This is a genomic window from Bacillus sp. 03113 (assembly GCF_006546985.1).
GTDB lineage: Bacteria > Bacillota > Bacilli > Bacillales > Cytobacillaceae > VATK01.
This window is the reverse complement of record NZ_VATK01000005.1, coordinates 1-115,343: the sequence shown is the minus strand read 5'-3', so window position 1 is coordinate 115,343 and position 115,343 is coordinate 1. Positions and strand designations below refer to the sequence as shown.

The window sequence follows — 115,343 nt, the reverse complement described above, 5'->3', positions numbered from 1 at the left end:
GATTTTTTGTCTAAATTATGACAAAATATGTGAACAATTTCTAAACTTAGCATATCAACAGTGTTTACCTTACGCATCTATATTATAATGTAATAAAATTACAAGGCATGAGGTGAGTTTAGATGGAACAAACTTTAAAAGTAACCAGTGTTTTATCTGATCCAACGCGCTATTATATTTATCAGTATATTACAAATCGCCATCAAGATGTAACCGTTCAAGAAATAGCTGATCAATTTGAAATCCATCCTAACGTAGCAAGACTTCATTTAACGAAGCTTGAAGATGTGAATATGCTAATATCGGAAACGAAAAAAACTGGAAAAGGCGGTCGTCCAAGCAGATTGTATCGTTTATCTGACGATGTGATCCAACTCAATTTTCCTTACCGTGATTATGAGCTTCTTTCAAAAATTACTTTCAGCACTTTAACGCAGCTTGGTGAACCAGGCAAAAAAGCATTAAATGAAGTGGGCAGACAGTTTGGAAAGGAAATGATTGAGAAGGAAAAAGTACGATATGCTCAAACTCTTGAAGAGCTTCCTTTTTATCATAGACTCAGTATTTTTAAAGCTGCAGCAACTTCTGGAGGTCTCCATCCTGAGATAGAGGTAGATGAAAATCAATCAAAAATCTTCATAGAATTTTTCAATTGCCCATTTAAAGAGGTGGCAATAAACCACAAAGATGATGCGTGCAATATGCACTTTGAATATTTAAAAGGAATGATTGATTCATTGTTTGATGGTGTAGAATTAATCGAAAAGGATAATATGCTTAATGGCTGCCATTCTTGTACGTATCAAGCACTTGTCGCAAAATAACAAAAATTATTGAACATAAAAACAACCAATTGTGCAGTTTCCTATGTATATAAGCACATCTACATCCAATTCCCTTAATAATTTACTTTTCTTTTGCATATCCTTTATAATGGAAATAATGAGTTTGTAAGAATGGTCCCCTTCGGAAAATTTCTGATTATTCAAACCATTCATCCTTTAGCATAACAAAGCTTGAAGTCTTACAGTCCGTTATTCCAGAATAAAGGAGGAGTTTAATTGGATCGAATGTACAGAGTTTTAGGATTCTGGACAGCCATTTTCGCAGTCATGTTCTTTGTTGGTGACATGTACACTGCTTCTTTAATCTTCTTAGGACAAACAGGCTTTTTCTTCTTTTTAGGCTATTTAAAGCTAACAGAACGTATGTATATGTATATTTTCGGTGCCTATTTGACCGTTTCTTTCATCGGATTTACTTACTATACAACCTTCCTGATGACTTCGGGAGTTGGTCATTAAGGATTATCAGCAAAGCAAATCGCTTTGCTGATTTTTTCTGTCTTAAAACCCGTTAAGGAAAGGGTTTGTATCCATTTCATCACCGATCGTAGTGGCGGGGCCATGCCCTGGCAAAACCAATGTTTCTTCTGGCAGTGTAAGGAGTTTATCATGGATACTCTTTAGAAGTTGTTTATGATTTCCCCCCCTTAGGTCGGTTCTTCCAATGCTTCCTTTAAAGAGCGCGTCACCTACAAATGCAGCCTTTTCTTCTTTAAAATAAAAGGTGACACTACCAGGGGAATGGCCTGGTGTTTCAAAAATTTCGAATGAAAAATCACCAATCTTCATAACTTGTTCACCACCTAATGTATAGTCTGCTGGCTTAATGGAAACGGTACTATTAAAATATTTTGATCCGTTTAATGACGGCTCCTTAAGCCAATCCTCTTCGAGTTGATGAACAAATACTGCAATTTGAAATTCATTTCTTAACACATCTACAGCACCAATATGATCAAAATGAGCATGAGTTAGAATAATAGCCACAGGCTTTAGTTCATGCTTATAAATATATTTCTTGAGTCTTTCTCCTTCCTCACCTGGATCAATAATCAAACAGCTTTTTTGCTCATTTTTCAAAATATAACAATTCGTTTGTAAGGGTCCTAAAGGAATTTGACTCCATTTCATGTTGATTTTACACCCCTTGATTCATATTTAACCTTAATTCATTTTTCAGCTAAACTTTCACGTACAGTGTTGATACAAATAAGTTCATTTTAACAGCATCGATAAGTCGACAAATTGAAAAAAAATCGTTAAAATGTAATGGAACTGAATAATCTCTATATAAAGAATATTTTTTTGAAAGCGTTATCTCTAAACCAACCTCAGTGAACGTTTATGAACTGGAATAAATCGACTGAAGGAGGCATATGTAAAATATGGGTACCGTGATCATTTTTGCTTTTGTGACTATACTTGCAGCATTTGCCACGATTCGTGCATTAAAAGATAGAAACATTCTTGGAATCATTTTTGGTTTTGGAGCTTTTGTTGTCTTTGGTTTTTTTTCCGTGATGACGCTCATTGCTCAAGGCTACCCAGCATCCCTTTAGAATTACATGAAGTGCCATGCACTTTTCATCCAAACAGTGTATGGCACCTTCTCTTTATAACTGACTTTTTACGCTTTCTACTTTATCTTCCATTTTCCTGGTAATATCACGTCGATCATCGATGCGGATATTCGTGCATACCCGTACTAATCCTTTTTCAAATGGTACTTCATGCATAGCTTGAATGACTTCAAATAACAGTGAAAGCTCCCCTTCAATAATCGTATTCATCGGTGTTAATTGAAAGCGAATTTTCCCTTCTTCCTCGTACTTCATTAAGACCTTATGAATATCTGCTACATAAGAGCTAACACTTGGAGTTCCAGTTCCAACTGGAATAACTGTTACGTCTACAATTGCCATCATTTTTCACCTCATCATTAATCATGGCATATTTAACCGCTTTTCTCAACTAAATGCTTATGAATACTCCTTGAGAAAGGGTGCTCCTATGAACTGGAATGATAATGGCAAAATGCCGCGTCTTTATTTACTTTTATCGATATTTCTCTACATCTTAGCAGATGGCTTACTGTCCGATATTCCAGGATATAGGTGAATTACATCTTTTGTCATAATGTTTATCAGCTTTTCAAAATAAAAGCCATATAAACACCATTTTCCATTCGGAGAACAGCTTATTGGTTCATTCTCTAGCCCACTTATAACAGTTGAAGATCTATTGTTGTTTAAATCATATGATATAAGCTCAAAGCTATTATGATAGGAATCTGTTTCTGCACTGTAGAAAGGTTTAAACGTATACAATTTTTTCTGATCTTGAACATAGCTATAAAAAGGAATTAGTACATTAGAAAAATTCGTCAGATAAGGAATCGAAAAAGATCCGATCGGCTTTAATGTATTCGAATAAAAAGAATATTGAGTTTCTTCTTTTTTGGTCTCATTGAACGAGATTGTCAATAAAGTATCTCGAAATGTATCAACCTGATATATATTTGACATAATTTCTTTCCCGAGACTATCTTCAATTATTCTTTTTTCAAGTGGAGCTGTCGGATTCAGGTGCTCTTGATCCCATTGTAAATACACAACCTCTTTGTTATTGATCCAAAAAGAAAAAGGGTTTGGCAAATGAATTTGTTCAGAGGATGCTAAATTCAGATTTATCTTATATTGTTGATCATTCCAATCTTCGGTAAAGGTTGACATTAGAATGATATTTTCATCGTATGGATTCCAAGAATATGAGATATCAAACGCATCCACTTTTTGATTAAATAGCGTTTTACCTTTTTGATTAATGATCGTTATTTCTTCTTTATTGGCTGCGATAGTGGATTGAATTAACAGCTTGTCCTTAGATGGACTAATAAAAATGGACGTAATCGGTACTGCGCTTGTATATAGTAAATCGCTCTTATTTGAAAATAAATCATACATGTAAACATTCGATCCCGTTCCAATATTTGTAACATATATTAATTTATTATTGTTTATCCAACCCGCTATCATGGAAAATTCACCTTTTTCCACATGTAACGGAGTAATGGTTTTATTAGATTTAATCGTTTCAGATTTTTTCTCTTTCACTAGGGTATCGTCTTTACTAAAATGCGGCTGCATCTCAACTGATTTTGAACAACCTGAAAGTAAAAACATAAACAAACCAAGAAAAAGGGGAAAAAAGTAATAGCACTGTCTCATTTGAAACTGTGTCATTTTCTACCACCTTTGTTTATATATAGATATTTTACTGTTATTTTCCCAAATAAAAAGCCGAATAGTTCGGCTTTTGTATAAAAATGAGGAAAGTTTATATGGATGAATCTAGATCATGTATTTTAACTTATTATTTTACAAGTCTAGAATAATCCTTTTTATGTGTAAGCAGTCGTTTCAGTATTTTCGGACAAAGATACCACTGCTTCAGCTCTTAACATTTTTTGTTAATGTTATACCCTATTGTAATTACTTGAGGTGAGAATGACAAGGGGAAATTGGATCATACATACAAGGAAGCTAAAAATATTCCAAGCGTCTCTTCATAAATGTTATTAAATTGAGACAATGGCAACGGATTTTTCCCTTTCCCCAGCTCAATCGTAAATCCTGGTTTATGAAATTCTTGAATAAACCAATCCTTATAGCCTGCAAAGCTATCAATATACTGGACAGACTTATATCCGCTCATTCGTTCAAACTCTATACTCATGTTTTTAGACTCATCAGGCTCAAGGCCTTCATAGCCCCAATAGAACTCTTCCCCTTGTGTATGAAAGGCTAGGAGACGATTAAATAATCGATTCTTTGCTAAATCAACCATTGCAATTGCTTCTGGTTCACTTAGAGGTGTAACACCTGGGTAATCTCTTGGTGCTGGTGCCTTCGAGCTAAGTCTTCCTTTTTCAAGCTCCCACTTTGCTGGGAACTGTTTATTTAAGTCAACCCCTCTTATATTTGCTTTCCAGTTTGAAAAATCCGTACTTCCACCATTTAGTTGAACTACTTCATTTTTTAGAGAGACTGGTGGACCTGTTACGACTAAATCTACACCATCTGGATTCACCATTGGAACAATCGATAAATCCACCTCGTTATATAAAGGAAGTGTAGCAAGCCCTCTCAAAATACCGGAGTTCGTTAAAGACAATAAAAAGGTTTCAACCAAGCACATCAACACAGCTGATGTAATCCATTCATTAGCATGAAAAGAAGCGTTAAAATGAACCTTCTTGCTTCCATTTCCAAACCTTATTTCATATATCGGCTTCCCAAGCACGCTCTCGCCAATGGTTTCAACCTTAATAAATGGATACATTTCCTTAAGCTTATGAATATCTCTCACTAAAGTTTGAAAATGATAATTTGATTTTTCATCAACCACCCGATCTATCACTCTAACTGGAAGTTGAAGTGATTGACCAACCTGTAACTGATTTGGATGAATATGTTGATTTAACAGAAGCAAGGCATCTATGGATAGATTTCTTTTTGCTGCGATCTTCCAAAGAATATCCTCCTCCTGTAGCGTGTATGGTTGAATAAAAAATCCTGGAATATTAATTTCCTGACCAGTTTGTAAGTTTGATACGTTAATATTTGGATTCGAATCTAGAATGAGATTTAAAGGAATCAAAAAAAGCCGACTATAATATGAAAGAGAATCCCCTTTTCGAAAATGCACTTTCATTCTTTCGCCCCCTTTGCATCAAAACATACATATGATCATTGCAGCATGAAAATACCTAAAAAAGAAGCATCCATTGAGGATGCTTACTAATAAATTAAAGCTAAAGCTATTGTAAAGGTTCCGTTACACCTGTGTTTCTACGCCCTTCTGAAAATTGATAAAATCTTAGTAAATCTCCATTTATGGTTTGGTCTGAAAATTCAAGTTCATTTTTTGCTTTTTCTTTAAAAGGGTCACATTTTATTTCATCCGTTGGTTCACCTGTTCCCTTATCATAACAAATATCTCGAGTGAAGACATGGTCCTTTGTGATAAAGCTTCCATCTCTTAACACGGTAAATTCCAATCGATCCTTAGCAAATAAATCCGACCCAAATTCGAGATAGTCCTTCGTATCAAAGCCTAATAAATGCAATAGCGTAGGCTTTACATCTATTTGACCTGAAACGGTTGAAATCGTTTTACCCGTTTGACCAGGAATATGAATGACGAAAGGTACACGCTGTAACTGTGTACTTTCAAAAGGAGTTACTTCTTTTCCTAAAAATTCTCCCATTGCTTTGTTATGATTTTCCGAAATTCCATAATGATCACCGTAAAGAACAATGATTGAATTCTCATATAGGCCTTCCTCTTTTAACCTTTGAATAAAATTCTTTAATGCTTCATCCTGATATCGAACCGTTGGAAAATAATTATTTAAAGTTTTACTGCCAGAAGTATAGGGTTCAATATAACGATCCTCTTCATCTAACTCAAAAGGAAAATGATTTGTTAAGGTGATGAATTTTGCGTAAAAAGGCTTTCGCATCCCTTTTAAATGCTCGATCGATTGTTCAAAGAAAGGCATATCCTTTAATCCCCAGCCAACCGTGTTTTCCTCGTTCACTTGATAATCAGGCAAGGAATAGAAACGATCATATCCTAAGCTTCTATACATGATATCTCGATTCCAGAAGCTTTTATTGTTAGCATGCAAGGAGGCTGTATAATAACCGTTTTCACTTAAAAATTTTGGTGTTGCTAAATACTGGTTTCCAGAATGGGTAAAAAAGACGGCCCCTCGATTCAGTGGGTATAATGAATTTTCAACGATAAATTCAGAGTCTGATGTTTTTCCTTGCCCAGTTTGATGATAAAACTGATCAAAATAATAGCTTTCTTTAATAAATTGATTTAAAAAAGGAGTAATTTCCTGACCGTTTACCGTTTGATTAATCACGAAATTTTGCGTTGATTCTAATGAAATGAGAATCACGTTTTTCCCCTTTGCGATTCCGAACATGTCTTCACTTGGCTTTTTATAATTCGCTTGATGATAATTGACAATTTTAGATAGTTCACTGCCATCTGCCAATGCTCTCTGGGCAGAGGATTTTGATTGTAAAAATGCATCGTAAATATGATATTGATACGTACCAATATTTTTCACAAGCATTTCTCTATCAAACGTCCGTGTTAAGAGCTGTGGTCGTTCTGTTTCTGCTAAACCAAGATTTAAGAAGCCAATGGCAATTGTAAACAGAAAATAAGCTCTTCTTTCAATTTTCGAATAAGCTTTAAAATGTGCAAATTTCAATTTCCATTTCATCATACTTACGAGAATAATAAAATCGATAAAATACAATAGATCAGATATCTGTAATAACTCATGGACACTGCTTCCTAAATCACTCATATTACTAGTTTGCATAAGCACAGGAATCGTGAGGAAATCATTAAAAAATCGATAGAAAACCACATTCGCAAATAAGATTGCAGAAATGATAAAGCTCGTTATCATTAAATATCTTTTTTGATTTTTTTCTTTCATAAACATGCCAAGTCCAAAAACAAACATGAGAAAGCACAGCGGATTGATCAATAAAATAAACTCTTGTTTCCAACTTTCAATTTTAATATCAAAACTGGTTTTATAAACAATATACGTCTTTAGCCAAAGCAAGATGGTGGCAATTGCTGTGTATGAAATTTTTTTCGTTACTTCTTTAGCCATATATTTTTCTTTTCCTCCTATCCCTAAATGACTACGGAATATATAGGTTACTTTCCATTCTTCAATAATAAGCGACTTATATCTTAATATTTTTTTTACAATAAATCAAACTGAACAAAACAATAAACTATTAGAATATTATGATGTAGTTTAGGCATACATTATAGACGTTCAAAAAAAATAAAAGTTTCATTTTCTTACACGATAAGTATGAAATAGAACTATTTACATATATTCTCTAGCAGTCTATGACAATGGAAACATCCTTTTTATCCATATTATGGTTGTATTAAGTATTATTTGTACAAAAAAATCCTTAGAAAGATCAACTTTCTAAGGATTTTAAGCAATATCCATTATTTATTCTTCGCAAGCCAAGCTGCACCAATGACGCCAGCATCATTTCCTAATGTAGCAATCGAAATTTGAGTAGATTCTGCTACACTTTTAAAAGAGTATTTATGGAAGTTTTCTTTAACTAATGAAAGTAAAATATCCCCAGCCTTCGATACTCCCCCGCCAATGACAATCTTGTCGGGATTTAATGTATTGGCAATATGACTTAGGGCTAGACCAAGATAAAATCCTACCTTTTGAACGACAATATTTGCATCGATATCACCGCGTCTAGCAGCATCGAAAACCATTTTTGCCGTAATGACTCCATCCGCTTGATAGGCTTCTTCTGCTAATGTTCCATTTTGAACAGTTGATTTTCCAAGTTGCTCTAATGCAAGACGGACAATCCCAGTTGCAGAAGCAACGGTTTCAAGACATCCCGTCTTCCCACAATTACATTGAGCTCCACCTTCTGTCACCGCAGTCATGTGGCCAATTTCTCCTGCCGCTCCTCGTACTCCTCCAACTATATCTCCATTTGCTATGACTCCTCCACCGACTCCCGTACCGAGTGTCACACAAACGATATTTTTAGAGCCTGTCCCAGCACCTTTCCACATTTCACCAAGTGCAGCACAGTTCGCATCATTTTCAACGACAACAGAAAATCCAGTTGCTTCTTGAAGCTTTTCCTTAAGCGGGTAATGATCTTTCCAACCTAGATTAACTGTATTGAATATAATTCCAGTTTCTAAATCAACTGGGCCCGGAGCACCCATACCAAGTCCAATGACGTCATCCTTGGATATTTTTAACTCAAGCAGCTTATCATTAATTGCTTTTGCAACATCTAACGTAATATTAACACCCTCGAAGGAATTATCTGTAGGTATTTCCCACTTTGTAAGGATATCCCCATCTTCATTTAAAAAAGCTAACTTGATGGTTGTACCACCTAAATCTACACCAATAATGTATTTTTCAGCCAACTGACACACTCCCTCTTCCAATACCATTACAATTCTTTATTTCTAATTTTATTCATTTCTTGCTTGAGGATTAACATAGCTATCTGATATTCCTTTTCTTCCATTAATTGAGCTTGGTAAAGTTCATGTAATTCAGTACCCATTAAATCGAGATCTGCTTCCCGATCTCCAATATAAATAATCGTACCGAATTGTTTTAAATATTGCTGAATATCAAAAATTGTTTTCATCGTTTCCCTCATATTTTTTACATGTTTAGTTAATCGCTTACATAAAAAGTATAATCGATTTTTTTTTCTACTACAAGAAGTTAAATTCAATAAAAATAATCATGTGAACAAAAGACAAACATATATTATTTAAAAGGACAAACATAAAGCAAAATCGATTTATGACTTAAAGTGAGGCTCAAATCATGAAAAAAAAGCTCATTATCTTTCTCATTGCTTTAGGAATTATGAGCACAGTTATGTTTATGTTTCAAAAAAACGATCAGGTAGAGGAAAGCATTATTTTTTTCCCAATTGATTCATCGATTTCATTTAAACTGACAAAAACAGATCTTTCTTTGCCTGAACGAACAAATACTAATGACTATTCATTTCTTTGGAAGGTTACATCCATTTTAGAACAAAAAGCGTATTTAAGACAGGATATTAGCCTATTATATAAAAATGGACGTTTAATAAGCAAGATGGGAAAATGGGAACAAAATACCGACACCATCGTTCAAGATAAAAGTGTTCAAAGCCAAGAAAGTGGTCAATACATGGCCATTTCTTTTCATCATGCTGAGCTGCATCCTGAAAACGAACAGATTTTTAGTGCTCAGCAAATATCTGAAGATCTGTTATATGTGATAGACTCTTCCTTTAGTCCTTTTTCCGCTTTTCACCAACCAAAGAAAAAGGAAGAAAAAGAATGGAAGCACATACTTGATCAAATTACTAATCAGGACTTGGCTTATAGTTGGCAAAAAGGAATAGAAACTTATCATATCAATAAAGAAAATTACTTTTTTATCCCACTATCGAAGCTCATAAACTATCAAAATTTCCCTCTTCCATCTTTTTCAAAAGAAAAAACAGATCAAATCATCGGTCAATTATGGGAAGGCTTATACAAAAATTATTTTCTTGGCATTCAAAAAAAGAATGGTTCCTTTATTGACCCAGTTGGAAGTAAAATGCCCCTAATCCTATTGTCAAAGGATCGAACTCACCTCCTTGTCCTATTTGAAGCAAGCGATGGTGAAATGATCCTCCTGCGCCAACATATAACAAGCCCGTAAGCATTTCCTAAAAATACATTTAAAAAAGAAAGGCTGTAGTAAACAGACCTTTCTTCATTTGTTGGGGCTATCACGTTAGTCAGCTTCTGAAATTACTGTATCCATCATTTTATTACGTACACCAGGAATGCTAAATATAGCACTAACAAATCCACGCCTTATTAGATTATTGCTTAAAATAATATTCATAATGCTAAAACGTTTTTTATACACATAATAACCTGCTATACCAATTAACAAAAAAGAAATAATTCGACCCATCATAAATCCCTCCTATTTCTAGTGTGAAATAAAAGGTGCAATATTATGCGAGTTGAATCCATACAATAAGAAATCCTATAGCAAAGAGAGACTGCCATGGGCAGTCTCACATATTATTTACTTTACTTGGAAATCTAAAACAGGAGCCATTGTTTTTTTCAATACTTCAACAGAATGATTGAATTTTTGTTGTTCTTCTGCACTTAAATCCAGCTCAACAACTTCACGAAGTCCACTGCGATTTACAACTGCTGGAACTCCAACATAAACATCACTTTGTCCATATTGGCCGTCAAGGTATGCAGATACAGTTAAGACTGCATTTTCATTTTGCAGAATGGCTTTTGTAATTCTTACAAGTCCCATCGCAATACCATAATAGGTAGCGCCTTTTCGTTCAATGATATGATAAGCAGCATCCCTAACATTTACAAACAACTCATCTAAATCTTCTTGAGTTGTATTGTTCTTTTTCATCCATTCGCCAATTGGGCTACATGCAATATCAGAGCAGCTCCATACAGGTAATTCAGTATCACCATGTTCACCGATAATGTATGCGTGCACGTTACGTGTATCAACATCGAATTTCTCACCTAATAAGAAACGGAAACGAGCAGTATCAAGTATAGTTCCAGATCCAATTACACGTTCTTTAGGAAGACCAGAGAATTTCCAAACAGCGTAAGTTAAAATATCAACTGGGTTTGTTGCAACTAAAAAGATTCCGTTGAAGCCAGTTGCCATGATTTGATCAACAATAGATTTGAAAATTTTTGTATTTTTTTCAACAAGATCTAAACGAGTTTCGCCTGGTTTTTGAGCTAAACCTGCAGTTAATACAACTAAATCAGCAGTAGCACAGTCAGAATAGTCACCGTACCAAATTTTTGTTGGAGATGGAGCGAATGCCATACCATGGTTTAAATCCATTGCATCTCCTTCAGATTTCTCTTTATTTATATCAATTAAAACTAGTTCTTCTGTTACTCCTTGATTAAGTAAAGCAAAGGCATAACTTGATCCTACGAACCCTGTTCCAACTAACGCTACACGATTTACATGATCTTTCATGATAACTTCCTCCTAATTATTAATCCAAATTTTATTATTGGTTGATATTAAGTGATTAATTCGGAAGATACTATTAATAACTTATTAATGTCTCTTCCTTTAACTAAATTGTACACTATTTCACAAGGGAATTTCATCATATGAAAACGTTATCTTTGTAGCAATATTGTGACAGATTTCACAGAATATCAAAATCATATTAAATAACTTAATTCTTCAAATATACATGGCGATCCGTTATGATTTTGTCCACAGGAAGGTCATAGGGACCGATTGGAAGATCATTCACAATTTGTACAGAAAAAGCGAGTGATATGGTTGGTCCATCATATTGTGTCAAGTATCGATCAAAATAACCTCCTCCAAATCCGAGACGATTGCCTATTTTTGTATAGGCTAGACCTGGAACGATTAATAAATCGATTTCTTCAGGCATAACCTCCTTAGTGATCTTCTCGATCGGTTCGGATAGTCCAAAATAAACAGACTCAAGCTGATCAAAGCTTGTGATAGACCTAAATATCATTTTTCTTTCCTTTGGTAAACACTTTGGGACGACGACACGTTTTTCTAATTCCCACAATGTTCTAATAATTTGCAGAGTGTCTACCTCTGGAGATTTCGAAACCGTAATACCTACTGTTTTTGCCTTCTTCCAGATGGGATCTTCATATAATTTTTGCAAAATCCAATTCGAATCATCTTCAATTTTTTGCTGTGTCATTTCTGCTAATTGCGTTTTCATCCATTTTCTTAATGCTTGTTTTTGATCCATCTGAAAGCCTCCAAATATTTCACTCTAATTTCAATATTAAAATAAAAGATCTAAAAATACAAAAAAACAGCGGGAGGATTCCCACTGTTTATTTTGTTTCACGATGTGCAGTTACACGTTTTTCTCTTGAACAATATTTTTTAAGTTCAAGACGATCTGGATTATTTCGTTTATTTTTTTTAGAAATATAGTTACGATCTCCACATTCTGTGCAAGCTAACGTAATATTTACACGCATGTAATTTCCCTCCAAACTAAATAATAGCTAGTTCGTTCATACGACTTTTCTATAATATCATTTTTCATTTGGAAATGCTAGTGTGTTTTTCAAAAGTACATGATTTAATCCCATTACTTCCAATTTACTTCTGCTAGAAATAACCCATGAGCTGCATTCACACGTTTCCTTGCTGTCTATATTCATATTTAACGTAAATATACTAGCTGTCGCCCCTTTTCCCATCGGCTGATATTTTAGCACACCTTTTTCAGAGTTATTCCATAAACGATCAGAATAGAGATTCCATAATGGCTGAATTGTTCTCTGCTCCATTCCATCACCTCTACAATGCCCATTTACTAAATGGACGATGTCATCTGCTAAATGAAAAATCACATTATCCGTCGGGGATACAAAGGCTAAATGATCTAATCCTGTAACATCATAGTGATGCATCATAATCAGCTTTACATTTCTGGGTGTGGCTAGATGGTTTCTAACAAAGATTTCAAAGTAGATGATTTTGGAATGCTTATGCTCCTGTCTTATTTGAATGGAAATCGCTTCATTCGGGATCAGTTTCTCGGAGGCATCCCATAGCCAATATGTTTTTCCTTCAATCCAAATACCTGGTGTCGCCTTTATTCGTCCTTTACTTTTATTTTTTTCGTCCAAATACATCTGGTTATTTGAATGAAAATAAGCTTCTGGTTTCATCAGCATTACACCTTTTTTTATTATTTGTTTTGAAAGTTTATAAAAGCTGTTCAAAAAGCACTGGAAAAATAGCTGTCGAAACTCTATATCTGCTTGCTTCTCGGCTTTTAACCCTCTTTTTTTGAACACGATCCTATATTTTATAGTTAGTCCTCGCCTCTTCAAATACTCTTTTTGTTTCCTCAGCTATGCTACTCCAATTAAAAAGCTTTTCTACCGCTTCTTTCCCTTTTCGTCCTATTTGAATTGCATCTTCATTATTTTCCAATAGCCATATTACTTGTTCGATCAAGCTATCGGAGCTTCCCGGTACCATATATAGACCTGATTTTGCATTCTCAACAATCCCTTTTAATCCTCCGGTGCTTGATACAATGGTCGGTTTAGCAAAAATCATTGACTCTAGCGCGGTAATCCCAAATGGCTCATAAAGACTCGGAACTATAGCCATGTCACAAATGGAATAAAGAGCATTTCTTTGTTCATCACTAATGTATCCAATGAAATATACACAATCTTCAAGATGAAGCTCTACAACCTTTTGCCTGTAATCATTTAGCATTGGTCCAGTCCCAGCAATAATGAAATAAACATCAGGGCGAATAGCCTTTATTTTACTTGCAGCTTCAATCAACGTATCAAAGCCTTTCTCCTTCACCATTCTACCAACGCAAAAAACAAGCTTATTCTCTTGATTGACAGGTATGTTACTTAAAGATACCTCACTTGTTGGCCAAATTTCTTGCTCGCTGACTCCATTTGGAATCATAAAAAGTTTACTCTCATTGATATGAAAAACTTGTATAAGCTCCTCTTTCATAAATTCGCTGCATACGATAATAAAATTAGAACCATTAATTAACAGTTTTTCCTTTTCATGAATAAATCGCTGCATTTCATTATGAATGCCATTGTTTCTACCATATTCAGTGGCATGAATTGTTGTAATTAAAGGAATATTTAATTGTTCCTGTAACGATAAAGCAGCTGCACCTACTAACCATTCATGCGCATGAATAAGCTCAAAGGAATTAGTTTTTGCGAGTTCAATTCCTTTTTCTAATATGGCTAAATTCAATCCGCCAATCCACTTTAGGAAATCCTGATCCAATTCATTTAATGGATGAACACGATGAATATAAATAGAATCTTTTATTTCCTCAAGTTCTGAGTCGTTCCTACGTGCTGTCACAATATGAATATCATAGCCTAAGCCTGCTAAGCTGTTCGAAAGACCATGGACATGTTTTCCAAGCCCCCCAACAATATGTGGTGGATATTCCCATGAAAGCAACAGAATTTTTTTCTTATTATTGCTTTTGACTGCCTTTTTTGTTGAGTCTAGTAAATAAGTTGAAGTTAGTACTGGAAATTTATTTTCTCTTGTAACGAGCCATTCTTGAACCAATGGTTTAGAAAAGAAAGTAGACAAGGTCTTGTATGCATCAATATACTCTTTCGCTGCTTTTGTAGGAAAAAAGTGACGATTACTTATTAAACCACTTAACAGCATCCATTCCTTTTGCATTTGTTTGTATAGTCTTTTTTCATTAGAAGATAAAGTATAATAATCATATTTTTCCAAATCCATTTCCAAGAAATAGCTTTCAATAAAAAGCTGTGACTTTTCATCATCAGAAAAAGAATGCTCATCATCAAATCCTTCCATAAAAGATGAGCTTAGATGAACCATTTCCATCTGATTATTCATGGTGTTTAAATATTGCTGTGGATTCATAGGGGTAATAAAGTTCTCATCCATTAAAGAAGAAATACTTGCCAATATGTCTTCAATGTTTTCTATTACTTGCTCAAAATTAAATGCAACACTTAAGACAGATTGTTCTTGAATGGTTGGAACCTCTTCTATCAAGAAATGAAATCGTTTTTTCCAGTTTTCATTCTCCTCTACTATATAATCAAGCAGAGGGAAAAATACTAAGCCATGAGGGGATTCAACTGGAAATTGTGCAGATTTAGGTGTAGGATCTGCATTAATAATGGTCGATTGATCTATATAGCTATATTGGATCCCTGTAGAAGCCAGATTAAGATCAAGCCCTGATGCATAAGCTCCTCTAGGGAACCAAAACCCCTTCGGACGAACCTCAAAATAATCCTCAAGTATGGACAGTCCTGTTTTTACTTGTAAATCTATGCCTGTACTTGTGGCTAAATAAGGAAGAGTAGAAAAAGTTGCTGGAGAAGCAAGCAATTCTATTTTATTTTCATTTATCAGCTTCCGAATAATACTGTTAATTCGGTATTCCGCTTGTTTCCATACCTGATAGATTTTAGATTGCTCCATTTTTTTTTGAACAAAGTGTTCAGATACTTGCTGTTGAAACTCTGGTTGATCTAATATTTCGTAAAAAATAGGTGCAAAGGCTAGTTGAATAGTGTATGAGGTAGGTTTTTGATCGATCAAATGCAGCAGTCGCAAAAACTGTATGGTAAAAGAAATAAGTGTTTGTTTCCCATCTTTTCCTTTTTGAAAAGCATATTCATATGGAGTATCAGAATAGATTATTAACTGAAAATATGGATATGTCATCCTTCGATCCCCCTAATTTTCTTTATTATAATAGCTATAAGTGCTTACATGTTCAATCCAATTAGGTGCCATTTCTTTATGTTGTAAGAATCGGTCAATCTCTTTTTTAAGCTCACCCGCTTGACTAGGATTCGTACGCGGTATTTGAATGGCATTTGAACGCATTAGAGGGAGAAATTGATCTTCATTACATTTTACTCCCCATTCAATGCAATAGCTGCGATTTGGTTTCATACCTGCAAATGTCCAGCTGTTCTTGTTTTCAGGTAATGAAATCTCACGATAATCATTCGCATTACTCCCATTAAAAATTAAGCTCGTTACATCATAAATTCTCAATACCTTTGCTAATGCTTCAAATGGCTTCTGGAAATAAAGGGATACTAACTTTTCTTTTTGTGAAGAGATTTTCCAAAAAACAAATAGTTTATTTTTTGATATGAGCCATGTGGTGACACAGTCTTCATAAGAAATAGGTATTTGCTCAGGAAGTTTTTCAAGATTCATAGGTACTAAATCTATAGGTTTCTTAATACTAGATTGTGGAGATTGTTTACTCTTCGTTTCGGTCTTTATTGGAATATCATTATTTTTTTTGTTACTTTTCACATATTTTGTCCATTGATATTGGACTTTCCCTACTGTAGAATCGAGTTCCTCTGCTATTTTTCTAAATGATAGCCCTTTCTTTCTCAAATTAATAATATCTTCTATCATAGCGCACCTCTTTTTATAAAATAATAAAATGATAATGATAGCACTGAATGATTCTATTATTTAATGTTAGCACTGATACGTAATTGTCACAATGAATGGATTTTGTCGGATTATGTGCAGGTGTTGAGCAGTATAAACTGAGGAGGAAAAATATTTTTAAAATACAGATAAAAAAGAATGTTGTCCTTTTTTTCGACACCGTTTTTTTGAGATTTGAAGTAGAATGCCGACATATTCCGTGCGTATTCGTCCCCTTCGAAAATGGGAATCGAATTTTGTCTATTATAATGATAAAATATTTTTAGCTAGTTTTTCAACACAATGAGGTGAATTTATTGGAGTTTGTCATCATTTCTTTACTTGGTTTTTCTATTATCATACTTATTCTTTCATTTTTTTTAAAAGATCCACATAAACAACTGCAAGAAGAACTGGATCAAATGTCTCTACAACATTTACAGGAGTTATCTCAGATTAAAAAAAGGCTGCGTCTCTTAGAAGAAGAAATACTAATGAGTGTCGATCATTTTCAGCTGCCTAGTCTTGATGGCTTGGAAAAAAAAGAAGTTAATAGCATTATTCAGAGCCAAGTAATTTCTCTTGCTCGACAAGGTATACCTATTGATATGATCGCAAAGCAGTCATCTTTATCATTGAAGGATGTTCAGTCCATTCTTCAAGCTAATAAAGGAGAATTAGATGAATAAGAATTCCGTTAGATCATTTGCATATGGTGTATTATTTACAGTTGCTGTAATCGTTATTACCTATTATTTCTTAAGGTAGAAACAATGATTTTTATTTAAATAAAGGCTGTTTTTGTATTGATTGTTGCTTTTAAACGCGCAGCCTGCATACACTTCGCTTTCCGTGGGCGAGCGTCAAGCCTCCTCGTCGCATACGCTCCTGCGGGGTCTCGCCTTTCTCGCATTCCCACAGGAGTCTACGTGTATGCAGGCTGCTCCGAAACGTTTCTCGCAATGTTTTTTTATGTCAAAAGCAACAAACTTTGAGAAAACAGCCTAAATAAAAAAGGGTGTCCAATCAATGATCTGCATTCCGAAGATAGATTGTATTTATAGATATTGCTATCAATAGATACGGAATATCATCTTCGGAGTGCCTGTTCCATCGATTAAGTCACCCTTAATGGTTGTTAAATTATTTATTTAAATCATAATGTCTACCTTTAACTAAATAGTAAACATTTTCAGCAATATTTGTTATATGGTCTGCTGCTCTTTCTAAAAATCGGCAAATAAAAGTAAAATGAGTAATTTGCTGTACGTAATCTGGATTTTTTTGATTTTCCTCTAATAGCTGCTTCATTGTCAAATCGTAAATATCATCTACTTCATTGTCCATTCCTGCTACTTTTTTAGCTAACAATATATCTTCCTCTGTATATGCCTTTAAAGATAGCTGCAGCATTTCAGTCGTTAATGTGTGCATTTTTTTTATTTGAAAAATGGGATGTGTGTAGGATTTATTGCCAATTCTAATTGTTGCCTTTGCAATATTAACAGCAAAATCGGCGATTCTTTCGATCTCTGTGGCAATTTTAATGCCAACAATGATTCTCCGTAAATCAATGGCAACTGGCTGCTGCTTGGCAATAAGCAAAATAGCAAAATCGTTTATTTCTTCATACATTAAGTTGATTTTTGAATCTTCTTCCATAATTTGCAGAGCTAGCTCTACATTTTTTGTTTCAAGTGCCCCTAACGCTTTTGTTAATGCTTCCTCAGCGGAGCGACCAATTTCGAGCAATTTATTTTGCAATTCTTTTAAATCATAATCGAATTTTTCTCTAACTGCCATTATGCCGTGCACCCCTTTGTCCGTATATCGTTTCTTTAGATGCCTTTTTTGTTCTTACCCAAATCGACCAGTTATATAATCTTCTGTACGTTTATCAGAAGGATTGGAAAATAATTTATTAGTTTGATCATATTCAATCACTTCTCCATTTAAGAAGAACGCTGTTTTATCGGAAATACGAGCAGCCTGCTGCATATTGTGAGTAACAATAATAATACTAAAGTTTTGCTTAAGCTCTTGAACAAGCTCCTCTACTTTAAGCGTAGAAATCGGATCCAGCGCAGATGTTGGTTCGTCCATTAGGATAACATCAGGCTCAATCGCTAAGCAACGTGCGATACATAATCTTTGCTGCTGTCCTCCTGAAAGTCCATATGCATTTTGATGTAAGCGATCCTTTACTTCCTCCCAAATGGCTGCACCCTTTAAGCTTTGCTCAACTATTTGGTCTAAAACCTTTTTATCACGAATTCCATGTATTTTTGGTCCATAGGCAACATTATCATAAATCGACTTTGGAAATGGATTTGGTTTTTGGAAAACCATACCCACTTTTGTTCTTAATTCTTCAACTCCATATGACTTATCAAATATATTTCTTCCGCGATAAGCAATTTCACCAGACGTTTTAACAGCTGGAATTAACTCAATCATCCTATTTAATGTCTTAATATACGTAGATTTCCCACAACCAGAAGGTCCGATAATGGCTGTTACTTCATTCTCAATTATATCTAAATTGATATTTTTTAGAGCATGATTTTCTCCGTACCATAAATTTAATTCTTTCGTTCGATATACCACTTCTTTTTTTTCTTTACTTTGCTGAGATCCTTGCATATTACCTTTTTGTACAGTGAATATTTTTTTTTCAGTCATTGCCGTCATTGTAAAAAGCCCCCTTCATCCTTTAAGAGATAGATTTAATATCTCTTTTGAAATTTATTACGAATAAAAACTGCAATCGAGTTCATTACTATTAATAAAATTAGCAAGACAATAATTCCTGCCGCAGCCAAATCTTGAAATTCAGCCTGCGGTCGACCAGTCCAGTTATATATTTGCATTGGCAACACTGTAAACATATCAAACACGGATCGAGGTAAAAATGCAAGAAAAAGCGGTAATCCTAAAACAACAAGAGGAGCCGTTTCTCCAATTGCACGAGATAAAGCTAGAATACCTCCAGTTAATATTCCAGGCAGAGCAGCAGGCAAAACAACATTGAATATTGTTTGCCACTTTGTCGCTCCCATTCCTAATGAAGCTTCTGTTAGTTGCTTCGGAACAGAACGAATCGCTTCTTGTGATGCCACAATTATAATTGGAAGAACGAGTAAGCTCATTGTAAGACCAGCAGCTAATACACTTGTTCCTAAAGAAAGCGCACGTACAAAAACAGTTAATCCTAATAAACCAAATACAATAGACGGTACGCCTGCTAGATTCGAAATATTAATTTGAATAAATCGAGTGAAGCGATTCTTTTTAGCATATTCTTCTAAGTAAATGGCTGTTCCAACCCCTAAAATTAGAGATACAGGTGCTACTACTGCCATTAACCAAACCGTACCAATAAGGGCAGTGTATACACCAGCTTGTTCTGCTTTTCGTGAAGGCAAGCTTTGTAAAAATTGCAAATCTAAATAGCCAATTCCTTGAGTCAATATCCGATAAAGTAAGATTCCTAACATGAGTAATCCAAACATTGTAGCTATAAAAAACAAGCTTTTGAAAATAATATTCCTAACAAGCCTTGGTTTCATATGTTCTATCACTTTAGATTCATCGATTAATTTCATTAGTATTCCTCCCTAAAACGACGAGAAACGAATTGAGCAAGCAAGTTCATAAACAAAGTAAAGACAAATAGAGTAAATCCAACAGCATATATACTATAATAGATTGTTGTACCGTAGCCTGCATCTCCTTGGCTGACCTGTACAATGTAGGCTGTCATTGTTTGGATTGAGCTCATAAAATCCCAATTCAAATTAGGTGTAGAACCTCCTGCAACAGCTACAATCATTGTTTCACCGATTGCACGTGAAACTGCAAGAACAATGGAAGAAGCAATCCCAGATATAGCCGCTGGAAGTACAACCTTTAACGATACTTCAAACTTTGTTGAACCTAATGCAAGCGCTCCTTCTCTCATTGAATTTGGGACTGAAGACATAGCATCTTCAGATAGAGATGCTATCATAGGTGTGATCATTATACCTATAACAATCCCAGGACTTAGCGCGTTAAAAATTTCAAGGGAAGGAATTAATTTTTGTAAAATAGGTGTTACAAATGTTAAAGCGAAGAAACCATACACAATGGTCGGAATACCTGCCAATATTTCTAATATTGGCTTAATTACTCTTCTCGTTTTATCAGTAGCATACTCACTCAAATAAATGGCAGAAGCTAATCCAATAGGAATGGCAACAATCGCAGCAATGATTGTTACTTTTAATGTTCCTGCTATCAAAGGTAAAATACCAAAAGACCCCGGCTTTGAAAATGGATACCATGTTTGCGAGGTTAAAAACTCAACAATGGATACATGTTCAAAAAATGTAAATGTTTCAAATATAAGTGTTAAAACAATCCCTAATGTTGTTAAAACAGAAACGATGGCAGTTAGCAAAAGAATAAATGGCATTGCTTTTCCAATCCATTGGCCAATACTTCCCTTTTTTTTCTTTTCTATAATCATCTGTTGTACAGATAAGCTAGTTGCCTTATTTTGCAATGTGAAAACCCCTTTCATCCACATGACAAGATGAGAAGCTCTATTTCACGCTTCCCATCTCGTAATAATTACTTAAGTGCGTCTAAAGCATCTAAATCTTTTTTATACTCATCTTCTGGTAGCTTAACATACCCTACATCTTCTGAAAGCTCAGCAGCATTTTCAATTGTAAATTTAACAAAATCATAAACTTCTTCTTTTTTCACAGATTCATTTTTTACATAAGTAAACAATGGACGAGATAATGGAGCATATTCACCACTTTCAACCGTTTTGTTTGTAGGCTCAACAGGACCACTGCCATTGTCGATCGGAACAACTTTTAATTTGTCTTTATTTTCAACGTAATAAGCATATCCGAAGTATCCAATTGCATTTTCATCACCCGTTACTCCTTGTACAAGAACATTATCATCTTCAGATAAAGTCGCTTTTTGAACAATCGGCTGTCCTTCTAAAATGACCTCATCGAAGTAATCGAATGTTCCAGAATCAGTACCTGGTGAATAAAATTTAATTTCTTCTTCAGGCCATCCTTTACGGATATCAGACCATTTTTTTGTCGTTCCATCTTCAAGCCATAATTTTTTCAATTCATCTACTGTTAAATGATCAACAAAGTCATTGTCTTTATTAACAACTACAGATAAACCATCGTATGCTAATTTTAATTCTGTAAATTCAATTCCTTTTTCATCTAATTGTGTTTTTTCTTCATCTTTAACAGGGCGAGAAGCATTACTTAAATCAGTTTGTCCAGCAATGAAAGCTTTAAATCCACCGCCAGTACCAGAGGAGGCAACGGAAACTTTTACATCAGGTTGCTGTGTTTGATATTCTTCTACAACAGCTTCCATAATTGGATAAACTGTTGATGAACCGTCTACTTTAATTTCACCTTGTAATTGCTTTGTTTCTCCATCAGCAGGATCCTTCTCATCGGCTGCATTATTACCAGCACCACAAGCTGCTGTGAAGGCTAGTACTGCTCCTACCATTGTAGAGAGTACTACGTACTTAAAGCTTTTCATTTCAAAATTCCCCCTAAGAGATTCTTTGTGTGTCTTACATTTATTAGCATAAGGCTTGACTATTAATAATGTTTAAACACATTGTAAAGGTTTTGTAAATTTCCATTAAAAAATGTAAATTTGTCATAAAAGTGGTTTTTTTATGTGAAGAAAGGGTATAAATAGTGTTCCCAATTAAAATTTGTGGATACCACATTATTGTAGAATGATTCGAAGAGAAAAAAGGTGTCTCAAGTGATGTACTTCCTTTAAAAGAGTCATGAGGTAAATAAGATCGTTCCTATTTACGAATACTCTTTTTAAAGCAGCTTTTAGTTGAGACACCCTTCATGGATTTAATACTGTTTATTTATTCAGATTCCGGCTTAACACTAAGAGGATCTGAATTATTTCCCTGAAGTCGATTATTTTTTAAATTAAAATAGGCGTCCATTACTCTTTCACCTATCTTTTTATTAGCTCCATGATCAACGCTCCCCTGATACGCCCATGGAACCATGACTGCCATTGCAACCTCAGGATTTTTTGCTGGAGCATAGCCAACTAAGCTTAAATTCATCACCTGTGGCGGCTCCTTAAATTGCTTACGGTTCGGTCCATCATAAAAAGCCTCAGCTGTCCCCGTTTTTCCAGCAGGATCATATGATTTTCCCGCAAAGTTTGAATAAGCTGTTCCACCTGGCTCCTGCATAACCTTTGTAAATCCTGTTTGTACTCTTTTTAGCCAACTTTCCTGCACATCAAGCTTGTTTAATACTTTAGGCTTAATTTCTTGAACAATAGGTCCTACCTGATTCTTTTCTTTGATCGGCTCTCGGATTTCTTTTACCATATGCGGCTCCATCCGATAGCCTCCGTTGGCAATGGTAGATACATATTGCGCTAATTGCATGGTGGAATAAGTGTCATACTGTCCGATAACAAGATCTAGCATAAAACCTGGAAGTGTCTTCGTTCCTTTAAATCCTGTTTGTTCATTAGGTAGGTCGATCCCTGTGCGAACTCCAAGACCAAATTGTGCGAAGGACTGTCTTATTGTTTGAAAGCCTTCAGGTTTTAATGGAAGTGGTTGATTATACTGATAACGTCCTTCTCCTATTTTAATAGCTGTATGAAACATGTAGACGTTGGAGGAAAACTTTAAAGCATCAATATCATTAGGAGAACCTAAATATTTCCATGATGATTTTTCAGGAGTGCCTTTTATCTTAATAGGTGCGTCATTTATGCTCTGTCCCGGAGTAATAGCTCCTGTTTTAAAGCCCGTTAAAATGGTCGCTCCTTTTACGACTGAGCCAACATTATATGTTGTTGTAATATTCCCTAAGGCATCATCCTGAAACTGAACAGCCCCAGTTTTTTCATCCTTTACAATTCGTTTTCCAGCCATTGAAATGACTTCCCCCGTTTTCGGATCCATTAAGACAACGTACGCACGATCAAGTAAGCCCGTACCCGAAGACGTCTTGGCTTTTTTTAATTCTTCTTCAATGATTTTCTCCACCTCTACCTGCAGCTCCATATCCGTGGATAAAACTAGGTCCTTGCCTCTTTTTCCTTCTGAAATAACTTCTGTCTCAATTAATTTTCCAGATCGATCTGTCTTATTCTTGACCTTTGCTTTTTGTCCTTGAAGAACGTCCTCATATTCCTTTTCGATATAGCTTGTACCAACACGATCATTGCGGCTATAATCTCTTGAAAGGTAATAATCAAGCTCCTCTGCTGGAATGCCTTTTTCAGCACTCGATACAGATCCTAATACGGATTGAAGTGTTTGATTAAAGGTATACGACCTTTCCCAATCAGTTGTCGTATCAACGCCTGGTAAATTTTGAAGGTTTTCACTGACAACTGCATATTCCTCATTCGTAACCCCTTTATTTTTAACAATTTGAGTGGTCATTGCATAGCCGCTAATAAATTCTCGGTATATAGCAGCAACCTCCAAATCTTCAGGGGTCAATTCATTTAGTTCATTTTCTGTAATACGATCTAACGTAAGCTTATAGACTTTTTCATCATACTTTTTATCTTTATATTTTATTTGTAATTTCTCTTTTTCTTTCGTGCTAACCTTTTTTTCTGCCCGATCTTTATTTTTAATAATCCAATAATCCTTTTTATCTCTTTCTTGAAGCTTGCTTGTATCTTTTTCGATTAATTTTGCCAACTTTGCTGCTGTGTCCAGCATCTCTTCTTGACTGGCTTTATTATTTGTATAAGTAATGGCATTTTGAGGAGTATTATCGACAATGATTTTCCCTGTTCGATCATACATAATCCCTCTAGGAACTGGGTTATTAATCGTAACATCCTGTGTCCGTTCCACTTCTCGTTTATAGTTTTCTCCGTTTACGATTTGAACAACACCAAGCCTTAATATTAATACGGAGAATAGGAAAAACACCGCTAAAAAAATAAGGTTTAATCTCAGAGGAACATGCGTCTTTTTTTTCTTCTTCATTTATTTGAACCTTCACACCCTTTTCAAAAAAACTATCTTTTCTATTTTAAACAAAACAACTTTAAATTTCTATTAATAACAATAGGAAAAATAAGGTTCATATAAAAAAAGCACTTGTCAACTCTTTTACATTGGAGTTTGACAGGTACTTTTTTATTTATAAACCAATTATTTTATGGATTCACTACTGTTTCGACAGACTGAGCAGCTCGGCTATTCTTTAAAGCGAAGTAAGCATCCATTACTTGTCTTCCTATCGTCATATTTGGAGAAGGGCCACTTGGACCTGTATATACCCAAGGAACGATAACAGCCATTGCTACCTCGGGATTATCTGACGGAGCATAGCTTACTAAACTTACATTCATAACTTCGGGAGGACTATTTTTTGGATATTTCGCTCTTTCAGGACCATCATAAAACGATTGTGCTGTTCCTGTTTTTCCTGCAGGACTATAGTTCGCAGAACCAAAAGTTGCTCCACCAGTTCCTCCAGGCTGCATAACCATTCTAAAACCCGTTTGAACTCTCTTAATCCATGAATCTTCCATACTTAATCGACTTAATACATTCGGTTGAATTTCCTTGATCAATGGTCCAAGCTGCTCTTTATCCTGAGCTGGATCGCGAATTTCTTTAACGATATGGGGTTGAATTCGATAGCCACCGTTTGCAATAGTTGATGCATATTGTGCTAGCTGCATTGTCGTATACGTATCATACTGACCGATTGAAAGGTCCATTAAATATCCTGGCAATGATGTGTTTGGTCCTTTAAAGCCAGCCATTTCATTTGGAAGATCAATTCCTGTTCGAACTCCTAGCCCAAACTGAGCATAAGAATCTCTCATTGTTGCGAAAGCTTTGGGTAGATCCTTAATACCGAGAGACTGATTAGGTACATAATGTCCCCCTGCAATTGCAATCGCGGTTTTAAACATATACACGTTAGATGATACTTGAAGTGCCCTTAAATCATTAATGGTTCCAAAATTTTTATATGATTTTTTAACAGGTGTCCCCTTAATCTTCATCGGTGCATCCACCTGAGGAAATCCAGGCTTAATAGCTCCAGCTTGATAACCAGTTAAAACAGTTGCTCCTTTGACAGCTGAACCAACATTGTAGGATGTTGTAATCGTTCCTAGGGCAAAATCACGCATTTCGGGCTGACCTGTTTGTTCATTTTTACCGATCATTTTTCCAGCCATGGTTAGCACATCACCTGTATGAGGGTCCATTAACACAACAAAAGCTCGATCTAAAAATCTCGTATTTGCATTGCCTCTCTTTGTATCCCACAGAACATTTTCAATGATTTGTTCTACCTGCTTTTGAAGATCCATGTCAATCGTTAACACTACATCCTTACCTCTTTGACCATCTGTTAATGTTTCGGATTTGACAATTTCTCCTGATTTATCCTTTTTATATAGGACCTTCTTTTTTTGACCGCTTAAAACATCCTCATATTGCATTTCAAGATAACTTTTTCCTACGCGGTCATTACGGCTATAATCCTTAGCTAAATATTGATCAATTTGATCTGCTGGTAAGCCTTCCTCTGAGGTCGTCACTTTTCCTAATACCGTTCTTAATGTCATATCATAAGGATATGCTCTTAGCCAATCGGTTGTTGTGTCCACACCTGGTAAATCGTGCAAGTTTTCACTAATAATTGCAAATTCTTTATCGGACACGCCTTTATTTTTAATAATTTGAGGTGTATAGGCATAACCGCTCGTCATTTCACGAAAAATCGCTAATATTTTTAAATCATTGCTAGAAAGTCCATTTATCTCATTTTCTGTTACTTTACTAAGCTGAGCTTTGTAAAACGCTTTATTATAGTCATCCTTATCCTCGTATTTCTTTTTAAGTGCGCTATCTTCTTGCTTAGAAACTAAGTCCTTTGCTTCTTCCATATGAGTCAAGATCCAATAATCTTTTTTATCTCTTTCTTGGATTTTTGATGGATCCATGTCAATAATTTTCGAAAGTTTTTTTGCTGTTGCAAGTATTTCTGTCGGCTTGTAACCCCAATTTGTAAAGATAATTGCCTTTTCTCCAGTGTTGTCCACTACGATTTTACCTGTGCGATCATGGATTTTCCCCCTTGGTACTGGATAGGAAACGGTATGGTCATCCGTTTGATCCACTTGCTGTTTATACTCATCCCCATTTACAATTTGCACAATTCCCAATCTTAATATTAGTGCTGAAAACAACATAAAAACGACAAAAAAAAGGACGTTCAGACGAAAAGGAACATGACTTTTCTTTTTTATCTTTTTTTTCTTTTTATTCACATTTTACCCCCACACTTTCCCCTCTTACCAATTACCCCTATTGTAAAATAAATCCACCATGATATCTATTAATTTTACTTAAATTTTGGAAAAAATTAATAAAAGCGGCAGTGCCTTGAACAGCCTCAGGCAGCATAAGACGCAATACTCAGAAAATCCTGATTTTTGGAGTATTACGGCCTATGATCCGAGCGGCTAGGCGCTAGCCGATTAAGTGTACGCCACGTTCTATGGCAACATCAGCACTAGTACATCCTGTACGTTGGAGCTAGACGCCAGTCTACCTTTAAAAAGTTACATACCTTCTAAAAAAAGAGAATGCCAATTTCGACATTCTCAAATAGAAAAAAATGATGTTATATTTCTGAAACGGATTTGAATTGTATCCGACGGATAAAAAAATAGATGAGCGTATGTCCCATACCTAAAATCAATAAAATAACAGGAATACTTTTTTCAGCACCAACAAACACAACCCCAACTAAGAAAAATAGGATAGAAACAAACCGGCCTAAATTTAAATAAATTTCTCTTACGACAATATATTCAATTCTCATTTCTGCTGCTTTCCAGCCTCTGCCGATTACATCATAAGTCATTGACAAATAGGGCACCAACAACAAGGGATAAGCGATGGCAATAGAAGCCGCATACACCAAGAGTCCATTATATGTAACTTTAAAGACAATTAGAAAAATTGCTAAGTAGAGAATGATCCCACCTAATAGGATCGCTTTTTTCCTTTGATTATTCTTAATAATTCTAGTGACTAAATAGTACGCAATAAAAGAAACAGCAGAATTAATTAATCCAAAGGTTCCTAATGCCATTTCACTTCCAGTCGAAATAAAAACAAACACCGATATGATAAAAGCAAAAGTTCCTTCTCGTAATCCTTGAAAAAAATGAGCATTTGTAATCAGCCGCCAATTTTCATTCTCTTTTCTTTCATGAAGGATGCGGGTAAACCAATATTTTCCACGGGCAGGTCTCCGTTTTAAAAAAAAGCTTGAAATAACAGCTAAAAGAAATAAGGCTAATGACAGGCCAAAAACAATGGAGTAGCCAGAAAAATTCTCCATTCTGGAAATAATATAGCCCGCGAGGATAGGACCAATCATTCCCCCTATTGATGACAATATCCCTAAAAAACCATTAAAAAAATCTCTTGTCTCTGGTTCAGTCACTTCAAATGTTAAAACGTTGAAAGCCAGCCAATAGAAACCATAGCCTACTCCTAATAATCCCCCTAGCAGAATGAGGTAATTGGAGGCATTGGATCCGATCAATAAAACTGTTAAATAAAAGATGGCCAAAAAGATGACTCCAACTCTTAGTACAATTACTCGATCAATTTTCTTTGCCCATCTTCCTGCTAAAATAAAGGTTAAAGGCTGGGCCACCACGACTGCTAAATTATAAATCCCTAGATCTTTAAACTCTCCAGATTGCTTCCATAAATAGATATTAACAAATGTATTCGATAAAGCCACACTAACAGAATAGAGTCCACCAATTAATAAAAGCAAGTTTAAGTCTCTAGTCAATTCGACATTCCCAATCATTTTTTTCATTCTTAACATAAAAAAACTCCCCTTTGTTTCTACGGGTAGTTTCCTTCAAAAAGAATGACCTTATTCTTGTATTTTTTTAAAATACCTTGCATTTCCCATATGAAAAGGGATTGAGTCCAATTCGGCTCAATCCCTTTTCATAGCTTTATTATTTTGCAGCGCTGTATAGCTTTGCAACCTCATCCCAATTTACAACATTAAAGAACGCATTAATGTAGTCTGGTCGACGGTTTTGATAGTTTAAATAATAAGCATGCTCCCACACATCAAGACCTAAAATAGGTGTTTTCGCTTCCATTAAAGGAGAGTCTTGGTTAGGTGTGCTTGTTACTTCTAATTCACCATTGTTTACTACAAGCCAAGCCCATCCAGAACCGAAACGAGTTGCTCCTGCTTTTGCAAATTCTTCCTTAAAGCTTTCAAAGCTTCCAAATTTGCTTGCAATAGCTTCAGCTAACTCACCAGTTGGCTCACCGCCTCCTTCAGGAGATAAAAGTGTCCAAAATAAAGAATGGTTCGCATGTCCGCCACCATTATTTCTTACAGCTGTACGAACAGCTTCAGGCACTGCATCTAAGTTAGAAATCACTTCTTCAACGGATTTTGATAAAAGTTCTTCGTTTCCTTCAAGAGCAGCATTTAAATTTGTCACATACGTATTATGGTGCTTTGTGTGATGGATATTCATTGTTTCTTTGTCAATAGTAGGTTCTAATGCGTCGTAAGCATAAGGTAATTGCGGTAATGTAAAAGCCATTTTATTTTCCTCCTTATGTATCCATAATGTATTTTTTTACATTCAAGAAACTATTCTTTCTATACAAGAATGTTTCAAAAGTATTCAAATAAAGATTACCAAAGTCACTGCATTATTTCAAACAAAACGTATTGGTTTTTCAGTGTTTACAATCCCCATTTTTTTTATGAATATACAATCAGAGTAATTTTCTTTATAAACTTGTATATTTCGGAAAATTGTCAATTATAGTACAAACCTTATTCTAACAATGTTTATTACCATTTATCACTGAAAAATTATCCATTTTCATCCAAAAGTGTATTGACATGTCTATATTTATTTTTTTAAATCAAGTGAAGGACCTATTATAAGGAGAAGTGGTTATGATGAAACAATTGAATATTTCTTTGTACAGTTTACTCATTCAATCTTTTTTTGATAAAGAGGCTATCCAAACGATTCGTCCTGGAGCACTCCTATTTCAAGAGAAGGATCCAGTTAACCATATCTATATCCTGCTACAAGGAAGCGTTGCACTCGGACGACAGCATGTAAACGGAAAAGAGTTTATTTTAAAAATATTAAATGGCGAAGAGCTTATCATTGAATATCAATTATTCAAACCCTCTCCACATTACCACTTTTTTGCTAAAGCCTTATCTTATTGTGAGGTTCTTACAGTTAATAGAGTTGAATTTGAAGAGTTTGTAAAAAATGATTCCTTTCTTCTACAGTCTCTTACCGCTTGGTTAAGTACACGATACTTAAAATCGCAAATGAAGTGTCAGGATCTAATCATGAACGGAAAAAAAGGCGGGCTATATTCTGTTCTGATCCGTCTTTGCCACAGCTATGGGATGATAACAAAGGATGGGATACTCATTGATTTGCCGCTGACTCATCAAGAGCTAGCAAACCTTACCTTCGGAACAAGAGAAGTCATTCAAAGAATTTTAAAAGAACTTAGAGAAAAAGATATCATTAGTTATGAGCAACAAAAATTCACAATTAAAAACTTGGATTATTTAAAAAAAGAAGTCGATTGCCAGAACTGTCCCTATGAAATTTGCGGCTTGAACTAATTAATTTTTTTCAAGCCTCTCCTTCCCTCGGACTGGTGAAAAACCTTTTCCTCTACAAGGATATTTGTATTTTACCAAATTTTCATAAAACTTGGTAAAAGAAATACGCGATCATAATTATATAAATAACCCCCTTGACGATGACACTGCTAATAAATCCGATTACAGAGCCAATTCCAACTTTTATTGCTTTTCTGATATTGGTTTTGTGTACGAGCATTTCAGCTAAAATCGCCCCTAGAAAAGGACCAATCAAGATTCCCCAAATAGGAACAATAAATGGGCCGATAATAAGACCAATCGTACTTCCCCAAATCCCTGCTTTAGATCCGCCATATTTTTTTACGCCAATCAGATTAGATAAATAATCAGATCCAAAAATAAGCAATATGAATATGATCTGTACGCTCCAAAACAACACATTAAAAGGAGCAAAGGAAAAAAGCAGACCATATAAAATAAAGCTTCCTCCTAAAAATATGACACTAGGAATTACTGGATACACTAGGCCAACAAACGCTACTGCCATACAAAAAATGACTATTCCCCAATAAATATACTCCATAAATTCACCTTCATTTAATAAATATTTTTTTGCGCACCACATCATCCAACTATGTTTGGCTTGTACTTCCTGCTTATGCAAGCTAAAATGATATGGTGAATCTTTATAAGGGTGTGTCAAAATGAATATAGGTAAACAACTGTTTAAAAGTCTATACTCTCCAAAGGATATCGCTTCATACCGTTTTCAAGGAATCGGAAAAACCATTTTGTTTGTTTTTTTTCTTACTCTCATATCAGTTATTCCTACTATCTATCATTTTAGCACGGGTTTAATTGATGGACTTAACCAAGTTAACGAAAGCATCAAAAAAGACATCCCTTCTTTTTCCATCGAGAATGGTGAATTAATATCCGATCAATCCGACCCTGTTACGATAAATAAAAATGATTTCACCATCATTTTTGATGGGTCTGGGAAAGTAGATGAAAATCAGGTTAGTGATACAAATAATGGGATTGCCTTACTGAAGGACGAATTTATCTTTTTTGCTAACGGACAATCACAATCCTATTCCTATAGTATGCTGCAGGATTTATCCTTAACGAAAGATGATTTAGTCGATTTCTTAGGAGACGTTCAATCGATGTTAGGGATTATCATTCCGATCGTAGCTTTCATACTTTACCTTTTCGCTAGCGCAGGGAAATTTATTGAAATTTGTGTACTTGCTATTTTCGGACTATTTTTTGCTAATATGTTAAACCGTCCTCTGAAATATGGACACTCATGGAGAATTTCTGCTTACGCTGTTACACTACCTACCATTTTCTTTACCGTAATGGAAGCTTTAAAAACCAGTGTATCAAATGGATTTTTACTTAATTGGTGTATTGCCTTTATTCTTATTTTCCTAAGTCTAAAAGAAATTCCATCAAAAAAACAAAAAGAAACGGGCTTATAGGGCTCGTTTCTTTTCGTTTTGATAGAAATATTTGGTCGTTAATTCCCCAAGTGAATCTGCCAAAATCGTCAACTTTTCACCAATTTCATGACTTTTTATTACTTTTTTCATTTGTTCATTTGAAATTTTCTCCATCTCTTCTGAACTAGCAAGAGTTTGTTGAGCCACTGCTACAAAATGATTTGAGGATGATTCCATTTTTGGAACTATTTTTGTTAATTCATGGACGTCTATTTGAGCTTCATCAATTTTTTGACTTAAAGAGCATATTTCATTCATCATATGCTTAAACATTTGTTTACTATTAGAAGCAATTTGTAATCTTTCTTGAAAATTTGCCACGATTTGCTGGAATTCTAAGGATGCTTGAGTAGAGATCATTTCCATTTCATTAATTGTCATTCTGATTTCATCCGTTGCATTGGATGATTGATCAGCTAATTTTCTTACTTCACTAGCAACAACTGAAAAACCTTTACCACTTTCCCCTGCTCTTGCAGCTTCAATGGCTGCATTAAGTGCTAATAGTTTTGTTTGTTCAGCTAACTGTTGGATTAACGATATTACTTTCCCAATTGACATTGAATGATTTTTCACTTTTTCTACCGTCAAAGTTATATGACGAAATTCATTTTCAAATCCATCCATCATGAAAAATAATTCGTTTATGCTTTTTTCTCCTTCGTTTGTAGAATGATTCATGACCTCTGTTTTTTGGTGAATATTATCCATTTGATTAAAAATTTGAGTAAGTGATTCTTTCATTTGTTGAAAACGATGAACCATTTCCTCTGAGCTTCCTGCTGTTTGTCCTGCTCCATGTTTTACAACATGAATGGCTTCCACTAGCTGTTCATTATCAGACATTACTTGACCGGAAGACTCTCTTAAATTCTTTCCAGTTGACTCCAATTCCTTCGTAGTTGAGGAAATTTCATAAAGAATTTCTCTCATTTTACTAATCATGGAATGGAAGCTTTTCAATAGGGAAGTAACCTCTGGTACGGTTGAATTTGTTTTGGCTTCAACCTTCAAATTTCCTTTTCTCGCTAATTTCATTACTTCTCTTAAGTTCGTTAACGGCATGGTTAAGCTACGTACTAACAAAATCGTAATTAAGGAAGCAAATATAATGCTTATGCTTGTAGCAACAATTATGTATCTTGCCATTTCATAGACATTTTTTAAATAAAGGTTTTGGGGTGTAACAATTGTATAGATTCCTTTTAACTCCTGTATAGAATGAAACGATATCGTATAGAGTTCTCCATTCATTTCTCTATGAATAATTCCATTCTCCTTTTTTAACATTTCTTGAAGAATAGGTTGAGAAAAACGGATTGTCGTATTTTTATTAATTTGAAAGGGCTCTGCTCCGTTTTTTGTAATAAGAAAATATTGGCTGTACAATCCATCTTTAGCAAGCTCTGCATCCTGCTTTTTAATCACTTGATTCATTTTTTGAATAAATTTTTCTTCATTACCAACATAGATAAGCATTAAGTTTTGAGCATTATCATATATCGTATTAACTTCCTTATTCAATCGCTGTTCCATAAGCTTAATCGTTGTATCCTTTGATTTCTCATAAGAAATGTAAGCCACAGTTGATACAGTTAAAAGAAGCATGCTTAAGATGAGCATTAACAGCCTTACCCGCAATGTTAATTTTTCTAAAATATTAATATTTATAAACTTGTTTATCTTTAATTTCCTCAATTAAGATCCTCCTTATTCATCTGCCATCATCATTATGAAGGATAGATGTAAATTGTTTGTAAAGGGGATGTAAAAGCAATATTAAATTAAGTCTTATATCCTATATAAATAGACCTAGTAAGTAAAGCGGCCGATTAAAGACTCCAAGGACTTATGTCTTCATCGGCACTAGTACGTCCTGTACGTCATAGCTTGACAGGATTTATTTCATTGTTCTTTATTACGTCGGACAAGCATATCCTTGTTATAAGCCCTTTAATTTTTCAGGAGGTTAATAGCATGAAACGTTTGGTCTATTCTTTTATCATACTAGTCGTCCTTTATGCCATTTATTTTGACTTGAAATCTGGAACATTACCTGCTGCAAATGATAAGGCGATCGAAGTATCTACTCAGGAAGTTGAACAAATTCCTTTTTTTCAAAAAAAAGTGGAACCTGGAGAAACGGTATTAACAATTGTTGAAGAAAATATAAGAAAACCCCTCCCTGTTTCGATTTCTCGTGTAATTAACGATTTTAAATCCCTAAATCAAGGAACAAATCCAGAAGAGATCAAATCAAGTGAAATTTATAAATTCCCTAAATACAAATAATTTATTGTTCAAAAAGGCTGTTTTCACAAAGTTTGTTGCTTTTGACATAAAAAACATTGGGAGAAACGTTTCGGAACAGCCTGCATATACGTAGACTCCTGTGGGAATGCGAGAAAGGCGAGACCCCGCAGGAGCGTATGCAACGAGGAGGCTTGACGCTCGCCCACGGAAAGCGAAGTGTATGCAGGCTGCGCGTTTAAAAGTACAATCTATACGAAAGCAGCCTTCAAAAAAGAAAATTAACTTTAGAAGTTTTTTCATTTTGGCAATTAGATACAGCAGTGTTCTTGTCAAGTTCATAGGTTCATTGTTACAATGATGGAGAAAATCTTTCTTATTGATTACCTTAATTGTTCCTTTTCCTTAAAGGACTTTCTATTTCATTTTTCAAAGGAGCGAATCACCGTTGAGTGAAATCATACATCGTACTAAAACCCGGCCAGTAAAAGTTGGAAACCTCACCATTGGAGGAAATAATGAATTATTTATTCAAAGCATGACAACTACAAAAACGCATGACGTTGACGCAACAGTAGCTGAAATTAAGCGCCTTGAAGAAGCTGGATGCCAAATCGTACGGGTTGCATGCCCAGACGAAAGAGCCGCAAATGCGATCGCCGATATTAAAAAGCGTATAAGCATTCCATTAGTTGTTGATATACATTTCGATTACAAATTAGCATTAAAGGCTATTGAAGGCGGCGCTGATAAAATAAGAATCAACCCTGGAAACATAGGGAAACGTGAAAAAGTAGAAGCTGTTGTGAAGGCAGCAAAAGAGCGCGGCATTCCTATTCGAATTGGTGTGAATGCAGGTTCCCTTGAAAAGCGAATTATTGAAAAATACGGCTACCCAACCGCAGACGGAATGGTTGAAAGCGCGCTTCATCATATTAAAATCCTTGAAGATCTAGATTTTTACGATATCATCGTATCCATGAAGGCCTCAGATGTGAATCTAGCTATTGAAGCATACGATAAGGCATCGAGAGCCTTTGACTATCCCCTTCACTTAGGCATTACAGAATCAGGCACATTATTTGCCGGTACTGTGAAAAGTGCAGCTGGTCTTGGTGCGATCTTAAGTAAAGGAATTGGGAATACTCTTCGTATTTCTTTAAGTGCTGATCCTGTTGAGGAAGTGAAGGTGGCAAGAGAACTATTAAAATCCTTTGGATTGTCTTCAAATGCAGCTACATTAATTTCTTGTCCAACTTGCGGAAGAATTGAAATTGACTTAATTAGTATTGCAAATGAAGTGGAAGAATATATTCAAAAAATAAAAGCACCAATCAAAGTAGCGGTTCTTGGATGTGCAGTAAATGGCCCTGGTGAAGCTAGAGAAGCAGATATAGGAATCGCGGGTGCTAGAGGTGAAGGATTGCTATTCCGTAAAGGAAAAATTGTTCGTAAAGTCCCTGAAGAAACGATGGTTGAGGAATTAAAAAAGGAAATTGATGCAATCGCTGAAGAATATTTTGTAAAAAAACAGAAAGAAGAAAAAGAAACAGCTAACATATAATTAGTATTTATTAATAAAAGGTGCCCCTAAATGACAGACACCTCAAATTCTTCTCCTTGAGATACAATCATTGGGACACCTCTTTTTACTTTTTTATATCCAATCTCTTCAAATGCTCCACGTTTGAAAAGAAGGAAAACGTGTAAAGTCCTTTATCCTTAAACAACCAGATGTTTAGTCTGGTTTGTTAGAAAAACGGCAGGATAAAGACACCAATAATTATCGCGACTGCTCCAATCCCAATTGCCCAGGCGCCTAATGTTCCTGAACCTCTACGCCTTGCAATAAAACCTAATACGATACCAATGGCACCAAAAAAGATTGGCCAAACGAATAAAGAGATAATGGATAAAGCTAACGCAGTATAAGCTATCCCTCTGCCGCCTGATTCTCTTTCGTTATCCCTTACTTCTCGATCCGAATTTCGGTTATAGGTATTCGGTGCTGTAAATTCAGCTGAGGTTTCTTCTAAATAATCTGCAGTTTCAAACTGGCTTCTTTCTCCAATTGGTTCGCTTTTACGAAGATTTACTTCTCCGCTTCGCTCTTGATCTGCCATCTTGATCCCTCGCTTTCTTATTAGGAGCCTTATTATTGTTTGCAAAAATCCGTTTTTTATCGTGTTAATTATTTCATGATATGTAATTAAGAAAAGCGCAATCGCCTTGATCAGCCCTGAAGAAAAATGTTCTAATGGCTCAAAAAGTGCTTTTTACTTTTAGAGACATTAGGTTATTTTTCACAAGGGCTAGGCGCTATAGCTAGACATTAAGAAAAGCGCAATCGCCTTGATCAGCTGTAAAGGAAATTGTTCCATTGGCTCAAAAAGTCTTTTTTACTTTTAGAGACATTAGGTTATTTTTCATAAGGGCTAGGCGCTATAGCTAGACACCAGGGGACTTCCAAAAACTTATACTTTCTTACCCAAAAGAAAATACTTTAGCTTCATAAATCGTTCTGTTAAGATAGGAATGGATATTTTTTTGAAAGGAAACCAAAATAAGATGAAAAGATTTGGAATTGATATTGATGGAACAGTTACTTGTCCATCTACTTTTGTTCCTTATTTAAATCAATCATTTGATTTAAATATAACGCTTGAAGATATTAAAGAATACGATTTTATGCCTTTAGTTAATGTGACAAGAGAAGAATTTTCCAAATGGTTTCATGAAAATGAGCCACTAATCTATTCAAAATCACCTCTAGCTATAGGTGCAAAACAAATATTAAACAAATGGGAAAAAGAGCATGAGCTCTATTTTATTAGTGCCAGAGGATCACATTTACTACCCTTAACGAAAAAATGGTTTGTTCAAAATGAGATTGATTTTCATCATATTGAATTAATTGGTTTCCATGACAAAATTGCAGCTGCAAAAAAACATGAAATTGATCTATTTTTCGAAGACAAACACGACAACGCCGTCATGATTAGTGAAGAATGCAATATTCCAGTCATCTTATTTAATACTCCTTACAATCAAGACCCAATTCCGAAAGGTGTAATAAGAGTGGATAATTGGAATGTAGCAGAAGAATGGGTAAATACATGGTTGACAAAATAAAAACCGACTTCAAGTCGGTTTTTATTTTTGACATTCTGGGCAACGTCCATATATCTCAAATTTATGATCGGATACATCATATCCAGTTAAATTTGTTTCCAGTCCATTCATTGGACAAGCATCAATTTCCTTCGTTTTTCCACAGCTTAAGCAAATAAAGTGATGGTGATGATGTGAATGAGAACAAGTAAATCGAAAATGCTTCTCACCTGATAATTCAGTCATTTCAAAAATACCTAATTCAGCAAATAATGATAAATTACGGTAAATCGTATCAAAGCTTAAGCCTGGATACTGATCTTTTAATTGATCAATGACATCTCTCGCTGTCAAATATTTATTACTTTTAGCAAAAAGTTCAAGCATATCCTCTCGTTTGCCTGTATGCTTATACCCTTTTTCTTTTAATAGGTCTAATGCTTCCTCTACATTCAAGTTTTTCACCTCTTTATACTGGTCTTCCTGCAGTCCATTTTTTAACTAATATGGTTAAAACTAATATTAATATTGCAAGGATGACGATCGTTCCACCTGGAGCAATATCAAGGTAATACGAGAATATTAGTCCGCCTACGACAGAAACTTCACCAAAGATAATAGCATATAGGATCGTCTGTTTAAATCCTTTCGCGATTCGAATGCTTGCGGCAACCGGAAGTGTCATTAAAGCTGAAACAAGTAAAATGCCAATAATCCTCATTGAAGCTGCTATGACTAAAGCGACCATAAAGATAAAAATAAAATGAATGCGTTTGGCTGGTAATCCGGAAGCTTTTGCATGCTCTTCATCAAAGGAAAGTAAGAAAAGTTCTTTGTATAAAAGAATAACAATTGCAGCAACAAGCAAACTTATAATCAAAATGATCCATAAATCAGAACGACTTACTGCACTAACGCTTCCAAATAAATAGCTAAATAAATCAGTATTAAATCCATCAGCAATTGAAATAAAAATAACAGATAAGCCTATGCCACCTGATAAAATAATCGGAATAGCCAATTCTTGATAGTGCTTATACACTGTTCGAAGCTTTTCAACGAAAAAAGACCCTAAAACAGAAAATCCCATCCCTATGTAAATTGGATTTAATCCGGTAAACATTGTGAATTTTTTTTCAAGAAGCAGGCTTGCCGCAATTCCCGCTAGTGTCACATGACTTAACGCATCTGCAATGAGAGATAATCGTCTTACAACAATAAACACGCCCAATAAAGGAGCGATAATCCCTATGAATATTCCTGTTAAAAAAGCATTTTGTAAAAATTCGTATTGTAATAATCCTTGAATCATTGTCCATTGCCTCCAACATAATGATGATCATGTGTAAGAAGCTGAACATCATGACCATAAAAATCAGACAAGCTATTCATTTTTTCAAATTCTTCCGCTTCTCCATGAAAATGCAAATGCTTATTTAAGCAGGCAACGTGCGTCACTTTATCTGAAATGGTCCCAATATCATGTGTAACAAGCAACAAGGTGATGCCAAGGTGCTTATTTAATTCCTCAAGCATCTGGTAGAAGGACTGAACATTTTCAGCATCTACCCCTACTGTAGGTTCATCTAATATAAGCAGTTCAGGATCACTCACCAGTGCTCTAGCAATAAATACACGCTGCTGTTGCCCACCCGAGAGCTCTCCTATGTTCCTTTGTAAAAAGGGGGTTAATCCAACAGATTCAATTGCTTTAAGAATAAGGAAATGATCCTCTTTTTTTCTGAAACGAAATAAGCCAAGTTTTTTTGTAAGTCCACTCGCAACTACTTCATAGACTGAAGCAGGAAAACCAGTATTAAAAGAATTTGCTTTTTGAGAAACAAATCCTATTCGCTGCCATTCTTTAAAATTTGCAATATTTTCTCCAAATAAGGAAATAGCTCCTTTTTGAAGCTTTAATAGACCTAAAATCAATTTTATTAGGGTAGATTTTCCTGACCCATTTGGACCAACAATGGCGACAAAAGCTCCCTTTGGAATAGTCAGATCAATATTGTCTAACACATTTTCTTTCTCGTATCGATAAGAAAGTTTATTTATTTTAATGATCAGCTCATTTTGCTTCATGCCATCACCTTTTTATTTAAGAATCATTACGATTTAACAGAAATATTATACAAGAAGGCACTATAATTGTAAAGGAACGAACTTATGTCTACACTGTAAAAAAAAAAACACATAGCCAACCACTTCTACATAGATTTAAAAGAAGGAGTGATGACCATGAAAATATTTGAAAGCATCATCAATCATAAAATTAGTACTGCGACTGCTTCTGAAATCCTTAAGTATGCGGATCAATTTCAAATTTCCATTACGAAAAAAGAAGCCGAGCAAATTGCAGGCTACTTAAATGGCAAGCAAATTAACATTTTTAATTCTTCAGAAAGATCTAAACTTCTTAAGGAAATTGCTAAGATTACAAGTCCTGAAACCGCTAGAGAAGTAAATCGCTTATTTTTGCAATTTATGAAATAGAATAGAAAAGCGAAAGCGACTTGAACAGCCCTGAAGAAAAATGTTCGTTTGGCTCAAAAAGTGTTTTTTACTTTTAGAGACAAAAGGTTATTTTTCACAAGGGCTAGTCACTGTAGCTAGACAAATAGAAAAGCGGCCGATTAAGAGCGCCACGTCCTGTGGCAATATCGGCACTCGTACATCCTGTACGTCGGAAGCGCCTTGATCAGCCGCGACAGACATAAGACGCAATACGCATAAAATCCTGATTTTTGGAGTATTGCGGCTTATGATCCGGGCGGCTAGGCGCTGTAGCTAGACATATAGAAAAGCAACGGCGGTTTGATCAGCCCTGAAGAAAAATGTTCCATTGGCTCCAAAATTGAGACTGGATAAACAATGTAGGATCTAAAAAATACATACCTGTCACGGTTGGTTGTGACAGGTATTCATTTTAACTCCCCAAAATTTCATCCAGCACATTTTCATTAAAAGATTGATCTCTAAACATCTTTATTTCGTGCTTATAAGGAGGCTTTTTATTTTTTTTGTCCTCTCCCACATAAGGCGTTTCAAGTATTTTCGGTATTTCCATTAGCTGTGGATGATGTACGATTTGATTTAAAGCCTGGAAGCCAATATGACCAAAGCCGATATTCTCATGGCGGTCTTTTCGCATACCTCTTTCATTCTTACTATCATTAATATGAAGTACCTTGATGCGATCAATACCAATAATACGATCAAATTCGTTTAATACCCCATCAAAGTCACAGGCAATATTATAGCCTGCATCATGCGTATGGCAAGTATCAAAGCAGACGGAAAGTCGATCGTTATAATGGACTCCATCGATGATCATTGCTAGCTCTTCAAATGATTTGCCACATTCTGATCCCTTACCCGCCATTGTTTCTAAGGCAATTTGCACCTTCTCTTTGCCGGTTATTACTTCATTTAACCCTTCTACAATCTTTTTAATTCCTGCTTCTGTACCTGCACCTACATGAGCTCCAGGGTGCAGAACGATTTGCTTTGCACCAATGGCCTCTGTTCGTTCAATTTCGGAACGCAAGAAACGAATACCCAGCTCAAATGTATCGGGATTTGTTGTATTTCCAATATTAATAATATAAGGAGCATGAACAATAATCGTATCAATTTCATTGGCTTCCATATGTTTAAGCCCTTCTTCAATATTCAGCTCTTCAATTTTTTTTCTGCGCGTATTCTGAGGAGCTCCCGTATAAATCATAAAAGTATTTGATCCATATGAAACGGCTTCTTCACTTGCTGCTAAAAGCATTTTCTTTCCACTCATAGACACATGCGAACCAATTTTTAACATCCGTCTTTCTCCCTTATTATATTTCTTTATTTTTCTTTATTTTTTCTTTATTCTTCTCTGTCTTTTTTTAAAGCTTTCCACTTCTCTTTGCATTTTTTTCTTATATCCAGGCTTAACCTTTTTTGGTTTTCGTACAACATTTTTAGCTTGTACATCTACTTCATCCATTTGCCTTTGGCGATTTTTTCTTTTATTTCGATCCTCAATTTCAACAAGATCGCCTTTACTCAAGTCAACGTGTTTAAAGATGATGCCCATTTTTTCAAGTTGAACTAATGCATCTTCATCAGATGGATCATAGATCGTTAATGCAACTCCGTCGTAGCCTGCCCGAGCGGTTCTCCCAACACGATGCACATAAAAATCTAAATCACTTGGCAATTCATAATTAATGACGTGACTAATCCCTTGAATATCAATTCCCCTTGCAGCTAAGTCCGTAGCTACAATATATCGAAACTCTAGATCTTGAATTTGCTTCATCATTTTTTTACGCTCTCGAGGGCTTAAATCACCATGAATTCTTCCGACTTTTAACCCTTTGTTCATTAATCCATCTGCCACTTCATCTGCCATTTTCTTTGTATTTGTAAAAACAATTGCTAGATAAGGATTATACTGAACTAATGCATCGTAGACTAATTGAGTTTTTTCTCGATGTCGAGAAGGCAGTAAATAGTGCGCTATATTAACTGCTGTTTTTTGGTTTGGGTCCACTTGGATATAAGTTGGATTCTCCATATATTTTTTTAAAAATGGTTTCAGTTTTTCTGGAATGGTTGCTGAAAAAACGAGCATTTGAAGATTTTGCGGCATTCTTGCTGCTATTTGATCCACATCTTCAATAAAGCCCATATCAAGCATTAAATCAGCTTCATCCACAACAAGCATCTCTGCTGTATGAATGAACAGTGCTTGGTCCTTAACGAGGTCATTAATTCGTCCTGGAGTTCCCACTACGACATGTGGCTGCGTTTTTAATTTTTCGATCGTTCTTTGCTTATCTGTTCCTCCAATGAGGACACGAGCTGAAATTTCTTCAGTTGAATGCTTTGTTATCTTTAATATCTCCTGATAAATCTGGTTGGCTAATTCCCTCGTTGGTGCGGTTATCACAGCTTGAACTGATTTCTTGTTTGGATTTATTTTTTCAAGAATTGGCAAAATATACGAATGCGTTTTTCCCGTACCCGTTTGAGATTGACCTATGACACTTTCACCTTTCAAAACAACAGGAAAAAGTCTTCTTTGAATTTCAGTTGGTTCATAAAAGCCTAATTGCTTAACAGCATCGATAATAAATGGCTTAAATGAAAATTGTTCAAATTTTGTTTCATTCATTGTAAAACTCCTTTTATTTACTACTTACAGTTATTTTTCTTTATATTAAAAAATTGTTTCATAAGACGATCAGTTTTGAAAATGCAAATCACATCATGTAATTATAACAAATTTTGTTGAAAACACCATAATTGTCGTGTATTTAAGAGAAACGTTCTTTTCATAACATACAAATATCACCTAGATCCTATCCTTCTTTCATTTACCTTTCAGATTTCTAAAACTAATTTGATGTCTTAGCATACTCTAACATTAGAGATTAAAAGGAAAGGAGGTCATCATCTTATGCTACAAAGACAAAGAGGACCTTTTCAAAGAAATATGCCCTATCGAATGAATCCAATGCAAGGCCCCCCGCCTCATTTCAGTCGATCACCATTTGGAGGAGCTCCTCGCCCACGTTCCAATAGAGGTGGACTTTTAGGCAAATTATTAAGTAAAAGGAATCAATCGAATGCCATGCAAGGATTCAATGCCCCAAGCAGAACCGGTCAAGCAGGAGGTGGCTCCATTTTAAAAACTTTAAGCAATCCCTCTACATTGACGGGTTTTCTTGAGAATACCCAAAAAGTTTTAAATACCGCTCAGCAAGTAGGGCCGATTGTTCAGCAATACGGACCCATGTTCAAAAATATCCCTGCCATGTGGAGACTTTATAAAGGATTAAAAAGTACGTTAAATGAGTCAGAAGAAGTCGCGGATGTTGATGAAAAAAAAGATTTGAAAACAGAAATAACAGCCGATCAAAGCAATGCCGATACACCTGAACAAGAGCCGCAAAAAGAAGCTAAAAAAACTGCTAAGAAAACTGGCATTTCTAAACCAAAATTATATGTATAATTTAGTGTGACAGGTACCCTTCAAATGTAGGTACCTTTTGTCATATTCCTATAAGTTTTATATAATAAGGACGAGTACTACAAGCAGCTATTACATAGAGAGGACTAAAGATAAATGAAAGTAATAAAGATCAGCCCTCGCGGCTATTGTTATGGAGTAGTTGACGCCATGGTTATTGCCAGAAATGCGGCTTTAGATAAATCATTACCAAGACCTATCTATATTTTAGGAATGATCGTTCATAATAAACATGTTACAGACGCCTTCGAAGAAGAAGGAATTATTACGTTAGATGGTAAAAACAGAAAAGAAATTCTTGAAAAGATCAACTCAGGGACCGTTATTTTTACTGCTCATGGGGTTTCACCTGAAGTACGTGATCTAGCAAAGCAAAAAGGACTGACAACCATTGACGCCACTTGTCCTGACGTAACGAAGACACATGATTTGATTCGTGAAAAAGAAAAAGAGGGCTATCAAGTAATCTATATAGGTAAAAAAGGACATCCAGAGCCTGAAGGTGCTATTGGAGTTGCTCCAAACATTGTCTCTCTCGTAGAAACCCCAAATGATGTTGACAACTTAACCGTTAAAGGTGAAAAAATAATTGTCACTAATCAAACAACAATGAGTCAATGGGATGTTGCTCTAATTATGGAAAAAATAAAACAAAAATATCCTCATGCAGAATTTCATAAGGAAATATGCTTAGCTACCCAGGTCCGACAGGAAGCCGTATCGAAGCAAGCTGGTGAAGCTGACGTGCTTATCGTTGTAGGAGATCCAATGAGCAACAATTCAAATCGATTGGCACAGGTCTCTGAAGAAATTGCTCATACACAAGCCTATCGTATAGCAGACGTTTCAGAATTGCAGCTACAGTGGATTAAAGATGCCAAAACTGTGGCGGTTACAGCTGGAGCCTCCACTCCTACACCAATTACAAAAGAAGTCATTGCTTTTTTAGAACAATACGATCCAAACGATGAAACAACTTGGAAGCGAGAGAAAAAAGTTCCATTAAATAAAATACTTCCAAAAGTAAAAAGATAAAACCAAGGTGCTTAGCACCTTGGTTTTATCTTAATAATAATGGAATTTATCTAAATTGAAAAGGATCCGTATTTAATTCAGATGGAAAAATAGATACTTTATATCCTTTTTCTTGACTTTTTTTTGTTAAGTAGGCGGCGACTCCGTTTTTCATTACCTTCTCCACATTATGACCAGGGTCAATAATATTTAATCCCATCATCATTGCATCGTGGGCAACGTGGTAATAGATGTCCCCTGAAACAAAAACATCTGCACCTTTTATTTTCGCAGCATTTATATACTTATTTCCATCTCCACCAAGTACCGCTACTTTTTGTATTCGGGCATCTAAATCACCAACAATTCGAACACGATCGATATGTAAAGATTTTTTCACGTGCTCAGAAAATTCTTCCAAGGACATTTCTTCTATTTCACCAATACGACCTAATCCTAGCACATCACCTTCATTTTCCAATAAATAAAGATCATATGCTACTTCCTCATACGGATGAGCCTTAAACATAGCAGACAAAACCTTTTTCTCTAAATGAGCAGGGTAAATGGTTTCAATTCTAATTTCGTTTACAGATTCAAGCATCCCTTGTTTTCCGATAAATGGATCCGTATTTTTTCCAGGCAAAAATTGACCTATCCCTGTACTTGAAAATGAGCAATGAGAATAATTACCGATTGCCCCTGCCCCTGCATCTCCAAGCGCTTGTTTTATGTTTAATGCATGATCCTCAGGCACGTATACTACGAGTTTTTTTAATTTGACTTTAAAAGTAGGAACAAGTATCTCTGAATTCTTTAACCCTAACGCCTCAGCAAGTAAATCATTAACACCACCCGCTGCAACATCAAGATTCGTGTGTGCAGCATAAACAGCAATATCATGCTTTATTAGTTTTTCAAGCATTTGCCCTGCTGCATTATCCGTTCTAAGATGCTGTAGTGGCCTAAAGATAGGCGGATGATGAGCAATAATCAACTGGACATTTTTTTCAATTGCTTCGTCTACCACAGATTCCAAAACATCTAAGGCAACTAATACATTTTCCACAGGTTTATTAAGCCTTCCAATTTGCAAACCAATTTTATCCCCATCCATTGCATAAGACTTTGGAGAAAACTGTTCAAAAAGCTGAATGATTTCATGACCATTAACACTTTTCATCATTTAGAATCCTTTCTACCATTTGTATCTTATTTTCTAATTCCTGCTTTTTCATTTGATTTTCTAGGGTAGAAGAAGCCTGATTTAGCTGAAAAATGATCCGTTCCCAATTTGATTTTTCAGCAAACCATTTTTTCTTAAAAATTTCCGTAGGATTCTTTGATAAAAAAGGACCTAGTAGTAAATTTCGATCCATATCTTCATGATACGGTTTTTTTGGATCTCCTTTTTCAGCAATAAGTATTTCATAAATTTTTCCGTCTTCTTCAAGAATCTCTTCATCAATTAATTCCCATCCATTTTCCAAAAGCCAAACTCGAATAGCTATTGCCCCAATATTTGGCTGCAGAATTAATCTTTTTATAGAAGACAGCTTTTCGCTTCCTTTTTCTAAAATACTTGCTATGAGTGCTCCTCCCATTCCTGCTATGGTGATACACTCAACCTCTCCTGCTTTCAAAACGTCAAGACCGTCTCCTTTTCGGACAGATATTTTGTCAACTAGCCCTTCTTTTTCAACCTGGTTCTTTGCAGACTGATAAGGTCCTTCCACCACTTCTCCAGCAATAGCGAATGGAACAATTCCTTTTATCACAACATGGCATGGCAAATAAGCATGATCTGAACCAATATCAGCTATGCTACATCCATTTGGTATATATTTCGCAACTGTTTCCAGCCGAATAGATAAATTCTCTATATTCATCCGAAGATGGTCACCGCTTTCTATTTATGTATGCACTAAATGAAATCAATTCTTAAATGTACTACCCTATAGTATACGATAGCACATTGTATTAGTATAGAAAAAGTCCTTTGCAGATGCAAAGGACTAAGAAAAGCGCAAGGTGCCTGTTTATCGGCGACAAGAATTATAGCAAATCAGGTTATGCGCTTTCATTTTTTTAAACTTGTAAGCCAGTCCGCCATTTCATCTGCTTTTTCTTCTGGTACGAGTCCAGCTGGCATTCTACCATTTTTACCTTTAGTAATAATTTCTTTGATTTCTTCATGAGAATAACGGTCTCCTACTCCTAGAAGTGATGGTCCCGCAGCGCCTTGATATTGATCTCCATGGCAGCCAATACAACTTTTCTTATAAATGTCCTCTGGTTTAGCCGCAGTAATCTCTTCTGTTTTGTTTTTGCCGCCTTCCTTACTCATTTCATCCATTTCGTTTAAACCGATTATTGAAAGTAAAAACATTGCCCCAACGCCAATCACCATGATCATAATAAATGGAATAATTGATTTGCGTTTTATGGATCACACCCCCCTTATGTAAAACATAGAGAATAGGTATTTACATATAAATCTCCTTCATTTTACTTGAAATTTAGAATTCCGAAAAGTCTTAAGATCATGTATAATAAAAAAGAAAGCGATTTCATTTATTGGCGATAGGATGTTCTATCTATTTATATACGTTCTCTTTTTTGTTGATTTAAAGCTCTTTTCATTCTTGACTTCATTAAGGATCAGCTATTTGGTAAAAAAAGAACAAATAATTTTCTAAGAGCATTTGCAAAATGAAAGACAATTCAGTAAAATAGATAAAAAAACATTTAATGGGAACTTAAGATAGCAAAATCACCTTAACCTTGAAAAAATGTTCAATCGAAGAGCGCTTTTTACTTTTAGCAACAAAGGGTTATTTTTCAAAGAGCTAGGGGCTAGCTAGACAACAGTCTATTTCCCAAAAAGTTATACTTTCTTATACTAAGAAAAAAAGAAATAGCTACTTTTATTAAAAGATCGCTATTTCTCCATGCTCGTTTAACACTCAGAAGTTATTTAGTTTATTCTAAGAAATCTTTCAGTCGTTTACTTCTGCTTGGATGTCTTAGCTTTCGTAACGCTTTTGCTTCAATTTGACGAATGCGTTCACGTGTAACGCCAAAAACTTTCCCAACTTCTTCTAAAGTTCGAGTGCGACCATCATCTAAGCCAAAACGTAGACGAAGAACATTCTCTTCACGATCTGTTAATGTATCAAGAACGTCCTCTAATTGTTCCTTAAGCAGCTCATAAGCGGCATGCTCGGAAGGAGAAGTGGCATCTTGATCTTCGATGAAATCCCCTAAATGGGAGTCATCTTCTTCACCGATAGGAGTTTCTAATGAAACAGGTTCTTGAGCAATTTTTAAGATTTCTCTTACTTTATCAGGAGACAAATCCATATCTTCACCAATTTCTTCTGGTGAAGGCTCCCGCCCAAGATCCTGAAGCAACTGTCTTTGTACTCGAATTAGTTTGTTTATGGTTTCAACCATATGAACGGGAATACGAATTGTTCTCGCTTGATCTGCAATGGCTCTAGTGATTGCTTGACGGATCCACCATGTAGCGTAAGTACTGAATTTAAAGCCTTTTCGATAATCAAATTTTTCTACCGCTTTAATTAGACCCATGTTTCCTTCTTGGATCAAATCTAAGAACAACATTCCACGGCCTACATATCTTTTGGCAATACTTACAACAAGTCGAAGGTTCGCTTCCGCAAGACGTCTTTTAGCTTCTTCATCACCATCTTCAATTCGAGTGGCTAATGAAATTTCTTCTTCTGCTGATAGAAGGTCGACTCTGCCTATTTCTTTTAAATACATGCGAACAGGGTCATTTATTTTTACACCTGGAGGAACGCTTAAATCATTTAGATCAAATTCCTCTTCACCTTTTGTTAATTCATTTATATTAGGATCTTTATCTTCACTGTCACCAATTAATTCAATACCTTGGTCACCTAAAAATTCATAAAACTCATCCATTTGATGGGAATCCAATTCAAAGTGAGACAGCTTTTCTGCGATATCATCGTATGCAAGAACACCTGTTTTTTTACCTAATACAGTTAATTGAGCCTTAACATGGTCAAGCGTCAACTCTGTATCTACCTCTTTTGAATGGGCCGACTTTTCAGCCATTTGTCCCCCTCCTTCCAAAAATCAAAGACAATTCTTTCATATTTATCATTCTTTTGCAACTACAAAGACTTGCGAATTTGTATGATTTCCATCGCAATCTTAGCTGCTTTTACATAGTCCTTTTGCTTTTCTGCTTCTTTTTCTTCTGCTTGTTTTTCTTTTATCTTTTGCACTTTTTCATAATTTAACACCTGTTTCAAATAATCCGCTAATTCTTGCTCGTTTATGTCTTCGTTTATGGGCATCATGTCAATTTCTGCAATGATTCTTCTTAATTTGTCATCCTGGACAAAATTGATAAACGAGCTTGTTGCAGGCATCTGTCCTTCTTCATAAAAGCCAAAAAGATAAGTAATGATCGCTTGATGTTCATCTGTAATAAAGGTTTTCCCTTGCAGCATTTCTCCAATTTTATAAGTTAGCTCATCGCTTCGAAGCATATGCGCAATTAGCCTTCTTTCCGCTGTATAATACGCAGGCATTAACTGATCCGTTTTTTTCTTCCATTGCAGCGGCGGTGTTGGTCTATTTTGCTTTCCTTTTTCTTGCTGATTTCTTTTCTCATGAAAAAACATCTGCTTTTGCTGTTCGTTTAAAGCCTCTAATGAGATGGAAAATTCTGCTGCAATTTGCCGTAAATAGTGGTCTTTTTCAACTGCCTTATCAAGCCTTGATATTTCTTTTAATACTTCTTCTATATAAAGGAGCCTATCTCCTTCATCTTGAAGATTTTTCCCTCTTCTAAAATATCGCAGCTTGAAATTCATAAAGGTATGACTTGCATCAATTACTTCATGACGAAATTTTTCTTCCCCGAACGTCCCAACATAGTCGTCAGGATCCATACCATCGGGTAAACTAGCAATTCTCACCTTACAACCTGAGTTAGTGAGCATATTTGCCGCTCGGTAAGCAGCTTCTATTCCTGCATGATCAGAATCATAGCAGATTGTAACCGAATCGACATTTTGCCTAATGATTGCTACGTGTTCCTCTGTTATGGAGGTTCCCATAGTAGCTATACCGTTATCAACACCCGATCGGTCTGCGGCGATCACATCGGCAAACCCTTCAAAAAGAACGGCTTGTTGTCGTTTCCGAATGCTTGATCTCGCTAAATGATAATTATATAAAGTTTTACTTTTATTAAAGATTGCTGTTTCGGGACTATTTAAATACTTAGGCTCACCCGCCCCTAACGTTCTCCCTGAAAAAGCAATCGTGTTTCCTTTTCGATCAAAAATTGGGAACATAATTCGATCACGAAATCGATCATAATACTTCCCGTTTTTTTCACTCTGAACAATGATGCCGGCTTTTTCCATAAATATAGGATCATACTTTCTTTGGGTTAAAAATTTAACAACGAAATCCCAGGAATTTAAAGCATAACCTATTTGAAACTTTTGAATTGATTCTAAGGTAAGTCCTCTATTCAACAAATACTCTAGAGCATGCTGACCATCTTTAGTATTTACAAGTATGTGATGGTAAAATTTCCTTAAAATATCATGTGCAGATATCATTTGCCCGACATCTTGAGGAATTGCATTCGGCATTTCATCTGATGTGATCTCCAAGCCTATATCCATGTTGGCTTTTTCAGCTAGCTTAAGTGCCGCTTCTTTAAATGTATAGCCTTCAATCTCCATCAAAAATGAAAAAGCATTTCCTCCCGCACCACATCCAAAACAGTGATAGATTTGTTTATCAGATGATACAGAAAACGAAGGAGTGTTTTCGCCATGAAAAGGACATAAACCAAAATAGTTGCGACCTTGTTTTTTCAGTTGAACATAGTCGCTAATAACATCAACAATATCGACTGCCTGCCGTATTTCATTTACTTTATCTTCTGGAATGCGCCCCGACATTAGAACACCTCCATGATTCCTTCTGAAGTATTCGACAGAAGTTATAATTACCCTTCAAAATTCGACAATATTTTTGTAAACTTATTAACGAATCTTTTCCGATCCTCTTTTGTTAAAGACTTAGGACCTTTTCCATATATCCCCTGCCGCCTAGCTTTTGCTGAAAGATACCTCAAATCTAACGCAGTATGAATATCCTTATCCTTAATCAAAGTTCCCCTCGGTGAAAGGACGCAAACCCCTTTTGGCAATAAGGTGGAGGCAAGCCCAATATCTTGAGTTATGGCAACATCACCTGCTTTTATATGATTCATAATAAACAAATCTGCCGCTTCTTTCGCTGTATCAACGAATTTCCAACAAGCTCCAAGTGTATTTTCTGTCATATGAGCATAAGATGCTACAAACACAACTCTTATTCGATTATAATTTGAAATCTCGACAATTTCTTCTTTTACAGGACAGGAGTCAGCGTCAACATATATGATCGGCCTTCCTATTGTACTAATAATTCTACATCACTCCACATTTTCCTGCTTTTTTTGTAATAACTTTTTGCATCCACTTTATCATGGTCTTAATTTCTCACAATAAATAGTTTATTCGTTCGAAGTGAAGTCTAAACCTATTTAATCATTATTTTTATCACAATTTTTTATTATAGAATAAAAAATTGATAATTTCCATCTTTACTTATTAAATAATATAAAAAAATTCAATGTTTAATTTAGGGGTAAGCTACTGTCTTACCCCAATACAAAATAATCCTATATTTAGACCTTTGATTTATATTTTTGGTATAGTCCAACAATTACATTAGCTGTTTCTTCTACAGCTTTATTGGTGACATCAATAACTGGACAACCTATTTTAGTAACAATTTTATTAAAATATTGCATCTCTTCTTTAATACGATCGATTTTTGCATAGCTGGCATTATCATTTAATCCAAGTGCTAACAAGCGTTCGCGGCGAATATTATTTAGTTTTTCTGGACTGATTTGCAGTCCCACACACTTATTTGGATTTACATAAAAAAGCTCTTCAGGAGGATCGACTTCAGGAACAATTGGAACATTGGCCACCTTTAATCTTTTATGTGCTAAAAACTGAGATAAAGGCGTTTTAGATGTTCTTGAAACTCCCAGCAGGATAATATCTGCTTTTAATATTCCTCTTGCATCTCTTCCATCGTCATATTTCACTGCAAATTCAATTGCTTCAACTTTTTTAAAATAATCTTCATCTAACCTTCGAACTAGTCCAGGTTCATATAATGGAGTTTTCCCACAAAGAAGCTGAAACTGATCCATTAAGGGGCCAATAATATCACAAGCATACACCCCTTCTTCGAGTGCAACCTCATTCATGTATTTTCTCATTTCCGGCTTTACTAAAGTGTATGCAATCATACCTTGGTCCATTTTTGCTAAAGTAACAACCTCATGAATATTTGACTGGTCCTCAACAAATGGAAATCTCTTTATTGTAATATCACTACCATTAAATTGACTAATGGCTGCTTTAGTAACAAGTTCAGCCGTTTCCCCAACTGAATCTGAAACGACATAAATAATCGGTAAATTCCCCATTCCGTTCAGCTCCTTTTGTATCTTTTCTAGTAATTTTCTGCTAAGGCAACAAATGCTTTCGTTACATTTGTTTTAGTTATTCTCCCAATTACCTCGTACCCTTTTTCTGTTTCTTTAACAACTGGTAATGCATCAATTTGCTTTTCAATTAGTTTATTTGCTATATCCATTAATAAATCCTCTTTTTGGCATATCGTGATATTGGGCATTCTTGTCATAATAATATTGACAGGTAGAGTTGAAAGCTCTTGCTTTCCTAAGCTGGCTCTTAACAGATCCTTTCTGGACAATACTCCTACAAGAATGGTATGTTCATCGACAACAAATAACGTGCCTACATCTTCTAAGAACATCGTTACGATGGCATCGTAAACAGAAACATTTTCTTTTACCACAACGGGGATCGATTGAAAATCCTTTACTAGAATTTTCTGTAAGTTTTCGGTTAATAGCTGTGTAGGCGTTTTTCCTGTATAAAAATAACCTACACGAGGTCTTGCATCTAAATAGCCTGCCATCGTTAGTATGGCTAAATCAGGTCGGAGTGTCGCTCTGGTTAAATGCAGTTGATCCGCAATTTGCTCTCCTGTAATTGGTCCATTTGCTTTAACTATTTCAATAATTTGTTCTTGCCGTTTATTTAACTCGATTGTGCTCACCACCTACTATGTAATGCGTAAACGCCAAATAACCAAAATATCGATCTGACAAAAGATCTACGAGATTAGGCGTTTCTCATTTCATCACTCAACCTCTTATACATCAAGTATTTCGAGGTTAGACATTTGTCTTTTGTGAAGGCTGTTTTCGTATAGATTGTTGCTTTTAAACACGCAGCCTACATACACTTCGCTTTCCGTGGGCGAGCGTCAAGCCTCCTCGTCGCATACGCTTCTGCGGGGTCTCGCCTTTCTCGCATTCCCACAGGAGTCTACGCGTATGTAGGCTGCTCCGAAACGTTTCTTCCAATGTTTTTTTATGTCAAAAGCAACAAACTTTGATAAAACAGCCTTTGTGAAAAAAGTTATACAATTATTGAAATATTATATACTATTTTTAAGAAGTATGCATAAATAAACAAAAGCATAAGGGGTAATACAGCGGATTAAAGGATTTACTGCCTTTTGTCTTGGTACTAGTCAACCTGTTCATCGAGCTGGACGTTGACGCATTTCTACCGAAGTTATCTACAACCAACTAAAAAGGTCCTTAATAAGGGAAAGGCCTGTTCCTTTTTAAACAGGCCTTTCTTAGAAAGAATAAGCTTTATGAAGGTAGACAGGTATCTAGCTCCGACGTACAGGACGTACTAGTGCCGATGTTGCCACAGGATGTGGCGTACTTAATCGGCCAGCACCCAGCCCGCAAGTCTAGTCAAATCACTTCAAAAATCAGGATTTCCGTACGTAGCACCTTATGCTTGTCGGGGCTAAACAGGCGCTTCTTCTTTTCTATATTATTTCACAATAATTGTACTTACATTTGCAAAGTCAGCTACTATTTTCGCAATCTTGGCCATTAAATTTAATCGATTTTCCCTTACAGCAGGATTATCGTCCATGACCATGGTTTGCTCAAAATATTGATCGATCTCAGGCTTTAATGTAACGAGGATTTCAAAAGCCTTCTCTACTGAGACATTTAGATGAAGCTCAGTAGTTACTTCTTGATATTTATTAAAAAGAGTCGTTTCAGATTCATTTGTAAACAAGGATGGATTGACTTCTCCAATTTTTTCTGCTTTTGAAGAAATATTGACTACCCTGCTTAATGCTTCAATGCTTTCTTTAAACCCACTGCTATCTTTTTCTTTTTCCAGCACTTCTCCCTTTCTAATAATGGTTGGGATCGCACCTATTTTATATCCTAAGACGGCATCAATTAAATCATGTCGTATACCTCGTTCTTGTAATAAATGCTTAATGCGAAGCTTAAAGAACGATAGAATTTCTTCTAACAATTCATTTTTCTCTTTTTTAGCAATACCAGCTTGAATAATTGCTTCTAATACAAGATCGATGATCACTTCAAGCGCAATATTCCAATCTTTTTGAATCAGTGTTTGAACGATTCCAGTTGCCTGTCTTCTTAACGCATAAGGATCCTGGGAACCACTTGGGATGATACCGATCGCAAAGCACGAAACAATGGTATCCATTTTTTCAGCAATCGATAAGACAGCCCCGACATCACTTGAAGGTGTTTCATCCTCAGCATTACGAGGCATATAATGTTCATTGATCGCTTTTGCTACAACTGGGTTTTCGCCTTTTTGCAGGGCATATTTTTCACCCATAAACCCTTGAAGCTCAGGAAATTCGTAAACCATATGAGTTACGAGATCAAACTTTGCAATTTCAGCTGCACGATCCGCATCTTTTTTTGCTTCTAAAGAAAACTGCAGCTTATCAGAGAGCTGGTTTGTAGCTTGACGAACTCGACTTACTTTTTCTGCTAAAGTACCAATCTCTTCGTGATAGACAATCGCTTTTAGTTTTTCTAAGAAAGTGTGAATCTCAATTTTTTGATCCTCTTTATAGAAGAAAGCTGCATCTTGAAGTCTTGCTCTTAACACTTTTTCATTTCCTTTAGCTACCTTTTCAAGATGTTCATGACCCCCATTTCGGACTGTTACAAAATTAGGGAGGAGCTCGCCATCTGAAGACTTCACAGGGAAATATCGCTGATGCTCCTTCATTGAGGTTATTAATACTTCCTCAGGAATTTGAAGAAATTCTTTTTCAAACTGACCGAATAAGGCAGTAGGATATTCAACTAAATTTGTAACTTCTTCTAAAAGTTCAGGATCAATTGGAATCACCCATTGATTTTCTTCTTCAATTTTTTCCAATTGCGAAACAATCGCTTCTTTCCTTGTTATCGGATTTGCAATCACATATTGACTTAAAAGCAGCTGTTCATAATTTTCAGGATTTTGAATAGTAATATTTTTACCAAGAAAACGATGTCCTAAGCTTTCATTGCCAGTCGTAACATTGGTAATGGTAAAAGGAATAACCTCTTCTCCAAATAAGGCAACAATCCACTTTATTGGTCTTATATAACGTAATTCTTCATTAGCCCATCGCATATTTTTAGGAAAAGATAAACTTGTTACCACTTCTTTTAATGATGGTAATAGTTCACTTGTTCTTTTCCCTTTTATATATTTCTTGACATGGACATATTCAATTCCATTGATCTCTTTAAAGTAAATATCGTTAACAGTCATACCTTGTCCACGGCAAAAACCAGCTGCTGCTTTTGTCCATTCTCCAGCTTCATTCAAAGCAATTTTTTTAGCAGGGCCTTTGGCTTCTTCATGTATATCTTGCTGTGATTCACTAACATTTTTCACATAAGCTGCAAGTCTGCGTGGTGTTGAAAAAGCTTGCAGATTTTCAAAATCAATTTTATGCTCGTTTAGCCAGCTGCTAACTTTATCAGCAAATTGCTGCATCGAGCTTGTTACAAACCGTGCTGGCATTTCTTCTAAACCGATTTCTAATAAAATGTCTTTTTTACTCACGGCCGCTCTCCTCCTTGACCTTTAAGATAGGGAAACCAAGCTTTTCTCGTTCCTCATAAAATGTTTTAGCCACTTTTCGAGCAAGATTACGGCATCGACCAATATAACCTGTTCTTTCCGTTACAGAAATAGCTCCACGGGCATCCAGAAGATTAAAGGTGTGGGAACACTTCAACACATAATCATAGGCTGGATGAACAAGCCCTTCTTCCATTTGTCGATGTGCTTCTTTTTCATAAATGGTAAATAAATTAAATAGCATGTCAGTATCCGATGTTTCAAAGGTATATTTGGAATGCTCATACTCAGGTTGGTAAAAAATATCTTTAACCGTGAATCCTTCTGTCCACTCGAGGTCAAATACATTTTCTTTATCCTGAATGTATGACGCAAGGCGTTCGATACCATAGGTAATTTCAACAGAAACTGGCTTACATTCTAAACCTCCAACCTGTTGAAAGTATGTAAATTGAGTAATTTCCATACCATCAAGCCAAACCTCCCAGCCCAAGCCAGCACAACCTAAAGAAGGATTCTCCCAATTATCTTCAACGAAACGGATATCGTGCTCGAGTGGGTCGATTCCAAGAGCTTTTAATGAGTCTAAATAAATCTCTTGAATATTATCAGGAGAAGGCTTCATAATCACCTGAAATTGATGATGCTGATAAAGTCGATTAGGATTCTCTCCATAACGACCATCTGCCGGTCTGCGAGATGGTTCCACATAAGCGACATTCCATGGCTCTGGTCCTATCGCTCTCAGAAATGTATAAGGGCTCATTGTCCCAGCACCTTTTTCTACATCATATGCTTGCATTAAAATGCAGCCTTGATCAGACCAATGCTTTTGTAATGTTAAGATCATATTTTGAATATTCATATGGCACCTCCGAAAAAATGTATACCCTTTGGGCATTCTTTTTGGTTTTTCGATCTTATTGCATAAAAAAACTCCCGTCTCTATGCACAAATATGCATAGGGACGAGAGTTACCCGCGGTTCCACCCTAATTGCTGAAAATGTCAGCCACTTTACATGTGTCTAAAGGACACCGAGTTGCTCCGAGAATGCCTTCCTTAACGCTCTATTCCCTAGCTTGCACTATCCTAGGTTCGCTTCAATAGAGTAGGGTTAAGTACTACTTTCCATCAACACAACGAATATATTTTCTTATGAATCATATCGAAAACAAAAACAGTTGTCAAGATTCACTGATTTTCTTTTCAAGTGAATCCAGCTGTGCAATAAATTTTTTTGTTTTTAAATGTAAGCCTGAATATTCTTCATAATACGCATCAATCACTTTTTTTAATTCGGCTTTCGTTTCCTCTTTGACAGAAATTTCACCAAGCCGCGATAGATCGAAGAAATAAAAAATTCGCAACAGCTTAACTGTGGCCGAGGAAATAGAAAGGTGATACGGATCCTTTTCAAGACAACGATGACAAATAATTCCACCCTCTCGGATAGAGAATGAAAAACGCCCTTCTCTACTGCCACAAACCGCACAATGATCAAACATAGGATTAAGACCAAGTGCGCTCAGCATTTTTATTTCGAAGATGTTTGTAATAATTTCACGATCAAATCCTTCTTCAAGATAAGACAATGTTTGAAGCAGCAATTCAAACATAAACGGATTTGGTTTTTGGTCATCTGTACATTTATCCGCTAAATCAATAATGTAGCTTCCATAAGCTGTTAAAAAGATGTCCTGCTTTATTAAACGCATCGAAGAGATCAATTCTCCCTGTTGAAGATTGCCTAGTCCTCTTCCTTTTAGAACTAGAAAATGCCCATATGTAAAAGGCTGTGTAATAGCAGCAAGGCGGCTGTTTGTTTTTTTTGCTCCTCGTGCCATTACACCAACCTTTCCCCATTCTCTTGTATATAAAGTGACAATTTTATTCGTTTCACCATAATCAATTGTTCTGATCACGATGCCCTCACATTTTTGAAGCATCTTGTCGTCACCATCCCTTTATATAGGCAAATCTATGAGATGGGAAAATCAATATCTGCGAGCTCTTCTTCCTGATAACTTGGTTCTTGATTATCTTTTTCTAATTCTTTAAAAAGCAGATAAGTGTCAATATTACCTGTTTTAGAAAATAGTTTCCAGGTAAAATCCATCATTGAGAACCACACCCTTCAATTATTAACTAGCCATTTTCAGGTTTCGAACCTTAACATTATCATAGCCTTTCATTCGAAAATCATGAGACGAAAATATTGCTAATCTTAACAGAAAGAAAATGCTCAACTGGATTTTCCAATATCTTAATATTCGTCCTCGCGAAATCCAAAATCTCGTAGCTGTGTCATCTTATTACGCCAATCCTTTTGAACCTTTACCCAAAGCTCTAAAAAGACTTTTGTACCTAGCAGATTTTCAATATCAAGCCGCGCTCTTTTCCCAATTTCCTTTAATAAACTTCCTTGTTTCCCAATAATAATTCCCTTTTGTGAAGCTCTTTCTACAATGATCGTTGCCATTACATGTACGATATCATTCGCATCACTTCGTTCCATTTTTTCAATAACCACAGCGATCGAATGTGGGATTTCTTCTCTAGTAAGATGAAGCACCTTTTCTCTAATCAACTCCGAAGTAATAAATCTCTCTGGATGATCCGTTACTTGATCAGCTGGATAATATTGCGGTCCTTCAGGCAAGTATTTTTGTACTTGCTCTAATAATGTTTCGACATTGTTACCTTCTAAGCTTGAGATCGGCACAATTTCTTTAAAAGGATATTTTTCCTTATAAGCATCAATGATTGTAAAGAGCTTATCAGGATGAACTAAGTCGATTTTGTTAATGACAAGGAATACGGGAGTTTGAACAGATTGGAATTTTTCAATAATAAACTCCTCTCCTTTGCCAAAACCTTCTTCTGCATTGACCATAAATAAAATTAAGTCAACCTCTTTTAAAGTGTTTTGTGCTACTTTCATCATAAAGTCGCCAAGCTTATGCTTAGGTTTATGAATTCCTGGCGTATCAATAAAGATCGCTTGAGCCTCATTTGTTGTTAAAACGCCTTGAACCTTATTTCTAGTTGTTTGCGGCTTATCGCTCATAATGGCTATTTTTTGGCCAATTACACGATTTAAGAAAGTCGATTTCCCTACATTTGGTCTACCAATAATTGATATAAAACCTGATTTATATGCTTGATTATTCATTTCGTTCATTAAGATCCTCCGGTGAAAATGCCCCTGGCAGTAATTCTTCTACTGTAATTTCTTGTATATGTCCTTTTAAATTTGTTAAAACAATCGTCATGTCATTAGAGCATAATTCAGAGATGACTTGCCGACATGCACCACATGGGGGTACTGGACGATTGGTATCTGCAATAACCACTAATGTTTTAAAATTTTTATCTCCCTCAGAAAGCGCTTTAAAAAGAGCAGTCCTTTCGGCACAATTTGTCATGCTGTAAGCAGAATTTTCAATATTGCATCCATGATATACCTTTCCGTCTTCTGTTAGCAATGCTGCTCCAACTTTAAATTTCGAATAAGGTACATACGCTCTTTCCCTTGCTTTCTTGGCTTCTATTATTAACTTTTCTGTTTCCACTGGCCTTTCTTCCTTTCCATCATGAAGGCTGCCGCCTCTTTATATTTTACCTTAAATTTCATCGATTTGCATCGTTTGATTGAAAATGCCGTAAAAATTTTTCAATTTTCTAACTAATAACCGAGACCCATAAGTGTTAATCACCTATGGGTCATGCATGGTGTTTCAATGGGTTAAAATATTTTTGGATAAAATATAACGAGTCCAACAATAATAGCTAAAATAGCATAAATGAGTACAGCACCTGCAGCTATATCCTTCGCTTCCTTTGCCAATGGATGAAAATCCTTTGTAACAAGATCCACAACTCGTTCAATCGCTGAATTAACCATTTCCAGGGAAATCATTCCCGTAATAATAATTAAAATAAATACCCATTCCATTTTAGAAAGAGAATATTTGAAACCCATGCCAATCACAATCAAGGCGATCACAACATGAATTTTTACATTCCGCTCTTGTATAAAGCTATCCTTAATTCCAGTAATAGCAAAGAAAAAGGACCGTATAACTCTCCCTATATATCTCATATGTTATCTTTGCAGCCCAAACTCATTTAATATATCTTTTTGCAAGGAAAACATTTTTTTTTCGTCCTCATCCGTTTCATGATCATATCCTAACAAATGTAGAAAACCATGGACTACTAGGAATCCAAGCTCTCTCACATAGGAGTGACCATAATCATCTGCTTGTTCCTTTGCTTTTTCAACTGAAATAATAATATCTCCTAATACTCTAGGCATTTCAAATCCATGAAGTTGTATTTCGCCTTCACCAAGTTCTTCCATTGCGAAAGAGATTACATCTGTTGGCTGGTCTTTTGATCGATACTCTTTATTTATTTGCTGAATTTTATCATTATTAACGAATGTTACAGAAAGCTCACTATTTGCTTCAACACACTCTTTCTCAGCAGCAAAGTTTAATAATTCTTCCATCTTAATTAGGTTTTCTTCCATCAATGTATTCGTTTCATCAAAAAAATCAATATTTAATTTCATGCTTGCTTCACCTTCTGTTTGTTCATTTCTGGATACTCGATCCGTGAATGAAAAATCCCTTTTAATGTTTCACAAAATGAATGAGTTACCTTTTCAAGATCCTTTAATGTTAAATCACACTCATTCAACTGACCATCCTGGAGTCTATCCGTAATAATATTTTTCACAAGTTTTTCAATTTGTTCAGCTGTAGGATGAGACATTGACCGTACTGCAGCTTCTACACTATCAGCTATTCCGATAATCGCAGCTTCCTTCGTTTGGGCCTTTGGACCTGGGTAACGATAATCTTCTTCACTTACTTCTCCGCCATTTTGCTTTGCCTTGTGATAAAAGAACTTAATAAGAGAAGTACCATGATGCTGTTCTGCTACGTCAATAATTTCTTTTGGCATATGATGTTTCTTAAGCATTTCTGCTCCATCCGTTGCATGAGCGATAATAATGTTTTTACTGACTTGAGGAGATAGGCGGTCATGCGGATTATCAATATTCAATTGATTTTCAATAAAAAATTGAGGTCGTTTTGTTTTGCCAATATCGTGATAGTAGCAAGCTACTCTTGCAAGCAATCCATTAGCCCCAATTCCTTCACAAGCTGATTCAGCTAAGTTCGCAACCATTACACTATGATGATAAGTGCCTGGAGCTTCAGTTAATATCTTTCTTAATAAGGGATGATTCGGATTTGATAACTCTATTAATTTCATAGTCGATAAGATCCCAAAGCCTGCTTCAAAAAATGGCAAAAGGCCGATTGTCAATACAGCAGATGCAACGCCTGATATAAGCGCAATTCCAAAGTGAAATCCATATTCTAAAATGTCAAACTTTCCATTTCTTAAAAATATGAAAGAAAAAATCACAACTATATTAATAAAGGTAACAAAGAGACCAGCTTGTAATATTTTCGAACGGCGATTCTGCTTATTTAAAAAGAGAATACCCGCTAAACCGCTGCACAGAATATAAATTCCCATACTAATATGCAAAGAACCGGTTGTTCCCTCATTATAAATAATACTTCCACAAACAGCTAAAATAATCGTAACAAAAATGGCCAGTCGTTCATCCATTAATATTTTGATTAACATTGCCGCCATCGCAGCCGGAAATATATAGCCAATTTCTGTATAGTTAAATTGAATAAAGCTCGTTGCTTTCATGATGCATAAAGCCAGCAAAAAGAGTAAACTAAATAATAGTAATTGATTTTGTTTCGCCTGAGGCTTCAGATTAAGATCTTGAAAATAGTAATAAAGAGTCGCTAGGAATATTAAAATGATCAGCGATAACCCTAAAAAAGGCTGTATTGAGTTTTCGTTATTTAACAAGCCAGCAAGTCCAAGCTGACGATAAATCTCTCTGCTTATTAATTGCCCTTGCTCAACGATAATCTGTCCTTGAAGAATTTTAACAGGCTCTACCCCTTGTATTGCTTCTCTTCGAAGATCCTCTGTTTGATTTGGATCGTAAAATTCGTTTTGAATGATCGCATATCTTCCTAATTCAATGGAAGCACTTTTTAGCCCTGAGCTTAAGCTTGTATATCTTAGTACTTCTTCTAGCCGTTTTTTTGCATTCTCCACCTCATCTCCAGGAATTCGAACTGACATCACGTTATTAATAGCGGTAACAGTTGTATCCTTGGCGATATTTACATCCGACTGTGAAGATAATAACAAAGACCTAAGAGATTGATCTGAAATCTCTTTCGTTACATTATCTGTTAATTTTTCCTTCATTTTTTTTAACTTCTCGTCTAGTGATGGTTCTGTGATCTCAGCGACATTCGTTTGACTATCCTTATTTTCAGCTGCTGCTTTACGCTTTTGATCTAGATCTTTACTTATTTCATCATTTACTTCAACAGCCGATTCAAAGATAGAAGTAATTAAATCAACTCTGTTTTGGGCAATCTCTTTATTTAAAACATAAACGTCTTTAACCTGATCCTCTGCTTCCTTCTTTTTTTTACTCGTACTGGATGTATCTTCAACCGTAATCGGTGAACGAATTGTTTGTTCTGCAATCGAGAAAAGGGATAGGTTCAATTTTTCAGGCTTTACATCGCTAACCATCGAAGCAAATAAAAGCACTCCTAAAAATAGAAAAAATAGGATATTAAAAAAAGGAATATCTAATAAGCCTTTAATGGTTAGCAATTGTTGTCGAATTGTTTTCATTATATATCCCTCCTTGCCTTAATAAACTAGTTGACATTGTTTCGCTAAACGACCATTTTTTGTCATTAATTATGTAAATCATATCAGTTTAATAACAAAAATTCATTATTTGCATCAAAATGATCCTTATCTTTTTTTATGGCTGTTTCGTATAGATTGTTGCTTTTAAACGCGCAGCCTGCATACACTTCGCTTTCCGTGGGCGAGCGTCAAGCCTTCTCGTCGCATACGCTCCTGCGAGGTCTCGCCTTTCCCGCATTCCCACAGGAGTCTACGTGTATGCAGGCTGCTCCGAAACGTTTCTCCCAATGTTTTTTATGTCAAAAGGAACAAACTTTGAGAAAACAGCCTTTTTTATAAGCTAGTATGCAAAGTCCGATATAAAAACCGTTCGGATTGCCGAACGGTTTTTAGTCCTTGTGATTGTACGCATCAACAATCTTCGCTACTAATGGATGCCTCACAACGTCCGATTGCTCAAGAATTATAAACGATATACCTTTTACATCTTTTAATACTTCTTTTGCAACTAGCAGACCTGATTTTACACCTTTCGGTAAATCAACTTGCGTTGAATCGCCTGTAATAACCATTTTTGACCCAAATCCTAGCCTTGTTAAAAACATTTTCATTTGCGCGTGGGTCGTATTTTGAGCTTCATCCAGTATAACAAAAGCATCCTCTAATGTACGTCCCCTCATATATGCAAGTGGAGCTATTTCAATGGTTCCTCTTTCTATCATTCTTTGCGTATGCTCAGTCCCTAAAATATCATGCAAAGCATCGTACAATGGTCTTAAATAAGGATCCACTTTTTCCTTTAAGTCTCCGGGCAAAAACCCCAAGCTTTCACCTGCTTCAACAGCTGGACGTGTTAAAATGATCCGTTTTACTTGTCCATTCTTTAGTGCGTTAACAGCCATTACGACAGCTAAATATGTTTTCCCAGTCCCGGCAGGACCAATGCCAAAAACAAGATCACTTTTTTTAATGGCATTGATATATTGCCTTTGACCAATCGTTTTTACTCTTATAGATTTCCCTTTTGCACTTTTAGCAATTTCTTCCTCATATAAATCTCTAAAATAATCAAGAGTCCCTTTTTTAGCCATTTGAACGGCATACATTACATCTCTTTGATTAATTTGAATGCCTTTTCGTATTACATATAATAATTTTTCAATGATGTTTCCAACAAGGATTACTTGTTCAGATTCACCAGATACAAATACAGATTCTCCACGTGTTACGATGGAAACATCGAGCTCCTGCTCAAGTATTTTTAAATTTGCATCAGAGTTTCCAATTAAAGCAATAGCTTCATTGGGATTTTCTAATTGAACGTCCATTGTTTTTAAGTCTACTGTCATTCTGTATCTCCTTGAATTATTGGTTGTCCCTCAGCAATATCCTCAATAATTTGGAAAAGTATTGATATAGATACTTTACCATTGTCTATCGATCGTTGCAAAATTTTTTCGTCTTTTATCTTAGCATCATCAGGTAATTGACTAAGCAGATCACTCCTAGCATATTGCTTGGCAAATTTTATCGCTTCTTGATCACCGTATTCTCGTGTAACCTGTTCGCTTTCTCTGTATACCTTATTCCCAACTGAAACAGGGAGTTCCCATTTCAAAAATTTAATCGGTGTCCAATTTTCTTCAACCTCATATTGCTTATATATTATTTTTTTAAATCCCCATATATGCAATTTAATCTTTCTAATTTTGATAAAAACCTTTTGTTCTTCATTCCCATTCAATACCTTAAAGGTTGATTTTAGAGGCAAGTCTACTTTTGTTTCATACCATGTCTGTCCGTAAATTTTTCCTTTCGCAGCAATTTTTTTTATTTTCCCTTCACTGCCAATAAAACCGGATACGAGCAGCTGACCAGGTCTTACATAATCATTGATCTGAACAACTGGTTGACCTGTCTCCACTTGTATTTGTTCGATATGTGCTTTTTTTGTCGCGATTAAATGTCTTGGACCTACATATTCAGGCTTCGGAGGTTCATTCTTTTCGACCACCTGAAAATGATAGGTTGTACCAATTAATTCAACTCCTACCCATGTAATGGCTTCTATCCTATTCGTTAATTCCTTTTGAATGCCTTCAACATTATCTGTAAAAAATTGCAGTTTCCCAACTTTTATATCCATTTTATTTAATTCTTTTCGAATCTGGTGCTCAGTAGCAGGATTAGCCCCCTTTATTTCAATTCCCCACACTATATTAGATAATAAGAGGATAATCCCTAAAAAAAGGATAAAACCGAATAAGAAACCAGAATTTCTAATCACTCTTTTTAATAAAAATGGAATTCCTTTTCTTCCAATAAACTCTAATTTACAGTCTGATCCTCTTACTGTAAGGCGAATTTTTTTTATATCCTTTAGTCTCATATCAAAGGATATAGCACTTGAGTCAAGTCGTTTCACATTCCAAATATTGATTCCATTTCGGATCAGCTTATTAAGAAAACGTTCAATTGCTTTTCCAGTCACTTTTACCGTTACGATTCCATTGTAAAATTCGATCCATTGATTTTTCATCGCACCCTCCTGAATTATTCATCTATATAGAGAACTTGATCTATTTTTCCTTCGAGTAATATTTCTTCAGGCAATATGGTTTTAATCACAAAGCTGCTCCCTTTTATTAAAAGCTGTCCCTGCTTGAGGAGGAGTCTTAGCTCTTTATCAGAAAAAGTCAGTAGTCCACGGTGATTTTCAATATATATATGAATTTGTCCAATCATCGTAATTCTCGGCAAGTCCATTATTACATCTTGAGGAAGCTCCATACTTTTAGTCATCCAGCTGCGGACAATTTGTCCCCACTTTTTAGCCATAAAAAAGAACCTCCCTTCATCTCATATGTATGAGATTTATTACAGACTGTTATGTATGATATATAAGAATCTCAATAACATACTATTTCACAGTAGTTCATATCATGCTAATTAAAACAGTCGCTATATACAACCGTATTTCAAGGGATAATGGTGAATCAGATGATGTCCTCCTCAATTACAAGACTATTACTACAAGATTATGCGAATCAAAAGGATATCAGTACAAGTTATATGAAGAGATTGAGTCGGGCGGGATTTGAAGAGCGTACACTCCTATTGCAATTGCTAAAGGATATTGACCAAGGGCTATTTGATGGACTAGTCGTTGTTAAATTGTCTAGGATTGCTAGAAATCTAAAATACAGTCAAGATATTGCAGAAGTGCTAAAAACAACAATTTTTTAGAAAACAGCCTATGAAATAAAGCAGCCGTTTGGCGTTTATTTTTTTTCAACAAAAACAGGAACGTACATTCTCGTATACTCATGGAAATTATGTTAATACTTAAGCAGATTATTAATAATGATGTCGGATAAGTATCTACCTTCCAAATAATGAGAAAAAGCTCCTTGAGTAAGGAGCTAAATCAAAACTTTCTATACGTGTGCAGGTTCTGGTATTTGTATGTGAAGTGGTGGAGGAATTAACCACCCTTTTTCTTTGTTTATTCTTAATAATCTTACACCAAACTGTGCTTTTGTAACATGGAATTGTCCAAACATCATGCCAATGTCTTCTCTAATCGACTGACCCATAACTTGACTACATGCAACTAGTCCAGCCGCTATATCTTTAGTTACAGACGCAGCAATTTCAGGGTCACTAAATCTAGCACCAACAGGAATACTTTCTAATGTTGCTGATGGTCTTTCAGGTGGTGAAGGTGGTAAACCAATACCATTCACTTTCAACAGATTTTCAACTTGTTCTATTTCTTGCTTCATGGCTTGAATAGTATCTTCAAGTAATTTTTTGAGGTCAGTATCTCCAGTATGGTTGATAAATGTTTGGTATCCTGCTATAGAACCTTTTAAAGCAGCAAGATAACTCCAAACTCCAAACACTTCACCATAGTGCATTGGTTCATTTTGTGGATTATCACTTAAAATTCCCATAATTGTCCTCCCAAGTTGTAAAATATTCATTGAGCGACCTTCCTTTCTTAACGATTGGTCACGTTTTTATAATCCCTAATAAAAATGAAGGTATTCGTCATTTTTAATGATGGTTGTTAAAGGGATAAATTCTAATTTTAACCTAAATGGTTTTATTTACTTAACGAATGGTGGCTATAAAATTGGGGACATTACTTATTATGAAAGGAGGGAAACAATGAAAAAGATATTATCTTCAATTTTATGTACTTTGACTTTAACTATAATGGCTCTTGGCGCAACTGTCCATGCTGAAGACAATAACAATAATGAGGTTACGACTCGGAATGTATCTACAGCAGCAGACATCAATGATAATGATACTAATTGGGAATGGCTCGGTTTATTAGGGTTATTAGGTCTGCTTGGTCTTAGAAGAAGAGAAAGAGAAAAAGAAGTTCATTAATACAGATAATTGTTTGTTTTTACTTAATCAGTTACTTTAGTTTCACAACAAATGATAAAGAACTTGGAACTCTCCAAGTTCTTTATAGTGTCAATTGCAAGTGATTTCCTTGCGTTTTTTCTGTTTTGCATCTTAAACTGAACCCGTTAAGCGGAAGCATAGACAGTCCACTTTATTAGTTAATTGAAGCCTATAAAGATCACCGCCTACAAACACTTAGAATGGCTCGTGGTTTTAAGGAGGTCTCTATAACAGTGTTCATTATGCTTAGAATTGTATCTAAGAGCAGCATGTTCTATGTGATTAACCTTTGTATATTTAGAACCCCCAATAAAACATCTCATATGTATGAAATGAAAGAAGGCTCTAGCACTTTTAAAACAAAAAAGGTTATCGAATGAAGCGATTTCCATGTCTTCTATCATGCATTTTTTTAGATTTAGGCGGTCCAATAATCTCCGACCAAATAATTGCATCCACTATGTTTTTTCCCTCTGCAAAAGAAGGCTGTGGTTTAGTGGCATGCATTGAGGCAGCTTGATTTTTTGCTTTTATTTGGTTTGTATTCTTTTTAATTTGAGCCTGTTGCTCGTTTAAGCCTTGCATAACTTCTTTTGCTTTTAGCTTCTTCTCATTGATTTTCTCTTCAATACGGCTTTCCGTCTTCTTTGCAGCAGCGGGTTTTAGCTCCTTTAGAGAATCCTCTATTATTTGTTTTATTTCCATTTTAGGACTAGTTGCGGCCTTTCTAGCATTAGGATTTAACGGCTTCAAGGTTGATTCTTTGTCCTGGGCATCTTTAACCTTTTTGACAATGGTAGATATGATCCCAATGGCAATAATAATGCCAGGGAGGTTACTTAAAATGATATCCAAAAAGGGATCCTCCCTTCATAGCGATGTGAAGGACATTCAAGCTTAAGCCTTACCATCTGGATTTCCACCTGATAATTTTCCGATGGACCCTCTCATATCCGTATCAGCTGATATGTTTTGCATATTCATATAATCCATTACACCCAAGTTCCCCGTCTTTAAAGCCTCTGCCATTGCAAGAGGAACGGTTGCCTCTGATTCTACTACCTTGGCCCTCATCTCTTCAACACGGGCCTTCATTTCTTGTTCTTGAGCTACCGCCATGGCACGACGCTCTTCAGCTTTTGCTTGGGCAATTTTCTTATCTGCTTCCGCTTGTTCTGTTTGCAGTTCAGCTCCAATGTTTTTACCTACATCAACATCGGCAATATCAATGGATAAGATTTCAAATGCAGTACCAGCATCCAGCCCTTTGGATAACACAGTTTGCGAAATCATATCAGGATTTTCTAATACTTTTTTATGATTATCTGATGATCCGATCGTACTTACAATCCCTTCGCCAACACGAGCAACTACGGTTTCTTCACCAGCTCCCCCAACGAGACGATCAATGTTAGCACGAACCGTAATTCTTGCTTTTGCCTTTACCTCGATTCCATTCATAGCAACACCAGCGATAAATGGTGTTTCAATCACTTTTGGATTTACACTCATTTGAACCGCTTCTAAAACATTACGGCCTGCTAAATCAATCGCAGCGCATCTTTCAAAGCTTAATTCAATATTTGCACGATGAGCAGCAATTAATGCATTCACGACTCGATCGACATTCCCTCCAGCCAAATAATGACTCTCTAATTGATTTGTCGTCACATTTAATCCAGCTTTATGAGCTTTAATAAGTGGGTTAACGACTCGACTAGGAATAACGCGGCGCAGCCTCATTCCAATTAATGTAAAGATACTCACTCTGACACCTGCAGCTAATGCAGAAATCCATAGCATAACAGGGACAAAAGTAAATAAAATAGCTAATAAAATAATACCCAAAACAATTGCGATTAATAAAAAAGCCATTCCTGGTGCTATCATTTCTATTGTCCTCCTAAAAGACGATTATTTTTTCTCAATATTTACAATCTCTCTGACAACAATTTTTGAACCTTCTACTTTTACGACTGTAACTTGAACATTTTGTGGAACATAGTTCCCTTCACTTACAACATCAATTCTTTCATGATCGATCATAATTGTTCCTGCAGGACGTAAAGGGGTAATGGTGAAACCTATCAGGCCAAGCAATTCAGACCTATTTTCATTTGACACATACCCTTGTTCTGAACTAGTTGAATCTGTTAGAATCATTTTTTTAAATAATGTCATTCTTCTACCAAACACCTTTACCATTAGGATGGAAGCTAAAATCGAAATAAAAAGCGCGATGAACAATGAGATTCCCATATAAACGATGTTTTCGGCAGCTAATAAAAAGCTTGATATGATCGCTACAAATCCAAACACTCCTACAATTCCGCCAGGTACAAACAGTTCCAAGATAAGAAGACCTACTCCTAATAAAAATAAAAGAAGCGATTCAAATCCTGCCAATCCTGCTACCATATGTCCGTAGAAAAAAAGAAGCATGGATGTTAAACCTATTAGTCCAGGGATCCCAAAGCCAAATGAGTAAAGCATTAACACAAATCCAAGACTCCCGACCGTTAACAAAATAGGGATTACAACTGGATAGGTTAAAAATTGTGCAAGCTTTTCAGAAAAGGTGCCATCTGCTGGCAATCCCTTATCCACCGTATTTTCAAGTGACCCCGCATGAGCAACCTGCTCATGCACTATGCCTTCTACAGGAATCAGTAGGATGATAAATACAAATAGGAAAGTTAAAATTGTTAATATTTTTCGTATTCGCACCCTTACACCCTCCTTTCCTTTTTAGTCATAATTTTCTTACGTTTAATTCATAAAAAGGTTTCATTTTAAAGAGTAGTTATTTTTATTTTACCATAATTAGGGGATTAACTTCTAAATAGAAAGGATAATTACTTTTTTATTATGGCTGTTTTCGTATAGATTGTTGCTTTTAAACGCGCAGCCTGTATACACTTCGCTTTCCGTGGGCGAGCGTCAAGCCTCCTCGTCGCATACGCTCCTGCGGGGTCACGCCTTTCTCGCATTCCCACAGGAGTCTACGTGTATACAGGCTGCTCCGAAACGTTTCTCCCAATGTTTTTTATGCCAAAAGCAACAAACTTTGAGAAAACAGCCTTTATTATTAATTCAATAGTGAAAGGGCTGTAGTCAATGACTACAGCCCTTATAACAGTTCGAACTTATTTTATGAAAGGTGTTGTTGTACAAGTTTATTTACAAGTGATCCATCTGCCTTGCCTTTTACTTTTGGCATTAATGCAGCCATCACTTTGCCCATTTCAGCTTTTGTAGAAGCACCTACTTCTGAAATCGTTGTACTTACGATTTCGTTCAGTTCCTCTTCAGAAAGTTGTTTAGGTAAATATATTTCTACATGCGTTAATTCCGCAAGTACTTTTTCAACAAGATCATTCCGACCTGCTTTTTCAAATTCATGGAGGGAGTCCTTGCGTTGTTTCACTTCGCGAGAAAGGACAGTTAACTCTTCATCATTTGTAAGCTCTTTGCCATGCTTAATGGATTCATTTTGCACAGCAGCTTTAATCATCCTAATGACCGAGAGTTTATCTTTTTCTTTATTTTTCATTGCTTGTTTCATATCTTGATTTAAACGCTCGAGAAGACTCATTCAAAGTACACCCTCTCTTACCACTTACGTTTTCTAGCAGCTTCAGACTTTTTCTTACGTTTTACGCTAGGTTTTTCGTAGAATTCGCGCTTTCTTGCTTCTTGCAAAGTACCAGTTTTTGATACTGAACGTTTGAAGCGACGAAGAGCATCTTCAAGCGATTCGTTTTTACGAACGACAGTTTTAGACATTCTCTTTCCCTCCCTCCGAGCACAACACACTTACATCAATCATGGATTTCCATGTACTTTGCAATTATAATATAACAGCGAAACAAGGTCAACACAATTTAGCTTGCCATAGCGTCTTGATTTAAGTAAACCTTCTTTTTTACTGATTTGTAATTCAGGTTTTAAGAATCAATAGTCTTCCTCTAATGCAAGCTTTAATGGGATATATCAATCTGTTGGAGAAGTATCCCAACCTAAATTCCGGAAGTTTTTAGCTTACTGAACTCTGTTCACTAATATGTTGAATTACTTCTTTGACCGCTGACAATGGCAACCCCTGAGCTAGCACCAATTCTAGTTGCACCGGCTTCGATCATTTTATTTGCATCCTCTAAATCTCTAATGCCGCCTGACGCTTTGACACCTATTTCTGGTCCAACCGTTTTTCTCATCAGCTTAATATCCTCCACCGTGGCTCCTCCCGTTGAAAAACCAGTGGATGTTTTCACAAAATCTGCTCCAGCCTTCACTGCTAACTGACAAGCAACAACCTTTTCTTCTTCCGTTAACAGGCATGTTTCAATAATGACCTTCGCAATAGCTTTTCCTTTTGCCACTTGAACAACAGCTTGAATATCATTTTCTACCTGCTCATATTCTCCGTCCTTAAGTGCTCCAATATTGATGACCATATCCACTTCTTCTGCACCGTTATCAATTGCATGTTGCGTTTCAGAAGCTTTCGTTTCTGAAGTTGTCGCACCCAATGGGAAACCTATTACGGTACAAACTTTTACATTTGTTCCTTTTAATAAACTACTTGCAAGCTCTACCCATGTAGGATTTATACAGACTGAAGCAAATTGAAAATCCTTTGCTTCCTGACAGAGCTTTTCAATATCAGCTTTTCTTGCATTTGCTTTTAACAGTGTATGATCGATAAAACCAGCTATATTTGTTTCCATCAATGACTTCCTTCCATTATAAGAGAATGTTTATATTTTATTTTATCAGAACAAAAGCGGAAGCGCCCGTTTAGCGACGTATGGACTGGGCCCCGCTTCGACTGAGATAAAGGAAACACGAAGAGCGAAAGCGATTCGATGTTGACTTATCGTAGGGAGGAGTGGGGTGGACACTAGTCGCTGGGCGCTGGAGCTGGACGTCGATACATTACGATAAAAGTTATCCACAGACAACTATTTTATAATTTCCTAAACAACGAGAAAAAGAACTGCAGTAATGAGCAGTTCTCAAATTATATATTTACAGCTTCTTTAATAACGTTGTTTTCTAGTACGCGTACAAATTCACCTTGATTATACGGATAGCCAGCTTTTGTTATCTTCACCTTTATAATTTTACCAACCATTGCTTCATTAGCAGGGAAGACAACCTTTAAATAATTATCTGTATAACCTACATATTGTTCGACTGATGATTCTCCTTTGAATGCTTCCTCTGGAATAACTTCTAATACTTCACCTTCAAAGGAAGATGCATATTCCTTCGCTAATTGATTAGAGAGAGCGATTAATCGATGGACACGTTCGTTCTTAATGTCTTCATCAATTTGATCTTCCATTCTAGCAGCAGGAGTTCCTGTACGCTTTGAATAAGGAAATACATGAAGCTCTGAAAATTTGTGTTCTTTAATAAAGTTATACGTTTCCATAAACTCTTCCTCTGTTTCACCAGGAAAACCAACAATTACATCCGAAGTAACAGCTAAGCCAGGAAGAGCTTTCTTTAGGAGACTTATACGCTCTCCGAAAAACTCCATCGTATATTTTCTTCTCATTCTTTTAAGTACAGTATTAGAGCCTGACTGCAATGGAATATGCAAATGTCTAACAACGATATTCGATTGGTTGATTACTTCAATGACTTCATCTGTAATTTGACTTGCTTCAATAGAAGATATACGCAGTCTTTTTAATCCTTTTACCTCTGCTTCGAGATCTTGAAGAAGCTTTGCTAAATTATAATCTTTCATATCCTCGCCGTATCCACCTGTATGAATACCCGTTAAAACGATTTCTTGATAGCCTGCATCCACAAGCTGCTGTGCTTGATGAATAACTTCTTTTGGGTCTCGAGATCTCATAAGACCTCTAGCCCAAGGAATGATGCAAAACGTACAAAAATTATTGCAGCCTTCTTGAATTTTTAATGAAGCACGAGTCCGATCTGAAAACTCAGGAACATCTAACTCTTCATACACTCGATTCTTCATAATATTTCCAACTGCATTAATTGGCTGGCGTTCTTGTTTATATTGTTCGATATAGTCCAGCATTTTCACTCGATCTTGTGTACCAACAACGATATCAACCCCTGGGATAGCCATAATCTCTGCTGGAGACGTTTGTGCGTAACATCCTGTTACACAAATGACTGCATCAGGATTTTTCCTAACTGCACGCCGAATGACTTGACGGCTTTTTTTATCTCCTGTATTCGTTACAGTACATGTATTTATAATATAAACATCTGATGTAGATTCAAATTCAACACGTTCATAGCCGGATTCTTTAAAAAGGTGCCATATCGCTTCTGTTTCATAATGATTTACTTTACAGCCTAGCGTGTGAAAGGCAACTGTAGGCATGATTTATTCACCTCAATAATTCATAATGATAGGAAACAGCAGAAAGTGCGTACAACGGTGCTGTTTCTGTTCTTAAAATTCTAGGACCTAAACCGCAGCAGTGAAAGCCCTGTTCCTTTAATTGATTCACTTCTTCTGTACTTAATCCACCTTCAGGGCCAAATACAATAAGAAGGGACTGTCCTGTTTCCATAGTGTCTAACGTTTTTGCAAATATGGAGGCCTCTCCAATCTTAGCTTCTTCTTCAAATGCAATAAGCTTGGCATCATAGCTTTGTCCTAATTGAATCAGCTGTTTTATGTTAATCGGATCCATTACCTTTGGGATCGTTTGTCGATGGGACTGTTCAGCTGCTTCTTTTGCAATTTTATTCCAGCGAATAAGCTTTTTTTCTGCTTTTTTTCCGTCCCATTTTATCACAGAACGAGCTGAAGTAAAAGGGATAAACAGCTTAGCGCCGAGCTCTGTTCCTTTTTGAATAATCCATTCAAGCTTATCCCCTTTAGGCAACCCGCTAACAATTGTAACATGAATAGGCAGCTCTGAAGCTTCTTCGATCCATTGTACAACCTTTGCAGCAACTTGTTCATCGGTAATTTCTTCAATTGTACAAATAGCTGCTTGCTGATCTTTATTTACACAAATAATCTGTTCTCCCATATTCATGCGCATAACACGAACAATATGGTGAAAATCATCGCCTTCAATATGAAATCTATTATGATCTTGATTAGCAAAATATCGTTGCATGTATGCACCATCCTTTTAGTGAATTCATGTCAAGCCATATCTATAAAAATATAAACTTGACAAGGGAGACTTACTACTTAAAAATGGGCTGCTTTCGTATGGATTGTTGCTTTTAAACGCGCAGCCTGTATACACTTCGCTTTCCGTGGGCGAGCGTCAAGCCTCCTCGTCGCATACGCTCCTGCGGGGTCTCGTCTTTCTCGCATTCCCACAGGAGTCTACGTGTATGCAGGCTGCTCCGTAACGTTTCTCCCAATGTTTTTTCATGTCAAAAGCAACAAACTTTGAGAAAACAGCCTAAAAATAACTATGAAAAAGGGAGATGGCTTCCTCTCCCTTTAATCGTCTATTTTTTCTTCGCTATAATGGCAATCCAATCTTCCATTTGCATCGTTTCTTCAATTTCAAACCCAGCTTGAATAAGTGCATCTTTTACTTGTTGTTTTTTCTGTAGGATAATTCCGGAAGCTATGAAGGTCCCTCCAGAATTTAGCACTCGATAGACATCCTCGGTAAAACGGATAATAACCTCTGCTAAAATATTCGCCACAATGATATTAGGCTGTTCTTCGATTCCATCAAGAAGATTATTCTGTGAAACAAGAACCCGATCATGCACCTTGTTTAATTTTACATTTAAGCGTGCAGCTGTTACAGCCACCTCATCTAAGTCTAGAGCATAAACCTTTGATGCTCCCACCATAGCTGCAGCAATGCTTAAAACACCAGAGCCAGTGCCAACATCAATGACAACATCACCCTTTTGGACAGTTCTCTCTATTGCTTGTATACACATCACTGTCGTTGGATGTGTACCTGTACCAAACGCCATGCCGGGATCTAGCTCAATAATAAGTTCATCGCTATTAACTGGGGTATAATCCTCCCATGTAGGGACAATGGTAAACTTTTCAGAGATCTTTACCGGGTTATAATATTTTTTCCAAGCTGTTGCCCATTCTTCTTCATTCACTTCGCTAATTGATACTTTGTTCAATCCAATATCAATATTGTAAATGATCAAATTATTTATAGCTTCTTTGATTTCTTCAACCGTTTCTCCTAAAAAGCTATTCACAGGTAAATAAGCTTTAATGATTACACCCTCCTCAGGATAATCATCTGGGTTGAGTTGGTAGATTTCACCGAATTGATCCTCTCTTTCTTTCACAAGATCAAACGGGTCTTCAATGACAATCCCGCTTGCTCCAGCTTCATACAAAATATTTGAAATCGGTTCAATAGCTTCATTTGTCGTATGAATACTGATTTCAGACCATTTCATTCTACCAACTCCATTTCCCTTTATTCACCCTTGAAGGCTCTTTTTACCTTAGAGAAGAAACTTTCTTCTTGTTCACCTTGCGGAACCTGACCGCTGATTTCTGCAAATTCCTGCAGCAACTGCTTTTGCTTTTCCGATAGCTTTGTTGGGGTAACAATTCGTACAATAATATGCTGGTCACCTGTACCGTATCCTCTTACATTTGGAATTCCTTTTCCTTTCAATCGGAATTTAGTCCCTGTTTGAGTTCCTGCAGGCACCTTAAGCTTTACTTTTCCATGCAGGGTTGGTATCTCAATATCATCACCAAGGGTTGCTTGGACAAAGGTTACAGGCATTTCACAGTAGACATCATCACCATCTCGTTCGAAAAATTCATGCTCTCTCACATGAAAAACGATGTACAAATCACCTGCAGGACCGCCGTTTACTCCAGGCTCCCCTTGACCAGTAACACGTAATTGCTGTCCATCATCAATTCCTGCTGGAATTTTCACATGTATTTTTCTACGTTTTTTCACTTTTCCAGTACCATGACAGGTAGAACATTTAAACTTAATTTCTTTACCAGTTCCATTACAGTGATTACATACCCGACGGTTAACAATTTTACCAAATGGGGTATTTTGTTCTACATTTAGTTGTCCAGTTCCTTGACAATGCTGACACGTTACAGGCTTTGTTCCTGGTTTTGCACCAGAGCCTTCACACGTTTCACATGTTTCTTCACGCGGAATTTCGACATCTGTTTCTTTACCAAATACAGCATCTTCAAAGGACAATGCCATCGTATATTGTAGATCCGCACCTTGTCTTGGAGCATTTGGATCACGGCGTCTGCCATTTCCTCCGCCTCCGAAGAAGGTATTAAAAATATCCTCGAAGCCACCGAAGCCACCGCCTCCAAAGCCTCCAAAATCACCTGAACCTCCAAAGCCTTGGTTCGGATCTGTATGTCCGAATTGATCATAGTGAGCCTTTTTTTGATCATCACTTAACACTTCATAGGCTTCCTTGACTTCTTTGAATTTTGATTCTGCATCTGGCTCTTTGTTAATATCAGGATGATACTTTTTAGAAAGCTTGCGATAAGCTTTCTTTATTTCGTCCTTTGATGCCGATTTTGACACGCCAAGAACTTCATAGTAATCCCTTTTAGACATGATTACCACTCCCCGATTCATTTCACATAAATGTAATTGTATCATTTCATGTTTATAAGTCAATTAGAAAAGCGGAAACGCCTTGATCAGCTGCGACAGACATAAAACACAATACGCAGAAAATCCTGATTTTTGGAGTATTGTGGCTTATGATCCGGGCAGCTAGGCGTTGCAGCTAGACAGATAGAAAAGCGGCCGATTTAAAACGCCACGGCCGTATGTCTTCATCGGCACTCGTACATCCTGTACGTCGCTAGGCACCCTTCTAACTCTCAAAAAACTTATTACATAAGAAAAAGTCAAAGTCAAGATAGACCTGACTTTGACTTTTTCGGTCATGATTATCGATTATTTATCGTCTTTAACCTCTTCAAACTCAGCGTCAACTACATCGTCATTTTTTCCGCTATTGCCTTCTGCACCTTGGGCAGCCTGTGCTTGTTTAGCAGCTTCTTCGTATAGTTTAACGGAAAGTGCTTGAACAATTTCTTGTAAAGCATCTTTCGTTGTACGAATTTCTTCTAAATCATTTTTCTCGATGGCTGCTTTTAAAGCATCCTTCGCTTCGTTTGCTTTTGTTACTTCGGCTTCATCAACTTTTCCTTCAAGGTCTTTCAAGGTTTTTTCAGTTGTGAATACAAGCTGATCCGCTTCGTTTCGAAGTTCAACCTCTTCTTTACGTTTTTTATCAGCATCCGCATTTTCTTCTGCTTCTCTAACCATTTTTTCAATTTCTTCATCTGATAAACCAGTAGAAGATTTGATTGTAATGGCTTGTTCTTTGTTTGTTCCTAGGTCCTTCGCACGGACATTTACGATTCCGTTTTTATCAATATCAAAAGATACTTCAATTTGCGGAATACCACGTGGTGCCGGTGGAATATCTGTAAGCTGGAAGCGGCCTAATGTTTTATTATCCGCAGCCATTGGACGTTCCCCTTGTAGAACATGAATATCTACGGCTGTTTGGCTATCTGCAGCAGTTGAGAATACTTGAGATTTCGATGTAGGGATTGTTGTATTTCGGTCGATTAACTTTGTAAATACGCCACCCATTGTCTCAATCCCTAATGAAAGTGGTGTAACATCTAAAAGAACGACATCTTTTACATCCCCTGTGATTACTCCACCTTGAATAGCAGCACCCATCGCTACTACTTCATCTGGGTTTACACCTTTATGAGGCTCTTTGCCAATTTCTTTTTTGATTGCTTCTTGTACAGCAGGAATACGCGTTGATCCACCAACAAGAATGACTTTATCGATTTCTGAAGCAGATAAACCTGCATCTCTTAACGCTTGACGAGTTGGACCCATTGTGCGTTCTACAAGGCTTGAAGAAAGCTCTTCAAATTTCGCTCTTGTTAATGTTAATTCTAAATGAAGCGGTCCTGCTTCACCAGCTGTAATAAAAGGAAGAGAAATTTGTGTAGAAGCTACACCAGAAAGATCTTTTTTCGCTTTTTCAGCAGCATCTTTTAAGCGTTGTAACGCCATTTTATCTTTAGAAAGATCAATTCCATTTTCTTTTTTGAATTCATTTACTAAATGATCAATGACCACTTGGTCGAAATCGTCACCACCAAGACGATTATCACCAGCTGTTGCTTTTACTTCAAACACACCATCACCAAGTTCAAGGATGGAAACGTCGAAAGTACCTCCACCAAGGTCATAGACAAGAATTGTATGATCTTCTTCCATTTTGTCTAAACCATAGGCAAGAGCTGCTGCAGTTGGTTCATTAATAATACGTTCTACTTCAAGACCAGCAATTTTCCCTGCATCCTTTGTTGCTTGACGCTCTGCGTCATTAAAATATGCAGGAACCGTTATAACTGCTTTTGTAACTGGCTCTCCAAGATATTCTTCTGCATAGGATTTTAAATATTGAAGAATAATAGCTGAAACCTCTTGTGGTGTATAATCTTTCCCTTCAGCTTCAACTTTATAATCTGTTCCCATATGACGTTTAATGGAAATGATTGTATTTGGGTTTGTGATTGATTGACGTTTTGCCACTTCACCAACTTGACGTTCGCCATTTTTGAAAGAAACAACAGAAGGAGTTGTACGGTTACCCTCTGGGTTAGGAATTACCTTTGGTTCTCCACCTTCTAATACAGAAACACATGAGTTTGTTGTTCCTAAGTCAATACCAATAATTTTGCTCATGTTTTAAACCTCCATATAAATTAATATGTAGCATATGCTATTGATTAACCTTTACCATCGCTGGACGAATAACACGATCTTTTAGCTTATACCCTTTTTGAAACTCTTCAACCACGACATTAGGTTCAAAATTGTCATCTTCTACTTGCATCACAGCTTGATGAACGTGAGGATCAAATTCTTTTCCAACCGATTCAATCGGTTCTGCACCCTCTTTTTTCAATGCCTCTAGTAAGCTGCGATAAACCATCTCCATTCCTTGCAACAAGGATTTTGACTGTTCATTTTCAACTTCCATTTTTATTGCTCTTTCAAAATTATCGATTGCAGGCAGCAAATCAAGAATTAAGCTTTGTGATCTATATTTTTGAGTCGCTTCAAGGTCAAGCTTTGCACGGCGACGAGAATTATCAAAATCAGCTTGAAGTCGAAGATATCGATTATCTGCTTCTACTAATTTTGCTTCTAACTCTGCTACCTTCGTTTGAGCTGCAGTTAATTCTGCATCAACAGCTTCTTCTTCAGCCACTTCATTTTCTGCAAAAACCTCTTCAATAACATCATCATTTTTTTCTATGTCATTTGAGATTTGTTCTTCATTCATCGTTGATTTTTCTTCTTGCAACGTATTCACCTCCCTCAAAGGATAAATTTATATAATAACCATAATAATCACTTTGATTTTCATTAGGGGCTAGACATCGGAAAGAGATGGAACATTCATTCCATCTTCAACAATATTTCCACCCTTAATCATTTTGATACAGTTTTGTCAGTACAGCCGTTAAATCGCTTGTAAGAAATTGCAACAAACTGATTACACGTGAATATTCCATTCTAGTAGGACCTAAAATGGCGATAGTGCCCAGTTGTTCGCTTCCAACTGAATAAGATGCCGTAATTAAGCTGCAATTTTCCATGGCCGTATTTTTATTTTCTCGCCCGATTTTAATATTAATCCCTGAATGTTGACTCCGTATTAACTCATGAATCCTTTCTTCTTGCTCAATCATATTCATTAAACCACGAATTTTTTCAATATCATGAAATTCAGGCTGGCTAAGCATATTCGTTTTCCCGCCAAAGAAAAGCTTTTCATGGTGTTTATTCAAGGTAATTGTATCTGATAAGGAGCGAAGAATGTAGTCATAATTACGAATATGTTTTTTTATTAACAGAGCCACTTCTCTATAAATTTTATCATTCAATTTGTCCAATGGTACACCAACGAGGCGATCATTCAGGATATTAACCAGCTTTTCAACTTCATCCGCATTCATATCTGGAAGCTGAAACATTTTATTTTCTACATGCCCGGTATCCGTCACAATGATTGCAATGGCTGTTTGATTGTTAAGTGGCACAATTTGAATTCGCTTAAGTTTATGCTCTCTCACGGCAGGTCCTAAAACGATTGAAGTATAATTCGTTAATTCAGATAAAATTCTTGCTGATTTTTGTACAATTTTTTCAAGCTCGTATATTCTTTCTGTAAATACAGAGTTAATTTTTATTACATCTTCTTGATTTAATTTTTGAGGTGAAAGCAGATGATCAACATAGTATCGATACCCTTTTTCAGAAGGAACTCGCCCAGAAGAAGTATGAGTTTTTTCAATAAAACCTAATTCTTCCAGGTCTGCCATTTCATTTCGAATCGTGGCAGAACTAAAAGATATTTCTTCCTTTTTTGACAAGGTTCTCGAACCGACTGGTTGAGCAGATCGAATGAAATCATCAACAATCACTTGGAAAATTAATAATTGACGATCTGTTAACAAAGTAAATCACCCCTGTTAGCACTCCATATTAACGAGTGCTAATTATATTAATAAATTATCAAATAAAAGGGGAGTGTGTCAATGATTTGATCTTTTTTTAAAAGAAAACTTCCGCATAATCGATGAATGTAAAGCTAGTTTATAAAAAAGATTGAAAAACCTCATTCCCGAGTAGACGACCTTGTTTGGTTAAGAATACTTTTCCATTCTTCAATTGAATTAATTGCCTTTTTTCAAGAGCTTCTATTTCGCTGCGGAATCGTTCTTGTAAATCCTCATTATATTTTTGATAAAAATGAGTAAAAGATACTCCATCCGTTTTTCTTAAACCTAGAAACATTTCTTCTTCCATCTGCTCTTTTTTTGTAACTGAATGTTCGTCTAAAAGCGGAAGTTGGCCTTGTTCAATTGGAGTCATATATTTTTTAAGTGGACCATAATTAGCACGTCTTGAACCATTAACATAGCTATGAGCTCCCGCTCCAAAGCCATAATAATATTCATTATTCCAGTAAGTTAAGTTATGCAGACTCTCAAAGCCTTTTTTCGAAAAATTGCTTATTTCATATTGTTGATAGCCATGCAGCTCCATTTGTGCCATCAGTTCCTCATACATGCTGGCCTCAACATCTTCACCAGGCAAAGGAAGCTTCCCTTTTCGCATTAAATTATAAAAAACAGTTTTAGGCTCAATAATTAAGGAATAGCCAGAGAAATGCTGCAAATCCAACGAGAATGCTGCAGATAGGGTTTCTTTAAAATCAGCTAAAGTTTGTCCAGGTAAGCTATAGATAAGGTCAATGCTAATGTTATGAAACCCAGTAGATTTCGCAGCTTCAATCGTGTGAAAGACATCTTTTACACGATGAGATCTTCCGATTTTTTTTAGTAGCTCATCATTAAAAGCTTGTACCCCAAAGCTCAGACGATTCACTCCGTAAGTATATAGAGTTTGAAGTTTTTCTTTTGATAAATCACCAGGATTTGCTTCAAAGGTAAACTCTGTTTGTTCATTATAAGGTAAATGGGATTTAATGATCTCACATAAGCGTTGTAGCTGTTTCTCATTAAGGGATGTAGGAGTCCCGCCGCCTACAAAAATTGAGCTAAGGTAATCGGTAGGAATTTGAGCAATTGTCAGTTCAATCTCTCTTTCCAACGCATCCAAATATTGATCGACTGGCTGACCTTTGAGAAAAACCTTATTAAAATCGCAATAATGACATATGTGTTCACAGAAAGGAATATGAATATACGCTGCTCTTACCACTATTTTCACCTCTAAATAAAAAGAGGTTAGAGCCCTTGAAAGAAGCACATCTAACCTCTTATCTTTCTATTTCTTTGGATTTGTATCATCCATTTTCAATACAGCCATAAATGCCTCTTGAGGAACCTCGACGGAGCCAACGGACTTCATCCGCTTTTTCCCTTCTTTTTGCTTTTCTAAAAGCTTTCTCTTACGGGAAATATCTCCTCCATAGCATTTTGCTAGAACATTTTTACGCATGGCTTTAATAGTTGATCGAGCGACAATTTTCTGTCCAATCGCTGCCTGAACAGGAACCTCAAACTGTTGACGCGGAATTAATTCCTTCAGTTTTTCAACGATGATTTTTCCTCTTTCATAAGCAAAGTCTTTATGCACGATAAAACTTAAGGCATCTACTTTTTCGTTATTTAATAAGATATCCATTTTAACAAGCTTTGATGGCTGATAGCCAATTAACTCGTAATCAAAGGATGCATATCCTTTTGTACTTGATTTTAGTTGATCAAAAAAGTCATAAACAATTTCTGCTAAAGGAATATGATATACAATGCTGACACGCGTTTCATCCAAATACTGCATATCAATGAAAATTCCACGTTTTCCTTGGCACAGCTCCATTATCGCGCCCACATATTCATTTGGAGCCATCATAGTAGCTTTTACATAAGGCTCCTCCACCCGTTCAATCTTTTGCGGGTCAGGCATATCGGAAGGATTATCAATTCTTACTTCAGTGCCATCCGTCATAATGACGTGATAGATAACGCTTGGAGCCGTTGTAATTAAATCAATATTAAATTCACGTTCAATTCTCTCTTGAATGATTTCCATATGAAGCAGTCCTAAGAAGCCGCAACGGAAGCCAAAACCTAATGCTTGAGAGGTTTCAGGCTCATATTGAAGTGCTGAATCATTTAATTCAAGCTTTTCAAGTGCTTCACGCAAATCGTTAAATTTCGCGCTGTCAATCGGATAAAGACCACAATAAACCATCGGATTTAAGCGTCTGTAACCTGGAAGCGGTTCAGTTGCCCCGTTTTTTGCACTCGTGATCGTATCACCAACACGAGTATCGCCAACATTCTTAATCGATGCCGTAAGAAATCCTACATCTCCAACAGATAGTTCCTTTAAAGGGACTTCCTTAGGAGAGTATACGCCGACCTCTGTTACTTCAAATTCTTTCCCAGTAGCCATCATTTTGATTTTATCGCCAACTTTTACAGTACCTTCCACAACTCTGATGTACGCGATTACGCCACGATAAGCATCATATAAGGAATCAAAAATTAAGGCTTGTAGTGGAGCTTCTGGATCACCTGTTGGAGCAGGAACCTTTTCAACGATTTGTTCTAATATTTCTTCAATCCCAATTCCTGCTTTTGCAGAGGCTAAAACAGCTTCAGATGCATCTAATCCAATAACATCCTCAATTTCATTTCTCACTCGTTCTGGTTCTGCACTTGGTAAATCAATCTTATTAATAACTGGAACGATTTCTAAATCGTTATCTATAGCTAAATATACATTAGCAAGTGTTTGAGCTTCAATTCCTTGCGCTGCATCCACGACAAGAACTGCCCCTTCACAGGCAGCTAAACTTCTGGACACTTCATACGTAAAATCGACATGTCCTGGGGTATCAATAAGATGAAAGGTATATACCTCGCCATCTTTTGCTTTATATTTTAATTGTACGGAATTTAATTTAATGGTAATTCCTCGTTCTCTTTCTAGATCCATCGAGTCTAGCAGCTGATCTTTCATCTCACGAGCCGTTAAGGCATTGGTTTTTTCAAGAATGCGGTCAGCTAACGTAGACTTCCCATGATCAATATGAGCGATGATGGAAAAATTCCGTATCTTTGATTGCTTTTTTAGTCTTTCTTCTCTGTTCATATCGTTCACTCCTACTTCAATCGCGCAATATACACTATTTTTGATTATATCAGTAGGGTTCACAAGATTCAATAGAAATGCGGCCGATTAAAGGCGCCACGTCCTGTGGCAACATCGGCACTAGTACATCCTATACGTCGAAAGCACCTTGATCAGCCGCATTAAGCATAATATATTCCAAGGAATATTAGTTTTGATCATTCTCATCTTTTCCATTATTCTTTGTTAGGCTGTTAAAGGTTTTTTCTGTTAAGCTTGTTATACCATTTGCTAAGTTTTTCCCCATTGAAGAGAAGAAGTTATAGGCTTTCATTTCTTCTAATTGCTCTTTTTTACTTTGAAGATCATGAGAAGAAATATTTCTGCCAAGAACGGATGCCTGAATTTCTCCATCCGTATTTTCCTTCATCGTAAAAGCACTTTTTAGATTGGCATCTTCATACCCTTTCATCTTGTGAATCCCTTCATTTGCTTGCTGCATTCCAAATAAAACAGAGATAAACATGACGATGGCAATTAAGATTACCTTGAGCATAAATCGTTTCATTTGACCACCTTTATTTAATTAATTATGGTTTCACTTGGCTATTAACACTTTCTGCCTGCCAATAATATTCACTAAATACTTGTGCAAGAATTGCAGCAGACCGATTTAACTCCTCAAAGGTGTTATCAACGCCGCCAAACTCAATCAGAATGGCGTTGCTTGATAAATCCTGATTAAATTTTCCATTTGTCTCGGCACCTTTTTTTTCAATAATCCCCCTGCTTAAGCCTTTATATTCCTTGTCTAATCTTTCGTGAAGCTCTTTCGCAAAAGCTACATTTTTTTCGTAATTTTGATTTTCAGCACCGATAATAAAGGCTAGCTTCGCATATGGAACTCCATTTATGATCTTAGTAGTGTGTTCCCTTCTTCGAGAATCTCGATGAATATCGATTAAATAAGTTAAGTTACGATCACGAGTCATAGCATTTTGAACGACTTCACGCGATTCTTGGTAAGACTGATTATACGTCCACCCTTTTTTGTTTAAGAGGGTTTCGATATCTGTTTTATCAACTGTCGTGCCTATTCCTCTACTTTGCAGTTCTTCTTGTAATTTATCCCCTATTTTTGAAACATTCATTTGTGAATGTCTAGCAAGATCCGGGTTCGTCACTCCTTTTAAGTAAGGAAGAAATGATTCGCGTGTATGCGAAAAATAAACGTAAACGACTTTTTTGTCTCCCGTTGAATGTAAAGGAGAAGATGGCGGGTTTGCTTTCTCTGTGTCTTGGACGCCCTCTGTATTTTGTAATGTTGCTTCTTTTTCCTTTTTTAAAATGTCCATTGGCGGAGAAGATTCAATCGGCATATTGGTATAATTTGTTCCCTCTCCTGCGACAAGAATCTTACCATCATAAAGAGAGAATGCTGGAAGCTCCCTTCCCAAAAGACTTCTAGGATCATTAAGACTTATATTAGTAGTGAGCTTAAAAAGATAATTAGATATTTGCGGAGACGAATGTTTATCTGGTAAAGATTCTAAGAAGAGATGATTTTCCATACCTACAATTTGATAGAGCATGTCCCCTGTTATTTTTGTTGTCGCATGATTTAAAGAAGATGAAGAAATTCTCCAAGACGGCTTCAACGATGTTAATAAACCGCTAATAGAAAAAATCATCATTAAGAATAAAGAGAATACTGCTACTAGTTTAATAAGACTTGTCCCACGAATGGTTACGGAAATATTTGTTGCTTTTGATTTCATATCACACCTCTTCTAGCATTTCTACTAAAACTTATGTCATTGCTAGGAGAGATAGAACCTTAAAATCAAACTCTTTAATGCGTCATAAAACCTGCATTCCCTTGATTTACCGCACTATGTAGAGCTGCATTTAAACCATTTGCTAATAAATTTGCCATTTCTTCAATAAAGATATCGACTTCCTTTGGAGTCACCATTAAATTGTGTCCTAAAGGAGATAAGACTTCATATATTAGGCTTCGTTTTTCTTCCTCAGATAACGTTCCGATCATACCAAGAAATGTTTTTCTATGATGTTCCTCTGGAAGGTCTTCGTTGGTTAATACTTTTTTTTCACCAAAATTTATCCAAGCCGGTGCTAATGCTCTTGAAGGCTTATTCCCTTCCTTTAGCTCTTTTCCAAAATGCTTTAGCATAAAATCAATCGTATCGCTTGTAATGGATACTGCGTCAACTACAGTTGGGACACCAATTGCCACAACGGGAATACCTAATGTTTCAACGCTAAGCTCCTTCCGCTTATTGCCGACCCCTGAGCCTGGATGAATGCCAGTATCAGAAATTTGGATCGTGGAATTTACACGTTCTATCGACCGTGAAGCTAGAGCATCGATGACAATGATAAAGTCGGGCTTCGTTTTCTCAACGACTCCCATAATAATATCGCTTGTCTCTATTCCAGTCAGACCCATGACACCTGGAGCCAGTGCACTGACGGATCGATAGCCTTCTTCAATACTCTCAGGCTGCAGAGCATAGAGATGCCTTGTAACAAGAAGATTTTCACATACTTGCGGGCCTAATGCATCTGGAGTTACATTCCAATTTCCTAATCCAACGACTAAACAGGAGGCATTTTCTTGTAAACCCATTCTTTTTAAAAATTGAGAAAGCTCCATTGCCAAGATTTTTTCAACTTTTTTCTGGAGCTCACTATCCTGTTGACGAATTCCCTCTACTTCAATCGTTAAGTAATTCCCTCTTTTTTTCCCGATGTTTTTTTCCCCTACCTCCGTTACTTCAACCAAAGAAATTTTTGTCCCGTCCTCAACTTTTTCTTTTACAATGACTCCCTCAATTTGGGATAGATTTTTTTGCTTCTGAACATCCGCTTTTTGTTCATTTAATACCATTTCTCTTGCTTCAATCGCTAAATCCGTTCGAATTGCATATTGGCTTAAATCCATTTCGTTTGTCAAAGAAATCCCCCACATTCAGTTGATAATCATGCTTGAATATTTTCTATCATTGCCCTTTCATACTTAAATATTCATTTTTCATTTTTATACACATCTTTTAAGGTAAAATAAATGGAGAGTATTGCAATATGTACGGTCGTTTGATAGAATATCACTTGTTCTTATTGTAATGAATGTAAATCGAGTGAATAGAATCTCGATCTCTTTTTAGGAGGTGAATTTTAATGCCAAACATTAAATCCGCAATTAAGCGTGTGAAAACTAGCGAAGCTCGTAATGCTCAAAACACTAACTTCAAATCTTCTTTGCGTACTGCTGTTAAGAAAACTGAAGCTGCTATTGTTAAAACTGATGCTGCTGTTGCAGTTGAATCTTTCTCAAGCGCTGCTAGTAAGTTAGATAAAGCTGCTGCGAAGGGACTTATCCATAAAAACGCTGCTGCTCGTAAAAAATCTCGTTTAGCGAAAAAAATAAACTCTTTAAACGCTTAAATAGAAAAGCGTAAGCGACTTGATCAGCCGCGACAGACATAAGACGCAATACGCAGGAAATCCTGATTTCTGGAGTATTGTGGCTTATGATCCGAGCGGCTAGGCGCTGGAGCTAGACACTCGTCTAACTTTAAAATATTATTCTTATTTTTAAGAAACAAGAGGGTTTCCTTAAAGTATATACACTTTAAAGAAACCCTCTTGTTGTTTTTTCATGGCTGTTTTCTCAAAGTTTGTTGCTTTTGACATAAAAAAAACATTGGGAGAAACGTTTCGGAGCAGCCTGCATACACGTAGACTCCTGTGGGAATGCGAGAAAGGCGAGACCCCGTGCGACGAGGAGGCTAGACGCTCGCCCACGGAAAGCTAAGTGTATGCAGGCTGCGGGTTTAAAAGCAACAATCTATACGAAAACAGCCTTTTTCATAAAGATGAAACGCGCGAACCCTTTTGAGGTTCATCTTGTAAATGAAATAGAAATAATTCGATCAACAGCTCTTTATTCATTGCTCCCGTTTTCATTTTATAGTCTGCTTCTGCAAGCTCATTCATGATTTTTTTTAATTCTTCATCACTAAAATCACGAACTTGACCAGCAGCTAGCTTAATTCGATAAGGATGTACCTTTAGAAAACCTGCCATATGCTGCTGTCCATATCCTCTCCTTGACATTTCTTTCACTTGATAAAGCAGGCGGAATTGACTTGTAATCATTGCTAATATTTTTATCGGCTCTTCATTTTGCTTCAAGAGATCATAATAAATTCTAAAAGCCTGTTCTATTTTTCGATTTACTATTTTATCTACTAATGAAAAAATATTTTGTTCAAGTGATCGTGCTACTAATTGTTCAACGACAATCATGTCAATCTTTTTTTCCTGCTGACAATAAAGAGCGAGCTTGTCTACCTCATTTGTAAGCATAAATAGATCAGTTCCTGCAAGATTAAGGATTAATTCAACAGCCTGGTCATCTATTTCTACTTCATTTAGTGCTGCTCTTTCTTTTATCCAATTCTTTAATTCTGCTTCGTTTAATTTTTTCGCTTCTAAAATAGCTGCTTGCCGTTTTAATTCTTTTGTCAGCTTTTTACGTTCGTCTAATTTTTCATAAGGAGCCAAAAATACTAAAATGGAATAGGGAGCCGGCTGCTTCAAGTACGCTTCTAATTTCGCAAGATTATGTTCAATTTTACCTTTTGTTTTTTCCGCTGTTAAAAAGTCAGGATTATGAGCAAGAATGAGTTTTCTCTCTCCAATAAAGGGGAGTGTTTCAGCCTCTTCAATGACCGTTTCTATCGGTGTATCTTCCAAATCATAGGAGGATAAATTAAAATCTACTTCCCCTTCATCAAAAACATGATTAACTAATAATTGTGTTGTTTCATTAATAAGAAACGCTTCTGTTCCATATAATAAATAAGTAGGAGAAAATCTTTTTCTTTTTATATCTTTCCATAAGTTCACTATCAAAGTCTTCCGCTCCGTTTCATACCATTTCTATATGTATTAATCCTAATGAAGCGCCCGCTATTTGACAAGATATTTCACTGGGAATTGACACCTTCATTGAAGGTACCAATTCCCTATATATTGAACGCTGTCAATTGAGGCCTAGGATACTTAATTGACAACGGTACCATCTTATATACGTATTTTGACCTTTCAACTGAAAACTATTTGTGACAACTCCTGTCATTTGAGGAAAAGGCGCTGTCAGATTCTTTATTTTCTTTATCGATTCCATTATAATTTGGTTAAGAAAGTAGCTAGTAACAGCTGATCAAACCGCTTACGATGTACAGGATGTACGAGTGCCGATGAAGACATAAGGCCGTGGCGTTTTTAATCGGCCGCTTTTGTTGATGTCTAGCTCCAGCGTCTAGCCCTTGTGAAAAATAACCCTTTGCCTCTAAAAGTTAAAAGCGCTTTTTGAGTCAAACGAACATTTTTCTTCAGGGCTGATCAAGCCGCTTACGCTTTTCTTTTAAGGAGGGAGAGAGTTGAACGAATTTGAGAAGAACGTTCAATGCAAAAGAAATGATGTCGTTGATTCTGGTGTAGGATTTATTGTCTCATTTGGTTTCTTTGCAACTCTTTTTATTTTGGCTACTCTCATTCACTATATCGGTTCGTAAATGAGGAGAGGTTGATTGTATTCTTGTTCCTAACAAGAATGAATCAGCCTTTTTTTCTAAGAAATAATTTTTTGAAATTAAACTGGTGTCTAGCTCCGACGTACAGGATGTACTAGTGCCGATGTTGCCACAGGACGTGGCGTACTTAATCGGCTGCGCCTAGCCCTTGTGAAAAATAACCCTTTGCCACTAAAAGTAAAAAGTACTTTTTGAGTCAAACGAACATTTTTCTTCAGGGCTGTTCAAGACGCTTCCGCTTTTCTGTATATATTACGGATTGACAGTCGAAAAAGTTCCACTGTTTCCAATAAAAGTGTAAGTTATCGCTCCATGATGATCGGTTCGTAAAATGGTGATGTTCTTCTCCTTTAAACGCCCGATAATCTCTTTATGGGGATGTCCGTATCGATTATGAATTCCAGAGGAAATCAGAGCAAATTTCGGACTTACATGTTCAAGAAATAATTGTGACGTTGAAGAATCACTGCCATGATGAGCAACCTTTAATATGTCAATATCTAATTCAGGATACTTATCCATTAATTGTTTCTCTCCATTTTCTTCTAAATCACCTGTGAACAACCATTTCTTTCCACCCAATATCGTATACAAAACAACAGACCCATCATTTTTAGAACCACTCTCCTCTTTCATTGGAGATAACACTTTAAAGGTAGAATCTCCGCTTGTCCACCCTTGATTAGAATGAACAAACGTCACCTTTATTTTCTTTTCCACTGCTTTCTCCATAATCTCTCTTTCAAGGTCAGAACGATCTTTTGCGATAGGAAGAATGATTTCTTTTATTTTTATATCATTAATAATAGAAAGAGCTCCCCCAATATGGTCCATGTCCCCGTGTGTTAATATTAGCTTATCAATTATTGTTACCCTTTTACTTTTTAGAAATGGAACAACTGTGTCTTTTCCTACCTCAAAGGAAGAGTCTTTTTTTCTCCAATGCTCCGTTTGAAAGGAAATCGTCCCGCCAGTATCAATTAAGTAATTTCCTTTACCAAAAGGCTCCTGAATGAAAATGCTATCACCTTGACCTACATCAATCATCGTAATTTCACCAACAGGAGAAAGAAATGGAAGCATGTACTGAATAAACATGATTACAACGGGAATGAAAAAATAGTAAGGATGTTTTTTCTTTTCAAAATAACGAAAGGAGGAGGGAATGGTTAAAATATAGGCATATAAAACAAAAAGATTGGGCTTTCCCAATACAACTGTGTTCAAAGGAAAACGTGATAGCAGAATGGCTAAATCATTGGTCATTTGGACAAAAAATGTGAAGGGAAAAAATAAAAAGGATACGTACTCTCCAAAAAGCATCTGAAGAGGCAAAAGGCAAAGCACATAAGGAAATAATACAAAAGAATAAATAGGAACAAAGATCATATTAGTAAAAATTGCCGTCACAGGCAGCTCATAAAAATGGAATAAAAGGATCGGAGCTGTTGTAAGCTGAGCAATGAAGGAAAGGAAGATCATTTTCCAAAACGGCTGAGTACATTTTTGAAGGATGGAGGAAGATAGAAACAATGAAAAACAAATAATAAAAGAAAGTTGAAATCCTATGTTAAAAATATCAAATGGAGAAAAAAATAAATAAAAAAGAAATGCAATACTTAAGTAGTCGATCGAAAGCAACTCCCAAGATTTACCCCATTTTTTCCCAAATAAAACAAACATCGCCATAAGTACAGCACGATTAACCGGAGGATCATTTCCTGCCAATACCGCAAAAAAAGGCAGGAAAAAAATTAAGTACAATTGAATTTTTTCCCTTGTTATACCAAGACGAATGGATATTATAAATACGATCCATACAACAACTCCAACATTTGAACCCGAGATGGCCAATAAATGAACGATTCCCAATTCTCGATACGCTTGACTTAGATCTGAATCCATAAACTCGCGTTCACCAAATACAAGGGCAATGGATATTGGGATCGTTTCTTTCGGAAAATTTTTTTGAATAAGCGAAATCCCTTTTTGACGAAGAGATTGCAGGAATGAAATAAGCGAGTTTTTTTGAGGTTTACATAAGGCGGGATCAAACTGATTAAGCTTTAGGATCCAATGAATATGCTTTCGGTTTAGATAGTTCTTATAGTGAAAGGCATTTTGGTTTCTAGAGGGTTCAGGTTCTTCTAATACTCCTATCAATGGACAGACAGAGCCAGCAAGCTTTACATCCTGCAGCTTCTTCTTCTCTTCTTCTGACTTTATTTGATAGGTCAAGACAATAGATTCATCGTACTTTAATTCATTTCCATACGTATATAACCGGTCTCCATCTATCTTAACAGTATCCGTAAATAGTACGGAAAAATATTTTGCTTGCTCTGGTATTACTGTATGATTTTGTTTCAATTCTGCATGACCAAGTAAAAAATAAACAATAAAGACTACCATTAAAATTAAAAGTTTTTTGTAAGAAAAAGATTTGTTTATTTTTACATAATAGAGAAGGATAAAAAAAATCATAATAAAAAAGATTTTGTCGACAAACTCAACTAAGAGGCCTAATAAAGCAGCCGCAGCAAAATAAACGGTCATTCCTTTCAATACATATACTCCATTCTATTTTCATAATACAGGGAAAGGATCTTGATAACTGCATCTAAACCTTTCCCTATTCAGACAATCTCATTTTTCAAAGAATAATTTCTTTGCTTCTTGTTCCCATTTCATCAGATTTTCTTCATCAAAACTTAGTTTTTTTAATTGAAGTAACAGGTCGTGGATAAATTGTGTTTTTTCCTCCCGTTTCTCTTCAATCATAACTTCTTTTACCTCAACCTGTTCAATCTTCACACCAGCTTTTTCAAACAATTCGATGGCATATGGATGATTTTTATAATCTTGAGCGTAATATACCGTTTTAATGCCTGCCTGTATGATAGCTTTACAGCATTGTAAACAAGGAAAATGTGTGACATAAATATCCGCATGGTCTGTTGGAACTCCAAATTTAGCACATTGCAGTATCGCATTCATTTCCGCATGGATCGTTCTTACACAGTGATTATCAATGACTAAACATCCTTCATCGATACAGTGCTCGCCGCCAGTGATTGACCCATTATAGCCTCCTGCAATAATTCTTTTATCACGAACAATCGTTGCTCCAACTGTTAGTCTTGTACAGGTGCTTCTTAAAGCCAATAAATGACTTTGAGCCATAAAATATTGATCCCATGAAATTCTTTCCATTTTTTTCTCTCCTAGTTTTTTTGTAACACTATTCCCTAGTTTAATGTGAAACCCAAAATAAGGTCAAATTGTTTTTAGTTAAAGCTGTTTTCGTATAGATTGTTGCTTTTAAACGCGCAGCCTGCATACACTTCGCTTTCCGTGGGCGAGCGTCAAGCCTCCTCGTCGCATACGCTCCTGCGGGGTCTCGCCTTTCTCGCATTCCTACAGGAGTCTACGTGTATACAGGCTGCTCCGTAACGTTTCTCCCAATGTTTTTTATGTCAAAAGCAACAAACATTGAGAAAACAGCCTTAGTTAAGGAATCATCTATCAAAGATCATGACAAATCATTTTTTACAGCCGCTTCCACCTATCCCCTTCTTTACTGAACAGTGATATGGTCTTTTAATTTTTCAAACGTCTTTTCTCCAATTCCACTAATAGATTGAAGGTCCTCTATTTTTTTAAATGGCCCATTCGATTCACGATATTCAATAATTGCCGCAGCCTTAGATGGCCCTATCCCTGGTATGGTTTGCAGCTCCTCCTCATTTGCTTTGTTGAGATTCACTTTTCCGCTACCGTCTTGAACATTTCCTGGATTTTCTATTGAAGTGATTTGTTGTTCTTGCACCTCCCCGATTTCAGGAATGTAAATGACCATTTCGTCTACTACCTTTAAAGCAAAATTAACGCTATCCTTATTTGCATTCTCTCTTAAGCCACCCGCTTTCGTAATGATGTCCATTACTCTATCACCTGGCTTAGCTTCAAAAATCCCTGGATGCTGAACAGCCCCCTTTACATCAACCATCATCGTTGTATTTAATGGCTCTTTATTTTCATTCGTCATCCTCTTCTTTTCACCTAAGTCCTGTGCCATTTCTTCATTTACAATTGGCTGTTCTTTTTTTACATAGGAAAAATATACATATAAAAGGATTATGGTACCAATGAACCCAATAATAATTTTTGTTTTGTTTTCTTTCACCCAGCTCAAAGTTGCTCATTCCTTTCAACTTAGAATATTCTAATTGGTTATGTCATATCGTTATATGAGAAAGATTGATCGTAGAGGAGTGATGGAACCATGAGAGTCGGAATAATTGGCACAGGGAATATGGGGAAAATATTAATTGAATCATTTCTTGACGGAAAAGCCGTCACCCCAGCCTCTCTTACCATTATGAATCGAACTAAATGGAAAGCGTTAGAAATAAAAAAGATTTATAAAGAAATAAATATCGCCAATCACCCTATCGAGGTAGTTAAAAAAACGGATTTGCTATTCATTTGTGTGAAACCACACGATGTTTATACAGTACTAAAAGAGATTTCTCCTTATTTAACAAAGGATCAATGCATTGTTTCCATTACTAGCCCTATTAGTGTGGAGCAATTAGAGTCCATCGTTTCTTGTTCAGTAGCAAGGGCTATACCAAGCATTACAAATAGAGCACTTGCTGGAATAACATTATTAACTTACGGAAAGAATTGCGAAGAAAAATGGAAAAAAACTATACAGAACATTTTAGAAGCTATCTCAACACCAGTTGAAATTAAGGAAGAAATTACAAGAATCGCTTCAGACATTGTTAGTTGTGGACCTGCGTTTTTCAGCTATATCACGCAGAAATTTATTGAGGGCGCAGTAAAAGAAACTCAAATAAATAAGGAAACAGCAACCATTTTGGCAAGTGAAATGCTTATTGGATTTGGGGAATTGTTAAAGAAAGGGTTTTATACTTTGCCGAGCCTACAAGATAAAGTTTGTGTGAAAGGCGGCATCACAGGGGAAGGAATAAAGGTTCTTGAAAGCGGTATAGATGATGTTTTTGAAAAGGTATTTCATGCTACAAATGAAAAATATCAGAACGACTTAATTCAAACAAATAAATTATTCACCCTTAAATAATTCTATATTCACGCTCTAATTCCTTTTTTTATCAAAATATTTTTTTAAAAGGTGACCAATATTTTTCTTTGGTCACCTCGAAAAGCGTTGACACCTTGTTCAACCACGACTGACATAATACGCAATACGAAGGAAATCCAAATTTCAAGAGTATTGTGGCATATGATCAAGATGTCAGGACTAGTTATCAATCTTAATTAATAAAAGATTTATTTCTTTCTTGCAATAAAAAAGATTCGTTCAGATTGTTCTACAGGATCCATATCAAAGAAGTCAGCGATTACCTCAAGCACTTCAAACCCTGCAAAATCAAGCCATTCCACATACTTTTCAATCGGAAAGGTTCTTTGTTTATGAAGTTCATCATAACGATGATAATGACCTGATGCTTGATCTAGCTGAAAAAAGGTTAATTCATGCTCTACACTGTTTTCATATTCCCCCAAATAGCAATCCCATATATAGCAGACTTCTTCCTCTTTAAAAGTAAAGCTTTGATCCACAAAAATATCATTGATTTTAAAAAGGGAATGGACATCAAATAAAAACAGACCTCCATTTTTTATATGGTTCGAAACAATTTTAAAGGTTTGGATCACATCTGTATTTGTTTCTAAATAATTCAACGAGTCACAAAATATTCCAACGAAATCATAGGTTTCCGTTAATTGCAGCTCACACATATTCTGTTCAATGAAAAAAATTCGCTTTTCATTTTGACCTGATTTGGATTGTGCAACAGCTAACATATCAGAAGAAAGATCAACACCCGTCACTTCATAACCAGCATTAGCAAGACGAATCGATAGCTCTCCTGTACCGCATGCAAGATCTAAAAAACGATTTCCCTTAACTTTATATTTCTCCTTCTTTCTTTCAATTAAACTGACCCATTTTTCATAAGGGACATCCTTCATGAGTGAATCGTAAAGATATGCAAATTTTTCATAACTCATTGATTCAATTCACTTTGAAGATTCAGTGTAGGTGCGTCTCCCCATAAGCGTTCAAGATTATAATAGCTCCGTTCATCACGATGAAAAATATGAGCGACTACATCCCCAGTATCAACAAGAATCCATTTAGCTTCATCGAAGCCTTCCATTCTCTTAACAGTTGCACCAAGCTCCTCGACCTTTTCCTTCATTTCTTTTGCAATAGCTTGAACCTGTTTATCAGAATTACCATGGCAAATGATAAAATAATCAGAAATAAGCGAGACACCCTTCATATCTAATACAACAATATCTTCCGCTCTTTTATCATCTGCTGCCTTTACAGCTGTCATTAATAGATTGTTTTCACCCATTCAATCAATCCTCCTTCAAATTTACCAAATCATTATAGGTGTGAAAGGTTAATGGAAAAACCGTTTGATTTTTTTTCATTAAAAATGAAATTGTATTTATTATCGCTTGAATCAAAGCGCTGTTTACATTTGATTCCGCTAATTTTCTTACTTCGTCTACACCAGGAAATTTTCTTCCCGGCTCAATGTAATCAGCTAAATAAATAATTTTTTCTAATAAGCTCATCCCCGGTCTTCCAGATGTATGGAATCGAATCGCCTGCAAGATATCTGGATCTGAAATTCCTACTTCTTTTTCTACGAGATAGGCTCCTACTGGTGCATGCCATAGCTCACTATTAAATAGTAATAAATCCGGATCAAATTTCTCTCTTTCTATGATTGCTTTCATTTCATCCTTTGGGCGAAACTTCGCATAATCATGAAAAATAGCTGCAAGTTCTGCTTTTTTTTCGTCTACTTGATATTTCTTCGCCAGCATAATGGCTGTATTCATGACCCCTACTGTATGCACATATCGACGCTCGGTGATTTGTTCTTTCACGATTGCTAGAGCTTGATTACGTTCCATATAATTGATTCTCCTCTATATAGGATTTTACAGAATCAGGAACCAAGTATCGAATGCTTTGCCCTTCCTTTAACCTATCACGAATATTATTCGATGAAATGTTAATTTCCGGCACTTCTACATAGGTGATAGAATAGTTTTTCGTTTCGTGATTGTATAAAGGCCTATTTACTCCGACAAAATGGACTAATTCCATAAGCTCCTGTATTTTATACCACTTTGGTAAGTATTCAATCATATCGGCCCCAATAATAAAATAAAATTCAATCTTTGGGAATCTTTCCGTTAAGATTTTCATTGTATCATATGTGTAAGAGCGCCCTTCTCTTTCCATTTCAATCGTCTGTATTTTAAAATATGGATGATTGGATATTGCGATGTCAAGCATATCTAGCCTATTTTGATTGGTAATACAGGTCGTTTTTTGCTTATGAGGAGGTTCTTGATTAGGCATAAACCAAATCTCATCTAACGATAATGAATGAAGAACTTCATTTGCAATGATAAGGTGGCCTACATGTGGAGGGTCAAACGTTCCTCCAAGAATACCAACTTTCTTCAAGTTTTCTCCACCTTCTTTAACCCTATTATGATGGTAATACAATTTTCTTATTTTCCTTCGATTCCTTATAAAGGACGATTATATTTCCAATTACTTGAACAAGCTCTGCCTTAGCACCTTCAGCCATTTGCACTGATACAGTATTTTTATCTTCATCACAATTTTGTAATATGCTAATTTTAATTAATTCCCTTACTTCTAATGCTTCAGCAATTTGTTTAACCATATTTTCATTTACGCCCCCTTTTCCAACTTGAAAAATTGGATTTAAATGGTGGGCTTTAGATCGTAAAAATCTTTTTTGCTTTCCAGTTAACATTATTTACCTCCTAGCTGTTTCAATACATTTTCTTCCATTCGAAGTGTGTTCGGAAAGATTCCAGTCCATTTTTCAAAAGCAAGTGCTCCTTGAAAAACGAACATACTAATTCCATTTTGCGTGATGGCACCGGCTTCTTTTGCATTCTTTAAAAATTGAGTTTCAAGCGGATTATAAATGATATCACTTACAAAACAATTCTTTTTCATACTTGCAATAGATAGAGGCTGGTTATTTATATTCGGTGACATTCCGATTGGTGTTGTTTGAACAATTAGATCGTATTGAAATAAATTCGTTTCAGCTTGTTCATTTGTCAATACATTGGTTGGGACAGAATAAGGACAAACCTGTACAAGTACATTTGCTTTTTCAAACGTTCTATTACAAAGATCAAGTCTTTTGACCCCCATGCTAGCCATTGTATAATAAATGGCTCTCGCCGCTCCACCTGCACCAATAATGAGTACCTCTTTGTCTAATAACGAATCAATTTGCTGTAAAATCCCTTTAATATAGCCACTTCCATCTGTATTATACCCAATCCATTTGCCACCATCATTAACCACTGTATTTACTGCTCCGATCGCTTCGCTAAGCGGATCTAAATGATCTAAATATGGCATGATCTCTGTCTTATGCGGTACGGTTACATTAAAACCAGAAATATCCATCTCTCTCAACTGTTTTAACCCTTCTTGAAGTTCTCCTTTTTTTATATGAAAGGGTTTATAAACAGCATCTATTTGATAATGTTCAAATAGATCGTTATGCATTGCAGGTGACATTGAGTGAGCAATCGGATCCCCTATCACTCCATATAGTTGTTTCACATTCATATCTCCTCTTATTTAAATCAAAGACTTTCTAACTAAAGCATGTACGCCTTTAGGTACATAAACAGATACCTTTATCCCGGGCTCATTTACGGTAATCCAACCTAAACCGGAAAATACAATATCTGTTTTTCCATCTTTTATTGTAAAATCATGTCTAACTAGCTCAGGAAATGTATCCATTTGTTCTGTTCGAGGCGGCGTCAGCATTTCACCAGCATGCTTTTCATATAAATCCGCGGCATTTTCCATCTTTGTACGATGTATCAAGATTTCATTCGAAAAATAACATACAAAGGATTTTCTTTCACCTTGCACAAAATCAAAGCGAGCCATTCCTCCAAAGAATAACGTTTGCCCTTCATTTAATTGATACACCTTTGGTTTGATTTCTTTTTTAGGTGTAATAAGTTTTAAATCACGTTTATCAACGTAATGAGCCATCTGATGATGATTAATAATTCCAGGGGTGTCAATCAGGGCTTGCCCATCTGATAATGGAATTTCAATAATATCGAGTGTTGTACCTGGAAAATGGGAGGTTGTAATAACATCTTCCTCACCTGATACTTCCTTTAATATTCGGTTGATAAAGGTCGATTTTCCTACGTTTGTACAACCGACAATATATACATCTTTCCCATCACGATAAGAATCAATCGCTTCTGTTACTTCTTTAATTAATAACCCTTTGGATGCACTTACAAGAAAAACATCTAATGGCCTTAAACCAAGCTGTTTCGCTTCTTGTTTCATCCAATTCATTAATTTATTATGCTTAACTGACTTCGGAAGCAAATCTACTTTATTACCAATGAGTAATATTTTATTGTTCCCAACAAAACGGTGAAGACCTGGCAGCCAGCTCCCATTAAAGTCGAAAATATCGACAATATAAACGATTAGGGCATCACTTTTCCCGACTTCATTTAGTATTTTTAAAAAATCATCATCTGTTAATTGAACATCCTGAACCTCATTATAGTGTTTTAAGCGAAAGCATCGCTGACAAATAATAGGTTCTTTCTTTAAGGCGGATGGAGGGGCAAATCCTAATTCCGAAGGCTCCTCTGTTTGAATTTTTACACCACAACCAATACATACCCAATCATTACTCAAATGTTAATCCTCCCACTGTATCAATCCTTTTTTACGAAACCAATTTAATATTTGTCTTTCTACTTTTCTGTTGAATTTAGTAATGAAACCATCTGTTTGCGCCACTGGAACAACCAATATCGTTTGGAATCCACTTCTGTTACCACCAAGCACATCCGTCAGTAATTGATCACCAATTACAACGGCTTCTTCCTTTTTAATATTCATGACCAATAGTGCTCTTTTAAACGCACGTCTCATCGGTTTTCTTGCTTGAAATAAAAATGGTATATTTAAAGGCTCTGAGAAGGCTTTCACTCTGCTCTCATTATTATTCGACACAATTGTAACCTTAATATTATTTTTTTTCATTTCTTCAAACCACTTTATGATCGTAGGAGTAGCATAAGGACGATCCCATTCGACTAATGTGTTATCCAAATCCGTAATGATTCCCTTTACTCCTTTTGCCTTCAAAAAATCAGGCGTAATTTCAAGAATGCTTTTTACATGCTGATCTGGTAAAAAATGCTTTAACAATTGTTTTTACACCTCATCTATAATCCATATTTTCCGTATTCATCATAACCAATTTTAAACGCTCTTTCAAAGCAATTCAGTGAATTTTTCTTATTTTTCCTGTTTACATATTAAAAATGACTGATCATACGTATAAGAACATACAATCCAACAAAAATAATAAGTCTTTATACCCATCATAGAAAATATTTCGACAAATTGTTCCTAATTAAAAGTCTGTGGATAACTTTATACACATTGTACACACTGATTTATTCATTCACTACATATTTACAAACATGTTAACCACAAGTTATCCACTATATCCTGTGGATAACAGAACGATTGTTCTAATCGGATATTTTTGGTAGAGTAGGAATACAGATAAACAACCTAATAAAATATGCGTGATAATGAAAAATAATTCCTGTTTTTTTGAAATGGAGGTGGCCCCTGGCATGCATAAGCTGTCAGATGAATTATTAATTGAATCGTACTTTAAAGCAATGAAGCTTAATTTAAACCCCGAATTTATTCGCCTGATTGAAATTGAAATTCACCGACGCTCATTATCCCACAAAATAAGAGTATCTTCATAAGAAAGCGCCTAGATCAGCGGACTGAGATAAGACTCAGGGAAAGGTATGTATAAAGAACTCTGAGTCTTATATAATTTTAGGCTGAACAAGGCGCCCTCATATTTTTTCCTATAAAAGTTAGTTGATTTAATTTGACCAGCCAATTACTTCTCCGACCTTTACATGGTAGGGAAGCTTAAATGGTTCCAGTTGAAATTTATCCTTTTCAAACAACAGCACAACAGTTGATCCAAATGAAAAATACGCCATCTCTTCTCCAATTCGAAGCATATTTTCGCTATAGGTTAATTCAATGGAATTGATAAACATGGCACCTATTTTTACAATCGAAAGTGATGCTCCATCCTGTTCGATCTCTGTTACAATGCGGAAATTTTTTGAAAGAGGTGCTTTCCCGTACTTTAGTCCAATTTGGTTCACTGGATATGAATTCGCTCCTAGAGTCCATTGATCTTTTATCTTTCCAGAAATAGGACTGTGAATGCGGTGATAGTGACTCGGACTTAAATAAAAAACCATAAAGGTTCCGTCAATATATTTATTCAATATCTCCTCTTTTCCTATCATTTCAAGAATTGAATATACTTTATCTTTTACGAATATGGTATGATCCGAACGAATTTTTCCTTTATCGTGTATAACAGCATCCACTGGGCTAACGATAGAATGAGCTTTAAAATGTCTTGGCCGAACCCCTGGTTTAAGCTTGCGAATAAAAAAATCGTGCAAGCATTTGTATTCCTCTAACGGCTTTTCCATCTCCTCCTTATTTATTTGATAAACTCTTGAAAAAGAAGGAATTAATAACTTACTTATCGGTGAACAAGTAAATTTTTTTAACAATAAAGATGTCCATTTTCCATTTGTTAATTCGATCATGAACCGATATAAAATTTGAATCAAATAAAATTACCTCCAAAATTTTCATGTATACCCTTTACGAAATAGCATAAAAACTTTACAATAAAATATTATTAAATAAATGGTTTTCCCTTTCCAAAAGGAGTGAGGAGCTTGTTTTTCCTACATGTTGTAGATCAGAAGCTTAAGAAACTAAAATCACAAACTGCGAATATGTTAACATTAATGAATTTATCCTTGGGAGGATTTGCGATCATTTTCACGCTTAAAGGCGAGTTGAATTTAAGTTTATTGCTTATTTTTATCGCTGCTCTTGCAGATCGGTTTGATGGGTTGGTAGCTAGAAAATTTCATATTGAATCAGAGCTAGGGAAGCAATTAGATTCCATGAGTGATATTATATCATTTGGTGTCGCGCCCGCACTATTATTATATCAAGGAATTTTATTTGAATTTGGTGCTCCAGGTTCTTTTTTCACTGTTTTTTATATAGGGTGCGGAGCCTTTAGACTCGCTAGATTTAACATTTCAGAAAATAACTGTTTTTTTACAGGTTTACCAATCACAGCAGCTGGCTGCTTATTAACGTTAAGCTTTCTCGCGATCCCATATTTACCTTATCAAGCCTTTTTCTTCATTATAATTATTCTTTCACTCTTGATGATCAGTCCATTCAAACTTAAAAAAGTATAGTAAGAAAAGCGCAAGCGCCTTGATCAGCCCAGAAGAAAAATGTTCATTTGACTTCAAAAGTGTGTTCTTTGCTTTTTAAGGCAAAGGGTTATTTTTCACAAGGGCTAGGCGCTGAAACTAGACAGACAAGAAAAGCACAAGCTCCGATTTGAACCGGAGCTTGTGCTTTTTCTTATCTCTTGGTATGAAATAAAGTTTCTTCTTCGTTTTAACAGCCCTTCTCAAAATACCACCAGCCTCCAAAAATTAATAAGATGACCAATAGGATGATAAATAGAGCGAACCATGCGCCGCCTCCATAGTAAGGGGCTGAATATGGAGGATAAGGTGGGGTGCAAGCATGTCCATAAACCATACCATTAACTCCTTTCTTCTTTTATTGTTATTAGAATATGCCTAACTGATAGATTCGTATAGGTAACCCTCCCATTTTAAAGAAAATCTAATCATTCCTTCTCCCATTCTCATGAAAACATTTTAGGGACATACAATGGTTATTAGGAAGGGAGAGAAAATAATGAAAAAGCAAAAATACTTTTTCCTATCGATTGGTCTGCTTCTTCTTTTAACTGCTAGCTTTTATTTCGATTCACCTTTTTCCATCCTCAATCAAGATTACGTCTACTATACGAATGGAAATACATCTGTAAAACCTGTTCATTTATTAAAATCAGATCAACAATCAAAACCACAACCAGCTCTTGAAATGCTTCTTGTAAGATCCCACAAGGAGGATGGGTATATAGTTGAAACCTATAGAGAGTACGAAATATATCGAAATTCTGAAAACAAGATCATAAAAAAAATTCCAACATTAAATTACCAATATCTTAAATATAAAAAATAGCTTATCTTTTTAAGAATTTGATTAGTACAGGCACAAAGACTCTTCTTTGCACATATAGTGTAATGTTAGTCTCTTGCTGGTTAACACACCTAATGGAGGTGAGGAGATGTCTGCTTTTTTTACAGCATTAGGATACTTTTTTAAAGAGCTAATTTTTCTCGTATCATACGTTAAAAACAATGCCTTTCCTCAACCGCTATCTGCTGCTGAAGAAAAAAAATATTTGCGGTTGATGACAGAAGGGGATGCCCATGCAAGGAATATGCTAATTGAACATAATTTACGACTTGTAGCACATATTGTAAAAAAATTTGAAAACACTGGAGAAGATTCAGAGGACCTTATATCAATTGGAACGATCGGACTTATTAAAGCGATAGAGAGCTATTCTGAAGGGAAAGGAACAAAACTAGCTACGTATGCTGCTCGTTGTATTGAAAATGAGATACCTATTACAATAGGTATCTGCTAAACTAAAATAAATGGATATCTATGGTTTCGCTATCAATAATAACGATCTCTTTAACGGCTGTACGAATAGAATTTTGTTTTATTTCAAATGTAATTTCTCCATCACGATATTTACTGTAATATTCAATGCTTTTTTGTAAGGCTATTTTGCTTGGTTCTTTTTCTAGTTCTGCTTTTATTTCATCGGTTAATTGTTTATACTTAGATTGAAGTTCTTTTTCTTTTGATTGCAAGTTGCGTATTTGTTCCTTGATTTCTTCAAGATCAATCTCATCATCTTCTGCTAGGCTGACAAGTTTGAATAATCGCTTGCGGCCTTTTTTTGTTTTCTCTATTTCTTGTTCAATGTGACTTATTTCTTCTATTGTATAGTTTTTATCATTCATTTCACTATATTCATTAATTTTTTCCGGATTGTTAAATAGTTCAAGAATTTGACTCCATACAATATTATTAAGTTTATTCTCACTCATTAGTTTTCCGCAACCTTTATTTTTAGCACCAGCATAATTTTTACGGCACTCGTAAACATAAAAATCTTTTCCGTGTGATTTTCTTTTTCTTCCTGTCATTGTTTCGCCACAACGCCCACATCGGACTAAACCAGAAAGAAGGTAATCGTGCTGACCGTAATTAGTATACCTTCTTCTTCCTTGTTCTATTAAAGATTGAGCATACTCAAATTGTTCTTGAGATATAATAGAAGGTATTTTTGTGACAATCCACTCTTCTTCTGGACGCATTTTCACTTCTACTTTTTCCCCTGCTTGCTTTTTTACATAATCTCCTACTGTGTCATAACGGTTTTGAATGTAAGTTCCTGTATAAGACTCGTTTATTAGGATCTGCCTAACAACTTGACGATGCCACACTTTACCGCCCATTTTTGTTGGTGCTCCTATTTCGGTTAAATGTAGAGCGATGCCATTTATACCTTCATATGGGCTATCTGCATCTGTATAATAATCAAAAATCATACGAACAAACTTCGCTTCTTTTTCATTGATAGAATAAGTGTTTTTTTCTTTATCAAAATCATAGCCATATAGATTTGAATCCTTTACAACTAGACCTTTTTTAGCTTTTCTGTATTTTCCAGTCATCGTATTGTGCTTAATCTTAGCCTTATCATATTCCGAAAAAGCCCCTCTTATTTGAAACTGCATTTGTCCTTCTGCATCATCTCTGTATTCTGTACGGACAAACTGAAGCTCAACTTTATGCTTTTCAAAATTTTCTTTAATTAGTAACTGGACAAGTAGTTTTCTTGAAAGGCGGTCAGGATCATAACATATTACCCTTGTAATTAACCCGTTTTCGATATCTTCTTGAAGTTTCATTAATGCAGGGCGATTAATTATCTCTCCGGTATAACCATCATCAACATACTGCAATACTTCTTTTGTTCCAGCTAACTTAATGCAATCTTCAATCTGTCCTTCTACGCTGTAACCTTTTGTTTGTTCCTCCGTGCTCACGCGGCAATATATTGCTATCACGTTTCATCTGCATCTCCTTTCTATACATCTTCAGAATATAATGATAGCATCTTTGAATATTTTCGTCAGTATGAGGACCTTTAATAATTTTAACTTTCATAATGTATCACCTCATTACAATGTATGAAAATAGGGATTGTCCATATTAACACAAAAAAATAAGCCCCTCTCAATCGAGAAGGGCTTCTGTCTTGGTTGACTAACACGGCAGTGATTTTAGTATATGCTTTATTTTGCTTCTCCATACGCACGTCCGTAACCTTTTGTTTGAAGCTCGATTACGAGTTGTTTAGCATGATCGAGTGTTGTATCGACCACAAACATATACGGATCATCTTTCTGAGGTTGTTCGTTAGGTTTATATTGTTTCAGATTAACTCCTTCACATTTAAATCCTCTACCTTCATATTCTCGGACGAGAGCAACAGCTTGCCAAAAAGCTGTATTTGGCACAATGACTTTGTAAGGGACTCCTGAAGTTAATAATGAACCGACTCTATTCTTGAAATCATCAAACAATGCAGGATTTCTTACAAATGGTGCTGGGCAGTTTTTACCTGTGATGTCATGATGACGATAGATGTCACTTGAAGTAAGATTAAACATTCTGCATAGTTCAGCAACTACTTGGATCGATCTAGAAATGGTATTTGGATGAATGGTGCCATCCTTTTCAACGCACATTTCTACACCGATTGAAGTTAAGTTTGCCCCACCTTTTTTATAATAAGATGCAGTTGCAGCGAGTTTAGGAATTCTACAAGGTTTTTCATTAGCATGATAAGCAACTTCGGTCAACGGAATCATTAGTGTAGCACTGTCACTATCGATGAATATATGAGCTGAAGCATACCTACCTCCACCACCGTCAGCTCCGTCAAAAAAGTCTTGTTCTCTTTCATCGCTCGCTCCAGGTGTAGCAGTCCAATGGATAACGATTCCTTTTACTCCTAATAATTTTAGTCCAGGTCTTGAGTAACTATTTTTGATGACAAATTCCTCTTTCCATATAGCCATTTTATCGTCTCCTTATATAAAATAAAAAGCCACCCGTGAGGGCAGCTTATTTTTTAATGATTTTTGATTGGTCAAAAAGTCCGCTGGCTGATAGTCCGATCATAAGACCATACATAACCTTTTCCTGTATGGATCCACCGACATAAAAAACACCTGCCAACAACCCTAATACTAGGGATACAGCAGGTAGATATTTTGTAGGAATAAACTCCATTTTCTTAACAAACTCAGTTAATGCGAGTACCACCGCAATGATAATAGTTATTTCAAACATTATTTATCCCCTCCATCAAATATTCTTGTTTCTATTTTTGTTAATCGTTCTTTTACATCTTCTGATAACGTCTGGATGACAGAGACATACTTATCCTCACGAGCAATATACCTATTCTCACGCTGATTGTTTGTATAAAGCACCCAAACAAGTAATGCTATGAATAAAGCAAAAGGCAAACCATATTGGCTTGCCACCTTTTGAAACATATCCCATAATGTCATGATCTACCTCCAATAAAAAAAGGACTCTAAGAGTCCCCTTCATTTTCGTTGCTTGTTCCTTTAATAAAATGCCTATAAAAAAGAAATCCAAGCGCATATAAAATAACAGCCCATATTGAATACCCATAATATTGTGGAGCATAATCTTTAACTATCCCGGGCGAAAGAAGTAAAAGAACAAATATCCCCACAAACAAAGCAATTTTAAAACCTTTCTCTTCCCAAATTGAAATAAAACTGATAACTCCATAAAATACACTTCTTAATACAACTAGACATAAAACAGATATAAATAACCAAATAAATATTTCCATCCTATGCCCCCTTTCAAATAATGGGTTTATGACTAAAATTATACTCTTTTACATTGTAAAATCATATTAATTTTGAGCTTTTTGCATTTCCGAAATTAAATGGAGCATTTTTATATTTCTTTCTCGGTCTGATAAACTTCTATCTTTGCTTAATTCTTTCATTTTTCTTTCAAATGTCTTTCTTTTTCTTTCCGACATCAACTGATCGTAATATAATTTTCCGTTACCTGTTAATTCTGCATTTTTATATTCAGTCGTTTGTTTTTCGCTTAATGGTCTTCTTTCGTTTTTATAATAGTCTCTTGCCTCACCGGTTGAAGAAGGTCCTAATAATGGTAACTTTAAAGAATTAATTCCACCAGTATTTACAGGATACATTAATTCTTTACCTGGTCCCGAAAATGGTATGGTTTCACCGTCACCTTTATAAACACCTTTATTTTTGAGTGTTTCAAATCCTTTCAATGTTTTCCTTACTTGAGCAGCACCAAAAGGCATAACAGCGTATAAAGGATCTTGTAGTGGTTTTGTTAAAGTTAATCCAGTACCAAAACGGTTAGGATTACGTGATCCGAATAGATCTTTGTATTTTAAATCAGTCATTGGAACTTTTTTATCAGTATTAACCATATTAGTCAGCAAATTTCCTCCTGGTATATTACCGACTATTTCGCCATTTAAAGATGCTAAAGCTCCTAACGATTTTTGACCTATGCTTCCATCTGTCTTTTGATACCCTTCTTGCGATGCTCCTACTGGATCAAAAGAAACTCCACTTCCTCTTATATGTTCCATAACCTTATTTAATCCATATGAAGCAACTAGAAATGTCATAAGACCAGTTGCATCTTTTTCACCAACCATTTCTTTTAAAACTTTCCATTGATTTCCAACTTCTAATGTGAAAGGTGCTACCAACTGAACTGTTTTTGATTTTTGCGCTAACGGAACCTCACCAATACCTCGCCCTGCAACGATTTTTCGTGTCTCATCATCAGCATACTTGATAGGATTTAACGCACCTTTCGCTAATCCTTTGCGATACATCGAATTCCAGATAAACGAAGTACCTGATTTATCAGCAGTCTCTAATAACCATACAGCTAATTTCTTAGGTTGCTCAATTAATTTCTGATCGAAACGTCTATATAGTTGATTTGAAAAACGCTCCTTCAAGAAATTAGATTGATTAATTGGAACTGATTTATTTCCTTTTCCTAGTGCTTGTCCCGAAGCTTGAATGAGTGTATCTGCTAGACCTGTGATTGCATGTTGTTTCGCTTTCCCTATCCCTAAAGGTACACTACCAACTTGTCCTAGTGCTGATGATAAGTTTCCCACAATCATATTACTTTTCACCCAACTATTAATACCAGATGTAACTCTAACACCTTTTCGCCCAATAACTTTTTGTATTAATCGGTCATAAGGATTTGTTTTTCCTGCTAAGTCATTAGCATGGTCTTGTAATGCCTCGATGATTTTATTAGCGTTCCTAGTTTCTTCGGTTGCATCAGCCAATTCCTTTGCTGTATTTCGTAACACAGGAATAACCGGATCGACATTAATGGAGTGAGTAGCAGCTTGTAAGTATTTTAAATAACCACCTACAGCATCACTAACATATTTTCCATTTCCCCTCTTTTGCATAAAACCCTGAAACTTCGCTTTAGGTCTTGTAAAAGGAGATATTCCTTCAAGGTGAGGATCTATATTCGCTGGTGTATCAAACAAGTTTTTAATTCCTTCAAATCCTGTTAACTCATTGAAATGATGATAATAATCAGATCGTTTAGGAACAATCTTTTCTGGATTGTTAGGATATAGAGAAGATCGAACACTATTAACTTGATCGATTAATTTATCATACTGTTCTCTAAAATACTTGTCTGCCGATACAATTCTCTGCCATTTATCAGGATGAACTTTCTTCAGTTGTTGGAGATTAATACGATTAATTTCATCAGGAGAAAGCTTATTAGGATCAATCCCTCGTTTTCTTAGATATCTCTTTACTAATGTTTTTTCTCCAAAGTCTTGGACTAGGGCTGATTCTTTTGAACCTTTTTTGATTCCAAGATTTTTAACGACGTTATTGTACAAATCATCTGTTAACTGTTTTTGGTGGTTAATATTTGATTGTTTCGCTTTATCTAAAGATGTGACAATCCTATTTCTTTGTTCTTGCGGTAGTCTGTCCGCTAATCTGTAAAGGTCAGTGGTACCAACTTGGAAAGAGTTTAAATCTTTTACATTTTGCAAAGATTTAATATTTCCATCATTCTTTGTTGGAGTTTGACTTTGTTCAATATTTTCACTCACTCTTTTTAACGGACCGCCATTGTCATTCATGGGTGTAATAGATTCAAAACCTCTGCTTCCATTCCCTTTATTACCAGCTCTGATTGTTTCAAAACCATTCGGAGTTATTGATCTTTTAAACTGTAATGGCTTTAACTCTGGCGCTGCCTTTTTTGGTAAAGTTACATCTATTTGTTTAGGTTGCGAATTAAAACCTTTCGGATAAGCAAGATCAACAACCTGATCAAGTTTTACAGGCTCATCATACTTTGCAAATTGACTCCATAGATCATCAAGAGATTCCTGTGTTAAACGATTTTTATCATAGTTTGAATTCACATGTTTAGTGAAATCCTCGTAACGATTTTGCCAATATTGCTGCCCTCTATTTAACGGATCGATAGAACGTTCAACTGGTGATAAATTCGGTCGTGCTTTAGGTGTATTCTTAGTGTTATATCCAAAATTAAGACCAGCGTTTCGAATACGGTTAGATACAGGTTCGTTAAGTCTTAACTGTGGCGCTGGCAATCTTAATTGCTCTCTGACTGGTTCCGATGCTTTAGGAATGTTTTTCAATCCCTTTAACTTAGAAAGCTTTCCTAATGCTTCTGCACCTTTTCCTACAGCACCAGCACCAATAAGATTCAATGGATCCAAAGCCACTTCAGAACTAGCTCCAGCCGTTGTTTTACCTATTTTTGATTTTGTTTTATTACTTACGAATGGAGAAATAAATTCACCTAGTGGTAGTTTGTCGATCACTTTTTTACCAAGTACCCTTGCCGCAATCTGGTCTTTCTTATCCTTATCAGGATTAAATCCTAAAGCTTTATTAAGCTCCGTACCAGATGTATTTTTCTTACCTAAGAATCCATCTTTCGCACCTTTTAAGAAGCTATTTCCTTGAGCTTTTTCTTTTATACCTGTACGAACGGCATCACCTGGTCTATCTATTATCTCAAGAGCCTTCAACAGCCCGTCACGTTTACCATCACCATTTGTGTCCTTGCTTTTGAGGAAATCAGAAAGCTTTCCTAATGCGTTACCCGATTTCTTTTTATTCTGATTTGCTGACTCTTCTTCCATCTGAGCACGATTATAAGGAGTCATTTGGGTGTAATCTATGCCTTTTTTTCTTCCTGCAGCAATCGCTTTATCCTCTTTTTTTTGATTCTTAGGAGTAGGAAGATGACCGCCACGCCCTTGTGCTTCGGCTTTTTGCTGTTTATCTGCAATCTTACCTTGTGCTTTGTTTTCTCTTTCCCATGATTCCTTGCTCATTCCGTAGGTTGCTTCTTCCTCAGCTTGTTTTTGTCTTTCTCTTAACCTTTTGAGAAAATCTTGTCTTGCTAATTCAGTTTGGAATTTTAAACGTCCTGATTCGCTTGCACGAGAAAGGCCCGCGTTATACGAGCCATTTCCGTACATGGAATCGAATATTCTTTTATATTTATTTTCATCGAAATTGTATGCCATTTATTCACCTACTTAGTACCAATGTGGATTTCGCGAATCCCACTTACGTAATGCTTCTTCTGGCGTGCCATAACGGTCCTTTACGTATTGAGCCATCATGACTAATTGGTTAACAGGATCGCTATAACTCATTTTCATTTTCTTTTCATAATTGGAACGTGTAGAAGTTAAAAACTGCCCATAACCATGAGCAGATGAAGTCGGATTTTTAGCTTTCGAATTCCAGCCTGATTCCCTACCAACAAGCTCCGTAAGAGCTGGCGCCCAAGAAGCTGGAACACCCCTCTTAATCGCTTGTGACAAATCTGATTGGTAAGTCTTGAAGGAACCACTCTTACTAGATTGTTGTTGAGTTTTGTAATTATTTGAGTAACCGCCCCCTTTCTGACTACCCTGAAAATTTCGGTAAAAGTCCAATTCGGCTTGAGATTGTGCATTTTTAGAGGCTAAGTCTGTGTTAAACGCATAATTTTGCCAAGCTCTATCTTCTCCATAACGCTGCCTATCCCATTCTAGTTGAGCTCTTTCTTGAGCACTCATATTATTAAAGGTATATTGCCTCCAAGCTTGCTCAGAAGCAGCCTGTTGTCTCTGAAAGGCTTGTTCTTCGTTATAACGTTGATCACTTATATAATCCCTAGATTGCTGGTACATCTGCTGATTTGCTTGGTTTTGAGCTTGTAGCATAGCGTTCGCTCGTTGTTCCTCTATTGAGTTACGAATCGCCTGTTCTTGAGATGGATCGTTTGCATTTGCTATCTGACGGTCTATATCAGAGTAAGCTCTTTGCTCATTATTATTGATATCATTCAATGAGTTTTGACGAGCAGCATTTAAATTAGCTGAAGCTGTGACGTTTTCTCCACTCGATGAAATACCATTTGCAGCCATTAACTCACGCAACCTCTGGACACTTTGTTGACTGACAACATCAGCTTGGTTCCTTTGTTGCTGGAACTGCGGTCTTAATTCTGTTTTTTGCCTATTTAAATCAGTTGTCGCTTTTTGTTGTTGTGCTCTTAACTGATCTAATCTATTTTTTGTCTGTGCGTCATAGAGAGAATTAATTTGTGATTGCGATTGTTCGTAAGGGCTTGTGGTATACGCTCGATAAGTACCGTTTTTCCTTTGACCGTTTTCGTTATACCATCCATTCTGCCGAGTAAAATATTTACCTGTACCCATTTCTCCGTACAGGTTATCTCCTAATCTAACATCAGCCATAGTCCCACCTCCTTAATACGATACAGAATCTAAGAAATATTGATAGCGTCCAGATAATGGAGTAACCGAAATATACGCCTTAACTTGTCCAACAGGATAATTCGCATTTGTTATTCTCAGATGACCCGTTGAATAACTAAAAGTAGGGTCACCATATCCTGCGGTATTATCACTATCGTATGGGTTTGTCGTTAACGGAACAACAGTTCCAGTATTTTGGTCAAATACATTTCCATAAACAAGTAAAGCACGGGCGAACCGATAATTAGGTCCTACAATCAAAACGTTTACAATAACACTTTCGTTATTCTGAACACGAACTGTATTCGTATCTCCTTGATTCAAATTGAAAATAGCTTGATATGGTTTTCTCTGTAAGCTAACAGAACCATCACTATTGATTTGTGCTCGATCACATAAAATTAACCTACCAAGTGATGCTTTGTTATCTAAATGGGTAGTGCCACCAACTAGATATACTGGATTTGTTGCAGGGTCGGCAAGTTGACATACATAGCCCGTACCAAAGCATTCTGTATTAATGTGACCATGGAATGTTACAGGTAAAGAGGATAAATTCTTAATAATTGGCGTACCACATCGAATCCAAATAGTGCTATTCTTAGGAGCGTTATACACTTCGCAACCTGGTCCTATTAAAATTTTAGGATCAACAGCCGTTTCAGATTGGTTAATTGTACAATCATTCAACCCAGATCCATGAAAGCTTTCTGTTCCGTTCGTCTTTCGATATTCAACAGCTATTTTACAAGTTTCAAGGAAATCGCAACTGTCACCAACACATTTTTCTGTGAATCCATCTTCGTTATGAAATAAAATACCTACTTTATTTGTACCGAATTGACATTTATAAGCGTCCACGCCAACAGTATCAGCAAATTCAATTGCTATACTATCTGCGTTACCTTCGAATCCAACAAGCATGACTCCGCCGCCAGCCATTTGCCCCGATCCACCTTTAAACTTAATTGCTGCTTTACCAGCTGGCATGTTAGGATAACGAATAACTGTTTGTTTATACCCTCTACCTATGATCAGAGGTTGTTTAAATGATTCTTGTGTAGCTCCAGTATCTATGATTTCGATATCATCAGTTAAAATAATCGGAATTGATCCTTTGCTAATAGATTTAGCAATAATTCTTTGCAATCGTCCTGTATCATCCACTTCCAAAGGTAACCTAATTTCTTCATCGATGGATACAGCTTGTTTCTCTAACCTATCAATCCTAGCTGCGTTCCCTTCATTTGATTGCGAAGGTGTTAAGCCTTGCCACGTGCCTAGGTGATCGCCTGTTTTGTTAGTCTTTACGTCATATAAGCTCTGTAATATCGCTTGTATGTTTGTTCCTGTTAAACCTGTTATAGGAGTAGACCCAATATTTTGTGCAGCTGATTGAGCTTCTAAATCATCCATAAGCTTATTTAAAAACTCTCTAACCTCATTGGGAGCAGCGTCAAAGTAATCTTTTAATTGTGATGCAGTAATCGAAGGCTTGTCTGCCAAATCGGTTATTTTTCTAGTAAATTGTTCTAATCTATCAAAAGGCATATATCTTCACCTCACTTGATTAGGGATTGATAACGGTATTTAACACCTAATGACAATATCCCTAAACTTTCATCTAATTTATCGTTCTTAAGAATAGCTTGGAAAACGCTTATCTTTTTGGCTTTGACTTTCACCATGTTCTCTTGTGGAAATGTATTCGTTAAAAATGTAAAATCCGAAAAATCAATTTGAGTGAAATCAAATAGATCCATTCTCGTAGTTTTGATTATTTCGCTAGTCTTTTTATCTGTTACATAGTAAACATCTACACTCGTTTTGGAAGAAGGTTTTAAGCTATAAAACACCTTTTCAACCAATTTCCTATATTCATCAGCACCAAAAGTGATATATTTCGATTTCCAGTATGCGTTGATTGCTTGTCCATCGTCATTGTAAGCAAATCCATCATCTTCACGTTTAAACCTATATAAAAGCCCCTCATTCGCGCTACCAAATAGTAAATCTTGGTTAAGCTCAATAAAATGAGAGGCGTTAATATTGTCATATAAGTACCATTCTTTTGTTGAATAATCGTAGATATAAGCATTTCCATTAACGATGAGCCAATATTTACGATCAAAGTCATAAGCAACGGCATCTTTTAAGTTTGTTTCTCGTAACAACTTAGCATCCACAGGAGCCGAGATATGTTGTACATTTCGTTCGTCTCTTACATTTGAACCTGTCAGCATGTAAACACCATTCTTAGAAAGAGCCACAGGGTTGTTCTCGATGATCTGAATACTTTTAGTAGAAATGGTACCGACCTGATCATTCAAAGGCTTAGAAGGGAAACTAGCTACTCCTTGATCATTTAAATCAAAGGTTACTTGATGATAGCCATTTTCTCGATGGACAACTAAATAATCATATTGTTTCGAGAATCCCTTTACTCGATCATTAAATTTATAAAATCCATTTTCAGGCGCATAGGTAGGATCTTGTAATCCTAATCTCCATACATAATCAGGCATATCAGGGTTGCCACTTAAGAATACCCTTGTGTCGTTCGATCCTCCAAAGATTGTATGAAAACGGCATTTCTTTATTCGATCAGCTAATCCAGCGATTGTTTTGGAAGCTGTGATAATTACGTTGTTTGTTCCTGTTGCTGGAACTGAATTGAATGTGATCTTTCCATTTGCTCGATCTACTGTAAAGTCGGTAAACTCATTCTTCTGCACGCCGTTTACCATTGCTGTGATCGGACTGGTATCCAACCCAGTTAAAGACATCTGATATACTGTTGCAGAACCGTCAGAACTAAAACTATCTTTAAACTTTGATCCCAACAAATTAAAGTCCTCATAAGCCGTACCACCTCCAGCAGGAGGTTTTGAGATAAATAGAGTAGGAACGTATGGAGTAACCTCTGCTATAGTGTTACCGTCATAAACAAGGTACTTTGAACCATCTATGAAGTAACATTTATCATTAAAGGAAAACATACATAAATCAGTATCGTTTACGTCTGTTAATTCAATCGGATCAACCAATTCTGTATAAAGTATTTCTTCTATAGTAGGCATATGTCACCTCTTTTCTGCATAAAAAAAGAGGGCTCGTGTGAGTCCTCGTTAAAAATTATGAAGCTGCGTAGTTTGGTCAATTATTGTTTTCTTTCTATAAAACATTGGATTTCAAAGTACCAAAAACCCAAATTGCAAAAATGACGTCCTCTATCAGAATAACGATACATTGGTTTAGCTATTCTAAACCCTAAATATTTTTTGGGAAGATGACTATAAAGATCAAACGATAAAATCATAGCAACCTCCTTATTGTCTAAATATTATTTTAATTCTTTGTCAGCATAATATAAGTATGCATAGTCCTTTAATTCAGTTGGAATACCTTTAGGTTTTAATGACATTTCTGAATTAATTTTAATAAAAGATGAAGCAAATCCCATAGTAGCACCTAAACCAGCCGTAATTGGAACATTTAGAATTGTACCTGCTCCCGCTGCACCAATTGCACCAAAAAAGGTGTTTCTTATTGCCTCTCCTAAGTCAAATCTAATTTTTACACTTCCTCTAAACCTTTTTATCTTCGATTCGTTCATCACTTTATCAATAGAAATAATTTTTCGGTAAATATTTTCAATATATGTTAACATTGCTCTTTCAGAATCACCAGACTTAAGTAACTCCTGATAAAAATTATCCATTAGAAATCTGAACTCTAATAATTCATCGTTCCTTTTTTCTTTAAAATGCATAATATCTTCAAAAGAAACATCTGATGAAGGAACTGGCAACCCATTATAAAGATTAAATTCAATTCCCCTATCTAAAACTGTTTCACTTCTCGGTAAAACTAAGTCTATATTTTCTTGTCCTAGAGACCAACACCCTTTTTCAACTTCGTTATTCATTCTCAAGGCCATCAATTGCCCTTTCAAGTAAAGTTCGGTCATTTCTCCACTCAATTGAATTTGCACTCTCGTTTGCTTTAAAACACCTACATTTTTTAGATATTCTATATCAGGAGAATCCCCAAATCCAATTATGTTATTTTGAGGAAAATCGATTTTATCCCAATACAATAGATATTGTCTTAGTTTTATTGGATCAATACCATTTATCGTCATGCTATTTTTTCCAGTAATTTTAATTGGTGAAATCACTATACCTCTCATAAAACAAATACCTCCTTTTTTCTTCCTTTATTCGACAGAAAAGGAGGTATTTCCTTTGTTTTAGATATGTCGCCATATAATTCCATTTTCAAACCAAAAATATAAAGAGCCCGATATGAGCTCTTTCAAAAAATATGATGTTTCGCAGTATGGTCCGACTATTTAAAAACAACTTGCTTTTCTTTATGGTAAACGCGAATTGATTCTTTTGCTAATTCAAAAT

The 115,343-nt window shown here is 35.9% G+C and carries 115 protein-coding genes and 1 pseudogene; 22 read left to right on the top strand and 94 right to left on the bottom strand.

Features of this window, described 5'->3' with window-relative positions:
• The first annotated feature begins 122 nt into the window (after nt 1-122).
• Nucleotides 123-824, top strand: coding sequence for a helix-turn-helix transcriptional regulator (locus FDO66_RS05925; RefSeq protein ID WP_141431608.1), 702 nt, complete (start codon nt 123-125; stop codon nt 822-824).
• Between the two features lie 237 nt (nt 825-1,061).
• Nucleotides 1,062-1,304, top strand: coding sequence for a DUF2626 domain-containing protein (locus tag FDO66_RS05920; RefSeq protein ID WP_141431606.1), 243 nt, complete (start codon nt 1,062-1,064; stop codon nt 1,302-1,304).
• A 42-nt stretch (nt 1,305-1,346) separates the two neighbouring features.
• Here the strand turns inward: FDO66_RS05920 and FDO66_RS05915 are convergent, their stop codons facing one another.
• Nucleotides 1,347-1,976 (bottom strand): MBL fold metallo-hydrolase, encoded by a 630-nt coding sequence (locus tag FDO66_RS05915; RefSeq protein WP_141431604.1) that lies wholly within the window; start codon nt 1,974-1,976, stop codon nt 1,347-1,349.
• Nucleotides 1,977-2,230: 254 nt separating this feature from the next.
• Here FDO66_RS05915 and FDO66_RS05910 point away from each other — a divergent pair, with 254 nt between their 5' ends.
• Nucleotides 2,231-2,404, top strand: coding sequence for a DUF2759 family protein (locus tag FDO66_RS05910; protein WP_141431602.1), 174 nt, complete (start codon nt 2,231-2,233; stop codon nt 2,402-2,404).
• A gap of 54 nt (nt 2,405-2,458) precedes the next feature.
• On the opposite strand, the gene FDO66_RS05905 is transcribed toward FDO66_RS05910, so the two are convergent.
• The 6 genes from FDO66_RS05905 to FDO66_RS05880 all read right to left on the bottom strand — a co-directional run bounded on the left by FDO66_RS05905 (nt 2,459) and on the right by FDO66_RS05880 (nt 9,112).
• Complete coding sequence (locus tag FDO66_RS05905; protein ID WP_141431833.1) at nt 2,459-2,767, bottom strand: MTH1187 family thiamine-binding protein; 309 nt, start codon at nt 2,765-2,767, stop codon at nt 2,459-2,461.
• Between the two features lie 147 nt (nt 2,768-2,914).
• Complete coding sequence (locus tag FDO66_RS05900) at nt 2,915-4,087, bottom strand: YqgU-like beta propeller domain-containing protein (RefSeq protein ID WP_141431600.1); 1,173 nt, start codon at nt 4,085-4,087, stop codon at nt 2,915-2,917.
• A gap of 283 nt (nt 4,088-4,370) precedes the next feature.
• Nucleotides 4,371-5,558, bottom strand: coding sequence for a M14 family metallopeptidase (locus FDO66_RS05895; protein WP_141431598.1), 1,188 nt, complete (start codon nt 5,556-5,558; stop codon nt 4,371-4,373).
• Nucleotides 5,559-5,664: 106 nt separating this feature from the next.
• Nucleotides 5,665-7,554: an LTA synthase family protein gene (locus FDO66_RS05890; RefSeq protein WP_141431596.1), complete on the bottom strand. Its 1,890-nt coding sequence runs from the start codon at nt 7,552-7,554 to the stop codon at nt 5,665-5,667.
• Between the two features lie 356 nt (nt 7,555-7,910).
• Nucleotides 7,911-8,882 (bottom strand): ROK family glucokinase, encoded by a 972-nt coding sequence (locus FDO66_RS05885; RefSeq protein ID WP_141431594.1) that lies wholly within the window; start codon nt 8,880-8,882, stop codon nt 7,911-7,913.
• Nucleotides 8,883-8,908: 26 nt separating this feature from the next.
• Complete coding sequence (locus tag FDO66_RS05880; RefSeq protein WP_141431592.1) at nt 8,909-9,112, bottom strand: YqgQ family protein; 204 nt, start codon at nt 9,110-9,112, stop codon at nt 8,909-8,911.
• A gap of 185 nt (nt 9,113-9,297) precedes the next feature.
• On the opposite strand from FDO66_RS05880, the gene FDO66_RS05875 reads away from it, so the two are divergent.
• Nucleotides 9,298-10,173: a hypothetical protein gene (locus tag FDO66_RS05875; protein ID WP_141431590.1), complete on the top strand. Its 876-nt coding sequence runs from the start codon at nt 9,298-9,300 to the stop codon at nt 10,171-10,173.
• Nucleotides 10,174-10,248: 75 nt separating this feature from the next.
• On the opposite strand, the gene FDO66_RS05870 is transcribed toward FDO66_RS05875, so the two are convergent.
• From FDO66_RS05870 to FDO66_RS05840, 7 genes are all read right to left on the bottom strand, one after another.
• The gene (locus FDO66_RS05870; protein WP_258535615.1) at nt 10,249-10,437 is read right to left on the bottom strand and encodes a hypothetical protein; all 189 of its coding nucleotides are present in this window, start codon (nt 10,435-10,437) and stop codon (nt 10,249-10,251) included.
• Between the two features lie 114 nt (nt 10,438-10,551).
• Nucleotides 10,552-11,508, bottom strand: a complete 957-nt coding sequence (locus FDO66_RS05865; protein ID WP_141431588.1) for an L-lactate dehydrogenase — start codon at nt 11,506-11,508, stop codon at nt 10,552-10,554.
• A gap of 208 nt (nt 11,509-11,716) precedes the next feature.
• Nucleotides 11,717-12,283 carry a 5-formyltetrahydrofolate cyclo-ligase gene (locus FDO66_RS05860; RefSeq protein WP_141431586.1) on the bottom strand — a complete coding sequence of 189 codons (567 nt, stop codon included), beginning with the start codon at nt 12,281-12,283 and terminating at the stop codon, nt 11,717-11,719.
• Between the two features lie 88 nt (nt 12,284-12,371).
• Nucleotides 12,372-12,521 carry a 50S ribosomal protein L33 gene (gene rpmG, locus FDO66_RS05855; RefSeq protein WP_094834085.1) on the bottom strand — a complete coding sequence of 50 codons (150 nt, stop codon included), beginning with the start codon at nt 12,519-12,521 and terminating at the stop codon, nt 12,372-12,374.
• Nucleotides 12,522-12,578: 57 nt separating this feature from the next.
• Nucleotides 12,579-13,220 carry a hypothetical protein gene (locus tag FDO66_RS05850; protein ID WP_141431584.1) on the bottom strand — a complete coding sequence of 214 codons (642 nt, stop codon included), beginning with the start codon at nt 13,218-13,220 and terminating at the stop codon, nt 12,579-12,581.
• Nucleotides 13,221-13,353: 133 nt separating this feature from the next.
• The gene (locus FDO66_RS05845) at nt 13,354-15,774 is read right to left on the bottom strand and encodes a glycosyltransferase (protein ID WP_141431582.1); all 2,421 of its coding nucleotides are present in this window, start codon (nt 15,772-15,774) and stop codon (nt 13,354-13,356) included.
• 12 nt (nt 15,775-15,786) lie between these two features.
• Nucleotides 15,787-16,491 carry a DUF4912 domain-containing protein gene (locus FDO66_RS05840; protein ID WP_141431580.1) on the bottom strand — a complete coding sequence of 235 codons (705 nt, stop codon included), beginning with the start codon at nt 16,489-16,491 and terminating at the stop codon, nt 15,787-15,789.
• Between the two features lie 335 nt (nt 16,492-16,826).
• Between FDO66_RS05840 and FDO66_RS05835 the strand changes: the two genes are divergently transcribed.
• Nucleotides 16,827-17,198, top strand: a complete 372-nt coding sequence (locus tag FDO66_RS05835) for a hypothetical protein (protein ID WP_258535613.1) — start codon at nt 16,827-16,829, stop codon at nt 17,196-17,198.
• Between the two features lie 454 nt (nt 17,199-17,652).
• Here FDO66_RS05835 and phoU read toward each other — a convergent pair whose 3' ends face one another.
• The 9 genes from phoU to sodA form a co-directional block, all read right to left on the bottom strand.
• Nucleotides 17,653-18,312 carry a phosphate signaling complex protein PhoU gene (gene phoU / locus FDO66_RS05830; protein WP_141431578.1) on the bottom strand — a complete coding sequence of 220 codons (660 nt, stop codon included), beginning with the start codon at nt 18,310-18,312 and terminating at the stop codon, nt 17,653-17,655.
• A 54-nt stretch (nt 18,313-18,366) separates the two neighbouring features.
• Nucleotides 18,367-19,152, bottom strand: a complete 786-nt coding sequence (gene pstB / locus FDO66_RS05825; protein ID WP_220095153.1) for a phosphate ABC transporter ATP-binding protein PstB — start codon at nt 19,150-19,152, stop codon at nt 18,367-18,369.
• Nucleotides 19,153-19,235: 83 nt separating this feature from the next.
• Nucleotides 19,236-20,114 (bottom strand): phosphate ABC transporter permease PstA, encoded by an 879-nt coding sequence (gene pstA, locus FDO66_RS05820; protein ID WP_141431575.1) that lies wholly within the window; start codon nt 20,112-20,114, stop codon nt 19,236-19,238.
• On the bottom strand, nt 20,114-21,079 hold the full coding sequence (gene pstC / locus FDO66_RS05815) for a phosphate ABC transporter permease subunit PstC (protein ID WP_141431573.1): 966 nt from the start codon (nt 21,077-21,079) through the stop codon (nt 20,114-20,116). Before pstC ends, pstA begins: the two co-directional genes overlap by 1 nt.
• A 44-nt stretch (nt 21,080-21,123) precedes the next feature.
• On the bottom strand, nt 21,124-22,086 hold the full coding sequence (locus FDO66_RS05810) for a PstS family phosphate ABC transporter substrate-binding protein (protein ID WP_141431571.1): 963 nt from the start codon (nt 22,084-22,086) through the stop codon (nt 21,124-21,126).
• A 349-nt stretch (nt 22,087-22,435) separates the two neighbouring features.
• Nucleotides 22,436-24,553 (bottom strand): peptidoglycan D,D-transpeptidase FtsI family protein, encoded by a 2,118-nt coding sequence (locus tag FDO66_RS05805; protein ID WP_141431569.1) that lies wholly within the window; start codon nt 24,551-24,553, stop codon nt 22,436-22,438.
• A gap of 173 nt (nt 24,554-24,726) precedes the next feature.
• The gene (locus FDO66_RS05800) at nt 24,727-26,784 is read right to left on the bottom strand and encodes a peptidoglycan D,D-transpeptidase FtsI family protein (RefSeq protein WP_181444471.1); all 2,058 of its coding nucleotides are present in this window, start codon (nt 26,782-26,784) and stop codon (nt 24,727-24,729) included.
• Between the two features lie 434 nt (nt 26,785-27,218).
• Complete coding sequence (locus FDO66_RS05795) at nt 27,219-28,445, bottom strand: MFS transporter (RefSeq protein ID WP_141431565.1); 1,227 nt, start codon at nt 28,443-28,445, stop codon at nt 27,219-27,221.
• Nucleotides 28,446-28,584: 139 nt separating this feature from the next.
• Nucleotides 28,585-29,193: a superoxide dismutase SodA gene (gene sodA, locus FDO66_RS05790; RefSeq protein ID WP_141431563.1), complete on the bottom strand. Its 609-nt coding sequence runs from the start codon at nt 29,191-29,193 to the stop codon at nt 28,585-28,587.
• 365 nt (nt 29,194-29,558) lie between these two features.
• On the opposite strand from sodA, the gene FDO66_RS05785 reads away from it, so the two are divergent.
• Nucleotides 29,559-30,257, top strand: a complete 699-nt coding sequence (locus FDO66_RS05785; protein ID WP_258535610.1) for a Crp/Fnr family transcriptional regulator — start codon at nt 29,559-29,561, stop codon at nt 30,255-30,257.
• Between the two features lie 82 nt (nt 30,258-30,339).
• Here the strand turns inward: FDO66_RS05785 and FDO66_RS05780 are convergent, their stop codons facing one another.
• Nucleotides 30,340-30,822, bottom strand: coding sequence for a DUF456 domain-containing protein (locus FDO66_RS05780; protein ID WP_141431561.1), 483 nt, complete (start codon nt 30,820-30,822; stop codon nt 30,340-30,342).
• 121 nt (nt 30,823-30,943) lie between these two features.
• Here FDO66_RS05780 and FDO66_RS05775 point away from each other — a divergent pair, with 121 nt between their 5' ends.
• Nucleotides 30,944-31,726: a DUF1189 domain-containing protein gene (locus FDO66_RS05775; protein ID WP_141431559.1), complete on the top strand. Its 783-nt coding sequence runs from the start codon at nt 30,944-30,946 to the stop codon at nt 31,724-31,726.
• Here the strand turns inward: FDO66_RS05775 and FDO66_RS05770 are convergent.
• Nucleotides 31,721-33,370: a methyl-accepting chemotaxis protein gene (locus FDO66_RS05770; protein ID WP_141431829.1), complete on the bottom strand. Its 1,650-nt coding sequence runs from the start codon at nt 33,368-33,370 to the stop codon at nt 31,721-31,723. The two genes, FDO66_RS05775 and FDO66_RS05770, sit on opposite strands and share 6 nt — an antisense overlap.
• Before the next feature lie 354 nt (nt 33,371-33,724).
• Between FDO66_RS05770 and FDO66_RS05765 the strand changes: the two genes are divergently transcribed.
• On the top strand, nt 33,725-34,039 hold the full coding sequence (locus tag FDO66_RS05765; protein WP_141431557.1) for a hypothetical protein: 315 nt from the start codon (nt 33,725-33,727) through the stop codon (nt 34,037-34,039).
• Between the two features lie 406 nt (nt 34,040-34,445).
• Nucleotides 34,446-35,561, top strand: a complete 1,116-nt coding sequence (ispG, locus tag FDO66_RS05760) for a flavodoxin-dependent (E)-4-hydroxy-3-methylbut-2-enyl-diphosphate synthase (protein WP_141431555.1) — start codon at nt 34,446-34,448, stop codon at nt 35,559-35,561.
• A 187-nt stretch (nt 35,562-35,748) separates the two neighbouring features.
• Here ispG and FDO66_RS05755 read toward each other — a convergent pair whose 3' ends face one another.
• Nucleotides 35,749-36,120: a DUF4190 domain-containing protein gene (locus FDO66_RS05755; RefSeq protein WP_141431553.1), complete on the bottom strand. Its 372-nt coding sequence runs from the start codon at nt 36,118-36,120 to the stop codon at nt 35,749-35,751.
• A gap of 412 nt (nt 36,121-36,532) precedes the next feature.
• On the opposite strand from FDO66_RS05755, the gene FDO66_RS05750 reads away from it, so the two are divergent.
• Nucleotides 36,533-37,129 (top strand): hypothetical protein, encoded by a 597-nt coding sequence (locus tag FDO66_RS05750; RefSeq protein WP_258535608.1) that lies wholly within the window; start codon nt 36,533-36,535, stop codon nt 37,127-37,129.
• A 21-nt stretch (nt 37,130-37,150) separates the two neighbouring features.
• On the opposite strand, the gene zur is transcribed toward FDO66_RS05750, so the two are convergent.
• The 3 genes from zur to FDO66_RS05735 are packed head-to-tail and all read right to left on the bottom strand — an operon-like array spanning nt 37,151 to nt 39,196.
• A complete protein-coding gene (gene zur / locus FDO66_RS05745; RefSeq protein ID WP_141431549.1) occupies nt 37,151-37,564 on the bottom strand; it encodes a zinc uptake transcriptional repressor Zur in 414 nt (137 codons plus the stop codon).
• 13 nt (nt 37,565-37,577) lie between these two features.
• Entirely contained in the window at nt 37,578-38,420 is an 843-nt protein-coding gene (locus FDO66_RS05740) for a metal ABC transporter permease (RefSeq protein ID WP_141431547.1), read from the bottom strand.
• Nucleotides 38,417-39,196, bottom strand: coding sequence for a metal ABC transporter ATP-binding protein (locus FDO66_RS05735; RefSeq protein WP_141431545.1), 780 nt, complete (start codon nt 39,194-39,196; stop codon nt 38,417-38,419). Before FDO66_RS05735 ends, FDO66_RS05740 begins: the two co-directional genes overlap by 4 nt.
• A 156-nt stretch (nt 39,197-39,352) precedes the next feature.
• On the opposite strand from FDO66_RS05735, the gene FDO66_RS05730 reads away from it, so the two are divergent.
• A complete protein-coding gene (locus tag FDO66_RS05730) occupies nt 39,353-39,607 on the top strand; it encodes a DUF2624 domain-containing protein (RefSeq protein WP_141431543.1) in 255 nt (84 codons plus the stop codon).
• A 433-nt stretch (nt 39,608-40,040) separates the two neighbouring features.
• On the opposite strand, the gene FDO66_RS05725 is transcribed toward FDO66_RS05730, so the two are convergent.
• Together FDO66_RS05725 and FDO66_RS05720 are read right to left on the bottom strand one after the other, a co-directional pair.
• Nucleotides 40,041-40,934, bottom strand: coding sequence for a deoxyribonuclease IV (locus FDO66_RS05725; RefSeq protein ID WP_141431541.1), 894 nt, complete (start codon nt 40,932-40,934; stop codon nt 40,041-40,043).
• A 36-nt stretch (nt 40,935-40,970) separates the two neighbouring features.
• Nucleotides 40,971-42,275, bottom strand: coding sequence for a DEAD/DEAH box helicase (locus tag FDO66_RS05720; protein ID WP_141431539.1), 1,305 nt, complete (start codon nt 42,273-42,275; stop codon nt 40,971-40,973).
• Nucleotides 42,276-42,560: 285 nt separating this feature from the next.
• On the opposite strand from FDO66_RS05720, the gene vrrA reads away from it, so the two are divergent.
• On the top strand, nt 42,561-43,115 hold the full coding sequence (gene vrrA / locus FDO66_RS05715; RefSeq protein ID WP_141431537.1) for a VrrA/YqfQ family protein: 555 nt from the start codon (nt 42,561-42,563) through the stop codon (nt 43,113-43,115).
• Nucleotides 43,116-43,229: 114 nt separating this feature from the next.
• Nucleotides 43,230-44,168 carry a 4-hydroxy-3-methylbut-2-enyl diphosphate reductase gene (locus tag FDO66_RS05710; protein ID WP_141431535.1) on the top strand — a complete coding sequence of 313 codons (939 nt, stop codon included), beginning with the start codon at nt 43,230-43,232 and terminating at the stop codon, nt 44,166-44,168.
• Nucleotides 44,169-44,214: 46 nt separating this feature from the next.
• Here the strand turns inward: FDO66_RS05710 and FDO66_RS05705 are convergent, their stop codons facing one another.
• From FDO66_RS05705 to yqfC, 20 genes are all read right to left on the bottom strand, one after another.
• Nucleotides 44,215-45,330 carry a Nif3-like dinuclear metal center hexameric protein gene (locus FDO66_RS05705; RefSeq protein ID WP_141431533.1) on the bottom strand — a complete coding sequence of 372 codons (1,116 nt, stop codon included), beginning with the start codon at nt 45,328-45,330 and terminating at the stop codon, nt 44,215-44,217.
• Nucleotides 45,317-46,036: a tRNA (adenine(22)-N(1))-methyltransferase gene (locus tag FDO66_RS05700; protein WP_141431531.1), complete on the bottom strand. Its 720-nt coding sequence runs from the start codon at nt 46,034-46,036 to the stop codon at nt 45,317-45,319. The genes FDO66_RS05705 and FDO66_RS05700 overlap by 14 nt, the downstream gene beginning before the upstream one ends.
• 191 nt (nt 46,037-46,227) lie before the next feature.
• Entirely contained in the window at nt 46,228-46,593 is a 366-nt protein-coding gene (gene cccA, locus FDO66_RS05695; RefSeq protein ID WP_141431529.1) for a cytochrome c550, read from the bottom strand.
• 536 nt (nt 46,594-47,129) lie between these two features.
• Complete coding sequence (gene rpoD / locus FDO66_RS05690; protein ID WP_141431527.1) at nt 47,130-48,254, bottom strand: RNA polymerase sigma factor RpoD; 1,125 nt, start codon at nt 48,252-48,254, stop codon at nt 47,130-47,132.
• A gap of 59 nt (nt 48,255-48,313) precedes the next feature.
• A complete protein-coding gene (gene dnaG / locus FDO66_RS05685; RefSeq protein ID WP_141431525.1) occupies nt 48,314-50,128 on the bottom strand; it encodes a DNA primase in 1,815 nt (604 codons plus the stop codon).
• Nucleotides 50,129-50,175: 47 nt separating this feature from the next.
• A complete protein-coding gene (locus tag FDO66_RS05680) occupies nt 50,176-50,637 on the bottom strand; it encodes a YaiI/YqxD family protein (protein WP_258535639.1) in 462 nt (153 codons plus the stop codon).
• Between the two features lie 264 nt (nt 50,638-50,901).
• Nucleotides 50,902-51,720: a pyruvate, water dikinase regulatory protein gene (locus tag FDO66_RS05675; protein WP_141431521.1), complete on the bottom strand. Its 819-nt coding sequence runs from the start codon at nt 51,718-51,720 to the stop codon at nt 50,902-50,904.
• 26 nt (nt 51,721-51,746) lie between these two features.
• Nucleotides 51,747-52,379: a transcriptional regulator CcpN gene (gene ccpN / locus FDO66_RS05670; RefSeq protein ID WP_181444461.1), complete on the bottom strand. Its 633-nt coding sequence runs from the start codon at nt 52,377-52,379 to the stop codon at nt 51,747-51,749.
• 797 nt (nt 52,380-53,176) lie between these two features.
• The gene (glyS, locus tag FDO66_RS05665) at nt 53,177-55,249 is read right to left on the bottom strand and encodes a glycine--tRNA ligase subunit beta (protein WP_141431517.1); all 2,073 of its coding nucleotides are present in this window, start codon (nt 55,247-55,249) and stop codon (nt 53,177-53,179) included.
• Nucleotides 55,242-56,132 (bottom strand): glycine--tRNA ligase subunit alpha, encoded by an 891-nt coding sequence (gene glyQ / locus FDO66_RS05660; RefSeq protein WP_141431515.1) that lies wholly within the window; start codon nt 56,130-56,132, stop codon nt 55,242-55,244. The genes glyS and glyQ overlap by 8 nt, the downstream gene beginning before the upstream one ends.
• 321 nt (nt 56,133-56,453) lie before the next feature.
• Complete coding sequence (gene recO / locus FDO66_RS05655) at nt 56,454-57,215, bottom strand: DNA repair protein RecO (protein ID WP_141431513.1); 762 nt, start codon at nt 57,213-57,215, stop codon at nt 56,454-56,456.
• A 32-nt stretch (nt 57,216-57,247) separates the two neighbouring features.
• Nucleotides 57,248-57,388: a YqzL family protein gene (locus FDO66_RS05650; protein WP_141431511.1), complete on the bottom strand. Its 141-nt coding sequence runs from the start codon at nt 57,386-57,388 to the stop codon at nt 57,248-57,250.
• A 144-nt stretch (nt 57,389-57,532) separates the two neighbouring features.
• On the bottom strand, nt 57,533-58,441 hold the full coding sequence (gene era, locus FDO66_RS05645) for a GTPase Era (protein ID WP_141431828.1): 909 nt from the start codon (nt 58,439-58,441) through the stop codon (nt 57,533-57,535).
• The gene (locus FDO66_RS05640) at nt 58,434-58,841 is read right to left on the bottom strand and encodes a cytidine deaminase (protein ID WP_141431509.1); all 408 of its coding nucleotides are present in this window, start codon (nt 58,839-58,841) and stop codon (nt 58,434-58,436) included. The genes era and FDO66_RS05640 overlap by 8 nt, the downstream gene beginning before the upstream one ends.
• Nucleotides 58,842-59,014: 173 nt before the next feature.
• Nucleotides 59,015-59,371: a diacylglycerol kinase family protein gene (locus FDO66_RS05635; RefSeq protein WP_141431507.1), complete on the bottom strand. Its 357-nt coding sequence runs from the start codon at nt 59,369-59,371 to the stop codon at nt 59,015-59,017.
• A 3-nt stretch (nt 59,372-59,374) separates the two neighbouring features.
• On the bottom strand, nt 59,375-59,845 hold the full coding sequence (ybeY, locus tag FDO66_RS05630) for an rRNA maturation RNase YbeY (RefSeq protein ID WP_141431505.1): 471 nt from the start codon (nt 59,843-59,845) through the stop codon (nt 59,375-59,377).
• Nucleotides 59,842-62,031, bottom strand: coding sequence for an HD family phosphohydrolase (locus FDO66_RS05625; RefSeq protein ID WP_141431503.1), 2,190 nt, complete (start codon nt 62,029-62,031; stop codon nt 59,842-59,844). Before FDO66_RS05625 ends, ybeY begins: the two co-directional genes overlap by 4 nt.
• Nucleotides 62,032-62,441: 410 nt before the next feature.
• Entirely contained in the window at nt 62,442-63,401 is a 960-nt protein-coding gene (locus FDO66_RS05620; protein WP_141431501.1) for a PhoH family protein, read from the bottom strand.
• The gene (yqfD, locus tag FDO66_RS05615; RefSeq protein WP_141431499.1) at nt 63,398-64,591 is read right to left on the bottom strand and encodes a sporulation protein YqfD; all 1,194 of its coding nucleotides are present in this window, start codon (nt 64,589-64,591) and stop codon (nt 63,398-63,400) included. Before yqfD ends, FDO66_RS05620 begins: the two co-directional genes overlap by 4 nt.
• Nucleotides 64,592-64,605: 14 nt before the next feature.
• Nucleotides 64,606-64,890, bottom strand: a complete 285-nt coding sequence (gene yqfC / locus FDO66_RS05610; protein ID WP_141431497.1) for a sporulation protein YqfC — start codon at nt 64,888-64,890, stop codon at nt 64,606-64,608.
• 162 nt (nt 64,891-65,052) lie between these two features.
• On the opposite strand from yqfC, the gene FDO66_RS05605 reads away from it, so the two are divergent.
• The gene (locus FDO66_RS05605) at nt 65,053-65,298 is read left to right on the top strand and encodes a recombinase family protein (RefSeq protein ID WP_181444460.1); all 246 of its coding nucleotides are present in this window, start codon (nt 65,053-65,055) and stop codon (nt 65,296-65,298) included.
• A 191-nt stretch (nt 65,299-65,489) separates the two neighbouring features.
• On the opposite strand, the gene FDO66_RS05600 is transcribed toward FDO66_RS05605, so the two are convergent.
• A complete protein-coding gene (locus tag FDO66_RS05600; protein WP_141431493.1) occupies nt 65,490-66,038 on the bottom strand; it encodes a DUF3231 family protein in 549 nt (182 codons plus the stop codon).
• Nucleotides 66,039-66,225: 187 nt separating this feature from the next.
• On the opposite strand from FDO66_RS05600, the gene FDO66_RS05595 reads away from it, so the two are divergent.
• Nucleotides 66,226-66,453: a WGxxGxxG family protein gene (locus tag FDO66_RS05595; RefSeq protein ID WP_141431491.1), complete on the top strand. Its 228-nt coding sequence runs from the start codon at nt 66,226-66,228 to the stop codon at nt 66,451-66,453.
• A 390-nt stretch (nt 66,454-66,843) separates the two neighbouring features.
• Here FDO66_RS05595 and FDO66_RS05590 read toward each other — a convergent pair whose 3' ends face one another.
• From FDO66_RS05590 to gpr, 18 genes are all read right to left on the bottom strand, one after another.
• On the bottom strand, nt 66,844-67,329 hold the full coding sequence (locus FDO66_RS05590) for a hypothetical protein (RefSeq protein WP_141431489.1): 486 nt from the start codon (nt 67,327-67,329) through the stop codon (nt 66,844-66,846).
• Between the two features lie 42 nt (nt 67,330-67,371).
• Nucleotides 67,372-68,349, bottom strand: a complete 978-nt coding sequence (gene floA, locus FDO66_RS05585; protein WP_181444469.1) for a flotillin-like protein FloA — start codon at nt 68,347-68,349, stop codon at nt 67,372-67,374.
• A 39-nt stretch (nt 68,350-68,388) separates the two neighbouring features.
• A complete protein-coding gene (locus FDO66_RS05580; protein WP_141431485.1) occupies nt 68,389-69,201 on the bottom strand; it encodes an NfeD family protein in 813 nt (270 codons plus the stop codon).
• Between the two features lie 424 nt (nt 69,202-69,625).
• Complete coding sequence (locus FDO66_RS05575) at nt 69,626-70,069, bottom strand: GatB/YqeY domain-containing protein (RefSeq protein WP_141431483.1); 444 nt, start codon at nt 70,067-70,069, stop codon at nt 69,626-69,628.
• A gap of 17 nt (nt 70,070-70,086) precedes the next feature.
• Nucleotides 70,087-70,260 carry a 30S ribosomal protein S21 gene (rpsU, locus tag FDO66_RS05570; RefSeq protein WP_066418648.1) on the bottom strand — a complete coding sequence of 58 codons (174 nt, stop codon included), beginning with the start codon at nt 70,258-70,260 and terminating at the stop codon, nt 70,087-70,089.
• 272 nt (nt 70,261-70,532) lie between these two features.
• Nucleotides 70,533-71,204, bottom strand: coding sequence for a deoxyribose-phosphate aldolase (deoC, locus tag FDO66_RS05565; protein WP_141431481.1), 672 nt, complete (start codon nt 71,202-71,204; stop codon nt 70,533-70,535).
• Between the two features lie 293 nt (nt 71,205-71,497).
• The gene (gene mtaB, locus FDO66_RS05560) at nt 71,498-72,850 is read right to left on the bottom strand and encodes a tRNA (N(6)-L-threonylcarbamoyladenosine(37)-C(2))-methylthiotransferase MtaB (RefSeq protein ID WP_141431480.1); all 1,353 of its coding nucleotides are present in this window, start codon (nt 72,848-72,850) and stop codon (nt 71,498-71,500) included.
• A 7-nt stretch (nt 72,851-72,857) separates the two neighbouring features.
• Complete coding sequence (locus tag FDO66_RS05555) at nt 72,858-73,601, bottom strand: 16S rRNA (uracil(1498)-N(3))-methyltransferase (RefSeq protein ID WP_141431478.1); 744 nt, start codon at nt 73,599-73,601, stop codon at nt 72,858-72,860.
• Between the two features lie 346 nt (nt 73,602-73,947).
• Nucleotides 73,948-74,886, bottom strand: coding sequence for a 50S ribosomal protein L11 methyltransferase (gene prmA, locus FDO66_RS05550; RefSeq protein WP_141431476.1), 939 nt, complete (start codon nt 74,884-74,886; stop codon nt 73,948-73,950).
• A 20-nt stretch (nt 74,887-74,906) separates the two neighbouring features.
• On the bottom strand, nt 74,907-76,049 hold the full coding sequence (dnaJ, locus tag FDO66_RS05545) for a molecular chaperone DnaJ (RefSeq protein ID WP_141431474.1): 1,143 nt from the start codon (nt 76,047-76,049) through the stop codon (nt 74,907-74,909).
• Between the two features lie 348 nt (nt 76,050-76,397).
• Nucleotides 76,398-78,224 (bottom strand): molecular chaperone DnaK, encoded by a 1,827-nt coding sequence (gene dnaK / locus FDO66_RS05540; RefSeq protein ID WP_141431472.1) that lies wholly within the window; start codon nt 78,222-78,224, stop codon nt 76,398-76,400.
• A gap of 37 nt (nt 78,225-78,261) precedes the next feature.
• On the bottom strand, nt 78,262-78,828 hold the full coding sequence (grpE, locus tag FDO66_RS05535; RefSeq protein WP_141431827.1) for a nucleotide exchange factor GrpE: 567 nt from the start codon (nt 78,826-78,828) through the stop codon (nt 78,262-78,264).
• Between the two features lie 145 nt (nt 78,829-78,973).
• Nucleotides 78,974-80,005: a heat-inducible transcriptional repressor HrcA gene (hrcA, locus tag FDO66_RS05530; protein WP_141431470.1), complete on the bottom strand. Its 1,032-nt coding sequence runs from the start codon at nt 80,003-80,005 to the stop codon at nt 78,974-78,976.
• 139 nt (nt 80,006-80,144) lie between these two features.
• Nucleotides 80,145-81,275: a radical SAM family heme chaperone HemW gene (hemW, locus tag FDO66_RS05525; protein WP_141431826.1), complete on the bottom strand. Its 1,131-nt coding sequence runs from the start codon at nt 81,273-81,275 to the stop codon at nt 80,145-80,147.
• A 66-nt stretch (nt 81,276-81,341) separates the two neighbouring features.
• Nucleotides 81,342-83,177, bottom strand: coding sequence for a translation elongation factor 4 (gene lepA, locus FDO66_RS05520; protein WP_141431468.1), 1,836 nt, complete (start codon nt 83,175-83,177; stop codon nt 81,342-81,344).
• Nucleotides 83,178-83,364: 187 nt separating this feature from the next.
• Nucleotides 83,365-83,724, bottom strand: a complete 360-nt coding sequence (locus FDO66_RS05515; RefSeq protein WP_141431466.1) for a YqxA family protein — start codon at nt 83,722-83,724, stop codon at nt 83,365-83,367.
• Nucleotides 83,725-83,746: 22 nt separating this feature from the next.
• Nucleotides 83,747-84,934, bottom strand: coding sequence for a stage II sporulation protein P (gene spoIIP / locus FDO66_RS05510; RefSeq protein WP_141431464.1), 1,188 nt, complete (start codon nt 84,932-84,934; stop codon nt 83,747-83,749).
• A 74-nt stretch (nt 84,935-85,008) separates the two neighbouring features.
• Entirely contained in the window at nt 85,009-86,121 is a 1,113-nt protein-coding gene (gpr, locus tag FDO66_RS05505; RefSeq protein WP_395939754.1) for a GPR endopeptidase, read from the bottom strand.
• Nucleotides 86,122-86,357: 236 nt separating this feature from the next.
• Here gpr and rpsT point away from each other — a divergent pair, with 236 nt between their 5' ends.
• A complete protein-coding gene (rpsT, locus tag FDO66_RS05500; RefSeq protein ID WP_141431460.1) occupies nt 86,358-86,624 on the top strand; it encodes a 30S ribosomal protein S20 in 267 nt (88 codons plus the stop codon).
• A 423-nt stretch (nt 86,625-87,047) separates the two neighbouring features.
• Here rpsT and holA read toward each other — a convergent pair whose 3' ends face one another.
• Nucleotides 87,048-88,097, bottom strand: coding sequence for a DNA polymerase III subunit delta (gene holA / locus FDO66_RS05495; RefSeq protein WP_141431458.1), 1,050 nt, complete (start codon nt 88,095-88,097; stop codon nt 87,048-87,050).
• Between the two features lie 530 nt (nt 88,098-88,627).
• Between holA and FDO66_RS05490 the strand changes: the two genes are divergently transcribed.
• Nucleotides 88,628-88,762 (top strand): YqzM family protein, encoded by a 135-nt coding sequence (locus FDO66_RS05490; RefSeq protein ID WP_141431457.1) that lies wholly within the window; start codon nt 88,628-88,630, stop codon nt 88,760-88,762.
• A 270-nt stretch (nt 88,763-89,032) separates the two neighbouring features.
• Here FDO66_RS05490 and FDO66_RS05485 read toward each other — a convergent pair whose 3' ends face one another.
• From FDO66_RS05485 to FDO66_RS05475, 3 genes are all read right to left on the bottom strand, one after another.
• Nucleotides 89,033-91,336, bottom strand: coding sequence for a DNA internalization-related competence protein ComEC/Rec2 (locus FDO66_RS05485; protein WP_258535638.1), 2,304 nt, complete (start codon nt 91,334-91,336; stop codon nt 89,033-89,035).
• Between the two features lie 90 nt (nt 91,337-91,426).
• Nucleotides 91,427-91,993 carry a ComE operon protein 2 gene (locus FDO66_RS05480; protein ID WP_141431453.1) on the bottom strand — a complete coding sequence of 189 codons (567 nt, stop codon included), beginning with the start codon at nt 91,991-91,993 and terminating at the stop codon, nt 91,427-91,429.
• A gap of 364 nt (nt 91,994-92,357) precedes the next feature.
• Nucleotides 92,358-92,966: a helix-hairpin-helix domain-containing protein gene (locus FDO66_RS05475; RefSeq protein WP_258535637.1), complete on the bottom strand. Its 609-nt coding sequence runs from the start codon at nt 92,964-92,966 to the stop codon at nt 92,358-92,360.
• 99 nt (nt 92,967-93,065) lie between these two features.
• Between FDO66_RS05475 and comER the strand changes: the two genes are divergently transcribed.
• A complete protein-coding gene (comER, locus tag FDO66_RS05470; RefSeq protein ID WP_141431452.1) occupies nt 93,066-93,890 on the top strand; it encodes a late competence protein ComER in 825 nt (274 codons plus the stop codon).
• Between the two features lie 209 nt (nt 93,891-94,099).
• Here comER and FDO66_RS05465 read toward each other — a convergent pair whose 3' ends face one another.
• From FDO66_RS05465 to FDO66_RS05430, 8 genes are read right to left on the bottom strand one after another with little or no spacing between them, the layout of a single operon-like run.
• Nucleotides 94,100-94,846, bottom strand: coding sequence for a class I SAM-dependent DNA methyltransferase (locus FDO66_RS05465; protein WP_141431450.1), 747 nt, complete (start codon nt 94,844-94,846; stop codon nt 94,100-94,102).
• Entirely contained in the window at nt 94,843-95,199 is a 357-nt protein-coding gene (rsfS, locus tag FDO66_RS05460; protein ID WP_141431448.1) for a ribosome silencing factor, read from the bottom strand. Before rsfS ends, FDO66_RS05465 begins: the two co-directional genes overlap by 4 nt.
• Nucleotides 95,200-95,203: 4 nt before the next feature.
• A complete protein-coding gene (gene yqeK, locus FDO66_RS05455) occupies nt 95,204-95,770 on the bottom strand; it encodes a bis(5'-nucleosyl)-tetraphosphatase (symmetrical) YqeK (RefSeq protein ID WP_141431446.1) in 567 nt (188 codons plus the stop codon).
• Nucleotides 95,760-96,332 carry a nicotinate-nucleotide adenylyltransferase gene (locus FDO66_RS05450; protein ID WP_141431444.1) on the bottom strand — a complete coding sequence of 191 codons (573 nt, stop codon included), beginning with the start codon at nt 96,330-96,332 and terminating at the stop codon, nt 95,760-95,762. Before FDO66_RS05450 ends, yqeK begins: the two co-directional genes overlap by 11 nt.
• 25 nt (nt 96,333-96,357) lie before the next feature.
• On the bottom strand, nt 96,358-96,651 hold the full coding sequence (gene yhbY, locus FDO66_RS05445) for a ribosome assembly RNA-binding protein YhbY (protein ID WP_141431442.1): 294 nt from the start codon (nt 96,649-96,651) through the stop codon (nt 96,358-96,360).
• Complete coding sequence (gene aroE / locus FDO66_RS05440) at nt 96,651-97,484, bottom strand: shikimate dehydrogenase (RefSeq protein WP_141431440.1); 834 nt, start codon at nt 97,482-97,484, stop codon at nt 96,651-96,653. The genes yhbY and aroE overlap by 1 nt, the downstream gene beginning before the upstream one ends.
• Nucleotides 97,485-97,502: 18 nt before the next feature.
• Entirely contained in the window at nt 97,503-98,606 is a 1,104-nt protein-coding gene (gene yqeH, locus FDO66_RS05435; RefSeq protein ID WP_141431439.1) for a ribosome biogenesis GTPase YqeH, read from the bottom strand.
• Nucleotides 98,607-98,609: 3 nt separating this feature from the next.
• The gene (locus FDO66_RS05430) at nt 98,610-99,125 is read right to left on the bottom strand and encodes a YqeG family HAD IIIA-type phosphatase (RefSeq protein ID WP_141431437.1); all 516 of its coding nucleotides are present in this window, start codon (nt 99,123-99,125) and stop codon (nt 98,610-98,612) included.
• A gap of 437 nt (nt 99,126-99,562) precedes the next feature.
• Here FDO66_RS05430 and FDO66_RS05425 point away from each other — a divergent pair, with 437 nt between their 5' ends.
• Nucleotides 99,563-99,703, top strand: a complete 141-nt coding sequence (locus FDO66_RS05425; protein ID WP_141431435.1) for a sporulation histidine kinase inhibitor Sda — start codon at nt 99,563-99,565, stop codon at nt 99,701-99,703.
• Between the two features lie 126 nt (nt 99,704-99,829).
• Here FDO66_RS05425 and FDO66_RS05420 read toward each other — a convergent pair whose 3' ends face one another.
• Complete coding sequence (locus FDO66_RS05420; RefSeq protein ID WP_141431433.1) at nt 99,830-100,606, bottom strand: phosphatidylserine decarboxylase; 777 nt, start codon at nt 100,604-100,606, stop codon at nt 99,830-99,832.
• Between the two features lie 111 nt (nt 100,607-100,717).
• On the opposite strand from FDO66_RS05420, the gene pssA reads away from it, so the two are divergent.
• Nucleotides 100,718-101,257, top strand: a complete 540-nt coding sequence (gene pssA / locus FDO66_RS05415) for a CDP-diacylglycerol--serine O-phosphatidyltransferase (protein ID WP_181444459.1) — start codon at nt 100,718-100,720, stop codon at nt 101,255-101,257.
• Nucleotides 101,258-101,465: 208 nt separating this feature from the next.
• On the opposite strand, the gene FDO66_RS20735 is transcribed toward pssA, so the two are convergent.
• Nucleotides 101,466-101,612: a hypothetical protein gene (locus FDO66_RS20735; RefSeq protein WP_181444458.1), complete on the bottom strand. Its 147-nt coding sequence runs from the start codon at nt 101,610-101,612 to the stop codon at nt 101,466-101,468.
• A 162-nt stretch (nt 101,613-101,774) separates the two neighbouring features.
• Here FDO66_RS20735 and FDO66_RS05410 point away from each other — a divergent pair, with 162 nt between their 5' ends.
• Entirely contained in the window at nt 101,775-102,104 is a 330-nt protein-coding gene (locus FDO66_RS05410) for a hypothetical protein (protein ID WP_141431432.1), read from the top strand.
• 106 nt (nt 102,105-102,210) lie between these two features.
• A pseudogene (locus FDO66_RS05405) lies at nt 102,211-102,552 on the top strand (sigma-70 family RNA polymerase sigma factor); the annotation flags it as partial.
• 25 nt (nt 102,553-102,577) lie between these two features.
• Here the strand turns inward: FDO66_RS05405 and FDO66_RS05400 are convergent.
• From FDO66_RS05400 to FDO66_RS05355, 10 genes are all read right to left on the bottom strand, one after another.
• Nucleotides 102,578-104,074: a recombinase family protein gene (locus tag FDO66_RS05400; protein ID WP_141431428.1), complete on the bottom strand. Its 1,497-nt coding sequence runs from the start codon at nt 104,072-104,074 to the stop codon at nt 102,578-102,580.
• A gap of 228 nt (nt 104,075-104,302) precedes the next feature.
• Nucleotides 104,303-105,091, bottom strand: coding sequence for a peptidoglycan recognition protein family protein (locus FDO66_RS05395; protein ID WP_141431426.1), 789 nt, complete (start codon nt 105,089-105,091; stop codon nt 104,303-104,305).
• Nucleotides 105,092-105,137: 46 nt separating this feature from the next.
• Nucleotides 105,138-105,365 carry a holin gene (locus FDO66_RS05390; protein ID WP_141431424.1) on the bottom strand — a complete coding sequence of 76 codons (228 nt, stop codon included), beginning with the start codon at nt 105,363-105,365 and terminating at the stop codon, nt 105,138-105,140.
• A complete protein-coding gene (locus tag FDO66_RS05385; RefSeq protein ID WP_141431422.1) occupies nt 105,365-105,589 on the bottom strand; it encodes a BhlA/UviB family holin-like peptide in 225 nt (74 codons plus the stop codon). The genes FDO66_RS05390 and FDO66_RS05385 overlap by 1 nt, the downstream gene beginning before the upstream one ends.
• Nucleotides 105,590-105,615: 26 nt before the next feature.
• Nucleotides 105,616-105,903 carry a hypothetical protein gene (locus tag FDO66_RS05380; RefSeq protein WP_141431420.1) on the bottom strand — a complete coding sequence of 96 codons (288 nt, stop codon included), beginning with the start codon at nt 105,901-105,903 and terminating at the stop codon, nt 105,616-105,618.
• A 66-nt stretch (nt 105,904-105,969) separates the two neighbouring features.
• Nucleotides 105,970-109,683, bottom strand: a complete 3,714-nt coding sequence (locus tag FDO66_RS05375) for a hypothetical protein (RefSeq protein ID WP_141431418.1) — start codon at nt 109,681-109,683, stop codon at nt 105,970-105,972.
• A 12-nt stretch (nt 109,684-109,695) separates the two neighbouring features.
• Nucleotides 109,696-110,907: an aggregation-promoting factor C-terminal-like domain-containing protein gene (locus FDO66_RS05370; RefSeq protein ID WP_141431417.1), complete on the bottom strand. Its 1,212-nt coding sequence runs from the start codon at nt 110,905-110,907 to the stop codon at nt 109,696-109,698.
• A gap of 12 nt (nt 110,908-110,919) precedes the next feature.
• Nucleotides 110,920-112,479 carry a hypothetical protein gene (locus FDO66_RS05365; protein ID WP_141431415.1) on the bottom strand — a complete coding sequence of 520 codons (1,560 nt, stop codon included), beginning with the start codon at nt 112,477-112,479 and terminating at the stop codon, nt 110,920-110,922.
• A gap of 11 nt (nt 112,480-112,490) precedes the next feature.
• Complete coding sequence (locus FDO66_RS05360) at nt 112,491-114,008, bottom strand: hypothetical protein (protein WP_141431413.1); 1,518 nt, start codon at nt 114,006-114,008, stop codon at nt 112,491-112,493.
• 263 nt (nt 114,009-114,271) lie between these two features.
• Nucleotides 114,272-115,120 (bottom strand): DUF6236 family protein, encoded by an 849-nt coding sequence (locus tag FDO66_RS05355; protein WP_141431412.1) that lies wholly within the window; start codon nt 115,118-115,120, stop codon nt 114,272-114,274.
• Between the last annotated feature and the right edge of the window lie 223 nt (nt 115,121-115,343).

Excerpts from the sequence above, each read along its gene's own strand:
- FDO66_RS05925 (WP_141431608.1), top strand. The coding sequence starts at position 123 with ATGGAACAAACTTTAAAAGTAACCAGTGTTTTATCTGATCCAACGCGC.
- FDO66_RS05915 (WP_141431604.1), bottom strand. The coding sequence starts at position 1,976 with ATGAAATGGAGTCAAATTCCTTTAGGACCCTTACAAACGAATTGTTAT.
- FDO66_RS05910 (WP_141431602.1), top strand. The coding sequence starts at position 2,231 with ATGGGTACCGTGATCATTTTTGCTTTTGTGACTATACTTGCAGCATTT.
- FDO66_RS05905 (WP_141431833.1), bottom strand. The coding sequence starts at position 2,767 with ATGGCAATTGTAGACGTAACAGTTATTCCAGTTGGAACTGGAACTCCA.
- FDO66_RS05900 (WP_141431600.1), bottom strand. The coding sequence starts at position 4,087 with ATGACACAGTTTCAAATGAGACAGTGCTATTACTTTTTTCCCCTTTTT.
- FDO66_RS05895 (WP_141431598.1), bottom strand. The coding sequence starts at position 5,558 with ATGAAAGTGCATTTTCGAAAAGGGGATTCTCTTTCATATTATAGTCGG.
- FDO66_RS05890 (WP_141431596.1), bottom strand. The coding sequence starts at position 7,554 with ATGGCTAAAGAAGTAACGAAAAAAATTTCATACACAGCAATTGCCACC.
- FDO66_RS05880 (WP_141431592.1), bottom strand. The coding sequence starts at position 9,112 with ATGAAAACAATTTTTGATATTCAGCAATATTTAAAACAATTCGGTACG.
- FDO66_RS05875 (WP_141431590.1), top strand. The coding sequence starts at position 9,298 with ATGAAAAAAAAGCTCATTATCTTTCTCATTGCTTTAGGAATTATGAGC.
- FDO66_RS05870 (WP_258535615.1), bottom strand. The coding sequence starts at position 10,437 with ATGATGGGTCGAATTATTTCTTTTTTGTTAATTGGTATAGCAGGTTAT.
- FDO66_RS05865 (WP_141431588.1), bottom strand. The coding sequence starts at position 11,508 with ATGAAAGATCATGTAAATCGTGTAGCGTTAGTTGGAACAGGGTTCGTA.
- FDO66_RS05860 (WP_141431586.1), bottom strand. The coding sequence starts at position 12,283 with ATGGATCAAAAACAAGCATTAAGAAAATGGATGAAAACGCAATTAGCA.
- rpmG (WP_094834085.1), bottom strand. The coding sequence starts at position 12,521 with ATGCGTGTAAATATTACGTTAGCTTGCACAGAATGTGGAGATCGTAAC.
- FDO66_RS05850 (WP_141431584.1), bottom strand. The coding sequence starts at position 13,220 with ATGAAACCAGAAGCTTATTTTCATTCAAATAACCAGATGTATTTGGAC.
- FDO66_RS05845 (WP_141431582.1), bottom strand. The coding sequence starts at position 15,774 with ATGACATATCCATATTTTCAGTTAATAATCTATTCTGATACTCCATAT.
- FDO66_RS05840 (WP_141431580.1), bottom strand. The coding sequence starts at position 16,491 with ATGATAGAAGATATTATTAATTTGAGAAAGAAAGGGCTATCATTTAGA.
- phoU (WP_141431578.1), bottom strand. The coding sequence starts at position 18,312 with ATGGCAGTTAGAGAAAAATTCGATTATGATTTAAAAGAATTGCAAAAT.
- pstB (WP_220095153.1), bottom strand. The coding sequence starts at position 19,152 with ATGCAAGGATCTCAGCAAAGTAAAGAAAAAAAAGAAGTGGTATATCGA.
- pstA (WP_141431575.1), bottom strand. The coding sequence starts at position 20,114 with ATGAAATTAATCGATGAATCTAAAGTGATAGAACATATGAAACCAAGG.
- pstC (WP_141431573.1), bottom strand. The coding sequence starts at position 21,079 with ATGTGGATGAAAGGGGTTTTCACATTGCAAAATAAGGCAACTAGCTTA.
- FDO66_RS05810 (WP_141431571.1), bottom strand. The coding sequence starts at position 22,086 with ATGAAAAGCTTTAAGTACGTAGTACTCTCTACAATGGTAGGAGCAGTA.
- FDO66_RS05805 (WP_141431569.1), bottom strand. The coding sequence starts at position 24,553 with ATGAAGAAGAAAAAAAAGACGCATGTTCCTCTGAGATTAAACCTTATT.
- FDO66_RS05800 (WP_181444471.1), bottom strand. The coding sequence starts at position 26,784 with ATGTTGTTTTCAGCACTAATATTAAGATTGGGAATTGTGCAAATTGTA.
- FDO66_RS05795 (WP_141431565.1), bottom strand. The coding sequence starts at position 28,445 with ATGTTAAGAATGAAAAAAATGATTGGGAATGTCGAATTGACTAGAGAC.
- sodA (WP_141431563.1), bottom strand. The coding sequence starts at position 29,193 with ATGGCTTTTACATTACCGCAATTACCTTATGCTTACGACGCATTAGAA.
- FDO66_RS05785 (WP_258535610.1), top strand. The coding sequence starts at position 29,559 with ATGATGAAACAATTGAATATTTCTTTGTACAGTTTACTCATTCAATCT.
- FDO66_RS05780 (WP_141431561.1), bottom strand. The coding sequence starts at position 30,822 with ATGGAGTATATTTATTGGGGAATAGTCATTTTTTGTATGGCAGTAGCG.
- FDO66_RS05775 (WP_141431559.1), top strand. The coding sequence starts at position 30,944 with ATGAATATAGGTAAACAACTGTTTAAAAGTCTATACTCTCCAAAGGAT.
- FDO66_RS05770 (WP_141431829.1), bottom strand. The coding sequence starts at position 33,370 with ATGCTCATCTTAAGCATGCTTCTTTTAACTGTATCAACTGTGGCTTAC.
- FDO66_RS05765 (WP_141431557.1), top strand. The coding sequence starts at position 33,725 with ATGAAACGTTTGGTCTATTCTTTTATCATACTAGTCGTCCTTTATGCC.
- FDO66_RS05755 (WP_141431553.1), bottom strand. The coding sequence starts at position 36,120 with ATGGCAGATCAAGAGCGAAGCGGAGAAGTAAATCTTCGTAAAAGCGAA.
- FDO66_RS05750 (WP_258535608.1), top strand. The coding sequence starts at position 36,533 with ATGGATATTTTTTTGAAAGGAAACCAAAATAAGATGAAAAGATTTGGA.
- FDO66_RS05740 (WP_141431547.1), bottom strand. The coding sequence starts at position 38,420 with ATGATTCAAGGATTATTACAATACGAATTTTTACAAAATGCTTTTTTA.
- FDO66_RS05735 (WP_141431545.1), bottom strand. The coding sequence starts at position 39,196 with ATGAAGCAAAATGAGCTGATCATTAAAATAAATAAACTTTCTTATCGA.
- FDO66_RS05730 (WP_141431543.1), top strand. The coding sequence starts at position 39,353 with ATGAAAATATTTGAAAGCATCATCAATCATAAAATTAGTACTGCGACT.
- FDO66_RS05725 (WP_141431541.1), bottom strand. The coding sequence starts at position 40,934 with ATGTTAAAAATTGGTTCGCATGTGTCTATGAGTGGAAAGAAAATGCTT.
- FDO66_RS05720 (WP_141431539.1), bottom strand. The coding sequence starts at position 42,275 with ATGAATGAAACAAAATTTGAACAATTTTCATTTAAGCCATTTATTATC.
- vrrA (WP_141431537.1), top strand. The coding sequence starts at position 42,561 with ATGCTACAAAGACAAAGAGGACCTTTTCAAAGAAATATGCCCTATCGA.
- FDO66_RS05710 (WP_141431535.1), top strand. The coding sequence starts at position 43,230 with ATGAAAGTAATAAAGATCAGCCCTCGCGGCTATTGTTATGGAGTAGTT.
- FDO66_RS05705 (WP_141431533.1), bottom strand. The coding sequence starts at position 45,330 with ATGAAAAGTGTTAATGGTCATGAAATCATTCAGCTTTTTGAACAGTTT.
- FDO66_RS05700 (WP_141431531.1), bottom strand. The coding sequence starts at position 46,036 with ATGAATATAGAGAATTTATCTATTCGGCTGGAAACAGTTGCGAAATAT.
- rpoD (WP_141431527.1), bottom strand. The coding sequence starts at position 48,254 with ATGGCTGAAAAGTCGGCCCATTCAAAAGAGGTAGATACAGAGTTGACG.
- dnaG (WP_141431525.1), bottom strand. The coding sequence starts at position 50,128 with ATGTCGGGGCGCATTCCAGAAGATAAAGTAAATGAAATACGGCAGGCA.
- FDO66_RS05675 (WP_141431521.1), bottom strand. The coding sequence starts at position 51,720 with ATGGGGAATTTACCGATTATTTATGTCGTTTCAGATTCAGTTGGGGAA.
- glyQ (WP_141431515.1), bottom strand. The coding sequence starts at position 56,132 with ATGAATATTCAAAATATGATCTTAACATTACAAAAGCATTGGTCTGAT.
- recO (WP_141431513.1), bottom strand. The coding sequence starts at position 57,215 with ATGCTTCAAAAATGTGAGGGCATCGTGATCAGAACAATTGATTATGGT.
- FDO66_RS05650 (WP_141431511.1), bottom strand. The coding sequence starts at position 57,388 with ATGATGGATTTTACCTGGAAACTATTTTCTAAAACAGGTAATATTGAC.
- era (WP_141431828.1), bottom strand. The coding sequence starts at position 58,441 with ATGAATAATCAAGCATATAAATCAGGTTTTATATCAATTATTGGTAGA.
- FDO66_RS05635 (WP_141431507.1), bottom strand. The coding sequence starts at position 59,371 with ATGAGATATATAGGGAGAGTTATACGGTCCTTTTTCTTTGCTATTACT.
- ybeY (WP_141431505.1), bottom strand. The coding sequence starts at position 59,845 with ATGAAATTAAATATTGATTTTTTTGATGAAACGAATACATTGATGGAA.
- FDO66_RS05625 (WP_141431503.1), bottom strand. The coding sequence starts at position 62,031 with ATGAAAACAATTCGACAACAATTGCTAACCATTAAAGGCTTATTAGAT.
- FDO66_RS05620 (WP_141431501.1), bottom strand. The coding sequence starts at position 63,401 with ATGACAGTAGACTTAAAAACAATGGACGTTCAATTAGAAAATCCCAAT.
- yqfD (WP_141431499.1), bottom strand. The coding sequence starts at position 64,591 with ATGAAAAATCAATGGATCGAATTTTACAATGGAATCGTAACGGTAAAA.
- yqfC (WP_141431497.1), bottom strand. The coding sequence starts at position 64,890 with ATGGCTAAAAAGTGGGGACAAATTGTCCGCAGCTGGATGACTAAAAGT.
- FDO66_RS05605 (WP_181444460.1), top strand. The coding sequence starts at position 65,053 with ATGATGTCCTCCTCAATTACAAGACTATTACTACAAGATTATGCGAAT.
- FDO66_RS05600 (WP_141431493.1), bottom strand. The coding sequence starts at position 66,038 with ATGAATATTTTACAACTTGGGAGGACAATTATGGGAATTTTAAGTGAT.
- FDO66_RS05595 (WP_141431491.1), top strand. The coding sequence starts at position 66,226 with ATGAAAAAGATATTATCTTCAATTTTATGTACTTTGACTTTAACTATA.
- floA (WP_181444469.1), bottom strand. The coding sequence starts at position 68,349 with ATGGCTTTTTTATTAATCGCAATTGTTTTGGGTATTATTTTATTAGCT.
- FDO66_RS05575 (WP_141431483.1), bottom strand. The coding sequence starts at position 70,069 with ATGAGTCTTCTCGAGCGTTTAAATCAAGATATGAAACAAGCAATGAAA.
- rpsU (WP_066418648.1), bottom strand. The coding sequence starts at position 70,260 with ATGTCTAAAACTGTCGTTCGTAAAAACGAATCGCTTGAAGATGCTCTT.
- deoC (WP_141431481.1), bottom strand. The coding sequence starts at position 71,204 with ATGGAAACAAATATAGCTGGTTTTATCGATCATACACTGTTAAAAGCA.
- mtaB (WP_141431480.1), bottom strand. The coding sequence starts at position 72,850 with ATGCCTACAGTTGCCTTTCACACGCTAGGCTGTAAAGTAAATCATTAT.
- FDO66_RS05555 (WP_141431478.1), bottom strand. The coding sequence starts at position 73,601 with ATGCAACGATATTTTGCTAATCAAGATCATAATAGATTTCATATTGAA.
- prmA (WP_141431476.1), bottom strand. The coding sequence starts at position 74,886 with ATGAAATGGTCTGAAATCAGTATTCATACGACAAATGAAGCTATTGAA.
- dnaJ (WP_141431474.1), bottom strand. The coding sequence starts at position 76,049 with ATGTCTAAAAGGGATTACTATGAAGTTCTTGGCGTGTCAAAATCGGCA.
- dnaK (WP_141431472.1), bottom strand. The coding sequence starts at position 78,224 with ATGAGCAAAATTATTGGTATTGACTTAGGAACAACAAACTCATGTGTT.
- grpE (WP_141431827.1), bottom strand. The coding sequence starts at position 78,828 with ATGAATGAAGAACAAATCTCAAATGACATAGAAAAAAATGATGATGTT.
- lepA (WP_141431468.1), bottom strand. The coding sequence starts at position 83,177 with ATGAACAGAGAAGAAAGACTAAAAAAGCAATCAAAGATACGGAATTTT.
- FDO66_RS05515 (WP_141431466.1), bottom strand. The coding sequence starts at position 83,724 with ATGAAACGATTTATGCTCAAGGTAATCTTAATTGCCATCGTCATGTTT.
- spoIIP (WP_141431464.1), bottom strand. The coding sequence starts at position 84,934 with ATGAAATCAAAAGCAACAAATATTTCCGTAACCATTCGTGGGACAAGT.
- gpr (WP_395939754.1), bottom strand. The coding sequence starts at position 86,121 with ATGGATTTAAGCCAATATGCAATTCGAACGGATTTAGCGATTGAAGCA.
- rpsT (WP_141431460.1), top strand. The coding sequence starts at position 86,358 with ATGCCAAACATTAAATCCGCAATTAAGCGTGTGAAAACTAGCGAAGCT.
- FDO66_RS05485 (WP_258535638.1), bottom strand. The coding sequence starts at position 91,336 with ATGACCGTTTATTTTGCTGCGGCTGCTTTATTAGGCCTCTTAGTTGAG.
- FDO66_RS05480 (WP_141431453.1), bottom strand. The coding sequence starts at position 91,993 with ATGGAAAGAATTTCATGGGATCAATATTTTATGGCTCAAAGTCATTTA.
- comER (WP_141431452.1), top strand. The coding sequence starts at position 93,066 with ATGAGAGTCGGAATAATTGGCACAGGGAATATGGGGAAAATATTAATT.
- FDO66_RS05465 (WP_141431450.1), bottom strand. The coding sequence starts at position 94,846 with ATGAGTTATGAAAAATTTGCATATCTTTACGATTCACTCATGAAGGAT.
- rsfS (WP_141431448.1), bottom strand. The coding sequence starts at position 95,199 with ATGGGTGAAAACAATCTATTAATGACAGCTGTAAAGGCAGCAGATGAT.
- yqeK (WP_141431446.1), bottom strand. The coding sequence starts at position 95,770 with ATGGAACGTAATCAAGCTCTAGCAATCGTGAAAGAACAAATCACCGAG.
- yhbY (WP_141431442.1), bottom strand. The coding sequence starts at position 96,651 with ATGTTAACTGGAAAGCAAAAAAGATTTTTACGATCTAAAGCCCACCAT.
- FDO66_RS05425 (WP_141431435.1), top strand. The coding sequence starts at position 99,563 with ATGCATAAGCTGTCAGATGAATTATTAATTGAATCGTACTTTAAAGCA.
- FDO66_RS20735 (WP_181444458.1), bottom strand. The coding sequence starts at position 101,612 with ATGGTTTATGGACATGCTTGCACCCCACCTTATCCTCCATATTCAGCC.
- FDO66_RS05410 (WP_141431432.1), top strand. The coding sequence starts at position 101,775 with ATGAAAAAGCAAAAATACTTTTTCCTATCGATTGGTCTGCTTCTTCTT.
- FDO66_RS05395 (WP_141431426.1), bottom strand. The coding sequence starts at position 105,091 with ATGGCTATATGGAAAGAGGAATTTGTCATCAAAAATAGTTACTCAAGA.
- FDO66_RS05390 (WP_141431424.1), bottom strand. The coding sequence starts at position 105,365 with ATGTTTGAAATAACTATTATCATTGCGGTGGTACTCGCATTAACTGAG.
- FDO66_RS05385 (WP_141431422.1), bottom strand. The coding sequence starts at position 105,589 with ATGACATTATGGGATATGTTTCAAAAGGTGGCAAGCCAATATGGTTTG.
- FDO66_RS05380 (WP_141431420.1), bottom strand. The coding sequence starts at position 105,903 with ATGGAAATATTTATTTGGTTATTTATATCTGTTTTATGTCTAGTTGTA.
- FDO66_RS05375 (WP_141431418.1), bottom strand. The coding sequence starts at position 109,683 with ATGGCATACAATTTCGATGAAAATAAATATAAAAGAATATTCGATTCC.
- FDO66_RS05370 (WP_141431417.1), bottom strand. The coding sequence starts at position 110,907 with ATGGCTGATGTTAGATTAGGAGATAACCTGTACGGAGAAATGGGTACA.
- FDO66_RS05365 (WP_141431415.1), bottom strand. The coding sequence starts at position 112,479 with ATGCCTTTTGATAGATTAGAACAATTTACTAGAAAAATAACCGATTTG.
- FDO66_RS05360 (WP_141431413.1), bottom strand. The coding sequence starts at position 114,008 with ATGCCTACTATAGAAGAAATACTTTATACAGAATTGGTTGATCCGATT.
- FDO66_RS05355 (WP_141431412.1), bottom strand. The coding sequence starts at position 115,120 with ATGAGAGGTATAGTGATTTCACCAATTAAAATTACTGGAAAAAATAGC.